This window comes from Cognatiyoonia sp. IB215182, from assembly GCF_033963905.1.
In the GTDB taxonomy this organism is placed as follows: domain Bacteria; phylum Pseudomonadota; class Alphaproteobacteria; order Rhodobacterales; family Rhodobacteraceae; genus Yoonia.
On the sequence record NZ_JAXBMB010000006.1, the window covers coordinates 112,538 to 224,106 of the forward strand.

Below are 111,569 nucleotides of genomic sequence, written 5' to 3' on the forward strand. Positions count from 1 at the left end.
CGGAAACATGATCGCGGACGTGGATCCCGAGACAGGCGAAATCCGCACCCTTGTGCGCAACGATGATGGTGAATTGACCCGGCTTACCGAACATCCCGTTGAAGGCCGGACTGTCATAGGCGAAAAGCTACCCGATTGGGACGAAATGATGCGCATCAACAAAGAGGTTGCGCTGATCCATGCGCCCAATCGCTTTGCCTCAACCGATATGGCATTGACGCGCGATGGCCCTGTCGTGGTTGAGGTCAATAACGGTTGCGCGTTTGAACTGATCCAGATTGCGACGGGGCGCGGATTGCTCACCGACGACATGCTGTCGTTCTTTCGCAAGAACGGGGTCAAGATCTGAGGGACACGCGCGGCGCGTCTGTTGTCAAAACGCAGCGTCATTTTCAGATATCGTCCGCGATTTGGTCAGATTGCCGCATTCCCGGCGGCAACGGACGCCATATGTCACTTGCAACGCAATTGATTTGGAAAGCGCGCTGACCCTATGCAAAGAGACACCTATGCCGACCGTTCGTTATTGACCCGCATTCTTTTTCGCGTTCCCATTCTGGGCCGTATGTTGCGCGAGGTCTATTATGGCGACAGCGACAACATCTATTACTTCTTATTTAGCGTCCTGGCCCTGTGGTTTCTGGCAATTCTCGCCTGGGGCTACCCGGCACTGATCGTCCCGATGATCCTGGTCGTACCGGCGATGTTTGTCGTCCTGGTGATGCTGACGGTCGGCCAGTAGGGTCTCAGCCTCTTCCGCGCTTTTCAAAGCGCGGCAGCATGGCCGAGAAGTCGCGGCCTGCGCCTTCTTCCTGTTCAACGAATTGTGCATAAAGGTCGCGCGCTGCTTGCCCCATGGGTGTGTCAGCATCTGCGGTCTCTGCCGCCATTTGGGCGAGATTCAGGTCTTTCAACATCAGGTCGGCGGCGAAGCCGGGTTGATAATCGTTGTCGGCGGGGCTTTGCGGCCCGATGCCCGGTGCAGGGCAATAGGCGTTCATGGTCCATGAATAGCCGGACGATGTGCTGACGACGTCGAACATGGCCTGCCGGTCAAGGCCCAGCTTGTCGGCGAGGACGAACGCCTCACATGTCGCAATCATGGTCACACCAAGGATCATGTTGTTGCAGATCTTAGCGGCCTGTCCGTTGCCCGCTGGACCGCAATGCACGGCCTTCTGGCCCATGATGTCGAAGAGCGGTTTGACCCGCGCAAAGGCCTCGTCCGCGCCACCGGCCATGAATGTCAGTGTGCCAGCTTGGGCTCCGCCGATCCCCCCCGAGACTGGGGCATCGATGGCCATCAGGTTGTGGGCCTCTGCTTGGGCCGCAACGGCGCGGGCGCTGTCCACATCGACGGTGGAGCAGTCCAAATGGATCGCGCTTGGTTTCATCGCCGGATGGATTTCATCCGCAACGGTGCGGAGTATCTCTCCGTTCGGCAGCATCGTGATGACGACATCTGCCTCCTTGGCAACGTCGGCCGCGCTGCTGGCCAATGTTATACGGTCTGGCTTAGCGACGGTGTCGAAACCAATCACCTCGTGTTCCTTGGCTAGGTTCTCGGCCATGGGCGCGCCCATGTTGCCCAGCCCAATAAAGCCGATTTTCATGTGTTGTCCTCCCATTGCAGCGCGTTCTCACCCAAGGGTGCCGTCATGGCCGCGACTTGATCATCGGTGACGGGCTGCCATTTCGGCTTTTTGTCCCGGTCGATGATGGCGGCGCGTATGCCCTCGATAAAGTCACCTTGCGCTACGCAACGGTAGGTATAGCGGAACTCATGGTCGAGCGCGGTTTTGATGTCGGGATTTTCGCGAACGGCGGTAAGGATGCGACGACAAACGGCCATGGCGAGAGGAGCGTTGCGGGCTGTGAGCTTATCGGCTCGTTGAGCCGCTTCGCTGTCTGAACCATCTGTGAAATATGCGTCGATATCGGCCTGCCAGCCCTTCAGGCGACTTTGCGGGGCAGGGTGGTTTGGAATGCTTGTCCCGCCAGTCCCAGCAATGCTCTCTTTCAAGGCCTCCCAGGTCTCTTGCGGCACATAATGGTCGGCGAAACCTGCATAGATCGCGTCACCGGCATCCATGCGGTCACCGGTTAGTCCCAGATATTCACCGCAATGCCCCGGCGCTTTTGCCAGTATGAGCGAGCCGCCCACATCGGGCACAAGCCCGATTGAGCATTCGGGCATCGCAATTTGGCTGCTCTCGCAAACGATCCGGTCGGAGCCGTGACAGCCGACGCCAACACCGCCACCCATTGTGAAACCATGAAGGAAGGTCACGACGGGTTTTGGGTACGCATGGATCTTTGCGTTCAGCCGATATTCGTCGCGCCAGAAGTTGCGGCCATAGTCGAGGTCTCCGCGCTGGCCTGCCGCATACATCTCGGCAATATCGCCGCCAGAGCAGAAGGCGCGCTCTCCCGCGCCGTCGATCATGATCAGCGCGATATCGGGGTCGTTCAGCCACCCGTCGAGCGCCTTTTCAATCTCAAGACACATCTCCCATGTCAGCGCGTTCAATGCCTTTGGGCGGTTGAGGGTGATGTGGCCCGCATGGCCGTTTTGGCGGATGAGGATGTCCGTCATGAGCGTGATTCTAGCTTCTGTTCAAGATAGTCTAGCTTTTGCTCTGCTAGGCGTGGGCGACCATACATCAGCCCGGCGCATATGATGCACCAACGGAAAAACCAAGGAGCGATAAGGGCCAGTCCCACAAATCCCATAATCATGTTCAGCACTGGCAGGGCAGGATGCGTGAATTCGCTCAACAGGATTGAGATAAGCAATAGCGGAAGCGCAATTGCGAAGAACCACGGCAGCATATAGAACCCCAAAAAGAAGATCGAGAAGCGTGGAAACTGAAGGGCTTGTTTCAAGACCCTGCATTCCTGTAGCTTGAATGCTGTAACCAACTTGCGCCACCATCGGTGCATCAGTTTCTCTTCTACACTCCGCTAAGCATTTGGCGCGCGGTGATGAGCCGCATGATTTCGTTGGTTCCTTCAAGGATCTGGTGGACCCGCAGGTCGCGGACGATCTTTTCGATCCCATAATCAGCAAGGTAGCCGTAGCCACCATGGAGTTGCAGGCATTGGTCCGCAACCCGGCTGCCGACCTCGGTGACCTGCTTCTTGGCCATCGCGCAGAACTTCGTGGCATCGGGTGCGCCAGTGTCGAGTTTCCAGGCGGCCTGGCGCAGGAAGGTGCGGGCGGCTTGCAGATCAATCTCCATGTCGGCAAGCCGGAATTGCAGGCCCTGAAACTGGTCGATGGATTTGCCGAAGGCTTTGCGTTCTTTCATATAGGCCAGTGTTTGATCCAGTGCCGCTTGCGCAGCACCCAGCGAACAGGCCGCGATGTTTAGTCGTCCGCCATCGAGCCCCGCCATCGCGTATTTGAATCCCTGACCCTCTTCACCCAACAGGTTGTCAGCGGGGGCCTTGCAAGCATCCATCTGGACCTGCCGCGTGGGCTGAGAACGCCAGCCCATCTTGTCCTCCAAACCCCCGTAGCTCAGGCCGTCGGCGCCTTCTTCGACAAGAATTGCGCTGATGCCCTTTGGCCCGTCATCACCCGTCCGCGCCATCACGATATAGGCGTCCGAATAGCCACCGCCGGAGATGAACGCCTTCGTGCCGGTCAACTCGTAGCCTTCATTGGTGCGCACGGCTTTCGTCTTGAGTGCTGCGGCATCAGAGCCCGAGCCGGGTTCGGTCAGACAGTAGCTGAGGATCGTCTCCATCGTCAGTGCCTTGGGTAGAAGGCGGGGCCGCAATGCGTCTGATCCGTGCTTGTCAATCATGTAAGCGCACATGTTGTGGATCGACAGGAACGCGGCGACTGAGGCGCAAGATTGCGAAAGGGCCTCGAAAACCAGCGTGGCATCAAGCCGTGAGAGGCCCGAGCCGCCCATATCCTCACTGACATACAGCCCGCCAAAACCCAACTCTGCTAGCTTGGGCCAGAGGTCTTTGGGGATTGTGCCTTCGGCCTCCCAATCCCGCGCATGCGGGGCGATATGCTCGGCCCCAAAAGCTTGCGCCATGTCGAATATCGCGACCTGTTCTTCGGTCAGGGCAAAGTCCATGATGCCTCCCACAGCATGAATTGAACGCTCGTTTAATTCATGCGCCGGTTTGCGGCTTTTGGCAAGTGCGGCCTATTCCATCACGGGGATCGAAAACTCGCCGCCTTCCTTGATGCCCGACGGCCAACGCGATGTGATCGTTTTGGTCCGGGTATAGAACTTGAACGCATCAGGCCCGTGCTGATTGAGGTCGCCGAACATGGATTTCTTCCAGCCGCCGAACGTGTGGTAGGCGAGCGGCACGGGGATGGGCACGTTCACGCCAACCATGCCGATATTGATCCGGTTCGCGAAGTCGCGGGCGGTGTCGCCGTCGCGAGTGAAGATCGCGGTGCCGTTGCCGTATTCGTGGTGCATCGCGAGACCAAGCGCCTCTTCATAGCTTTGTGCCCGCACGGTGGAAAGGACCGGGCCGAAGATCTCGGTTGTGTAGATGTCCATGTCAGGCTTGACGTGGTCAAAGAGGTGGGCGCCGACGAAGAATCCGTCTTCATAGCCCTGCAGCTTGAAATCGCGCCCGTCGACGACGAGTTTCGCGCCCTGATCGATGCCCGTCTGGACGAGGCGTTCGATATTGGCCTTTGCGGCAGCGGTCACCACCGGGCCATAGTCGACGTCATTGCCAGACGTATAGGGCCCAACCTTCAGCGCCTCGACCCGTGGCACCAGTTTCTCGATCAGGCGGTCGGCGGTTTCATCGCCCACGGGCACGGCGACGGAAATCGCCATGCAGCGTTCGCCAGCCGCACCATAACCAGCACCCACAAGCGCATCGGCGGCCTGATCCATGTCCGCGTCGGGCATGATGATCATGTGGTTTTTTGCGCCGCCGAAACACTGCACGCGCTTGCCGTTCGCGCAGCCGCGTCCATAAATGTATTCGGCGATGGGGGTGGAGCCGACAAAGCCGATGGACTGGATCACATCGTGGTCGAGGATGGCATCGACGGCTTCTTTGTCGCCGTTCACGACCTGCAGGATGCCCTTGGGCAGGCCTGCTTCCTCCATCAGTTCGGCCAACATCAGCGGCACGGAGGGATCACGCTCGGACGGTTTGAGGATGAACGCATTGCCGCAGACGATGGCAGGCGCGAACATCCACATCGGGATCATGGCGGGAAAGTTGAACGGCGTGATCCCGGCGGTCACACCGAGCGGCTGTTTCATTGAATACATGTCGATGCCGGGGCCGGCTGAGTCCGTATACTCGCCTTTCAGCATCTGCGGCGCGGCGATGCAGTATTCCACGACCTCCAGCCCGCGGATCACATCGCCCTTGGCATCGGGGAGTGTTTTGCCATGTTCGCGGCTCAGCGCCTCGGCCAGTTTATCCATGTCGCGGTGTAAAAGCTGGACAAAAGCCATCATCACGCGGGCACGGCGCTGCGGGTTCACGGCGGCCCATGCCGGTTGCGCCTCTTGCGCGATGGACACGGCCTTGGCCAGTTCGTCGCTGTTCGCCAGCGGGACCTTGGCCTGCACTTCGCCGGTCGCCGGGTTCATCACGTCGGCAAAACGCCCTGACGTCCCTTTGACATGTGCGCCGCCGATATAGTGGGTGAGTTCTTGCATTTGGTCCTCCGCGATCTTTGCGCCGACTATAGGGGGGAGTGTCGCAGGGTAAAGAGCCATGCTTGACAGAGAGAGGTTTGATTTGAGACGCTGAAATACCGCAGCGACACAAAGGAGCGCACGATGATCGTATCACAGATGCTGAAGACCAAGGACAATCCCGGGGTTGTATCCGTCAAGCCTTCGGACCCGGTCACCGATGCGGTCAAGCTCTTGTCAGCGAAGCGTATCGGCACGGTGGTGGTCTCGGGTGATGGTGAAGCGCTTGATGGCATCCTGTCAGAACGTGATATCGTCCGCGAATTGGGCAAGCGTGGGCCAAGTTGCCTGAGCGAGCCGGTGAGCAGCATGATGACCTCTGCCCTGACAACCTGTACGCCATCCGACACCGCACTTGAGGTGCTGGAGGTGATGACAAATGGGCGCTTTCGTCACTTGCCTGTGATGGAAGACGGCAAGATGATCGGCCTGATTTCAATCGGGGATGCGGTCAAGGGCAGGCTTGCCCAATTGGCGATGGAGAAGGATGCCCTCGAAGGCATGATCATGGGGCATTAGGCCGCTTGCATTCCGCCCCGCAATATTGTTGCGTGCGCGCAGAGATGAGTTGAGACGAGGGCGGCCATGCGCGTAGGACTGTATCCCGGAACCTTTGACCCGGTCACGCTTGGGCATACGGATATCATCCGCAGGGCCTGTTCCTTGGTAGATCGGCTGGTGATCGGTGTTGCGATCAACCGCGACAAGGGGCCGATGTTTTCGCTGGAAGAGCGTGTGGCGATGGTCGAGGCCGAGGCGGCACCTTTGGGCGCGGCAACCGGATGCGAAATCGTCGCACACCCTTTCGAAAACCTGCTGATCGATTGCGCCCGTGATGTACGGGCGTCGGTCATTATCCGCGGCTTGCGCGCTGTGGCTGACTTTGAGTACGAATTTCAGATGGTTGGCATGAACCGGGTCCTGGATGACAGGATTGAGACCGTGTTTCTGATGGCGGACGCGAAACATCAGGCGATTGCCTCCAAGCTGGTCAAAGAAATTGCGCGCCTCGGTGGTGACGTTTCGAAGTTCGTCGCACCCGCTGTAAATGACGCTTTACGCGCGCGGTTTGACGGTTGAACTGGCTTTGGATGCTTGTCGGGACTTATCTGCTTTATGCCACGATCATGGTGCTGGCCCATCCCCGACTGATCTATCCGTTCGGGCCTGACCCGTTCGACGCCCCGGAGTTTCGGCAGGAGATCGTTTCGGAACGCGATGTCGCCCTTGCCATCTATGAAGGGGAGAGTGCCGAAGCCGTGCTGTTCTTCATGGGCAATGGTGGGGCGCTTGCCTATTTCACCTACACGCTGAACGCACATGTCGCGGCAGATAGGCACCTTTACGCGGTGGAGTATCCGGGCGGTGGCGGGATACCTGGCACGCCTTCAGAGGCGCGTCTGAAGGCCGATGCGCTGGCCGCTTATGATTGGATCGCGGCGCGGCATGAGGGGCCGATTGTCGTGCATGGATATTCGATGGGAACCGGCCTTGCGCAATATGTAGCGGCTGAGCGCGACGTTGCTGCCATTATTCTGGATGCGCCATTTGTGAAGATGTGCGCGCTGATGACCCAAGCGTCATGGCTTCCAGCCTGTTGGCTGCCCTTTGTGCAGAAATGGAACTCTGCCGCCTTGGCGCCCGCGATTTCGGCGCCGGTTCTGATCCAGCATGGACAGGACGATCAGATGATCCCGCCTTCGGTGGGTCGAAGCCTTGCAGACCTGATGGAAGAAGCCGACATTTCCGTGACATTTCATGCCGTGCCAAACGCGAACCACAACAATCTCGCCGGCGTGCCGGGCTATCGCGACCGCATTGACGCTTTCCTGTCCAAAGCTCTGAAATAACAAAGCCGCCCCCGAAGGCGCGGCTGTTTTTTCATGTTCGGCAGTTACTTAGCCGTAGATCGCCTTGTTGGCTACTTTGGCAGCGTCTTCGCGGAACATGCCCAGATCGATGGCGGTCTCGACCGGCATATTGCTCAGTTCGCGCTTCAAGCGGCTATAGGCGACACGCTTTTCAAATGCGGCGAATACGGTGTTCAGTACAGTCATGTGCGTGCTCCTTTCTAAAGTCATCGCTTTTGTTGTCTCGACCATCATGTAGTCATGCTGCGGCGCAGAACAATTGACCTTTAGCGCTAACCGATATGCACGCCATGCATGGCAATTTTTCAGTTCTGCACGAAAAAAAGCCGATCCTTGCGGACCGGCTTTTGCTTGCAGAGGTAGGGTGGTCTAGATCAGTTTGCCCATCGCAACAGCGGTATCTGCCATGCGGTTGGAGAAGCCCCATTCGTTGTCATACCACGACAGGATGCGCACCATGTTCCCGTCCAGAACCTTGGTCTGGTCCAGATGGAAGATGGAGGAATGTGGGTCGTGATTGAAATCGGAACTGACCATCGGCAGGTCGGTATAGGCGAGTACCTCGGCCATGTCGCCATCTGCAGCAGCAACAACGGCGGCGTTGATTTCTTCGACCGATGTTGCGCGGGATGCTTCGAATGTCAGGTCAACAACCGAAACGTTCGGGGTGGGCACGCGGATAGCCACACCATCAAGTTTCCCATTGAGCTCCGGCAGCACGAGGCCCACGGCCTTTGCGGCCCCCGTCGATGTCGGGATCATTGACAAGGCTGCCGCACGGGCGCGGTAGAGGTCCTTGTGCATCGTGTCCAGCGTTGGCTGGTCGCCGGTGTAGCTGTGGATGGTGGTCATGAACCCTTTGGAAATGCCCACAGCGTCGTTCAGTACCTTGGCAACCGGGGCAAGGCAGTTGGTTGTGCAGGAGGCGTTCGACACGATAAGGTCATCGCCGGTCAAAACACTGTCGTTTACGCCATAAACGATTGTTTTGTCTGCATTCTTGCCGGGGGCAGAGATCAGGACACGGCTTGAACCATTGTCCAGATGGGCCTGGCAAGCCTCTTTACTGTTGAAGACACCGGTACATTCCAGAACCACGTCAACGTCCGCCCAAGGCAGTTCGGCTGGATTGCGTAGCGCTGTGACTTCCATGGGGCCACGGCCCACATCAATGGTCGTTTCAGTTGTGATCACTGTACCGGGAAAGCGGCCATGAACAGAATCAAACCGCATCAAGTGTGCGTTGGTTTCAACCGGGCCGAGGTCGTTGATTGCGACAACCTCGATATCCGTGCGCCCGCTTTCGATAATCGCGCGTAGTACATTGCGGCCAATGCGGCCAAATCCGTTGATTGCGACTTTGACGGCCATTCCATGTCCTCCTGCGGCACTATGTTGGCGCTAACATTGCGATTTACACCAAAAGGTCAACGCCAAATGGCGATGTACTCGATCAGATCGAGGAGTTTTCGCAGAAGGAACGTGCTCATATCCCACTCAAATTGGGTGTAATCCACTGCAAAAAACGCAAGGATGATCAGCCCCAAAAAAATGGCGATAGTGTTGGTCATGATGCTCGTCTAGCGAGCCGGGCCCCGAATGGCAAAGGCAATGACCACGAAGGGTAAACGGCGCTAGTGCAGACGGCCCATCGTCGCGGCGACGTCGGCCATGCGCGCAGAGAAGCCCCATTCATTGTCATACCAGGCGAGCACACGGACCGTTTTGCCGCCCACAACCTTGGTCTGGTCAGGGGCGAAGATGCAGCTTTGCGTCGTGTGGTTGAAATCGATGCTCACCTTAGCCTCATCATCATAGGCCATGACCATGCCCATATAGCCTGCCGCTGCTTCGGCAACGACTGCGTTGACGTCGGCAGCGGTGACGGTTTTGCCCGCTTCGAATGTCAGATCCACAGCGCTGACATTGGGGGTGGGGACGCGGATGGCGGTGCCGTCGAGCTTACCGGAGAGCTCTGGTAGCACCTCGCCTAGTGCCTTGGCGGCCCCGGTCGATGTGGGGATCATCGCCATCGCGGCAGAGCGGGCGCGGTAGAGGTCCTTATGGCGCCGGTCGAGCGTCGGCTGGTCGCCGGTATAGGAATGGATCGTTGTCATGATCCCGCGTTCGATGCCAATCGCATCGTTCAGAACCTTGGCCAAAGGGGCGAGGCAATTGGTGGTGCAGGACCCGTTTGAGACAAGACGCTCCGTCGCGGCCAGATCGCGGTGATTGACGCCGTAGACCACGGTGCGGTCCACGTTTTTGGCAGGCGCCGAGATCAGAACCTTTTTCGTGCCCCGGTCCAGATGCACTGCCGATTTTTCGCCGTCATTGAACTTGCCGGTGCATTCGAGGACCACATCGACACCGTCCCAGTCAAGCTCTGCCGGTTCATAGGTTGACATCACGTTGATCGGCCCGCGCCCCAGATCGAGCGTGTTGCCGTCCACCGTCACAGGGTGGCCGAAACGGCCATGGACGCTGTCATATTTCAGAAGATGGGCGTTTGTCTCAATCGGACCGGTCGCGTTGATTTTGACAACCTGCACGTCGTTGCGCGCGGCCTCGGTGATATGCGCCAGCGTGCAGCGCCCGATGCGCCCAAATCCGTTGATCCCGATTGTGACTGTCATTGCGCGCCTCTATCGCCGGTTGCCATATGTCAGCTATAGGGCGGTGTGCCTTTGCATGCCAAGGCGAAAAGTGCATGGTTTCCAGTATGTTAGCGTTAAACCTGCCTGTTGGCGCTAACGGTTTTCGCTAACAGTTTTGGCGCGGGGTTAGGGTGCCAAAATTCTTCGAAGAATTTTGACAAAAGTCTTAGAAGACTTTTGCTGTGGCGCAGATGTGCCGCCATGCGTCTGGCTGTGACCCATGGCGGGTTTGTTCAGTTTTTCGTCGGCACCTTATTTGAGCAGGGACTTCACCTTGTCGGCCGTGGCCTCGGCGGTAATCCCGAACTCTTTAAAGAGCTTTGCCGCAGGTGCCGAGGCGCCAAATCCATGCATGCCGATAAAGCCCGATTTCTCACGCTTGCCGCGCTCGCCAAAAAGCCAGCGGTCCCAGCCAAAGCGGATACCAGCCTCGATTGCGACGCGCACAGGGCCGCCGGGGAGCACGCGTTTGCGATAGGCTTCGTCCTGTGCTTCGAAGAGTTCCCAGCAGGGCATGGAGACAACGCGGGTGCCGATGCCCTCGGCCTGCAGGAGGTCGCGGGCGGCGAGGGCGACGCTGACTTCGGAGCCGGTCGCGAGCAGGATCGCTTGCCGTTTGCCCTCCGCATCCGCCAGCACATAGCCGCCTTGGGCGGTCAGGTTCTTGGTCTTGTGTTCGGTGCGAACCGTGGGCAGGCCCTGGCGTGTCAGACTCAGCACTGTTGGCGTCTTTGCTGAGGTCAGGGCCAGTTCCCAGGCCTCGGCCGTTTCAACCGTGTCGGCAGGGCGGATGACGTTCATGTTGGGCGTGGCACGGAGCATCGCGAGATGTTCGATAGGCTGGTGTGTCGGCCCGTCTTCGCCAAGGCCGATGCTGTCATGGGTCATCACGTAGGTGACTGGTACGCCCATCAGGGCAGAGAGCCGCATCGCGCCGCGCGCATAATCGGTAAAGCACATGAAGGTGCCGCCATAAGGTTTCGCACCGCCATGCAGCGCCATCCCGTTCATGGCCGCCGCCATCCCATGTTCGCGCACACCATAATAGATGTAACGGCCCTTGCGGGTATCGGGGTGGAAGACGCCCAGATCGCTGGTCTTGGTGTTGTTGGAGCCGGTGAGGTCGGCTGAACCGCCGATAGTCTCCTTCATAACCGGATTGATGACTTCAAGCACCATTTCCGAAGATTTGCGTGTGGCCACCTTTGGTTGGCCCTCGCTCACCTGCTTTTTCAAAGCGCGGATGGTGCTGGCGAGCTTCTTCGGTGCATCGCCCGCATATGTCCGGTTGAACTCCGCCTGTTTGTTGGCGGAGAGGGTGGCAAAGCGTGCCTCCCATTCCTTGCGGGTTGCTTCGCCGCGGGCGCCGATGGCCTCCCATTGCTTTTTGACGTCTGGGTCGACTTCGAAATCGCCCATGGGGGCGCCGTAGGCCTCTTTCGCGGCTTTCAGTTGATCCTTATCGGTCAAAGCGCCGTGACCCTTGGAGGTGTCCTGTGCCGCGTGACCCAAAGCGATATGGGTTTTGCAGGCGATCATCGACGGGCGCGGGTCTTTCTTGGCCGCCCAGATGGCCGCGTCGATGGCTTCGGGGTCGTGGCCGTCAATGGCCTGAACGTGCCAGCCTGCCGCCTCAAAACGCATGTTCTGGTTGGTGATGTCGGCCATGTCGACCGTGCCGTCGATGGTGATGTTGTTGTTGTCGAAGAAAACAATCAGGTGGCTGAGTTTCTGCATGCCGGCAAGGCCAATCGCCTCGTGGCTGACACCTTCCATCAGGCAGCCGTCCCCGGCCATCACATAGGTGTAATGGTCGATGATCTTTTTGCCCCAGGTCGCGCGCTGGATTTCCTCAGCAATCGCGAAACCCACCGAATTGGCGATGCCCTGGCCGAGGGGGCCTGTTGTGGTTTCAATCCCGCGCGCATGGCCGTATTCGGGGTGCCCGGCAGTGCGTGCGCCCCATTGGCGGAAATCCTTGATCTGGCTTAGCGGCATGTCTTCATAGCCGGTCAGATGCATCAGGGAATAGAGCAGCATGGAGCCGTGGCCAGCGGACAGAATGAACCGGTCGCGATCCGGCCAGTCGGGCGTTTTGGGGTCGAAGTTCAGATGTTTCTCAAAAAGAACCGTAGCGACATCGGCCATCCCCATTGGCATGCCGGAATGGCCGGAATTCGCGGCGGCAACAGCGTCCAGCGTGAGCGTGCGAATGGCGGTCGCCTTTTTCCAATGGTCAGGATGGGCGGAGCGGAGAGCGGCAATATCCAAGAGATCTGGTCCTGTTACTAAGTGATCCACGATTGGTTGCCCCGCGTCATATCAGGGTCCATCCCAAGTTCAAGCGCGGCGGCTAAGTCGTTCATTTGGCTGCGATTGCCTGATTTGCGGGGGGCGGGTGGATCGCTTAGGCTAAGGGGCAACAGGCACGATTCGGCCAATGCCGGATCAGACAGGTGGCGGCGCGCGGGCGTCGTGTTTTTAAGAGAGCCAGAAGAAGCCGGGCTTTTGAAAGGACGGGCGGATGAGTGATATCAGTGAGTTGGAAGGCCGGATTACGGCCGCGCTGGACCGGATCAGGCGCGGCATGGAGGCGCAAGGGTCTGGTGGGGACGCTGATCTGCAGACGGCTCTGGATGAAGAACGCGCGGCGAATGCCGCACTCGAAGAACGGGTGCAGCTGTTGAAGGAGCGTCAGGACGGGCAAGTGGCCGCGCTGACCGAGCAGGTCGCGACGCAAAAGGCGCAGATGCAGGCGCTTGATACGGAATTGCAAAGGTTGCGGGCGGCGACTGCGCAGATGCGTGAGATGAATACGCAGTTGCGGCAAGCGGTGACCGAGGGGTTGGCCCCGGAACTGGTTGATGCGGCGGTGGCGGCTGAGATTGAGGCGCTTGAGGCGCAGCGGGCCGCTGATGCAGCGGAGATCACCGCGATCCTGGCGGAGTTGAAACCATTGGTGGAGGAGGGTGCCCATGCCGCAGGTTGAGATTGCGATCGGTGGCCGCAAGTTCGAAGTGGCCTGCCAGGACGGGGAAGAGCATTTCCTGCATTCGGCGGCCGCGATGCTGGATACCGAAGCGGCACATCTGTCCGAACAGATTGGGCGCCTGCCGGAATCGCGGATGTTGCTGATGGCGGGGCTCATGCTGGCCGATAAGACCGCCGGATTGCAGGATAAGGTACGCGAGGCTGAGGCGGAGGCCGCGAAATTGCGGGCGGAACTTGAGACGGTGCAGGGCCAACCTGCGCCTTCGCCGGAGCGGGTCGAAGTCCCTGTTGTCCCCGCAGATGTGACCGACACGCTGGCCGAGATCGCGGCCCGCGCCGAAGCGCTGGCCGATCAGGTTGAGGCTCATCACGGCCAGACTTAGGCTTTATGCGAATTGCCTTAACGTTTGTTTTTGCGGCCAACGCGCATATTCGCGTCGTCATTCAACATGATAAGATCTCTGAGCGGAAGAAGTACCGGGTAGAGCAGTTTTATCAGCAGAAAGATGACCGGCAAAATAAGAAGACCGGTCAACCTTGCCGCGAGAAAAACTACGGCTTCGGTCATGCCAATTAAGCGTTAGCTTCGCGGATCTTGTCTGCGGCATCCTTGTCAAAACTGACGCCGTTTTCTGCGAACAGCGTGTCCAACTCGCCCGACAGCGTCATTTCTGTGATGATGTCGCAGCCGCCGACAAATTCGCCCTTCACATAAAGCTGCGGAATTGTGGGCCAGTCGGAGTAATCCTTGATGCCCTGGCGGATGTCATCGTCGGCGAGCACGTTGATGTCGTGATACTCGACCCCCATGAAGTTCAGCACGCCCGCCACGCGGGACGAGAACCCGCATTGTGGCATGGATTTCGTGCCTTTCATGAAAAGGACGACGTCGTTTTCGGTGACGGTTTCTTTGATTTGGTCTTGGGCTGTCATTTCTTTCGATCCGTTTTTGTGGGCGCAAAGAATTTCGCGTAATCTTGAGGGTTTTGAGGCACACGCCACGCGCGTGACCTGGTATTCTCCCTTGAAGCATAATTGGCATGCATGACGTGATAGCCGTCGCCGGGGTCGCTGCCACGGTTTTGTTTCGGGTGGTACCGCCGGCGTTTCTCGCCAAGAATTATGGCGGCAACGCCAATCACCAATGCGAAGCCACTCAGGATCAATGTCCACATCTCGAGGCTCATTCCGGTGCCTTCGTCGTCAACGCCAGCGCATGCAACTCACCGCTATCGATCTTGGGTTTCACCACGGCCATCACCGCGCGCTGTTGCTGGACGCGGTTCATGCCGCGAAAGCTTTCATCGACCACCATGCCTTGAAAATGCGCGCCATCGTCGCCTTCGATCTGTATTTTTGCATTGGGAAAGCTCTCGCGCAGGAGTGTCTCGATTTCGTGGGCGGTGATGGGCATGCGAGTCCTCGTTTGTTACGCTTAAGCTATGTCTGCCGGGGCCGGTGGACAAGTAGGGAGCCTCCGGCGGGAGTATTTTTGACGAGATGATAGGTGTGCCTTTAGGCGAGTGCCGCGGCGAAGCTTTTGCGGAAGATGTCGGTGAGTTCCGCCAATGGCGCGCTTTGGCTACCGAAGGTGACCATCTCGCCGCAGACTTTGCCGACCATGGTGAGTGTCACGCCCTCCATATTGGCGGCGACCATTAGCGCTTCGGCCTGATCGAAATTGCACGCGATGAGGTAGCGTGCCTGGTCTTCACCAAAGAGGGTGGGGGTGTCTTCGACGTCCAGCGAAAGGCCGACGCCCGCCTCTTCGGCAAGTTCAAAGGCGGCGAGGGCGAGGCCGCCATCGCTGAGATCGGTGCAGGCGCGGATGAAGGCGAAATATTTGCGGATGAAATCGCCGTTCTTGCGCTCAGTCTCAAGATCAACGGGTGGCGCGTCACCTTCAGCGCGCCCATAGACCTCGGCCAGCAGGGCAGATTGACCCAGATGGCCCGTCGTTTCGCCGAGCAGGAGCAGGACATGCCCTTCGCGGATCTGGCCGGTGATCATGTGATCGGGGTTCGCGATCAGGCCGACTGCGCCAATGGTTGGCGTGGGCAGGATCGCGGCACCATCGGTTTCGTTATAAAGCGAGACATTGCCGGAGACGATGGGCATGTCGAGCGCCTTGACGGCCTCGCCAATGCCTTGGATGGCGCCTACGAATTGCCCCATGATTTCGGGCTTTTCGGGGTTGCCGAAATTCATGTTGTCGGTTGTGGCGAGCGGTGTGGCCCCGACTGCGGTGAGGTTCCGGTAAGCCTCGGCCACGGCCTGTTTGCCACCCATCACAGGGTTCGCTTTGACATAGCGTGGGGTCACGTCGCTGGTGAAGGCGAGGGCCTTGTCGGTGCCGTGGACCCGGACGATGCCGCTGCCTGCGCCGGGCGCACGGGCCGTGTCGGCCATGACCTGGCTGTCATATTGTTCGTAAACCCATTGCTTGCCTGCGTAGTTGGGGCTGCTGATAAGCGCCTTCAGCCCGTCAATCGGATGCACGCCGGGGATGTCGCCGAGCGGCTCTTGCGCCGGTGTTGGTTCCCATGGCCGGTCGTATTCGGGGGCGGAGCCGGAGAGGGTGGCGAGGGGCAGGTCGGCTTTGGTCTCGCCCTTGTGTTCGACGATGAAGCGGTCTTCGGCGATGGTTTCGCCCACAATGGCAAAGTCGAGGTCCCATTTTTCGAAGACGGCGCGGGCCTCGGCCTCTAATTCAGGCTTGAGGACCATGAGCATGCGTTCCTGGCTTTCCGACAGCATCATCTCATAGGCGGTCATGTTGTCTTCGCGCTGGGGCACTGCGTCCAGGGTCAGTTTGACACCAAGCCCGCCCTTGTCGCCCATCTCAACGGCTGAGCAGGTGAGGCCAGCGGCGCCCATGTCCTGTATGGAGATTACGGCGCCGGTGGCCATCAATTCTAAGGTGGCTTCCATCAAGCGTTTTTCGGTGAAAGGGTCGCCGACCTGTACGGTGGGGCGCTTTTCCTCAATCGTGTCGTCAAATTCGGCGCTGGCCATGGTGGCACCACCCACACCGTCGCGGCCTGTCTTGGCGCCAAGGTAAACGACCGGCATGCCGATGCCTGAGGCGACGGAATAGAAGATCTTATCCGCATCGGCGAGACCTGCGGCGAAGGCGTTCACAAGGCAGTTGCCGTTGTAGGCGGGGTCGAAGCGGACTTCGCCACCGACCGTGGGCACGCCGAAACAATTGCCGTAGCCGCCGATGCCGGCGACCACGCCATTGACCAGCTGTTTGGTCTTGGGGTGAGCGGGTTCGCCGAAGCTGAGCGAATTCATCGCTGCGATAGGGCGTGCGCCCATAGTGAAGACATCGCGCAGGATGCCGCCCACGCCGGTCGCCGCACCTTGGTACGGTTCGATATAGCTGGGGTGGTTGTGGCTTTCCATCTTGAAAACAACGGCCTGCCCGTCACCGATATCGACCACACCCGCATTTTCGCCGGGCCCGCAGATGACCTGCGGCCCCTCGGTATGGAGCGTCCGCAGCCATTTCTTCGAGGATTTATAGGAACAATGTTCGTTCCACATGGCCGAAAAGATGCCGAGTTCTGTAAAACTGGGTTCGCGCCCGATGATCTGCAGGATCTGCTTATATTCACTGGGGCTGAGCCCATGTGCGGCGATCAGATCATCGGTGATAGCTGGCTCTTGCATGTCGTCCCCTTCGGCAGTTGCGGCCTTTTAGCGGGGCGGGCGAGAGGGGGGAAGCGGCATTTACGCAGAAAAAAGCCGGGCGCGAGGCCCGGCGAAGTCCAACAGGGAGGTGAAGGTGATGAGCGCTCACGCATCACTACCTTCGATTGTGCAGATAGGGTGCGTTTTTTGACCATTCAAGAAAAAATCGAACTCAACAAACGCAAACCCGCTATGTGTTGCGCGCATGGCTCAGTCAAATCAGGGCTTTCGGGCTAAAAATCCGCGACATCGAATGTCAGCCCAAAAACGATAATGGCGTCGGCTTGGGCCTTACCCGAGGCTGGGCGCGCCAGACCGCGACCGGGCATAATCTGCACAAAAGCCGGACCGCATTCGGCATGGACGCCACCGATAGGTATCCAGCCATTGTGGCTGTGAGGCGATATGTCAGACCGGTCGCCATAGTGCGCGGTTCCAAGAAACCCGGCAACGCCGCAGCTGTCATTCCTCCAGACATCGCGGGAGAGTGTGAAGAACGGGGCCACGTCTTCAAAGCTGTTTTTGACGGCGCCAGCGGTGAAATCGACCCAAGTCGTGTCCCATGTCAGCGCGAGACCGGGGTTGATTTCATTGAGGTTGGAGTTCGGGTTTGATCCGACATGTTCGGAGCCGAGGGGGACGCGGACATGATCCGGGCTCCAGTTGCTTGCGGTGGCGGGAGTTGCCGATGCAAGTGTTAACATCAGTGCTGCAAGTTTAAGAAAATTCATCGTTAACGTCCTCTGAACACAACATTTTCGCCCCGGGAAATGCACGTTTCCCAAGCGGTACTGATTGCCGATTTCGGTATTTGACCGATCGCTGCGGCTTGGATGTTATGTAGCAGAGCCCGCCCGGGCGTGGCTACGAATTGTTAAGACTTTGGTAAACATGTTGGGGGGGAGCGCCTTAACCAGCCTCGCGCATTCTCTTGCGATGGGCGAAGATCTCATCCTGCACGAAATCACGGAATGCGCTGATCCGTTTTGATTGCCGCAACTCTTCTGGATAGGCGAGGAAGACGGGCACCTCGCCGCTTTCGAGATTTGGCAGGACGCGGACGAGATCGGGGAAATCCTCGGTGACATAATCAGGCAGCACACCGACGCCGATATTGTTCAGGATGCCCTGCAGGACGCCAAAATAATTGTTCACCGTAAAGAGGTTGGGGATGTCATACGTGAGCAGGTGCTGCACGAGCGTCGCCCCTGCAGCGACCTGGATCGAGTTGAGCCTTTGGCAGATCAGCCGGTGATTGCTGATCTCTTCGATATCGGTGATCTGGCCGTTCTTCTCCAGATATTCCTGTGATGCATAAAGGCGCATGCGCACCGACATCAGCCGTTTGCGGATCAGGTCGGCCTGGCTGGGCTCTTTCATGCGGATGGCTACGTCGGCCTCGCGCATGGGCAGGTCAAGCACGCGTTCTTCGAGCATCAGGTCGATCTTGAGGTCCGGGTATTGTTCGTAAAGCTTGGGCAGGCGCGGGGCGAGCCAGAGCGTGCCGAAGCCGGTTGTTGTGGTGACGCGGAGTTCGCCGAACACTTCCTCTTCGCTGTCGCGAATGCGAGCGCTTGCGGCTTCCAGCCGTTTGTTCATCGACTTGGTGGCGTCGAACAGAAGCTCACCCTGTTCGGTCAGGATCAGCCCGCGGGCATGGCGGTGAAAGAGGGTGGTGTTGAGTGATTCTTCCAAAGCACGGATTTGCCGGGACACGGCGGATTGCGATAAGTGCAGTGTATCGCCTGCATGGGTCAGCGATCCGGCATCGGCGACGGCGTGAAATATTCTTAGTTTGTCCCAGTCCATTCTGCCCCGCCATCAACGTTGTTATCGCTCACATTATCAGATCATTACGCGAAGTCGCGCAATTCATGCAAACGCAATGCGCGACAAATTTCCGCTTTGTAGGTCAGTATTTTTGACCTATAGTTTGAACCAGTGATTTGACGCCTGGGGAGGTGCGAGATGAGCCATCAAGACGTATCGTTGAATGACCGCTACGATCTGGAAAAATCACCCGTTTTATTGAATGGCACACAAGCCTTGGTTCGTCTGATGCTGATGCAGCGCGCCCGCGATGAAGCTGCTGGATTGGATACCGCAGGTTATGTCACCGGGTATCGTGGATCGCCTTTGGGTGCTGTCGATATGCAGATGAGCCGGGCGAAAGAGGTGCTGGAACCGGCACAGGTGCTTTTTCAGCCAGGATTGAACGAGGATTTGGCGGCAACGGCGCTCTGGGGCTCGCAGCAGGCGGAGTTGCGGGGCGAGGGCAAGCATGATGGTGTCTTTGGCCTGTGGTACGGGAAGGGTCCGGGTGTCGATCGGACCGGCGACGTGATGCGCCACGCCAATATGGCGGGCACCTCGCCGCATGGTGGCGTGATCATGGCCATGGGGGATGATCATACGGGTGAAAGCTCAACGACCCTGCACCAGTCGGACTGGGCGATGATCGATGCCTATATGCCGATTGTCTCGCCCGCGGGGGTGCAGGAAATCCTCGATTACGGGCTCTATGCCTGGGAATTGTCGCGTTATGCGGGGGTGTGGGTTGGTCTGAAGACGATGAAGGACACGATTGAGGTGACCTCGGTGGTCGATGGTGACCCACATCGGATGTCATTCGTGAAGCCGGATATGAAGCTGCCTGACGGCGGTTTGAACATCCGGCTGGTCGATACACCGCAGCTGCAGGAAGCGCGGATGATCGATTACAAGCGCTTCGCGGCAGAAGCGTTCAGCCGTGCCAACAAGATGGATCAGCGCAAATGGGGAAAGCCGGGGGCCAAGATCGGGTTTGTCGCTGCAGGCAAGAATTGGCTCGATCTGCAGCATGCCTTGTCGCTCTTGAACATCCATGAGGCCGAGGCGGAGCGGCTGGGGATCACCACCTATAAGGTTGGGCAGGTCTGGCCTCTGGATATGGCCTCCTTCCATGAATGGGCCGAGGGGCTGGACCTGATTGTGGTGGTCGAAGAAAAGCGCAAGCTGATCGAGGTGCAGGTGAAAGAGGCGATCTTTGATGATCGCCGCGGGCGTCGCGTTTACGGCTGGCACAAGGGCGATGCGCATTCCGAAGGGCGCCGGGAAGAGATTTTTCAGACGAAAGCTGCGCTGGATCCGATTGTGATTGCTGAGAAAATCGGCGGAATACTTGTTGAAGAGGGGTGCGGCTCTGACGGGGTGAAGGCGGGGCTGGCGGAGCTGTCTGAGGCGCGCCGCGCCGATAACGCGCCAGAGATCGCGGCGCGTTTGCCGTATTTCTGTTCGGGTTGCCCGCATAATTCCTCGACCAAGGTACCGGAAGGGTCGCGCGCCTATGCCGGGATTGGCTGTCATTATATGGTCCAGTGGATGGACCGGGAGACGGTTGGCTTCACCCAGATGGGCGGTGAGGGCGCGAATTGGGTCGGTGAAGCGCCGTTTTCGACGCGTGACCACGTGTTCCAGAACCTCGGCGATGGCACTTATAACCATTCCGGCGTGCAGGCCATTCGGTTCGCCCTTATGGCGGGGACGAACATCACCTACAAAATCCTCTACAACGACGCTGTCGCGATGACTGGCGGGCAGGGGAATGACGGCGATCTGCGGGCTGATCAGATCTGTCGTGAATTGCAGGCGATGGGCGTGCGGAACATCGCGCTGGTTTATGACGAGAAAGAGGATATCGATCTGGGCCAGTTCCCGAAGGGTCTGGACGTTCACGAGCGTGCAGACATGCCCGCTGTGCAAGAGAAATTCAGTAAATACAAAGGCGTGTCTGCCATTGTATATGTGCAGACCTGCGCCGCCGAGAAGCGCCGGCGGCGCAAGCGCGGGCAGTTTCCAGACCCGGACAAGCGGGTATTCATCAATACGGATGTCTGCGAAGGCTGCGGCGATTGCGGGGTGCAGTCGAATTGTGTATCGATTGTGCCCGTTGAGACCGAGTTGGGCCGCAAGCGTGCGATCGATCAGTCCTCTTGCAATAAGGATTTTTCCTGTGTGAAGGGCTTCTGCCCGTCATTTGTGACGGTTGAAGGCGCGAAAATTCGGAAGGAGGCGACGGCGGATGTCGACCTGCCGGATATGCCGGAGCCGGAGCTTCCTGCCATTGATGGCACGCATAACGTGGTCATCACCGGCGTTGGCGGCACTGGGGTCGTGACGATTGGTGCGGTCCTTGCCATGGCCACCCATATCGATGGCAAGGGTGCGGGCATGATGGAGATGGCGGGCCTCGCGCAAAAGGGCGGCGCGGTGCATATCCATTGCCGGATTGCGGAGACGCCGGGCGATATCAGCGCCATCCGCGTGGCGACGGGCGAATGTGATGCGCTGATCGGTGGCGATCTGGTGGTCAGCGCCGGGGCGAAGACCATCGGGCTGATGAAAACGGGCACAACCCGTGGTGTGGTCAATAGCCACGAGATTATCACGGGCGACTTTACGCGCGATACGGGCTTCAAGCTGCCATCGGATGAATTGCAGATCGCGCTGCAGGCGCGGTTGGGTCAGGGGCTGGCGATGTTTGATGCCTCGGATCTCGCCAAGGCGCTGCTTGGTGACAGTATCTATTCCAACATGATGATCTTTGGCGCGGTCTGGCAAATGGGTGCGATTCCAGTCAGTTACGAGGCGATCCTGGGGGCGATTGAACTGAACGGTGCGGCGGTGAACCGCAACATCAAGGCGTTTGAGTATGGTCGCTGGGCCTATCTGCATCCAGGCGATGCAAATGCGATTTTGACGCCGAATGTGGTGCAATTACCCAAGACGCTGAACGATCAGATCGCGTTCCGCGCGCAGCATCTGGAGGCTTATCAGGGCAAGCGCCTGGTCAAGCGCTATCACAAACTGCTTGATCAGGTGCAGGATGAGCCGCTGAAAGAGGCCATCGCGAAGGGGTACCACAAACTCTTGGCCTATAAAGATGAATATGAGGTGGCGCGCCTTTTGACCGAGACCAAGGCGAAGGCCGAGGCGGAATTTGATGGCGACCTGAAGCTGACCTATCATCTTGCTCCGCCGATGCTGACCAAGATTGGTGCGGATGGCCGCCCGGTCAAAAAGGAATATGGGAGCCGCATGGCGGCGATGTTCCCGAAACTCGCGAAGCTGAAGTTCCTGCGTGGCACGCCGTTTGACCCCTTTGGCCGCACGGCGGAGCGTCGGATGGAACGCGCGCTGATCCGCGAATATGAAAAGGATATGGCCGAGGTTTTGCAGATCATGCGGCCCGATACGCGTGACGCAGCCATTGCTCTGGCCGCTTTGCCTTTGGACATCCGCGGATTTGGTCCGGTCAAGGACGCAAATGCACGCAAGGCGGCCAAACGGCGCGAAGAATTGCTGTCGGTTCTACGTGCCGCACCGATGCAACAGGCGGCGGAGTAACACCAGTTTGTCATTTGATTGTATTCAATCTGTGATAAATTTGTGAAACGCGAACAAATCAGGCCTGTGCGAATGCCCTCGAAAGACCGCGAAGTTGCCCGCGATATTACATACGCGTCCTCTGCCAAGGGGCGCAGTGGGCGGGCCATGATCCGTGTGCTGGAGAATGCGACGGGGCGGTTGCGGCTGATCCGCAAGGCCAAGGGCTATGATCTGGAGGTCGCGGCGGGCCAGGATTTCTGGCAGGTGATGGTCGAGCGTTATGGGCTGAAGCTGGACGTTGTCAGCGGCACGCTTGAGAGCATTCCGCGTGAGGGGCCGCTGATCGTTGTCTCGAACCATCCTTATGGCATCCTTGATGGCCTGATGATGGGGCGCATTCTGTCAGAGCGGCGGGACGGCGATTTCCGTGTGCTTGCGCATCGAATTTTCCGCCGCGCGCCGGACCTTGAGAAGGTGATCCTGCCGATTTCATTCGACGAGACAAAAGAGGCTGCGCGTCAGAATCTTGAGACGCGGGCCGAGGCGGTGCGGTATCTTAAAGAAGGTGGCGCGATCGGGATTTTTCCGGGCGGCACAGTTTCCACCTCCGCCAAGCCGTTTTCGCAGCCGATGGACCCGAGCTGGCGCACATTTACGGCCAAAATGATCGCGAAATCTGATGCGACTGTCGTGCCGATCTTCTTTGAAGGGCGCAACAGCCGGTTGTTCCAACTCGCGAGCCACATCCACCACATCCTGCGCACGGGCATGTTCATTCGTGAGTTCAAGACGAAGATCAACAAGCCGGTGCGGATTGTTGTGGGTGAACCGATCCCATCAGAACAATTGAACGCTTATAAAAAAGACCCGAAAGGGTGCATGGATTTCCTGCGCAAAGCCACGTATGAGTTGAGCCCAAGCCCGTTGGACCCCACGTCCCTGGGCCATGAATTTGAGGCGAAATACAAGGTGCGCAATGGCCGTCGGGATCTTCGATAGCGGGCTAGGGGGGCTGACGGTGCTGGATGCCGTCCAGAAGCGCTTGCCGGATGTGCCGCTGGTCTATTTCGGCGATAGCGCCCATGCGCCTTATGGCGTGCGTGATGCCGATGATATCTATGAACTGACGACTGCCGCCTGTCAGCGGCTCTTTGATGCGGGCTGTGATCTGGTGATTTTGGCTTGCAACACGGCATCGGCGGCGGCTTTGCGGCGAATGCAGGAAGGATGGGTGCCGACCGACAAGCGGGTGCTAGGGGTGTTTGTGCCGCTGATTGAAGCGCTGACAGAGCGGCAATGGGGGGATAATTCTCCGCCCCGAGAAGTGGCGGTGAAGCATGTGGCGTTGTTTGCGACACCTGCGACTGTCAGCAGCCGTGCGTTTCAGCGAGAACTGGCGTTTCGCGCGATTGGCGTGGATGTGGAGGCGCAGGCCTGTGGTGGCGTGGTGGATGCCATTGAAGATGGCGATATGATCCTGGCCGAGGCTTTGGTGAAATCTCATGTGGATGCACTGAAACGCAAGATGCCCGATCCGGATGCGGCGGTGCTGGGTTGTACGCATTATCCGCTGATGCACGATGAATTTCAGGCCGCCCTTGGGCCGGATGTGAAAGTGTTTTCCCAAGCCAATTTGGTAGCGGAGAGCCTGGCGGATTATCTTGAGCGGCGACCTGAGATGGTGGGTCCGAGGACGGACGGCGCCTTTCTGACGACGGGTGATCCGGCACGCGTCTCATCCCGTGCGACGCAGTTTTTGCGACGACAAATCACGTTTGAAGCCGCTTAAATCCTGCAAAATGCATCCCAAAGGGATATCGATATGACTACCCATAACGTCGCCATTCTTGGCGCTTCTGGCTATACCGGGGCGGAGCTCGTCCGGTTGATTGCCACCCATCCGAGCCTGAAAATTGTCGGGCTGTCTGGAAATTCAAAGGCCGGAATGGCCATGGCAGAGGTGTTTCCGCATCTGCGCCATCTCGACCTGCCGCGCCTGACGACGATTGATGAGATGTCTTTTGACGATGTCGAGATCGTGTTTTGCGGGCTGCCGCATGCGACCTCGCAACAGGTGATCTCGGGCCTGCCGGATCACGTCCGGATCATCGACATGTCCGCCGATTTCCGGCTGCGTGATCCGGCGGATTACGAGAAATGGTATGGCAAGCCGCATGCCGCAGTCGAGCTACAGAAAACGGCTGTCTATGGCCTGACCGAGTTTTACCGCGATCAGATCAAGGATGCGTGGCTGGTGGCAGGGACTGGTTGCAATGCGGCAACGGGGCAATATGCGCTGCGTCCGCTGATTGCGGCGGGCGTGATTGATCTGGATCAGATCATCATCGACCTGAAGGCGGCAGTATCCGGGGCAGGGCGGGCCTTGAAGGAGAACCTGTTGCACGCTGAATTGTCAGAAGGGGCGCATGGCTATGCGGTTGGCGGCCTGCACCGGCATCTGGGCGAGTTCGATCAGGAGTTCGCCTTGGTGGCCGGGCGGCCCGTACATGTGCAGTTCACGCCGCATCTGATCCCGGCCAACCGCGGCATTTTGGCGACCACGTATGTGCAAGGCGACGCGCAGGCCATACATGACACGTTGGTCGCGGCTTACGCGGCCGAGCCGTTTATTGAGGTACTTCCGATGGGACAGCATCCGTCGATCAAACATATCCGGGCGAGCAATTTCTGCCATATCGGCGTGGTCGCAGACCGCGTGCCGGGACGGGCGATTGTGATTGCCGCATTGGACAACCTGACCAAGGGATCGTCAGGGCAGGCGTTGCAGAATGCGAACCTGATGCTGGGCCTGCCAGAGACAGAAGGCCTGATGCTGGCCCCGGTGTTTCCATGAGTGGCGGTCTGAAAAGTCTCAAGAAGCGGCGGCGTATTCAGGTGATCTGGATGGCCTCGATCAGCATGGCGCTGGTGCTGGTGCTGTTGTGGTTTCTGCCGGATGACAGTTTTCAGTTCTTCCGCTCACCCAGCGAGGTGACCGAGGCTCCGCCACCGCCGACGGAGCGTTTCCGGATCGGGGGGCTGGTCGAACAGGGGTCTCTTGTGCGCGGCCAAGGCGAGGCGATTACGTTTCTGGTGACCGATGGTGGTGCCTCGGTGCCGGTGGTTTATACCGGCATCCTGCCTGACCTATTTGAGGAAGGTCAGGGCATGGTGGCGCAGGGAAACTACATCAATGGTCGCTTTGAAGCGGTTGAAATCCTTGCCAAACATGATGAGACTTACATGCCTGCCGAGGTGGTGGATGCCCTGAAAGAACAGGGCGTCTACAAACCAACGGACGGTGGCACAGTCACGAATTAACCAATCGCGCGCAGCCTTCTCTCCAAACGGAGAAGAGGGCAGCCCATGCAAAGCGTTACCGAAATCGCGACCGAGATTGTCGCCCGTGAGGGTGGCTATGTGAACGACCCCGATGATCCCGGCGGGGCGACGAAATACGGGGTCACCATCCATACGATGCGCCGTCTGGGGCTGGATCTGGATCAGGATGGGCGGATCGATACGGATGATGTGAAGATGCTGACGCGCGCGCATGCCGTGTCGATCTTTGTCGAGCATTACTTTCGCAAACCCCGGATCGATCAATTGCCCGAAGTGCTGCATGCGACGGTCTTTGACATGTATGTCAATGCGGGTGCGAATGCGGTGAAGATCCTGCAGCGGCTGCTGGGGGATATGCGGATCAGCGTGGCGGTTGATGGTGTGATTGGCCCGCAGACCATTCGCGCGACGAAAGAGGCGCTGGCGGCGGCCCCGAAGCACTTTGTGGATGCCTACGGGATCGCGCGGCGGAACTATTACTACGATCTTGCCGACCGGCGCGTGAACAGCCGCAAATATGCGCGCAGGCGTGATGGCGGCAAGGGCGGGTGGATCAAGCGTGCCGAGGAGTTCATTGCGCCGCGATACCATCTGACGGATAGCCAGCATCGCGAAAGGACCGCGAAATGGGCCTGATCAGCGGATTGATGGCGTTCCTCTTTGGTGATGGCCGCAATGTCGTGACCGAGACGGCAGAGGTCTTTCGTGAGAACGCTGAGAAGGGGGCGGCGCGCGCGGCGTCTGCGAGGAGCGAAAGCCTCGCGCAATTCGCGGCGGAGTTTGTGCATCCGCGCCGGGGTCTCTTTGACCGGTTCATCGACGGTTTGAACCGCCTGCCGCGACCGATGTTGGCGCTGGGAACGATCTGGCTGTTTGCCACGGCGATGACCGCGCCAGAGACTTTTGTTGCAGGGATGGAAGGGATCGCGCTGGTGCCAGAGCCGCTCTGGTGGTTGATGGGGGCGATTGTCAGCTTTTACTTCGGCGCGCGGCATCAGGCAAAAGCGCAGGATTTTCAACGCTCTGTCGCGTGGACTTTGGCGATGGCCGATCAGGTTAAGGCACCGGAATCAATGGTGGAGGATGCGGTAGAGCCGCCCGCAGCTAACCCGGCCTTGGCCGATTGGAGGCGGGAGAATGGATAAGCCATGGTGCGACAAGATGGAACGCCGTATCGCGGCACTTGAGATGCGCGATGCAGTCGACGAGGTGCATCGCGACAACGTCTCTGACCGGCTGAGCGCGATTGAGGACACGCTGAAATGGCTTGTGCGTCTGATTATCGGGGGCCTCTTGATGGCCGCGCTGACCTATGCGGTGCAAGGAGGTTTCGTGCGATGACGAAGGTGCTGATCGGGGCCTTCGCCCCTATCACCGCGATGTTTGTGAATGCCGTGGGCGGCCGTTTTGAGGGGTATCTGTTTCCTGTTGTGACAATGGCGGAAATCATGCGTCAAAAGGCGGTGGGTGAGACCAGCTCACGCATTTAGGGGCACTCTGCCAGACTACGCGATTGTTCGTTCGATCACCTTGTGTGGTTTCTTGGTGATGCGACGGACAATGCCCGCGCCGATCTTGTCTTTGAAGAAGGGACGAAGGTGCGGGAAGGCGGCGCATTTTCCTTTGGCCCCTGGCTGGTCCAACTGACGCCTGAGCAGTTGACGGGGCGGTCTTTTGCGGTGGTTTATCATCGCTGTCATCGGTTGTGGTTGACGGAAACGCGTTTTTACTAGCAATGCGCGCCAAAATGTAGCGCCGAAGTGACCGGGGCAAGTCTATTGCCCGGTTTTGCTTTGCGCTATGTCTGCATCATGCTTGTCGAACTTGGACATTTCGCGCTGATTCTGGCCTTCGGCGTGGCCATTGTGCAGATGATTGTACCGATGGTAGGGGCGCACCGCGGGAACGCGGCCTGGATGGCCTTGGCCGAGCCTGCGGCGACGGTGCAGTTCCTGCTGACGGGCTTTGCCTTCGCGGTGCTGACCTGGGCCTTTGTGACCTCCGACTTTTCGCTGCAGCTCGTCTACCTCAATTCCCACACGGACAAGCCGATGATCTACAAGATAACCGGGGTTTGGGGGAACCATGAAGGCTCGATGCTGCTGTGGATGCTTATCCTGACGCTTTTTGGCGCGCTGGCGGCTTGGTTTGGAGGTGGATTGCCCACGCGGCTCCGGGCGCGGGTTTTGGCGGTGCAGGCGTCAATCGCTGTGGCGTTCTTTGCCTTTGTGATCTTCACCTCGAACCCGTTTCTGCGGCTGGAAGTACCGCCGTTGAATGGTCGCGACCTGAACCCGTTGTTGCAGGATCCCGGCTTGGCGTTCCATCCGCCGTTCCTTTATCTGGGCTATGTGGGGCTGAGTGTCTCATTCTCTTTCGCCGTTGCTGCGCTGATTGAAGGCCGTGTTGACGCCGCATGGGGGCGCTGGGTCCGGCCATGGACTTTGGCCGCGTGGATGTTCCTGACCGTGGGCATCGCGCTGGGGTCTTGGTGGGCCTATTATGAGCTTGGCTGGGGCGGTTTCTGGTTCTGGGACCCGGTTGAGAACGCGTCGTTCATGCCGTGGTTGATCGCCGCTGCCTTGCTGCATTCGGCCATCGTGGTGGAAAAGCGGGAGGCGCTGAAAAGCTGGACCATTCTGCTTGCGATATTGGCCTTTGGTTTTTCGCTGTTGGGGGCCTTCATCGTCCGCTCCGGCGTGCTGACCTCGGTGCATGCTTTTGCAAATGACCCGGAACGGGGCATGCTGATCCTGATTATCCTCGCGATTTTCCTCGGTGGGGCGCTGACCCTCTTTGCCTTCCGCGCCGGCGCGATGGAGGCGCAGGGCGTTTTCTCGACCATCAGCCGCGAAAGTGCGCTGGTGCTCAACAACATCCTGCTGGCTGTGAGCTGCTTTGTCGTCTTCATCGGGACGATCTGGCCCTTGGTGGCCGAGATATTGTTTGATCGGACCTTGTCGGTCGGGCCGCCATTTTTCGATGCGGCCTTTACGCCCTTCATGGTGGGGCTAGCGATTGTGCTTCCGCTTGGGTCGATTTTGGCCTGGAAACGCGGGTCGTTGGGGCGCGCTTCGAAGTCGTTGATCGGGTGGATGGTGCTTGCCATCGCGCTTGCCGCGCTGGCCTATGCGGTACAAAGTGGCAACTCTGCTTTGGGTCCCATTGGTGTTGCTTTGGGTGTCTGGGTGGTGGGCGGCGCGATTGCTGATCTGTGGATGCGCAGCGGGCGCGAAGGGTTCGCGGCGCGCCTGCGTCGGATCGGTCGGCTGCCGCGCGCCGATTGGGGCAAGGCCACAGCGCATATCGGGATGGGTGTCACGATCTTCGGCATCGCCGCGATGCTGGCGTGGGAGCGGGAGGATATCCGAATCGCCAATATCGGTGACCGCTGGGATGTGGGGCAATTCACCTTCCAACTGGACGATGTGCGCCAATTCCAGGGGCCGAATTACCTGACGACGATGGCTGATATTGCCGTGTTTCGGGGTGAAAGGCCATTTGCGACCCTGAATCCCGAAAAGCGGTTCTATCCTGTGGCGAACATGCCGACCACCGAGGCTGCGATCAGCAATGGTGTACTGCGTGACGTCTATGTGGTGATCGGCGATCCGCAACAGGGTGGGGGCTGGGCGGTGCGCGTCTACCTCAAACCCTTTGCGAATTGGATTTGGGGCGGGGCGATCCTGATGGCATTGGGCGGGTGTTTGTCGCTGTCTGACAGACGGCTTCGTATTGGGGCCGCTGCGCCGAAAAAGACGCGGGCCAAAGCGGTACCAGCTGAATGAAGCGGTTTGCCCTGATCCTTGCCTTACTGGCGAGCCCTTTATGGGCGGTAGAGCCGGACGAGATCCTTGATGATCCGGTACTTGAAGAACGCGCACGTGATCTGTCGCAAGGACTGCGCTGCCCGGTTTGCCAGAACGAAAGCATCGACGAATCGAACGCCACGCTGGCCCGCGAATTGCGGATCCTTTTGCGTGAACGGCTGGTGGCCGGTGACACGGACGAACAGGCCGTCGATTTCATCGTCGCACGCTATGGAGAATTTGTGCTGTTGCGGCCAGACACAAGCGGGGCCAACATCATTCTGTGGGTCGCGGCTCCAATGATGTTCGTGATCGCGCTTGGCATCGGCTGGACCGCGATCCGCCGGAAGAAGGCTGCGCCGACAGCGTTGTCCGACGAAGAAAAGGCGGAACTCGCCAAAATATTGGAGCGTGACGCAGTGTAGGGCTTTTCTGAACGGGTTCGTTCAGTAAGCTGCGGCCAATGCATCAATAAGGACTTTTCCGCATGGACTATCAGGCCCTGACCCTCGTGATACGTAACGATGTCGCGGTGATCACGTTGAATCGCCCCGATGTGATGAACGCGCTGAATACACAGATGAGGGCCGAGATCACGCATGCCGTCAAGGCCGCAGAGGCGGAGGCGCGAGTGATCATTCTGACGGGCGCCGGCAAATCCTTCTGCTCAGGTCAGGATTTGGGTGACAGCGGCTCTGCTGCATCGCTCGATCTCGAACGGACCTTGCGCGATGAATATGTGCCAATGCTGAAGGCGATTTTTGACTGCCGGGTGCCGACGATTTCGGCGGTGAACGGTCCAGCGGCGGGGGCAGGGGCCAATCTGGCCCTTGCAGCGGATGTGGTAATTGCGTCGGAAGATGCCTATTTCGTGCAGGCCTTTACGCGGATCGGCCTGATCCCTGACGCCGGCGGGACCTACTGGTTGCCGCGTCAGATGGGGGCGGCCAAGGCGATGGGGGCGGCTTTGTTCGCGGACAAGATCACGGCGCAGCAAGCGTCTGACTGGGGCATGATCTATGAAACAGCCCCGTCGGCTGCGTTCCTTGAACATGTGCAAGGCCGCGCGGCGCAACTGGCACAAGGGCCGACGGTGGCCTACCGGCAACTTAAAAAGGCGATCCGGGGGTCGTTCGAGAACTCGCTGGACGAGCAATTGGCATTGGAGGCCAAGCTACAAGGCCGCTGTGGCCAGACCCGCGACTTTCAAGAGGGAGTCGTGGCGTTTCTGGAGAAGCGCAAGGCGGTTTACGAAGGGCGCTAATCGCGCGGTCTTTCTAGAGCAAAGTAGACGCTGTCGGACCAGACGCCTTCAATGCAAAAAGGTGTTCTGCGCCCGATGTGTTTCGCGAAAGCCAAGCGAAATCAACAGACCGATGGACGCGGCATTGCGCGGGTCAACGTCGGCTGTGAGCGCGGGTGCGCTTGTCGCCTCAAATAGGTGGGGGATGATCGCGTTCATCGCTTCGGTCACAATCCCCTGGCGCCAGTAATCGGGGTGCAGGAGAAAACCGACCTCATAAGCTTGATGCATACCCGCAGCGCCAATGACCTTGCCATCCTTTTCAATGACGAAGTAAAGCAGTTGCTGTTTGGCAGAACTGATCAGCCGGTCGAGGTTGTCCTGGGTGCGTGCCGGGCTGTCATGCGGGGCCGTCGACCAATATTGCATCGCGCGCCGGTCGCTATAGATGCGATAAAGATCATCCAGGTCAGTCTGCCGGGCAGCCCGCAAGGTGAGGCGCTTGGTCTTCAACGCCATGTTGCGGCTCTGCGCCGGGGCAAAAGTCTGGCACAGACTTTTGTCAAAACTCTTTTGAAAGAGTTTTGCATCACCAAGCCCCTAGGAATGTGGCCACATGATAGTGGCCACGCGCTCCTTTACCGTTTTTCAATGTCGACGTAGTCGCGCTGCAACTCACCCAAGTAAAGCTGGCGGGGGCGCCCGATTTTCATCTTGGGGTCGGCGAGTTGTTCGGACCATTGCGAAATCCAACCCACGGTGCGGGCGAGCGCGAATATTGGCGTGAACATCGATGTGGGGAAACCCATCGCCTCAAGAATGATACCCGAATAGAAATCGACATTCGGGAACAGCTTCTTGTCTGCGAAGTAAGGATCATTCAGGGCCTGTTTTTCAAGTTCCTTGGCCACCTGCAGGATCGGGTTGTTCTCGACGCCCAAGAGGTCCAGCACCTCATCAGCGCTTTCCTTCATGACCTTGGCGCGCGGGTCGAAGTTTTTGTAGACCCTGTGGCCAAAGCCCATCAGGCGGTAGCTGTCATTCTTGTCCTTGGCGCGGGCGATGAATTCAGGAATGCGATCGACAGTTCCGATTTCCTTGAGCATTTCCAGGCAAGCCTGATTCGCGCCACCATGGGCCGGGCCCCAAAGGCAGGCGATGCCTGCCGCGATACAGGCGAAGGGGTTCGCACCGGACGAAGAGGCCAGACGGACCGTCGACGTCGACGCGTTCTGTTCGTGATCGGCGTGGAGCGTAAAGATCCGGTCCATCGCACGGGCGAGGATCGGGTCCACATGGTATTCCTCGGCCGGCACGGCAAAACACATCCGTAGGAAGTTCGCGGCATAGTCCAGATCGTTGCGCGGATACACGAAAGGCTGACCAATCGTGTATTTGTAAGCCCAGGCAGCAATCGTCGGCATCTTGGCGATTAGCCGGATCGTCGCCACCTCGCGCTGATGCGCGTCAGTGATGTCGGTACTGTCGTGATAAAAGGCGGACATCGCGCCCACCACGCCGACCATGATCGCCATCGGATGCGCGTCGCGGCGGAAACCGCGGAAGAAATTCGCCATCTGCTCGTGCAGCATTGTGTGATTGGTGACGAGGCTTTCAAACTTCTCGAGTTGCGCAGCAGAGGGCAAATCGCCGTATAGCAAAAGATAGCAAACTTCGAGGTAGTGCGATTTGCTGGCCAACTGATCAATCGGGTAGCCGCGGTGCAATAGCACACCTTTTTCGCCGTCGATAAAGGTGATCGTGCTGTCGCAAGCGGCAGTCGAGGTGAAGCCGGGATCGTAGGTGAACACATCCGCCTGGCCGTAAAGCTTGCGGATATCGATCACGTCAGGGCCGTCGGAAGGGGAGTGCACGGGCAGTTCATATGTCTCACCCTTGATGGTGAGTGTTGCGGTATCAGTATTCTCGGCCATAAAACTTCCCCTTCTGTCATCGCGCATGCGTTTAGCATCGCCGGCGCGTTTTACCTCGTCGGTGGCCAGTTACCTACCATTCGTAACGAATTGGTTTCAGGCGCTGGCGTCCTGCAAGCGGGCCAATGTTTCCTCTTGCCCCAGGACCAACATCATGTCGAACACGCTTGGTGTAACCGCTCGCCCAGCGAGTGCCGCCCGAAGCGGCCCAGCAAGTTTGCCAAGTTTCATATCATGAGCTTCGGCAACGGAGGCGACAACCTGTTCAAGTGCGTCTCGCGTCCAGCTAGCATTTTGCAGCTGCGGCGTCAATTCGCTCAGTATACCACGGGATACATTATCGAGGTTCTTTGCGGATTTCTCATCTGCTGAAATCGGGCGATCTGTCAGGATAAAGTGCGCCTTTTCAAGAAGTTCAGGGAATGTCTTCGCGCGCTCTTTCAGGCTATACATCCCACGCAACAATCCGTCAGTTTGTGTTTCAGTGAGGGCGGGTTTGCCGGTGGCGGCAAGAAAAGCCCGGAGTTCTTGCAGCAGTGCAGCATCGTCGGAGGCCGCGATATGTTGACCGCAGAGGCTTTCGAGTTTCTTCGTGTCAAACCGCGCGGGCGATTTGCCAATCCCATCCAAATCGAACCAATCTCTCGCCTGTGCATCAGTGAAGAATTCGTCGTCCCCGTGGCTCCAGCCAAGGCGGGTGAGGTAGTTGCGCATGCCAGCGGCGGGATAGCCCATGGCCTGATACTCAGCGGCGCCTGTCGCCCCGTGCCGCTTGGAGAGCTTTTTGCCGTCTGGCCCAAAGATCAGAGGAATGTGCGCGAGCGTTGGCTTGTCCCACCCCATCGCGTCGTAGATCATGTTCTGACGGAAGGCATTGGCCAGGTGATCGTCGCCGCGGATTACATGGGTCACACCCATATCGTGGTCATCCACGACAACGGCGAGCATGTAGACAGGCGTGCCGTCAGAGCGGAGCAGGACCATGTCGTCCAATTGATCGTTGGACCATGTCACATCGCCTTGCACTTCATCATGCAGCGTCGTTTGCCCCTTGCGCGGGGCCTTAATGCGGATCACGTAAGGTGCGGCGGGGTGGTCGGCTTCCGGCACATCGCGCCAGGGCGAGCGGAAGAGCGTTGAGGTCTTCTCAGCCCGCGCATTTTCGCGGAAGGTTTCGATTTCTTCCTGTGTGCTGAAGCACTTATAGGCCGCACCTTTTGCCAGCAGTTCCTGCGCAATCTCGGCATGCCGTGCGGCATTGGCGGCCTGACTTGATGGCGCACCATCCCAGTCGAGGCCAAGCCACGTCAGCCCGTCAAGGATGGCTTGGGTGTTCTCGGGGGTCGAGCGCGCCTTGTCCGTATCTTCAATCCGCAACAGGAATTTACCACCTTTGCCGCGTGCATAGAGCCAGTTGAAGAGGGCGGTTCTGGCGCCGCCGATATGCAGCGCACCGGTCGGCGAAGGGGCGAAACGGGTGACGACGGACATGGGGTATTAACCTTTCGCTAACCAGGTTTTCGGTAAGGTTGCGGCTTGGGCCTTGGGCATAGAAGAACGCGAGGTGAAGGACAAGTGCGTGCCGCGATCGAGGCCGCCCTTTTGGCGCAGCGGGGCGCGTTGATCGGCTGGGTGCCTGTGTGCCTTGCCATCGGGATCGGGGCCTATTTTGCCTTGCCGGTTGAGCCTGATCTGATGTGGCTTGCAGTGGCCGCTCTGACAGGCCTTGCGGCCTTTCTCGCTTCCCGTTGGGTCAATGTGGCCTATGCGCCGCTTTTCATCGCGCTGATGCTGGTTTGCACGGGGCTTGGTCTTGCAAAATGGCGCAGCGACAGTGTTGCCGCCCCCGTGCTGACTTTCCGCTATTACGGGCCGATCGAGGGCCGGGTGGTCAATATCGACCGCTCTGCCAGTGATGCGACGCGGCTCACACTGGATCAGGTTGTGCTGGCGCGGATGTCGCCGGAGCGCATTCCGGAGCGAGTGCGGGTTTCGGTCCATGGGGACCAAGTGATCACGGATTTTCGCCCCGGTGAGCGGCTGATCCTGACGGGGCATCTGTCACCCCCTGCTGGCCCTGCCGAGCCGGGTGGCTTTGATTTTCAGCGCCATGCCTGGTTTTTGCAATTGGGTGCTGTCGGCTATACCCGCACGCCTGTCTTGCGGCTTGCACCGGCTGAGCCGGGGCGGCTGCAGATGCGCATATTCGCGCTGCGTATGCACCTGTCAACGGCAGTCCAGAAGGCAATGCCGGGTGAAACCGGCGCCTTCGCTGCCGCGATCATGACCGGCGATAGGTCCGCGATGGGGCAGGCGGTGCTGGCAGATTTGCGGGCGGCGAACCTTGCGCATCTTCTGGCCATTTCGGGGCTGCATATGGGCCTTTTGACCGGGTTTATCTTTGCAATCGTGCGGTATGGGTTGGCGCTGATTCCCAAGGTGGCGCTGTGCTATCCGACCAAGAAGATCGCGGCCATTTGCGCCTTGTTTGTCGGCGCATTCTATCTAGCGTTGTCGGGGGGCAATGTGGCGACCGAGCGCGCCTTTGTCATGGTGGCGGTCATGCTGGTGGCGGTCTTGCTGGACCGACGCGCGCTGACGCTGCGGGCCGTGGCGATTGCGGCGATCATCATCCTGGTCTGGCAGCCGGAGGCGCTGACCGGGCCGGGGTTCCAGATGTCGTTCGCAGCGACAACGGCGCTGGTCTTCGTCTTTGGCGCGTTGCGTGATGTGGATCTGAGCCGTTTGCCCAACTGGACCCGCCCGGTCTTATCTGTGGTCCTGTCTTCATTTGTGGCGGGCCTTGCGACCGCGCCTTTTGCCGCCGCCCATTTCAACCAGATCGCCCATTATGGGTTGATCGCAAATGTCCTGAGCGTGCCGCTGATGGGCATTCTGGTGATGCCCGCCGCTGTGCTGGCGCTGTGCCTCGCGCCGTTTGGGCTGTGGCAGGTCGGGCTTTGGGCCATGGATCTTGGTCTGCGCTGGATACTTTTTGTCGCGGAAACCGTTGCGGGGCTTGATGGGGCGCTCAGCCATGTGCACGCACCTGATCCGGTCGTGCTGCCGCTTCTGGCGCTGGGGCTATTGGGATTTGTGCTGTGGCGGGGCAAAGGCCGATCTGCTGGCTTGGTGCTGGCGGCGGTCGCGGCGCTCTTTTGGGTACAGATCATCCGACCGCAGCTTTTGGTCGCGGATAATGGTGCCTTGATTGGCGTGATGACGGTAGAGGGGCGGGCGCTTTCGAAACCAACGGGCAGCGGCTTTGTTGCAGGGATCTGGCTTGAGAATGATGGCAACCCCGTCGCACAAGAGGTTGCCGCCGCGCGGGGCGCTGTCACGCGAGATGGGCGTGTTGTGACGACCGATCTGGCCGGTTGGCGGATCATCCAGGTTTCTGGCAAGACTGCGCTCGCCGCTTTGCCCGATTGCGGTGGCGCGGATGTACTGATCAGCAATCAGGTGGATGAGGTCGTCAGGCCCTGCGCCGTCTTCGACCTGACGCGCTTGCGGCAGACGGGCTCATTGGCGATCGATGTCTTGCCCGATGGCGATCTTGCGATCACCTCGGCCCGTGTTTTGAACGGTGCAAGACCATGGAATGGTGGTGCACGCGACGCGCAACAGACGATTGTTCTTAGCGCACAGGAGCGCCGTCAAACGCTCCTGTCGCAAAACGCGCCAGATCAATAGGTGCGGATCAAACCGACCAACCGGCCTTGAACCTTGACCTGATCGTCTCGGAAAACGCGTGTCTCATAGGCGGGGTTGGCGGCCTCAAGCGCGATGGCATTACCATTGCGCCGGAAGCGTTTCAGCGTCGCCTCCTGCCCCTCGACGAGTGCGACAACGATGTCGCCATTATCGGCCACTGACGTCTCTTTGATCACCACGACATCGCCATCATTGATGCCGGCGTCGATCATCGAATCGCCTTTGACTTCAAGGGCATAATGCTCACCCCCACCTACCATCGATTGTGGGACAGAGACCTTGTGTGAGACCTGGCTGATCGCCTCAATCGGCACACCAGCAGCGATGCGGCCCATCACAGGAAGCTCAATCGCCCCGTTATCAATCGGCAGCGCCTTGGGCGGCGTACGATCCGGCTTGTCACCGTCAATCACACGCGGCGTAAAGCCCGATTTGGCTTGCATTGAATCCGGCAGCTTCACGATTTCAAGCGCGCGCGCCCGATGCGCCAGCCTGCGGATAAAGCCGCGTTCCTCAAGCGCCGTGATCAACCGGTGGATCCCGGATTTCGAGCGCAGATCAAGCGCCTCTTTCATCTCATCAAAGCTGGGCGGCACGCCGTCACGTTGCACGCGCTTGTGAATAAACTCCAAGAGATCCAGTTGTTTTTTCGTCAACATTGGGCTGCTCCCCCACCGTGGTTTTTCTTATGTTCTATTGATGTTCCTGTTTTGTGTCAATTGCCTTGATGTTGGGCATTTGAGGCTAAAGATGAATGATCTCAACCATCTCGCCTTTCGCGCGTGCACCATCGGCGATGGGGCGGACGACAAGGCAGTTGGCGTCGGCAAGCACGGTGAGCAGGGAACTGTCCTGTCGGTCGAACACAGTCACACCGTCAGAGTCCAGCCGGGCGCGCATGTAGTGTTCACGTGGCCCATTTGGCCCGATGGGAGCGGCAAGTGGGGCTTTTTCGCGTAGGGCAGGTGCTTCGCCAAGACCCAGCATTTTCCGTATGATAGGTAGAACGAAGATTTGCCCGCAAACCATCGCGGAGACCGGGTTGCCGGGCAGGCCGATCATGGTTGCATCGCCCATCCGGCCCGCCATCAGGGGTTTGCCCGGACGCATGGCGATCTTGTAAAAGGCGCGTTCCATCCCCTGTTCCTGAGCGATGTCGCCGACAAGGTCATGATCACCGACCGAGGCGCCGCCAATGGTGATGATCAGGTCCGCATCCTCGGCCAATTCAAAGGCAAGCCGCAGGGCCGGGGCATTGTCGCGGGCAATGGGCAGGAGGCGGGCGATGGCGCCATGTTCTTCGACCAATGCGGCGAGGCCATAGCTGTTGGAGGCGATGATCTGGTCCGGGCCGGGGTCCTCACCGGGTTGGACGAGTTCATCGCCCGTTGCAATGATCTCGACAATCGGTTTGCGCGTCACCGGCACTTTGGCGATGTTCATCGCCGCAAGAAGGGCGATGTCAGAAGGCGACAGAAGACGCGGGGCGCGGATTGTGTCTCCGGCGCGAAAGTCGGCGCCGGCGGGCCGTACATGCGGCTTCATTTCCAGGTCGTCTGTCAATGTGATGACGTCATTTTCGCGCGTCACATCCTCCTGAATGATCACGCGGTCAGTGCCATTTGGCAGCGGTGCGCCGGTAAAGATGCGCACGGCCTGCCCGCCACTGACTTCGCCGTCAAAGCGATGCCCCGCCGCCGCTTCGCCGATCACTTTCAGGCGTGAACCAGGCATCGCATCTACGTCTTGCACCGCATAGCCATCCATCGCTGAGGCGGCAAAGGGCGGCTGATCTCGCTTCGCCGAAACGTCCTGAGCCAGAACCCGGCCAGCCGCCTCGCGCAGTGGTACATGTTCGGTCTCGCCCGGTTTCACCAACGCGAAAAGATGGGCCAGAGCCTCTTCGGTGGTTATCATGGGTTTTCGAACCGGCCGGACTTGCCGCCATCCTTGAAAGTCAGGCGGATGCCGCCAATCTCCATATCCTTCTGCACCGCCTTGACCATATCGTAGATTGTGAGGGCTGCGGTACTGACGGCGGTCAGCGCCTCCATCTCCACCCCGGTTTGCCCGCCGGTTTTGACGGTCGCCCGAATGCGGATGCCGGGCAGGGTTGCGTCGGGTGAAAGGTCAAGTGCCACCTTGGTAATTGGAAGCGGGTGGCAGAGCGGGATCAGATCGGCTGTCTTCTTGGCGCCCGTGATCCCCGCGACCCGCGCGATGCCCAGCACGTCACCTTTATCGGCGCGGCCTTCTTCAATCATCGCAAGGGTCTCGGGGGTCATCTTCACATACCCTTCGGCCACGGCAATGCGCGCGGTGACGGGCTTGTCGGACACATCAACCATATGTGCCTTACCATCGCGATCAAAATGCGAAAGCGCCATGGCTCACATCCCCCCTTGCGGCGGATTGGCGAGCAGGGCGCGGGTTGCAGCGGCCACATCCTCCTGCCGCATCAGGCTTTCACCAATCAGGAAAGTCCGCGCGCCGTAGCGAGCCATATCTGCGAGATCATCTGCCGTGTTCAGCCCGCTTTCGCAGACAATCGTGCGGTCGGCGGGGACAAGCTTTGACAGGGTCCGTGTCGTATCAAGCGTGGTCTCAAAGGTCTTGAGATTGCGGTTATTGATCCCCATCAGAGGTGACTTCAGAAGGCTCGCACGTTCGAGCTCCGCCGCATCATGCACTTCCAAGAGCACATCCATGCCCCATTCAAACGCCGCATCTTCCAGCTCTTGTGCCTGAGCATCGCTGACGCTCGCCATGATGATCAGAATGCAATCAGCGTGCAGCGCGCGCGCCTCGGCCACCTGATAGGTGTCATACATGAAATCCTTGCGCAGGGCGGGGAGGTCGCAGGCGCAGCGGGCGGCGGTGAGGTAACTGTCATCGCCCTGAAATGAGGGGCCATCCGTCAGAACCGAAAGGCAGGTCGCACCCCCCGCGGCATAGGCCTCAGCAAGGGCAGGCGGGTCGAAATCGGCGCGGATCAAACCTTTGGACGGGCTGGCCTTTTTGATTTCGGCAATCAGGCCATAGCCTTCGCGTGCCGCATCGGCGAGGCGTTCGGCAAACCCGCGTACCGGGGGGGCATCATGTGCACGCGCCTCGATGTCGCTCAAAGGCAGATTGGCTTTGCGGGTTGCGACCTCTTCCAGCTTGTAGGTTTTGATCTTTTCCAGAATGTCGCTCATGGGTCCGCCCAATGGATTGGCTCTTGGCCCCGATCAATAAGCCACTGGTTCACCTTTGAAAATGGCCGCGAGCCGAAAAACCCACGGTGGACCGACAGGGGTGAGGGATGGGCGGATGTGTGGATGAGATGATGTGCGGCAAGTGGTTTGGCGAATGTCCCAGCGGGGCCACCCCAGAGGAGGAAGGCGCGCGGTGCGGCGTTCAGATGGTCGAGGACCTGATTGACCAGCTTTGTCCAGCCGATCTTCGCATGGGCCTTGGGTCGCCCGGGCGGGACGGTGAGGGCAGTGTTCAGCAGGAGCACCCCCTGATTGGCCCAATCGGTCAGGTCGGTCTCGCTACGCTCCGCGCCAATATCATCCGCGATCTCTTTGAAAATATTGCCCAAACTGTCCAACCGACCGCGGAAATCCGTAGGGATTGAGAAGGCCAGCCCATCAGCTTTGCCCGGCGTGTGATACGGGTCTTGTCCGATGATCACGACCTTTGTCTGGTCCGGCGGGCAAAGCTCCAGCGCCCGAAAGGTCAGTTTTGGTGGCGGCAGGATGTCGGTGCCAACACGCTCTGCGATTGCGGGCAGATCGTCAGAAAAGAACGGTAAGTCACCCCAGGCACCGAGGCGGGAGAGGTCGAACATCACGCTGCTGAGGTAATGCGCGCCAGCGTCTCGACTGCCTGCTTCGCGTGGCCCGTATCGATGCTCTGCTTGGCGAGCGCAACGCCATCGGGCAGTGCCTCAACCTTGCCGGCCACCAAAAGGGCTGCGGCTGCGTTGAGTAATACCGCGTCGCGATAGGCGCTCTCTTGCCCGTCCAGAAGGGTGCGCAAGGCATTTGCATTCTCTTCGGGCGTGCCACCGACAATGGCGCTGAAGTCATGTGTCGGGAGGCCCGCATCCGCTGGCGTGATCTCGAACTCCCGCACGGAACCGTCCTCAATCGCTGCAACCCAGGACGTGCCGGTGATCGTCAGCTCATCCGTGCCGTCCGAACCATGGACGAGCCAAGCCTTGTCCGACCCCAGCGCAAGCAGCGTTTCGGCCATGGGCCGGATCAGATCGCGGCTGAAAGCACCGGTCAGTTGGCGTTTCACACCGGCCGGATTTGTTAGTGGACCCAATATGTTAAATATCGTTCTTGTGCCAAGTTCGGCACGCGTCGGCATCACATGTTTGATCGCCGGGTGATGCATCGGCGCCATCATGAAACCAATGCCCGCCTCGGCCAGCCCGCGTTCAACCACGTCCGGGCCAACCATGACATTGATCCCCATCTCACCTTGCACATCGGCGGTGCCTGACTTGGATGACAGGTTGCGGTTGCCGTGTTTTGCCACAGGCACGCCCGCGCCTGCCACGACAAAGGCCGTTGCCGTTGAGATATTCAGCGTGTGTTTGCCATCGCCGCCGGTGCCGACAATATCCATCGCGCCTTCGGGCGCTTTCACCGGCAGACACTTGGCACGCATGACGGCGGCGGCGGCCGCATATTCATCGACCGTTTCACCGCGTGTCCGCAAAGCCATCAGGAACCCACCGATTTGCGATGGGGTCGCGTCACCTTCAAAAAGGATCTCGAAAGCCTGCTCAGCCTCCGCACGGCTCAAGGGGCCTTCGGCTGCGGCGTGGATCAGCGGTTTGAGCGCCTCGCTCATGCGGGCACCCTTGTCAGGTCGAGGAAGTTCTGCAACAGCTTGTGACCATGTTCTGAAGCAATGCTCTCGGGATGAAACTGTACACCGTGAATGGGCAGGTCTTTATGCTGCAGGCCCATGATTGTGCCGTCCTCTAGTTCGGCTGTGATCTCAAGACTGTTGGGCAGGGTGGCACGATCAACAACCAGAGAATGGTAGCGTGTGGCGTCAAAGGGGCTTGGCAGATCGGCAAAGACGCCCTTTCCGGTGTGTTTCATCGCGCCCATCTTGCCGTGGACAATCTCGTGACAGCGGACGACCTTGCCGCCAAACGCCTCGCCGATCGCCTGATGGCCCAGACAAACGCCCATCAGCGGTGTCCTCGTCTCGGCGGCGGCGGCGACCAGCGCCAGACAGATGCCCGCCTGCGACGGATCACAAGGGCCCGGTGACAGCAAAATCGCATCCGGGCGCATCGCCATCGCTTCTTGCGTATTCAGCGCATCATTGCGCCGCACGACTACCTCTGCGCCCAATTCGCCCAGGTAATGGACCAGGTTATAGGTGAAACTGTCGTAGTTATCGATGAGCAGCAGCATGGTAAAATCCCGCGTAAAGCGAATTAGGGGCTACCGCCAAACCCATCGCTGACGGTATAAGTTGTGCTATACATGGGCCGGGACGCGATATGGCGTCAAGGTGGAACGGCGTGATCAAGCGCGTATGACAAGGTGAGTGGCAGTATGAGCGGGTATGTATCGGGCAGCTTATGGGGGCTGATACTGGGCGGTGTGGGCCTTGGCTTTGCATCACAGGTCGCCAATTTACCGGCAGGAAATGCGCCGCCGGAAACCCCGCAAGTGGCCGCGCCCCAGACCGTGGCGGAAACCTCAATCGCCGTGGTTGAAGCACCGGAACCGGCCCCCGAAGAGCCTGTCGTGGCTGTCGAGACACCGCAGGTGGAGCAGCCAGAGGTTGATGTCGCCGCGCCATTGACGGAGACGACACCGCCAGCGCCGCCCGCCGCACCTGCCGTGACAACCGAATTGGTCGTCCCCACGCCGAGTGAAGACCCGGACATCACGCGCGAGCCGGAGCCGCCGCAACTGCCGCGCGATGTCGTCACCGCGCCGGTTGCGCCTGCGCCCGAGGCAAATGTTGTGATCGCCACACAACCACCCGCGCCGGAAGTCGAGACCGAGACTGCAGAAGAGGAACCATCGGTCGTGGCCGTCGAGCCGGAAGAGCCCGTTGTTCCAACTGAAACAGTTGCGGAAGCCGTGCCTGCCGAGCCTGAAGATCAGCCAGTGCCGTCGAGTGATGTCGCGACCGCGCCCATCCAGCCAGAGGAGCCCCCAGCGCCATCAACCGACGTGGCAGATGCGCCTACCGCAACCGAATCCATCGTCCCAGTCCCAGAAACCACAGTCCCAGAGACCGTCGTCGCAGAACCCGTCGTGCCGGAGGAGGACAGCGCCCCTGCTGTGCCGCAACCTGCCGAAGTGCCGCCCGTCGCGATCGTGGCTATTCCACCGGTGGAGGAAGCGCCACAACCTGCACCTGAAATCATCGCAGTGCAGGACACAACCGAAACACCGCTGCCGCAGGTCAATACCGGTGTCCGTGTCAACCGCCCGGGCGCGGAGCCGTCCGAGACCGCAGGGCAGGAGGCGGAAGTTGTGGTTGACGATAGCGGCCTTGACGATCTGCCCGCGCTTGAACGTTATGCAACTGTGTTTGAGGCCACACCGGATGTACCGCTGATGTCGATCCTTCTGATTGATGAAGGACAAGGTGACGGTGCCGCGCAAATCGCCGCATTACCGTTTCCGGCCACCGTCGTTGTTGATGCGCTGGCAGATGACGCGACGGCGCGGATGCAGGCCTATCGCGATGCTGGCGTGGAAGTTGTGATGCAAACATCGCTTCCCGCAGGGGCGGTTCCCACGGATGTTGAGGTGGCATTTGAAGCGGCCTTTGACATTCTGCCCGAAACGGTTGCGCTGTTCTCCGGCGCGAATGGTCTTTTGCAGAGTAACCGGGCTGTCACCACGCAGGTGATCGAGGTGCTGCAATCAGAAGGGCGCGGTCTAATCGTTGTTGAACGCGGTCTCAGCAATGCAATCCGTGGCGCCGAACAGGTCGGATTGCCAGCCGCGCCGGTCTTGCGTGCGCTTGATGCCGAAGGCGCGCCTGCTATCGGACGGGCCCTTGATCAGGCCGCGTTCCGCGCGCGGCAGGCGGGGAACGGGATTATCCTGGCTGAATTGACCGACGATACGATTGCAGCACTTGCCTCATGGGGCGCCGAGAATGACGGCGCGCAGATCGCGCTCGCTCCCGTCTCAGCCATTCTGCAAGGCAGTGTTGCCGCAGAGTAAGGTCAGTTTCCGCTGCCGTTGAACATGCGTGCATCCGCTGCCGCTTTGCGGATCGCGTTAGATTTGTGCACGGTTTCCTGAAACTCGGCCTCTGCATCGCTGTCATAGACGACACCGCCGCCCGCCTGAATGTAGAGTTTTTCGTCCTTCAGCACGGCTGTGCGTAGCGCGATGCACATATCCATGTCGCCGCCCGCACTGAAATAGCCGCAGCCACCACCATAGACGCCGCGCTTTTCAGGCTCCAACTCGTCAATGATCTCCATGGCGCGGACCTTCGGCGCGCCAGAGACAGTGCCCGCAGGCATGCCCGCAAAAAACGCGCTCAACGCGTCCTGATCTTCGGCCAGTTCGCCAACTACGTTGGAAACGATATGCATCACGTGACTGTAGCGTTCGACAATGAACTTTTCGGTTGGGCGCACGGTGCCGATCTTGCTGACCTTCGCGGTATCATTCCGACCGAGATCAAGGAGCATCAGATGCTCAGCCAGTTCCTTTTCATCGGCCATCAGGCTTGCCTCATGCGCTTTGTCTTCCTCAGGGGTCGCACCACGAGGACGTGTGCCCGCGATTGGGCGGATCGTGACCTCGCTACCAAAGACGCGGACCAGGATTTCGGGGCTGGCGCCGATAACTTGAAAGCTGCCGAAGTTGAAAAAGAACATGAAGGGCGAGGGGTTGGTGCGCCGCAAGGAGCGATAAAGCGCGAAGGGCGGTTCGCGGAAATCCTGGGTCCAACGCTGAGCCGGCACGACCTGAAAGATATCGCCTGCACGAATATACTCTTTGGCCTTCTCAACCGCATCCAGATAGCCCTGATGGGTGAAGTTCGACACGGGCGGCGCCACTGGGGCAGGGTCCGCCAGACTGCGTGTCTCACTGGGCATGGGACGTTCGAGGGCGCGTTGGGCGTCCATGACGCGCTCAGCCGCCTGCGCATAAGCGGCACGGGCGGAAAGGTCAGATTTGACGTAAGCGGGGGCGACCAGAATGACGTCACCTTTTACCCCGTCCAGGACGGCAACCACCGAAGGCCGCATCATCACCGCGTCAGGCAGATCAAGCGGATCAGGGTTCATGTCAGGAAGATGTTCGATCAGCCGGATCATATCATAACCCAGATAGCCAAAAAGTCCCGCCGAGGCGGCAGGCAGATCGGCGGGCAGGTTGATCCGCGATTCGGCGAGAAGTGCCCGGAGTGCGGTCAAAGGATCATCCGACAAATCCTCAAACGCGTCGTCGTCAAAGCGCGCATTGCGGTTCACCCGTGAGTTCGTACCATGACATTCCCAGACAAGATCAGGGTTCATCCCGATGATGGAATAGCGTCCGCGCACCTCGCCGCCCGTCACGCTTTCGAGCATGAAGGCATTTTTGCCCGCGCCCGACAGCTTCAGCATCAGTGATACGGGCGTGTCGAGATCGGCGGCAATCCGGGTAAACACGATCTGGTTTTCGCCCGCATCATAGCCTTTGGCGAAATCGGCATAATCAGGCAAAAGTGGCATTTGCGACCTATCGGAACTGGGCGTTCACGGCGTTGAGGGTGGTTTCGTTGATCGTCAGCTCCGTCCGCTCCTGCAATGCGGTGGCATAGGCATCAAAGATATCCTGCGCGATGCCTTGGGCCGCCGTATCCGCCAGGGCCTCTCGCTGCGCTATGGTGCCTTCGTCAGCAGGGTCGGGCGGGCGGACATCGTCAAGCCGGACGATCAGCGCGCGGTCGGCTGCATCGATCACCCGGACCTCACCAATCGCCATTTCAAAGATCTGGTCGTTGAAATCGGGTGGGGTGCCTTCAACAAAGCTGCGCCGTGTGAGGTCGGCATCGGTTTGTGGGATCAGATCAAGGGTCGTGAAGTCGGTCAGTGCCCGAATGTCGGCAGCGATCTCTTCCGCTGTGGCGATCACCGCCTCTTGGCGCGCCTGGGCCTGCCACGCCTCGCGCACAGCGTCGCGCACTTCGTCAAGCGGCTGCAGCGTTGGCGGTGTGATCCCGTCAAGGCGCAGGGCAAAAACGCCACCATCCGCCAGATCGTGCAGCTCGGCAAAGGCACCTTCCTGCACCTGTGCAGCCTCGCGCCGGAAGGCGTCATAGGCGGCGATGCCTTCGAAAATGTCCGCCGTCCAGTTGATGGTGCCAAGCTCCATATCCGTGCGTTCGGCCAAATCCTCCATCGACGCACCGCCAGCGAGCAGATCGATGATCCCGTTTGCACTGTCATTGATGAAACCGCGCGCCGACTCGGCGGCCAGTTCCTCGCGCAGGATTGGCGTTGCCTCTTCCAGGCTCGTTTCTTGCGCTTGCAGAATGGCGTTCATCCGGAAAAGCGCGGGGCCAAGCGGGGAGTTGTAGGGGCCCACAACATCTCCCGGACCAGCGGCAAAGACGGCCTCACCAGCGCCGCGCAGGTCCTCTTCGCTGACATCGCCAAGATCGATGTCGGCAAGGGAGAGCCCGCGTTCGATGACAAGATCTTCAAAGGTTGCCTCGCCCGCATTGATGCGGCCAATCGCCTCTTCCGCACGGGCCTGATCAAGATAGACGAGCCGTTCGACAAGGCGCCGTTCCGGCTGCACAAATTCGTTGATCCGCGCCTGATACAGCGCCTCAATGCTGCTGTCGTCCACTTCCATCTGGTCCTGGATCATCGTTGGCGTGAGCCAGGCATAGGTGATGTCGCGGGTTTCGGGCAGCGTGAACGCCTCGGGGTTCGCGTCATAATAAGCTTGCTGGTCAGCTTCGGTGGCACCGGGAACGGGTGACGTCAGCGCATCTGCATTAACAACGGCCCAGGTGATGTCGCGCCGCTCGCCAATATATTGCACCAGCGCATCGGCATAGGCGTCCACGGCTGGGATGCCGCTGACAACGGCGCCCTGCAGCAAGGTGCGCGCGATCTCTTCACGAAGCCCGGTTTCAAACTCGGAGGGTGTCTGGCCTGATTGTTGCAGCGCAAGCCGGTAGGTTTCGCGATTAAAGCCGCCTGCACCCTGGAATGAGGGGATCCTTTGCAGGCGATCAAAGACGCGTTCGTCTCCGGCTGAGATGCCCAATTGTGTCGCCTCATTGTCGAGCGCGCGGGTCAGGATGATCTGTGCGAGTGCTGCCTGATCAATGCCGAAAGCCTGCGCCTGTTGCAGCGAGATGGGCTGCCCGAATTGTGCAGACAGCGCGCGCACCTGCTCGTTCAGGGCACGCTGATAGGCGGCAACGGTGATCTCCTTTTCGCCAACGGTGCCAACCGGGCGCAAATTGCCGGAAAGACCCCCGGTTCCGAACCCGGCCAAGCCGACGAGAATGACCCCGACAATGATCCATGCGCCGTACCGAGTCTTGCCTTTTTCAGCCATTTTCTGCCAATCCGCCCGTTGAGATTGCGCATGAATACGGCCACCTGCGGCGCTACGCAAGGGTCAGTAGGGCAGGTCTGACAACCTGGTGAAAAGGGTCTTGATCCCGGCGCGATCAATGTTGGCAAAAGCGATGCGGACCTGGCGGTCGCCGCCCGGTAAGTCAGATGGCATGAACATGGTGCCGGGCAGTAAAAGCACACTCGCATCGCGCACGAGCCGCTTGGCGAGTTCTGCCGATGACATCGCAAACGGGTGGGTCATGTAGGCGAAGTAGGCACCATTGCCCAGAAGCTGCCAACCCTTGGTCGAAAGCATGGGGAAGTAATCCTCAATCGCGGCACGCCGGTCCAGAATCTCGGCCCGTTCACCGGCCAACCAGTCCGAAAGGTTCCGCATGCCCCAAAGCGCCGCATGTTGGGCAAGCTGGTTCGGGCAAATGGTGACAGTGTCGAGGAACTTTTCGATCTCTGCCAGACGCGCGGCACTGGCTACCAGCGCCCCCACGCGATGTCCGGTCAGCCGGTAAGCTTTCGAGAACGAATAAAGATGGATCAGCGTGTCGGCCCAGTCGGGATCGCTGAAAAGATCATGCGGTGCGCCGTCGCGGCTATCGAAATCGCGATAGGTTTCGTCGACGATGAGCGCGATCCCGTGCCGCTTGGCGAGTTCAAAGAAGGCGCGCAAGGTGGCGGCGGGGTATTCGACGCCGCAGGGATTGTTGGGGCTGACCAGCGCAATGGCTTTGGTGTGTGGCGTAATGAGGGCCTCTGCCTGTGCAGCATCCGGGATCATACCGGGGCCCACTTGCAGGGGAATTGTTGCGACCCCCGACATATCCAGCCACATGCGGTGGTTGAAATAGTACGGGACAGGGATGATGACGGCGTCGCCCTCGGTGCAAAGCGCCGCGATAGCGGCGGCGAAGGCCTGATTGCACCCCGAAGTGATCGCCACCTGATCAGGGGCGATCGCACCCCGGTATGAGTTGCTCCACTGACGGGCCACCTCTTCACGTAAGGCGGGCAGACCCAGAACGGGGCCGTAAAGATGGCTGTCTGGCTGATTGAGAATGATATCCGCCATCGCCTCGCGCAAAGGGGGCGGTGGCGGATCTACCGGTGCAGCCTGGCTGACATTCAGGAGTGGGCGGTCTTTGGGATGTTCAACGCCAGCGAGCCAGCGCCGTGCCTCCATCACGGGTGGAGCGAAAGTGCTGGATGTGCGTGTCGTCGCGTCAGTCCCGGCCACGATAGGGCTCAACATATTGCAGGGCCATGTCCCATGGGAAAAAGATCCACGTGTCCTGGCTGACGCCGGTGATGAACGTGTCGACCTGCGGTTCGCCCTGCGGTTTGGCATAGACGGTGGCGAAATGCGCGTTCGGGTACTGGGCGCGCACCAGCTCTAGCGTCTTGCCGCTGTCCACAAGATCGTCGACGATCAGAATGCCTGTACCATCGCCCATCATCTCTGCATCTGGCGACTTCAAAACCTCAGCATCGCGGCGCTGATCGGCCTGACCGCCGCCGGAATGGTAGGATTTCACGCTGATCGTATCGACCGTACGGACGTCCAACTCACGCGCCACGATCATCGCCGGGGCCATGCCGCCGCGCGTGATCGCCACGATAGCACGCCACGCCCCATTGTCTGGGCCTTTGCCATCGAGACGCCATGCCAGCGCGCGGCTGTCGCGATGGATCTGATCCCAACTGACATGGAACCCTTTTTCATGAGGCAGGCGATTGTCGGTCATGGCTTCTGGTCCTAATTATACGCAATGCGCGCGCCCAAAAGCGCGACAATGCCGCCGAAGGCGCGGTCGATAAACGTCTTGCCGCGTTGATAGGCGCGGCGGGGTGAGGGGCGCGAAAACGCCATGCTGAGTGCTGCATACCACGCAAACTCAATGACAAAGATCACCGTGAGGATTGTCAGGGCTATCGCAAAGGTTGGGTCGGCAGGCATGATGCCCACAAAGACAGCCGCGAAATAGGCCAGTGCCTTGGGGTTCGCGAGATTTGTCAAAAGTCCCAGCCGAATAAGCTGCGCGACCCCGATAGTAGGTGCGGCACCAGGATCAGGCATGGGGGTTCTAGCATGCCGCCACATCTTCCAGCCGATCCAGATCAGGAACAGACCACCTGCAATGCGCAAGCTCGTTTGCAGGTAGGGCGCCACCTCAAAGACAATCGACAGGCCCGCGAGGGCGGCAGACGCCCAGATCAGGATAGCGCTGGCGAGCCCGAAGCTGAGCGCAAGGCCCGCTTTCACCCCCTGTGACGCGGCCGTCTTGATTGTCACCACGGCTGCGGGGCCCGGGCTGATCGCAATCAGGGCCTGCAACCCCGCCAGCGTCAATATGGCGGCCCAGGTCATTGCGCTATTCCTTTGTGATGTCGGGTGCGTCGACCGCTTTCATACCGACGACGTGATATCCTGCGTCAACGTGATGCACCTCTCCGGTGACAGCGCTGCCGAGGTCGGAAAGCAGATAAAGCGCAGACTTGCCCACCTCTTCCTGGCTGACCGTCCTGCGCAAGGGAGAGTTGTATTCGTTCCAACGCATGATCAGGCGAAAATCGCCGATCCCGGACGCGGCGAGGGTCTTGATCGTGCCCGCACTGATTGCGTTCACGCGAATGCCTTTCTTGCCCAAATCCTCTGCCAGATAGCGCACCGATGCTTCCAACGCGGCTTTCGCCACGCCCATCACATTATAATGCGGCATGACCTTTTCGGCGCCGTAATAAGTGAGTGTCAGGCAGGAGCCGCCATCGGTCATCAGCTTTTCAGCGCGCTGAACCACTGCAGTGAACGAATAGACCGAGATGTCCATGGACATTAGGAAGTTGTCGCGGCTGGTATCAACATAGCGTCCGCGCAACTCGTTCTTGTCGGAAAAACCGATGGCGTGGACGATGAAATCAAGCTTGCCCCATTTCTCTTCCAACGCGCTGAACAGTGCGTCGATTGAGGCCTCATCGCCCACGTCACATGGCAGGACGATGTCGGACCCCACAGATTCGGCCAGTGGGCCAACCCGCTTTTTCAATGCTTCGCCCTGATAGGAAAATGCCAGTTCCGCACCTGCATCAGCGCAGGCTTTGGCGATACCCCAAGCGATGGATTTATCGTTTGCCAGCCCCATGATGAGGCCGCGTTTGCCCTGCATCAATTGCCCCGTCATCGGCGTCCTTCCCCCAGTGGTCATCTATGGTTTTGAACGGTTTAGGCGATTGTCCTGCCCTCAGCAAGAGATTGAGCATCGGGGCAAAAGCGGTTGCCTGTCGCCGTGAATGACCCTAAGGCAGTTATGGGGGCATTGCTGGGGACCTGTCATGTCGGATCGTGGCGGTATATTTGCGGGTGACGACCCGTTTGTGCTTGCACGCGAATGGCTTGCCGCGGCGGCAAAAAAAGAAGTGAACGACCCAAACGCGATTGCGCTTGCGACCGTTGATGCGGATGGCATGCCGAATGTCCGCGTGGTGCTGTTGAAAGATATCGAACCGGATGCCTTTGTTTTCTACACTAACTACGAAAGCGCGAAAGGGCAGGAATTGCTGCAAAACGGTAAGGCCGCGTTTGTGATGCATACAAAGTCATTGGGGCGTCAAATCCGGGTGCGCGGTCTGGTGAGCAAGGAAGATGGGCCGATTGCCGATGCCTATTTTTCGTCCCGGTCGCTCAAGAGCCGTTTGGGTGCTTGGGCGTCCAAACAATCTCGGCCTTTGTCCTCTCGTGAGGCATTGATGGCCGACGTTGCAATGGTTACGTTAGATAAAGGGGCTGATCCGGAGCGCCCTCCGTTCTGGGGTGGTTTCCGCATCGTGCCAACCGAGATCGAGTTTTGGTCAGATGGTGCCTTTCGGTTGCATGACCGCTTTCGGTGGTCACGCGAGACGATAGACGGTACGTGGGATGTGGTGCGGCTTTCGCCATAATTTCACGCTTCGTGAAATTCAGGTGGTTGAAGTCACTGTTTTTTTCTGTTCGAGATCGTAATGTGGTAAATAAGAAGAAGGAGCGCGCCAGGACGTGGTGCCGCCCAGAGGAATGACAATGGATACGCAGGACACCAGCGAAACACGCCGGGTGCAAGGACAAGTAAAGTGGTTCGATCCCTCGAAAGGGTTTGGTTTTGTGATCGCCGACCTTGGCGGACCAGATATCTTGTTGCATGCGAATGTGCTGCGGAATTTCGGCCAGGGCTCGGTTGTTGATGGATCGACCATCGAGATCATTGTGCAGGACACCCAGCGCGGCCTGCAGGCGACCGAAGTCCTGTCAATCGTTCCACCGCAAAGTGACAGCGCGGTTCCATTGCGCGATATGGTGGAGTTTACACCTGCCGATATCGCCAAGAAACCCATCCATCCAGCACGGGTGAAGTGGTTCGACAAGGCCAAGGGCTTTGGCTTTGCGAATATCTTTGGCAATGATGAAGACGTTTTTGTGCATGTCGAAGTGCTGCGTCGTTCTGGCCTGTCTGATCTGCAGTCGGGCGAGGCGATTGGTATCCGCCTGGTCGATGGTGAACGCGGACGCATGGCGATTGAAGTCGTCGGCTGGGAGATCGCAGCCAAGTGAAGCCTGCCGTCATCGCGATTGGTCTGATCTCTATCGGGCAGCCCGCATTGGCAGCCTGTGCTGAGGACACGGTCACGATTTTCGGCGATTGGGGGCAGGCGAGCTTTACCGTTGAAATCGCCGACAGCGCGCAAGAACGCGCAAGGGGTCTGATGTTCGTTGAGGACCTTCCGACATTGTCCGGCATGCTCTTTATCTACGAGCAACCGCAGGCCGTCAGTTTCTGGATGAAGAACACATTGATTCCACTTGATATGGTCTTTATCGCACCTGACGGCGAAATACTCTCCATCCATGAAAACGCGATCCCCGGTGACCTGACACCTATTCCAGGGGGGGACGGCGTGCAGATGGTGCTTGAGGTGAATGGCGGTATGACGGGCCGTTTGGGCGTCTCGGTTGGGGATGTCATGCAGCATCCCAGCTTTGGACCCGACGCAATCCGGCCTTGTGGTGAAAAGACTGACAGTTAGGGCTTTTCAAATCAGTTTCGTGCCGCTAAAGACGGCCTCGGTCCGGGGCGTAGCGCAGTCTGGTAGCGCACCTGTTTTGGGTACAGGGGGTCGTGAGTTCGAATCTCGCCGCCCCGACCACTCTCCTTAGATAGGCATTTTGATCGACGACCATATCCCTATAGTTGTGTGTCGTCTGGCCTGTTAACCTTTGAAATCGCACGATTAATCATTGGTTAATCATTATGAAGGCGGTTCCTGTCCTGCGGATATCCTCAGACACTCTGTCAAGAATCTTTGCTAAGTGTGCGCACAAAAACAATTTCTAGTGATCCCCTTTGCCGCGCTCTTTGTGGACAAGTTCGTGGATGAATCGGTTCGGCTCGTCGGGGGCAGTTTGCTGAACGTTCGTCAACAAATTTAATCTATATTTTGTGTTAAAAACCCGTTGACCCACTAGGGTGAGTTGCGTCAGGTTGTGCGGGCCGACGGAAACAACACAACATGTAGTGTCGGCGCGGGGACGATTTCGCAGACCGGCGCAAGCCAAATCGCAATGTCTGAGCTGTCACCTGATCGTTGATCGGGACGGATGAGGGCGTTGTAGCGGGTCGGCAACATGAGTGTTTGTACCAGAGCGATGGTGCATGTGTCGAAAGAGCAAGGCGCGCACCGGCGTCAAAAAAGAAGGGGCAGAAAAAGATGAAAATCGAACGCAATTTCACAAAAGCCGGCAAGGATGCGTATGCGTCTGTTGCATTCAAAACGACAACCTCCGAGATCCGGAATCCGGACGGAACCGTGGTTTTCAAGCTGGATGAATGTGAGATTCCGGGCGGTTGGAGTCAGGTTGCCTCTGACGTCATCGCGCAGAAGTATTTCCGCAAGGCAGGTGTTCCGTCAAAGCTGAAGAAAGTGAAGGAAAAGGGCGTCCCGTCATTCTTGTGGCGGTCAGAGCCTGCTGCGGACGCGACCTTTGGCGGTGAAACCTCGGCCAAGCAGGTGTTTGACCGGTTGGCGGGCGCCTGGACTTACTGGGGCTGGAAAGGCGGCTATTTTTCGACCGAGGAAGACGCGCGGGCCTATTTCGACGAAATGCGCTACATGCTGGCCACGCAGCGCGCCGCGCCGAACTCTCCGCAATGGTTCAATACGGGCCTGCACTGGGCTTATGGGATCGATGGTCCTGCGCAGGGTCACTATTATGTGGACTACCAGACCGGCGAACTAACCAAATCGGCGTCCTCTTACGAGCATCCGCAGCCGCATGCCTGCTTCATTCAGTCCGTTGACGACGATCTTGTGAATGATGGTGGGATTATGGATCTGTGGGTGCGTGAGGCGCGGCTTTTCAAATATGGCTCTGGCACGGGCACTAATTTCTCCAGCCTGCGTGGCGAGGGTGAGCCGCTGTCGGGCGGTGGGAAATCCTCGGGCCTTATGGGCTTCTTGAAAATCGGCGATCGGGCTGCGGGCGCGATCAAATCAGGCGGGACAACCCGTCGGGCAGCAAAGATGGTGATTGTCGATGCCGATCACCCTGATATCGAAGAGTTCATTAACTGGAAGGTTATTGAAGAGCAGAAAGTGGCGAGCATCGTCGCAGGCTCAAAGATGCACGAACGCTACCTGAATGCGATCTTCCAGGCGATTAAGTCGTGGGATGGAGACGGAGATGCGGCCTACGATCCCAAGGCGAACGCGTCGCTGGCATCCGCTGTGCGTGATGCGAAAAAGTCAGCGATCCCAGAGACTTATATCAAGCGTGTGTTGGACTACGCCAAGCAGGGCTATGACAGCATCGAATTCCCGACCTATGACACGGATTGGGATTCCGAAGCTTATTCCAGCGTGTCCGGCCAGAACTCCAACAACTCCATCCGGGTCACTGATGCCTTCCTGAAGGCGGTCGCGGAAGACGCGAACTGGAAGTTGATCAACCGCAAGAACGGTGAGGTCGCCAAGATCATTAAAGCCCGCGATCTGTGGGAGCAGGTTGGCCATGCCGCATGGGCCTGTGCTGACCCTGGCATCCAGTACCACGACACCGTCAATGCCTGGCATACCTGCCCGGAAAATGGTGAGATTCGCGGCTCAAACCCTTGTTCTGAATACATGTTCCTGGATGACACAGCGTGTAACCTCGCGTCGATGAACCTGCTGACTTTCTACAAGGACGGTCAGTTTCAGGTAGAGGATTACATCCATGCGACCCGCCTTTGGACCGTGACGCTCGAGATCAGCGTGATGATGGCGCAGTTCCCATCGAAGGAAATCGCGCAACGCTCCTACGATTTCCGCACGCTGGGTCTGGGTTACGCCAATATCGGTGGCCTTCTGATGAATATGGGGCTGGGCTATGACAGCGACGAAGGCCGCGCGCTTTGTGCCGCGCTGACGGCGATCCTTTCGGGTGTTTCTTACGCAACTTCGGCCGAGATGGCGGGTGAGTTGGGTGCGTTCCCCGGCTACGCCAAGAACGAAAAACACATGCTCCGCGTGATCAAGAACCATCGCCAGGCGGCCATGGGCAAGACAACGGGCTATGACAAGCTCGACGTCAAGCCGGTGGCTCTGGATCACGCCAACTGCCCGGATGCGCGTTTGGTTGAACTGGCCGTCTCGTCCTGGGATGAGGCGCTGACGTTGGGCAAAAAGCATGGCTATCGCAACGCGCAGGTCTCGGTCATTGCACCCACCGGCACAATTGGCCTGGTCATGGATTGTGACACCACCGGTATTGAGCCTGATTTTGCGCTCGTGAAGTTCAAGAAGCTCGCTGGCGGCGGCTATTTCAAAATTATCAACCAATCGGTGCCTGCCGCGCTGGATCAGTTGGGCTATGGCTCGGCCGAGATTGAAGAGATCATCGCTTATGCAGTGGGCCATGGCTCCATGGGGCAGGCGCCGGCTATCAACCACACCTCGCTAATCGGCCATGGCTTTGGTCAGGCGGAACTCGACAAGATCGAGGCGGCGCTGGCCTCTGCCTTCGATATCCGGTTCGTGTTTAACCAATGGACGCTGGGCGAGGAATTCTGCACCAAAACGCTCGGCATCCCTGCCGAGAAGCTGAACGACCCGACCTTCGATCTGCTGCGGCATCTGGGCTACTCGAAACAGGATATCGAAGCGGCCAACGACCATGTTTGCGGGACGATGACGCTTGAAGGCGCGCCTTTCCTGAAGGAAGAGCACTACAATGTCTTCGATTGCGCGAACCCTTGCGGCAAAAAAGGCAAGCGTTATCTGAGTGTTGAGAGCCATATTCACATGATGGCTGCGGCCCAATCATTCATCTCTGGCGCGATCTCAAAGACGATCAACATGCCGAATGATGCAACGATTGAGGATTGCCAGAAGGCCTACGAACTTAGCTGGTCGCTGGGCATCAAGGCGAATGCGCTTTATCGCGATGGTTCGAAACTGTCACAGCCTTTGGCAGCAGCCTTGGTCGAAGACGATGATGAGGCGATGGAAACACTGGAAACCGGCACACCACAGGAGAAAGCTGCGGTGCTGGCCGAAAAGGTCGTCGAGAAAATCATCGTTCAGGAAGTGCGCAACCGCGAGCGGGAAAAGATGCCGCAGCGGCGCAAGGGCTATACGCAAAAAGCCATTGTGGGTGGGCATAAGGTCTATCTGCGGACCGGCGAGTATGAAGACGGCTCCCTCGGTGAGATTTTCATCGACATGCATAAGGAAGGCGCCGGTTTCCGGGCGATGATGAACAACTTCGCCATCGCCGTCTCGGTCGGCCTGCAATACGGCGTGCCGCTGGAGGAATTCGTGGATGCCTTCACCTTCACCAAGTTCGAACCGGCGGGCATGGTGCAGGGCAATGACAGCATCAAGAATGCGACGTCGATCCTTGATTATATCTTCCGCGAATTGGCCGTATCCTACCTCGACCGGACCGATCTGGCCCATGTGAAACCGGAAGGCGCCACGTTCGACGATGTTGGCCGCGGTGAGCAGGAAGGCGTGTCGAATATCCAGGCACCGTCGGAGAATGCGGCGACCCGGTCGCTTGAAGTGCTCAAACAAATCTCGTCGACGGGTTATCTGCGCAAGCGGATGCCGCAAGATCTGGTTGTGCTGCAGGGTGGTCAGGCGGGTGCTACGGCTTTGGCCACAGGAACGGACCCTTCGGCGGCGCTGCAGACACTGGTTCCCGAGGTCAGCGAAAGCATTGTGGCAACGGGCACGGCGACAACGATGTCCGCGCGCGACAAGGCAAAGATGCAGGGCTATGAAGGCGATCCTTGCGGCGAGTGCGGCAACTACACGCTGGTGCGCAACGGGACCTGCATGAAGTGCAATACGTGTGGGGCCACGTCGGGATGTAGCTGAGGAATTGAGGGTTGGGATCGGTGTCCTACCACCGATCCCAGATTGTCTCACGCTTGAACAGTGCGGGCGTGGGACTAAGCAGTCGGCTCTTTCGAGTCGATCTGAAATGAAAGAGACATAGAAAGGATTGCTAATCAACGACGCGCTGCCAACCCACAGGAAATACATGGTTTATCCACGCACTGCCTGTGGAAAAGACGGAGGGCTAAATGCCTAGGAAGTCTAATTCGGAGGTGACAAGTGCTCGGGCTGCGTCTGCTGCAGCCAAAGTGCTGAGAAATCCGAAATCTACTAAAGCTGCCAAAACGGCAGCAGCGTCGGCGCTGACACAGCGTCCTAACAAACGGAAGTAATGTTCCATGGAGGCGGTACTGCCGCCTCCAAAACTAGAGTTCCGGGGGCGGGTGCGCTCGCCCCGGCGCAGGTCGGGCCGCAGGCAACAAACCGAGCGGTACATAATGAGTGAGCCTGATCAGCGAAACTATGGGGGACCTTCGGGTCTCCCTTTTTTCTTGCGGAGCTGGTGGATGGGCGGACTCCGCCATCGGCTTTGCCAATCGCTCTGTCCGCGGACGGTGAATGATGCGCATTCACCTGTGATCAGCGACACCATGGGCAGCCATCATGCTCCGATCTTTTCTTTCATGCGGATCGCTTGGGATGTCGCTGCCGGTGATCCACCAATTTATTGCTCGCTCTCCCTTTCCAAAGCCGACACAGCCTGCGCATGATCCGAACAACGCAAAGGCCCGTCATGACTGATTTTCTTCTTCTCGCATTCATCTTTCTGATCGCTGGCGTGATCGCCGTGCCAATAGCCTCGCGGATGGGATTTGGCTCGGTCCTTGGGTATCTGCTTGCAGGTATTGTCATTAGTCCCGTGCTGGCCGTTCTCGATGTCGACGTCATCTCCATCCAGCACTTCGCAGAATTCGGTGTCGTGATGATGCTGTTTCTTGTGGGCTTGGAGCTGGAGCCAAAACGGCTCTGGGCGATGCGCGGTCAGTTGATTGGATTGGGCGGCGGTCAGGTGGGTTTGACCGCGTTGCTGGTGATGGGTGCGGCCATAATGCTGGGGGAAAGCTGGACCGTCGGTCTGGCGATTGGCCTGATCATGTCAGTCAGTTCGACCGCCATTGTATTGCAAACATTGAATGAAAAAGGATTGATGAAAAGCGGCGGCGGCCAATCCAGCTTTTCGGTCCTGCTGGCGCAGGACATCGCGGTCATCCCAATGCTGGCCTTCATGCCGCTTCTAGTGATGCCGGAACTGGTTGATCTGTCCCACAGTGCGGCGGACGGCCATGGTGAAGATGACCACGCGCAGGCGATGAGCCTTGTTGACGGGCTGAACGGGTGGCAGACCGCGCTAGTGAATGTCGTGGCCATCGCGGCGGTGATCGGGGCAGGCAGCTATCTAACGCGGCCAGTCTTTCGCTTTATCGCCGCCGCGAATTTGCGTGAACTCTTCACGGCTACCGCCTTGATGATGGTGATCGGCATCGCGCTTTTGATGTCGCTTGTTGGCCTGTCACCGGCTTTGGGCACCTTTCTCGCCGGCGTCGTCCTGGCGAATAGCGAATATCGCCATGAGCTTGAATCGGACATTGATCCGTTCAAGGGCCTTCTTTTGGGCCTCTTCTTCATGACCGTTGGCGCCGCGATTGATTTTGAGCTGCTTGGCGACAATCTGCTACTGATCGTCGGGCTGACACTTGGATTGATGGCGATCAAGATCCTTGTCCTGATCGGCCTCAGTTTCGTGTTTGGTATTCGTGGCTCAGACCGCTGGCTTCTTGGGCTCAGCCTTGCGCAAGCAGGGGAGTTTGGCTTTGTCCTTCTGTCGTTTTCGGTCACCAATCTGATCCTGCCGCAGGATCTGGCGGATAAGCTGCTATTGGTGGTCGCGCTGTCCATGATGCTGACGCCACCTTTGTTCATCTTCTACGACCGCGTGATCGCGCCGCGCTACACGATTGCGGCGGATGAACCGGCGGATGAGATCGAAGAGCAGGGCGAGATCATCATTGCAGGTGCAGGCCGGGTCGGCGGCATCGTGCGGCGCATCCTCTCCGCGGCGGGCTACAGCCTGACTGTCATCGACTACAATGCCAAGCATCTTGAGAATATGCGCCGATTTGGCGCGCGGATTTACTATGGCGACGCGACGCGTCCTGATTTGCTGCATGCGGCAGGTTTGCAAGACGCGAAAATCCTCGTCATCGCGATTGATGACCGCGAAAAGATCACGGGGCTGGTGCGCTACGTGAAGGGCATTTTCCCCGATCTTCCCATCATCGCCCGTGCGGTGGACCGACACCACGTCTACGAGCTTTGGGCAGCGGGTTGCCGTGACATTATCCGTGATACCTATGACAGCTCTCTGCGCATGGGCCGTTCTGCGCTTGAGCAGATGGGGATCGCTCATGATAGGGCTGACCTGATGGTGGCGGCGTTCAACCGGATGGACCGGGCTTCAATGCTTTCCTTGGCGGATGCTTATGACCCGGAGGTCCCGGTAATGGAGAACGAAAACTACATTGCCCGGGTGCGTGAAATCATTGGCCCGCGCGAGGCAGAGTTGCACGACCAGATGATGGAAATTCTGGAAACCGGCAAGATGCCGGAGATGGATGAAGCCTCATCAGGATGAGGCGCGCGGGATGTCAAAGCCGGGTGCAGCCAGGGTGAAACCTTCAAACTGAAAGCCGGGCGAGACGGTGCAACTAACCAGCGTCCAATCGCCAGTGGTACGCGCGGCCTGCCAAAATCCTTCGGGAACAATGATTTGCGGTGCTTGGCCCGCATCAAGGTCCGCGCCAAGCGTATGATCTCGCGCCGGGCCTTGATCGGTCTCAGAGAGAGAAAGCACGATAGGCGCACCCGCATGGTAGAGCCAGATTTCCGTCGCATCGACCTTGTGCCAGTGGCTCTGTTCGCCGTCTTTCAGCAGGAAATAGATGCAGGTTCCGGTCGGACGCCCAGCATTTTCGGCGATCCAGGTTTGGCGGTAATACCCGCCTTCAGGATGCGGCAGCAGGTCGAGTTTTGCGATGATGTCGTCTGCTGTCATGTGTTTTTTGCTCTTTTGGTCAGCCGCGCATGCGCCGCCGAGATTTGACAATCGCATGATCCTTCAAAGCGGGTGTTCATAAAACACGATATGTTGGGTCAGATCGGGTGGTAGTTCATGGTAAGGGGCAGCGCGTGTGAATCCCATCCCCTCGTAGAGCGCCATCGCCTCTGGCAGGCGCCGCATTGTGTCGAGGACAAAGCGTCTGTATCCGGCCGCCTTCGCCCAATCCATGGCATCGCGGCAAAGCCGGCGCGCCACGCCTTTGCCGCGACCCTCTGGCGTGACGTAGACGCGCTTGATCTCGCAAGTGGCGGCGTCAATCCGGTGCGTCATGCCGCAGGCGACGATCTGGCTGCCCTCGGTTGCGACAAAGATCTCGCCATCGGGTGGAACGTGTTTGCCCGGCAGGTCGTCCATCAATTGCTGATAGACGGGCACGGCATAGTAATGATCGACCAGGCCAGGCAGGTCCGTGGTGCGGTCGATCAGAACGTCGCGATAGGCCCAGCAAAGTGCGCGCACAGCCGCCAAATCATCGTCGGAGCGGGCATGTCTGATGTGGAATACGGGCGCAGGCATTTTTGCAGAGTGGCGATTGGTCATGTCGTGCGCAAGTCGGTTTTGCCTTGCGACTTTTGATCCGATATATGCACAGCTTTGTATTGATCGCTTATCAAGAAAGAAACGGAATGTGGGCTCCGGCTTCTTTTGAATGCACGCCGGACGCCCTTGGGTCGGCAAAAATCTCAACCGCACGCTTGTAGGGCGTGAAACCACTACGGCGATAAAAGGTCAGCGCCTGCAGTGAATCGAGCGTACAGGTATGGACATGGAACCTGCTGATGGGGCGTGAGAAGGCGCGGGATTGCGCTAGCGACATCATCGGTTTGCCAAGACCCTTGCCGGTGGCCGCCTGCGTCAGGCCGAAGAAGGCCAATTCGCATGCGTCGGGTTCCCGGAAATCCAGTTCGAGCAGTCCAATCGTGCCGCCATCATTCTGAATAATCCAAGTCTCGACATCGGGATGGTTAAGAATGGATGCCAGCTCCGTTTCCGGTAGGGTCAATCGTGACGTCCAGAGCCAAGGCGCGCCGACGGCCCGGAAGATATCGAGATAAGCTGCAACAGAAAGCTTTTGGTGGTCGACCGCCGCGTCCGTTGGAAACGGATGCGGCGTTTGGGCCTGTGGTTCGGTCATCTCCAAATAGGTGACCACAGTTGCCAGATGATCATTGGCGACGTCGTGCAGGCCTGTAGAAAGCGTGCTCACTTGAGGATCGACCGTCCGGCGTAGATGGCGGTTTCGCCAAGCAATTCCTCAATCCGGATCAGCTGGTTGTATTTCGCCAACCGGTCAGAGCGGGAGAGGGAGCCGGTTTTGATCTGGCCGCAATTCGTGGCGACGGCGAGGTCGGCGATGGTGGCGTCCTCGGTTTCGCCGGAACGGTGCGACATGACATTGGTGTAGCGCGCGCGGTGGGCCATATCGACGGCCTGCAAGGTCTCGGTCAACGATCCGATCTGGTTGACCTTCACAAGCATGGAATTGGCGCAACCTTTGGCGATGCCATCGGCGAGGCGGGCAGGGTTGGTGACGAAAAGGTCGTCGCCGACCAGTTGGACCTTGTCGCCGATCAGGTCGGTCAGGGTTTTCCAGCCGTCCCAATCATCCTCGGACATGCCGTCTTCGATGCTGATGATCGGGTAGTCGGCGACGAGTTTGGCGAGGTATTCGGCGTTTTCTTGGGAGCTCAGCGAAATGCCTTCGCCGACCATCTCGTATTTGCCGTCTTTGTAATACTCTGTCGCAGCGCAATCGAGAGCGAGGTAGATGTCTTTGCCCGGCTTATAGCCCGCTTTTTCAATCGACGTCATGATGAAGTCGAGCGCGACGCGGGTGCTTTCGAGGTTGGGGGCAAAGCCGCCTTCGTCACCAATGCCGGTATTGTGTCCCGCAGCGCTCAGTTCTTTTTTCAGCGTATGGAACACTTCGGAGCCCATGCGCACGGCCTCGCGGATGTTCGCGGCCGACACAGGCATGATCATGAATTCCTGAATATCGATAGGATTATCAGCATGTTCGCCGCCATTGATGATGTTCATCATCGGGACGGGCAGGGTGCGGGCCGATGTGCCGCCGACATAGCGGAAGAGCGGTTGGGCGGTGAAATCGGCGGCGGCTTTGGCGACGGCGAGCGAGACCCCGAGGATGGCGTTGGCACCCAGGCGGCCCTTGTTCGGGGTGCCGTCGAGTTCGATCATCGCCTCGTCAATAGCGACCTGCTCGGTGGCATCAAAACCCACGAGCGCCTCGGCGATCTCGCCGTTGACGGCGGCGACGGCCTCCAAAACGCCTTTGCCGAGATAGCGGGATTTGTCGCCGTCACGCTTTTCGACGGCCTCATGCGCACCGGTGGACGCCCCCGATGGCACGGCAGCGCGGCCCATCGTGCCGTCTTCGAGGATCACGTCGACTTCCACCGTGGGGTTGCCCCGGCTGTCGAGAATTTCGCGGGCATGGATGTCGATAATGGTGCTCATGTCGGGCTCCTTTGGGAGGGGATGTTAGCGGTATCAGTGGCTCTATAACGCGGGATTTTCCGCAAGGGAAGCACGGTGGATTCTCGCCTCGCGCCAGAGGGTGTAGATGCCGGAGACGATGATGATCGTGGCGCCAAGCATGGTCGCCTTGTCGGGGCGCTCGGCAAAAAAGAAGAAACCGATGATGAGGGCGAACAGCATGCGGCTGTAGCGGAAGGACGAGATGATGCCAGCATTGCCGATGCGCGTGGCAGCGACGATAAACATATAGGCGAGGGTGCCGATGCCCACACCGCAGCCCAGCAGCAGCCATTCGCGGCCCTGCGGCCAGACCAATGCTTGGCCCTGGATCAGGGGCAAGAGAAATGCGGGCAGGGTCACAATCGCAAAGGCATGCATGCCGAACTGCACGCCAGAAAGGCCGACATTCAGACCACGCGTGATCACATCACGGGCGGTTAGGCCAAGCATGCCGCCCACGGCCAACAGGGTCGAGGGCACAAAGCCGTCCATACCGGGGCGGATGATCAAAAGGACGCCGCAAAAGCCGATTGTGATCGCGATCCAGCGCCGCCAGCCCATGGGTTGCCCAAGAAAAAGCGATGCTGCCATCGCGACGAGAAGCGGTGTAGCCTGAATGACCGCCGACGCGGTTGTCAGCGGAATCAAGGCAAGGGCAGAGACGAAAAAGCAAGAGCCGATGACTTCGCAACCACTGCGGGCAATCACACCGGGATGCAGGTAGTCGGCATGCCAAAGTGGCAGATGAGCAATCAGTGACCAAGTGACCAAAACAAGCAACCCGCCAAAGCACATCAGCGCGAGCACCTGACCTGCGGGGATTGTGCCTGAAAGCTGCTTGATCAGCGCGTCTTCGACCGCAAAGCATAACATGGCAAAGACCATGAATGCGGCCCCGCGCAGGTTATCCATCAGCTATCGCTTTTCTTGAGTGGCACGCCGTAGAGTTCCAACCGATGCCCCATTAGTTTGTACCCCAGTTTGGCGGCAATCTTTTCCTGCAAGGCTTCGATTTCTTCGTCGACGAATTCGATCACTTCACCGGAATGAACATCAATCAGATGGTCATGGTGATCGCGATCTGCCGCCTCATACCGGGCGCGGCCATCGCCGAATTCGTGCTTGTCGAGGATACCGGCCTCTTCGAACAGTTTCACCGTGCGGTACACAGTGGCTAGCGAAATCCTGGGATCGGCCGCCGCCGCACGCTGGTACAGTTCTTCCACGTCAGGATGATCCTCCGCCGCTTCGAGAACTGCAGCAATCGTGCGCCGCTGTTCTGTCAGTCGCAGGCCGTTTGCTTCGCAACGGGCAAGGATCGTGTTGGTCATAAATGGCCCCTCGTGAATGCGTCTTTCATAGCTGTCCGCGCATAGGGATGCCAGAGGGCTAGAGCACAAGTTCGCCCTGCATCACGCGCACGGCCTGACCGCTGATGGTGATGCGCGTGGGCGTGCTGTCGTCAGACCGGGCGTGGATCAATGATGGGCGCCCCATCGCCACGCCTTGGCGGATCGTCAGATCAAGCGGATGGCCCTGCGTTTCGGTCAGAAGCGCGGTCAATGTCGCGGCGGCGCTGCCTGTGGCGGGGTCTTCGGGGATGTTGTCGAGCGGCGCGAACATGCGCGCGTTCACCTGATCACCCTGACGTGTGTAGGCGAGGAGTGAAAAATCCATGCCTGCCGGATGCCGGGCGGCACCCTCTTTGATGATATCAATGGATGGCGCGCAGGCATCGAGGTGCTGGCCCTTTTGCAACTCAACAAAAACAAAAGGCAAGCCAATGCTGGCCTGCACTGGCGCATGGGTCGCCGTTTTGACCGATTCTGTGGGAAGGCCCAACGCGGCAGCAACAAGGGCAATATCGGGATGGGCCAGACGCTCAAGCGGCGCGGAGGTTGCGAACGCCACCTGTCCATCGTTGAACGTGCAGGGAATGGGGCCAACGCCAAGCTCCAGCACCATGTCGCCCATATGCCCCTCATCACGCAATGCGCGCGCCGTGCCGATTGTGGGGTGACCGGCAAAGGCAATCTCCATGGTCGGGGTAAATATCCGCACCTTTGCGGTGTGGGCCGGGTCTTTGGCGGGGTAGACGAAGGTCGTTTCGGAATAGTTGAACTCGCGGGCGATCTTTTGCAGCGATGCCTCTGGCAAGTTGGTCGCATCCGGGATCACTGCCAATGGGTTGCCGCCAAAGGGGTGATCGGTGAAGACGTCGTAGACGAAGTAGCGGGTCATCTGTGCCTGCTTTGATAGGGGCCTTTGGGCCAGGTCAACGATCGCGAAGATCAGGGCGATCCTGGCTGGGGTCAAGATCATCAGCCAGGCACTCCGGTTTAGTGACTTTCGCGGGCGATCACCCGTCGGTAGGCGCCTGCAAAGCTGCTATCGTCCGGGCAAGCGGAGCCATGTTCCGCCCAATGGGGTTATCTTGGCGCCCGTGCCGATCTTGAAGCGCGCGAGGCCGGGCGCTGTTTCGGTGTCGACATGCCCCAGATCAAGCCGGATATGTCCACGTGCGGCAAGCCAATCGGCGGCAGCGGTGAGAAGGCCATGGTGCGCATTCTGCGCGCGACCCTCAGCCCCGGTCCATCCCAGATGATAGGTTGCAACCGGTCCATGCCGCAAAAACAGCATCGCAGCGATGGGCGTTCTTTTGCGGGTTGCTGTGAAGACGATTGTGTCATGCGGGCGGCAATCGGCATAGGCTTTCAGAATGGCATGGGGGAGCGTGCGGAAGCCCTTGCGGCGCTGCTGAGCGAGGTCAGCCTCCAGCAGCCAGCCATGCCGATGTAGCGCGAAAGGCCGGATATCAGTGCGAAAGCTCGCGTCTTGTGCTCTCCGCCAGGCATTGCGCCATTTCGCTTTCATATGGGTAAGGCGGGTTTCGGTCGTTTCGGTCAGATCAAGTTCGGCCACAAAGGCGGGTGTTGTGATCATGCGAAAGCCCGCTTGTTTGTAGGTGGCGGGCTCTTGGGTGTCAGCGTTGATCAGGCGCAGACCCGATTGCTGAAGGTCCGCCCAGCGCGCCTCGCAGGGTACATCCTCGGCCCAGACGGGACCGCGAGATGCAAAGGTGACGCCGAAGCGGCGCAGATTGATGACCGGCGCGGCGTTTGACAACGCGGTGACCCGCACAGGCTGGCCCAGGCGACGCAATGCGGCGGCGAAATTGGGGTGTTGCTGCAAGGGCAGGGCAGGTTCTGGCGCCATGGGCGCATTAAGCGGATGGAAACCTAAGGCGTGGTTAAAGAGCGGCATGAAACTGACCAGACGCAAACCGCGCCGCATCTCGGGCATTGCGGCCCCGCCACCGCGACCGACGGCCTTGGGAGCCGCTGTCGTTGCCACCATCATCACCTTTCCAATTGGTGTCACATTGATCGTGATGGATCTTTTGCTGTTGTAGGTCTGGGGTGTTGTGTGTGCCGGGCCTGCGCTAGGCTTTGCCCATGCAAACACTGATCGCACTCTTGAGGGCCGTGAACGTCGGAGGCACAGGTAAGCTGCCGATGGCGGAGTTGCGCACCATGGCAGAGGCGGCGGGGCTTGCTGATGTGCGCACCTATATCCAGTCCGGCAACCTTGTTTGCCGGTCGTCCGAGGCGCCAGAAACAGTCAAATCGAGTTTGGAGGCTCACTTGGCCGCCCATGCAGGCAAGCCGGTCGACGTCTTTGTGCGTACCGCAGAGGAACTCAGCCAGATTATTGACGCGAATCCCTTTGCAGATGCAGATCCAAAGCGATTGGGGATGCTGTTTCTGGATGTGCCTGCAGAGCCTGCCATGGTCGCGGATTTGAAAGGACAAAAGGATGAACGCGTCGTCTGCGGCGTGCGCGAAATCTACATCCACTACCCAAGCGGCATGGGTACCTCAAAGCTGCAATTGCCCCATGCGCCGGTTGCCACGATGCGCAATCTCAATACGGTCAGGCGCCTCGCTGAGATGGCAGCGGGCGACGCCTGAAGTCTAGCAGTCGGGATAATCGGGTGCGTGCCTAACCCAATTGCACCAAAGCATGACGCTTCTTGCCAGCACTCAGCTTGACGGGTTCGGCCAAGGCCGCGGCATCCATGAAAAGACCGGCATCCTTCAACGGCGCGTCGTTCAACCGGGCGCCGTTCTCTGCGATGAGGCGTTTCGCCTCTTTGCCGCTGCCGGCCAGACCGGAACGCACGAGAAGCTGCACGACCGAAATCCCGTCGCCCAATTCCTCGGCGCTAAGCGTGAGGGTCGGCAGGTCACCACCAACGCCGCCTTTCTCGAAGACTTCTCGCGCTGTGGATTCTGCCGCCTCAGCGGCTTCCGCACCATGCAGCAAGCCAGTCACAGCATTGGCGAGGATGATCTTGGCTTCGTTGATCTCGGACCCTTCCAGTGCGCCGAGGCGGTCACATTCCTCAACCGGCAATTCGGTGAAGAGTTTCAGGAACTTCCCGGTGTCGGCGTCCGTTGTGTTCCGCCAGAACTGCCAGAACTCGTAAGGCGACAGCATGTCGCCATTCAGCCAGACCGCACCGCCTTGCGACTTGCCCATCTTGCGCCCGTCGCTTGTGGTCAGCAAGGGTGTCGTCAGCCCGTAAATCTCCTTCTCAGCCACGCGGCGCGTAAGGTCGATCCCGTTGACGATATTGCCCCACTGATCCGACCCGCCCATCTGCAAGAGGCAGCCATAGCGGCGGTTCAGCTCAAGAAAGTCGTAGGCCTGCAGGATCATGTAGTTGAATTCGAGAAACGATAGCGACTGCTCCCGGTCGATCCGCGATTTTACGCTTTCAAACGAAAGCATCCGGTTGACCGAAAAATGCCGCCCGATATCGCGCAGGAAGGACAGGTAATTCAGATCATCGAGCCATTCGGCATTGTTGAGCATGATCGCATCGGTGGGCCCATCACCATAGCGCAGGTAACGGGCAAAGACCGTTTGCATTCCGTCGATATTTGCCTGGATCGCCGCATCGTCCAGCAGGGGCCGTTCCTCGGATCGGAATGAGGGGTCGCCGACCTTGGTCGTCCCACCGCCCATCAGCGTGATCGGCTTATGCCCGGTCTTTTGCAGCCAGCGCAGGACCATGATGTTCATCAGATGGCCCACATGCAGCGATTTCGCTGTGGCGTCATAACCAATATAGGCAGGCACCACCCCCGCACTCAGTGCCTCATCAAGGCCCTGATAATCCGTGCAATCGGCGAGAAAGCCGCGCTCCATCATCACCGCGATGAAATCGGATTTGGGGTGGTAGGTCATCTGCTTGTTCCCGTGTTTGGCGTGGGGCAGTCTATAGAGAGGTCGTTTGGCAAGGGAAAGCATATGTTGAGGGACGCTGTCGTTACGGCATTGGGCACGATGTCGGGCACATCGCTTGACGGCGTTGACGCTGCAGTCCTGGTGACGGATGGCGTTAAGATTTTGGATTTTGGCCCAAGCGATTATCGGGCTTACGCTGATGATGAGCGCGACGTGTTGCGCCAGCATTTGGGCTTGTGGGCCGACGATGATGTGAGCGTCGCTGCCGCCGTGGTTGAAAAGGCTCATCTGTCGCTAATGCGCGAATTTGCGGGTGTGGAATTGGCAGGCTTCCACGGCCAGACGCTGGCCCACGATCCGGGCGGGCGCGGTACGCATCAATGTGGCGACGGTGCGCGACTGGCAAATGCGCTTGGCGTGCCCGTCGTGTGGGACTTTCGCAGCGCGGATATGCGCGCAGGCGGGCAGGGCGCGCCGCTCGCGCCGTTTTATCACTTTGCCCTGACCAAATGGATCAATGCCACAGCGCCGTTGGCTTTTTTGAACCTGGGTGGTGTCGGCAATCTGACCTGGATCGATCCCCGGTTTGCCGACCCCGCCGATCCCGGTGCGCTTCTGGCCTTTGACACGGGACCCGCCAATGCGCCCATGAACGACATCATGTCGGCGCGCCGAAACCAGCCTTTTGATCAGGGTGGAGCGCTGGCAGCCGCGGGTACTGCCAGTGATGCGATCGTCCAGGACTTCCTCGCTCATCCCTACTTTGCCAAAGCGCCGCCAAAATCACTGGACCGGGACGATTTTGCGCCGCTCACCAAAGCGGTCGCCGCGCTTTCGGATGCCGATGCGATGGCGACGCTCATGCAGGCCGTCGTTGCAAGCGTAGCGGTCGGATTGGCTCGCTGTCCTTCGCTGCCACAGCAGCTTTTGGTGACCGGGGGTGGACGGAAGAACCAGACGCTGATGCAGGCGCTCAAGACCACTCTGGAATGTGGTGTCGAACCTGTTGAAAAGGCCGGTCTGGATGGCGATATGATCGAGGCGCAGGCATTTGCCTATCTTGCCGTCCGCAGCGCCAAAGGTCTGCCCATTTCGGCGCCAGGGACGACCGGAACAGCTGCCCCCACGACCGGCGGGCGGCTGTCACAGCCAGCATAGCGCGCCAAGGTTTCGCCACAATTTACCGCGTATTTCCGCCGATTGCGACACAATACCGCCGAAACACTGTAATTGTGTCAAAAATAAGCGGTATTTGGCCCAACTTCTTTGAAGGCTTCCGCTCAAAGCCGCCGGTTGCGATCACAGCCGCGTGAGGGGCATTGTGGTTGTGTTTTTCGATGTCACTTGTACAGCACGACAACCCGAATAACGGAGATAAAAATGAAACCGACATTCAAAGCCGTTCGTGCGAGCATGCTGGCCGCTCCCCTGGCCATTGTTGCAGGTATGGCATCTGCTGGCGGGCTTTCAGAGCCTGTAGCAACCCCCGCTCCGGTGCCCGTCGCACCTGTGCCGGTCGCACCAGTAGGAACAGATTGGACTGGTTTTTACGCTGGTGCTCAGTTGGGTTTTGGTGAGTTGGAAGCAGAGCTTGGCGGCACTGACGCGCTAGACGGTGATGAATCCGGTCTGCTTTTTGGTGCACATGCCGGTTATTTGTATGATTTTGGTAATATCGTCCTGGGCGGTGAACTCGACATTGATGGTTCGAATATCGAGCCCGAGCTTGCCATTGCAGATGACACATTCGAACTCGACACCGTGACACGTGCCAAGCTGTTGCTGGGTTATGATGCAGGGCGGTTCCTTCCCTATCTGACCGGCGGTGTCGCACAAGCAAGAACCAGTTCTAGTACAGATGCAGTTGACGGTGATGACGACGGCACATTTGCCGGTCTGGGTGTGAAATATCTGCTTAGCGACACTTTCATGATTGGTGGCGAGGTGCTGCAGCACCAGTTCGACGACTATGTCACCGATGATCTGGACGTCGAAGCGCTTACAGGCACATTGCGCGCCTCGTTCCGCTTCTAATCGGCGAGACAAGCAGTCCGGACGGTCTGTCCCTTCCCCAAACCCCGCCGTCCGGGGTGTTTAGAAAGGGCCCGCAGCGCAAACTGCGGGCCCTTATTGTTACTTTAGAAGTGGGTCGACGACGTTGCTGCCGATACCGGCGCTGAGCGGGCTGAACTGACCGTCTTCAAACATCGCTTTTGCCGCGTCATGCATGACGCGATGGGTGATCCGCGCCAGAGATGAGCCGAGGGAGACGCGGGCAACGCCGATATCCGCAAAGTCAGCCAGCGTATGGGCGCAAAACCTACCAGCAACCAAGGCGTTGACCGGGGCCCCCACGGCGGCACAAATCCGCGCCTGATCGTCAAGGCTAGGCGGTAACGGGGCGTAAAGGCAATCTGCCCCGGCAGCCTCAAACGCCTGCAAACGCTTGATCGCTTCGTCGGTGTCGTATTGCCCCGTCAGGATGCCGTCCGCCCGCGCGGTCAGCACAAAATCATGCGTCAACTCCTTTGCCGCAACTGCGGCAGCGCGGATCCGTTCAACCGCCAGGTCAAAGTCGTAGGCGGCGTTGCCCGGCAGAACCGTGTCTTCGATGCAAATGCCGGCAAGCCCGACTTCGGCTGAGAGTCGCACGGTTTCAGCGCAGGTCGCCGGATCATCACCAAAGCCGTTCTCAAAATCGCCCTGCACCGGCAAATGGGTGACCGAAACGATATCTTCTGCATGGGCCAGCGCCTCATCCCGCGTGATCTGCCCGCCGTCGGGGCGCCCCATCGTGAACGCATGCGCCGCTGACGATGTGGCGAGCGCCTTTGCTCCCATATTCTGCATCATCTTGGCTGATCCTTTGTCCCATACATTGACCAGAACAAGGGGCGCGCCCTTCACATGTAATGCGCGGAACGTTTCTGCAGGATGTGTCATCTCTGGGCCTTTCTTGCGTGAAGATGTTCGATTTCAAGAAGCTTCTGTTTACGCCACAACCCGCCGCCATAGCCGGTCAACGCGCCGTTGGAGCCGATCACCCGGTGACAGGGGATCATGATCGCAATCTGGTTGGCACCATTTGCGCGCGCGACGGCGCGCACGGCTTGCGGCGAACCGATGGCTTTGGCGAGCGCGGCATAGCCGCGCGTCTCGCCCGGTTTGATCGTTTGAAGGGCACGCCAGACGTTCTTGGTGAAGGGCGTGCCGTGCAGCGCGAGCGCGGTTTTGAAAATGCCGGACGTTCCGGTGAAATAGGCATCAAGCTCGGCTCTGACCTGCGTGGTGATCGCGGTTTCGCCGATGCCGATCTGCCCCTTGGCCATCTTCCTCAGCCGCCGCAATTCAGCGGGCAGCGCCTTGCGGTCGGCAAATTCCAGAAGATGCAACGCGTTGTGATCGCAGACCGCAATCATTGCACCCAGCGGTGTTGCGATATGCGCGGCCTGTAAGAGGGCATCGCGTTGGAACTCTGCAGGTGCTTGCCCGAGCAGCTTGGCAAAAGCCGCACGAAAGCCCGAGGGGCTGTCGAACCCCGCCTCCAGCTGCGCGTCGATCACCTTGCTGTTGCCCAAGGCGGTGAAGCCATGGGCCAGCCGCCTTTGCCGGGCCATGTCGAGAAAAGTGACGCCAAAATGCCGCTTGAAACTGCGCCGCACGGTCGAGGGATCAAGGCCCATCGCCGCGATATCACGCTCCTGCCATCTGCGTGTGGGCGCGGCCTCCAATGCCGCCAGGAGTTTTGTGATGCCGGGGTCAGCCTCGGCCGCGGGGCCAAGCGGGTGGCAGCGGCGACAGGGGCGAAAGCCTGCCTCCAAGCATTCTGCGGTTGATCCGAAGAAGGTGCAGTTTTCGCGGTTTGGTTTGCGGGCAGGGCAGGTGAGCCTGCAGAAGATACCCGTCGTGCGGACCGCCACAAAGGCTTGCCCTTCATAGGCCGGGTTACGCGCGATCAGCGCATCGTAAAGCACATCGTCAGAGGGCAGATCAAAAAGCATGGCCCTGCATAAACCGATTCTCAGGGGCGCTGCCGCCGGATTTCGGGCAGCTATTTCGGCACATGGTTCTGCGCGAAGGCCACCAGTTGCTGGAGTGCGGCCACATAATCGGCATCGTCCACGGTCATCGCGACCCGGATATGCCCGGCGGCAGCGCTGCCAAAGCTCTCACCCGGCATAACCGCAATATGGTGTGCGTCGAGCAGACCATTGGCGAAGTCCTCGCCGCTGAGCCCTGTCGCCCGGATATCGAGCATTGCGTACATCGCGCCTTGGATCGGCAAAGGGCGGACGACGTTTTGGCCCTTAAGTACGTCAAGCGTTAAGGCGCGCCGGCGGAGAAATGGGGCCGCGACAGCCTCTTCAACCTGTTGACCCTGCCCAAGGGCAAACTCGGCTGCATCCTGAATGTAACCGGCCACGCCATAGGTCGTATGCGTGGCAAGGTTGATCAGATGTGTGATGGCCGCCTCTGGCCCGCAAATCCAGCCCACACGGCTGCCGGTCATGGCGTGGCTTTTCGACATGGAGCCCACGACCAGCGTGCGTTCAGCCATGCCCGGCAAGGTGCGTGGGCTGATATGAGCGCCGTCCCAAACCTGCGTGTCATAAACCTCGTCCGAGATCAGCCAAAGGTCATGCTCTTTGCAGGCGCGTGCGATGGCGTTGAGTGTCTCGGCGCTGTAGACCGCACCAGTGGGGTTGTTGGGCGTGTTGATCAACAGGGATTTTGCGCCTGCCGCTTGTGCCGCAATCGCCTCATAGGTTGGTTGAAAGGCCGTATCAGGTGATGTGACAATGGCTCGCGCTTCTGCGCCGACAGCGCGGATTGTGCCCGGATAGGTGGCATAATAGGGATCGATGAAGAGCGCGGTATCCCCTTGATTACACACCGCATTATGGGCCGCAAACAGGCCCGCCTGACCGCCCGGGGTGATCAGGATATTGGCCGCTTTTGTCGCCACGCCCGTCCGCTCGGTAATCCGTGCGGCCACCGCCTCGCGCAGTGAGAGGATGCCCGGCACCTCGGCATAGCCGGTATGGCCGGCAACGGCTGCCGCATGCATCGCGCCAAGGATGTCGGGATGGGTGCGGATATCATGCTCACCAATCGTGAGTTCAGTGACCTTGATGCCCTCGCGGATCATCCGGCGCGCGCGATAAAACACACCCCACCCATCAGAGCCGCCACCAGTGATATTCGTGATACGTGTCGAGAGTTCCATGCGCCGCAGGGGAACGGCGATGACACCGGAAAGTCAAGCAGGCAAACGCGTCAGATTGCGTGGCCCCTTTCCATCCTTGCCTTTGATGTCAGCGGGGTTATAAAGCGCGCAGGATTTCAGGCTCAGACAGCCGCAGCCGATGCAGCCGTCAAGCTTGTCGCGCAATTCTTCGAGAGCGGCGATTCGGGCGTCGATATCTTTGCGGAATTGGGTGCTGATCCGGGTCCAGTCGGCCTTGGTCGGCGCTTTGTGATCTGGCAGCGCATGCAGGTGTTCGGCGATTTCCGAGAGTGGAAATCCAAGCGCTTGCGCAGCCATCACAAAAGACAGTCGCCGAATGTCAGAACGGCCATAACGGCGGTGCCCGCCCTTGTTGCGCAGAGGTTTGACGATGCCGTGCGTTTCGTAAAACCGGATTGCCGACACCGCCAAACCGGTGCGGTCAGCAAGGTCTCCGATAGCCAAACCCTGGGGCATGAAAAAGTCCTTGATCTCAAGTTAACTTGAGAAATTACACCAGATTTGTACTCAAATAGAAAGAGGAGAAAGCGATGCGACAGAAGCCAACAGAACGCTACTGTGCAGATGCCCAAGCGCTGACAGCGTTGAAACGCGACGGTATGGGATGGGGCCATGATCTGGAATGCGGATGCTTTGAGGCACCGGCCACACCGCGCCGGCCATCAGTGATCGTGCGGGTGAACGAATGGTTACGGAAAGGGTTTTAAGACCATGGCACAACTGGAACATATCAACATCACGGTCTCGGATCCCAAAAAGACAGCCGCGATGCTGTCCGCGCTTTTCGGTTGGAAAACAAGGTGGGAGGGAACGGTGATGGACGGTGCGGGCTACACCGTGCATGTGGGCAACGATGACAGCTACCTTGCGGTCTATTCCGGCGCAAAGCCGGACCAGATCATGCCCAAAGCCGATGCCAGCTATATGACGCGGGGCGCGATAAACCATGTTGGCGTTGTCGTTGATGATCTTGATGTCGTGGAAGAGAAGGTGATCGCCATGGGGTTTGAGCCCACATCCCATGCCGACTACGAACCGGGCCGTCGGTTCTATTTTCTTGATCATGACGGTGTGGAATTTGAAATCGTCAGTTATGCTTGACCCTCACGCGGCGTGAGGCGGCATCAGGGGCGTATGAAAACCCGAATCAAGGAATACGGGGTCGGTGAACTGGCCCGATTGTCCGGCGTCACGGTGCGCACGCTGCACCATTACGACGCGACCGGCCTGTTGCGCCCCGCCCATGTCGCGGCCAACGGCTACCGCATTTATGGCCGCGATGAATTGCTGCGTTTGCAGGAAATCCTGTTCTACCGCGCCTTTGGCATGTCTCTGGCCGAGATTGCGGATGTGCTGGACAGCGAGTCGGAGGCGTTGGTGCGTCTGCGCGCCCATCGCGCAAAGCTGGCAGCGCAGGCAGCCAAGACGGCGGACCTGCTGGCCACCCTTGATCGGACGATTGCAACGCTGATGAGGGAGGCTGACATGCAAGATCAAGACCTTTACGCGCCGTTTGATGCGGCAACCCAGACCGGTCACGAGGATTGGTTGATCGACACCTATGGCCCTGACATGGCCGTGAAAATCGCCGTGTCGAAGGAGGCTGTGGCTGCGATGCCCAACGGTATCGCAGGACTGATGGACCGGTTGCGCGAGAGTGAAGCGGAGTTGGTTGGGGCTTTCAAAAAAGGTGTGGTTGCGGGTGACAGGAAGCTCGTGCCGATGCTGGACAAGCATCGTGCCTTGATGGCGGATTTCTGGGGTGACGCCTGCGACCCTAACGCCTATGCTGGGCTCGCAGATATGTATCTGGCACATTCTGATTTTGTCGCGCGGTATGAACGACTTGCGCCACGCTTTTCACAATGGTTGCCTGCGGCAATGAAAGCTTATGCAGCCGAAATCTCGGCCTGAGCCTTTTTCGTCAGCCCCTTGAAAACGATGTCGTAAGACGACTGGATGCGGTGGCGCATCTCGTCCTCTGCGGCGTCGAAACTGACAAGCACCCAGCTTTTGTGAAAATAGGGTGCTTTGGTGGCCGCACCGGCATCAATCAGCATCTGCGCTGTGTCCACGCTGTCGGTCTTGGCGGCAAAACCATCGATCCGCTCGCCAAAACAGACGAACATCTTGCCGCCTACCTTCCAACTGTCGAGTTCGGTCGTGGGGTCTGATGCGACGGCACCGGTAAGCGCGGCGCAGATATGGTCAACAAGGCTTCGGGTCATGCGGGCAGTTTAGGCCGAATGCGCCGGTCTGCAAGGGCGTCCAACAATTAACCAAACACCACGAAAGCAGCGGATTTTTCGACATGCCGCCGCTACACTTCACTTGTGGATGTGAGAGTGGGATCAACACGGCATGGCGTTTATTGACGTGATCAAGAGTGGGCGGTGCACCGACCGCTCAATTGGACGCAGGCAAGAGGATCGTGCGCTGCGAGGTGCCGCATGGGACAATGCACGCGAGCGGCGGCGGCCCGTGTCGCGGACAGATGCGGCCGCCCAATCGGTGATTATGGCCGGTCTTGCCGCGCCCGGCATGCCTGACCCTTTGCCAAATGCGGCAGCAGCCAAGCTTTATGAAGCGGCAAAGCCTCGCAAGTCAGAGGCTGAGCTGGAGCGGGAGGCGTTCCTGCGCGAGGCGGAGCTGGCCCATCAGGCCGCGCAACGGGCCTGGGTGTTTGAGCGGCGCACTGGCCATAAACCCCGCTCTGCGGATGTCGAAGACGCGGAGTTTGTCGATATCTGACCGCGTGTCTGATCAAAGCCTGCGCTGAATTTGCTGGACCGCTTCGATGCGGCCTGCTATGCCCGCTGCATGAAGAGCATCTGCATCATTCCCTGCTGCATTATCTGCTGACATCACTGTCGCGGGCTCTTCTTTCACGTTTTACATCTGACCTGAACTTGCTAAGCCCGCGGCGCACTACGTTTGCGAGGCGTTATGACAACCATTCGGCTACACAATACCAAAACCCGCAGGCGCGAGGATTTCGTGCCAATCGATCCTGCCAATGTGCGGATGTATCTCTGCGGGCCGACGGTTTATGACCGTGCGCATCTGGGTAATGCGCGGCCTTCGCTGGTCTTTGATGTGCTCTTTCGCCTGATGCGTGAGGTTTATGGGGCGGATCACGTTACTTACGTACGGAATTTTACGGATGTGGACGACAAGATCAACGCGCGTGCGGCGGAAAGCGGGCGCGCGATTGGTGACATCACCGCCGAGACCATCGGTTGGTATTATGAGGATATGGACGCGCTGGGTGTACTGCGCCCAACGCATGAGCCGCGCGCGACCGGCTACATCGCGCAGATGATCACGATGATCACGGACCTTATTGCGAAGGACAACGCTTATGAAGCGGAGGGCCACGTGCTCTTTGCGGTCGACAGCTATGCGGACTACGGTGCTCTGTCGGGCCGGTCCACGGATGACATGATCGCCGGTGCGCGCGTTGAGGTCGCTCCCTACAAGCGCAATCCAATGGATTTTGTGCTGTGGAAGCCGTCGGGTGATGGTCAGCCCGGCTGGGACAGCCCTTGGGGTTATGGCCGCCCTGGCTGGCACATTGAATGCTCGGCCATGGCGCATGATCTTTTGGGCGAGAGCTTTGACATTCATGGCGGCGGCAACGATCTGCAATTTCCGCATCATGAAAACGAGATCGCGCAATCCTGCTGCGCCCATCCCCAGGGCGAGTTCGCGCGGTACTGGATCCATAACGAGATGCTGCAGGTTGAGGGCAAGAAGATGTCCAAGAGCTTGGGCAATTTCTTCACGATCCGTGATCTGTTGGATGAGGGCGTGCCGGGCGAGGTGATCCGCCTTGTGATGCTGGGGACGAATTACGGCAAGACCATGGACTGGACCGAAAGCCGCCGGGCAGAGGCCGAGGGGACCTTGCGCAAATGGTATGGCATTCTGCATGGGCATGGCTTTGGGCCAAAGCTGATTGATGCACTAAAGGCGGATGGCAAATGGCAGTCGGATGCAGAGTTCATCGGCGTGCTGGCCAATGATCTGAACACGCCGGGTGCGATTGCGCGGCTGCATGTTCTGTCGAAGGGCAAGACGCCCGCCGCGCTGGCAGGCTTTGCCCATGGGTTGGAGATGCTGGGGCTTGTGTCGGATTGGGCTGACATCCCGCTTTTTGAGGGTGGTGAGGCTGGCCCTGACATAGCACCTGCCATTGCTGCGCGTGTCGATGCGCTGCTTGCAGATCGGGCCAAGGCGCGGGCCGCCAAGGATTGGGGGCGAGCAGATGAAGTGCGCGATATTCTGACTACCGCTGGCGTGCAGGTCACGGATGTGGGTGGTCAGGCAACCTGGGCGCCCGGTCCGGATTTTGATGCCGCCAAGCTGGGAGACCTCTGATGGGCATGAATTTTCTAGAAAATTCATCAGGTGCCCAATTTTCTAGAAAATTGGGTCGGCGGCCGTCATGAGCAAGGAACGCCTCTACCTTTTTGACACCACCCTCCGCGACGGTGCCCAGACGCAGGGCGTGCAGTTTTCCGCGGATGAGAAGCACCAGATTGCCGCTGTGCTGGATGATCTGGGACTGGACTACATCGAAGGTGGCTGGCCCGGTGCCAATCCGACCGATACGACCTTTTTTGCCGCGCCTCCGAAAACAAGGGCGACCTTTACCGCTTTTGGCATGACCAAACGCGCGGGGCGCTCGGCCGAGAATGACGATGTGTTGGCCGCGGTAATGAATGCGGGCACATCGGCTGTCTGTCTAGTTGGCAAGGCGCATGATTTTCATGTGACTGATGCGTTAGGCATCACCTTGGAAGAGAACGTCGAAAACCTCTCGGCAAGTTTTGCCCATATCAAGGCGCAGGGCCGCGAGGGACTCTTTGACGCCGAGCATTTCTTTGATGGCTACAAGGCCAACCCGGATTATGCGCTGCAATGCATCCATGCTACCTATGATACAGGGGCCCGGTGGATCGTGCTTTGCGACACAAATGGTGGCACGCTGCCCCATGAGATTGCCGAGATTGTCACCGCCGTGATCGCGAGCGGCATTCCCGGCGAGAATGTCGCGATCCATACGCATAATGATACTGAGAACGCCGTTGCAGGCAGCCTCGCGGCTGTCTTGGCGGGCGCACGTCAAATCCAGGGCACGCTTAACGGTCTGGGCGAGCGCTGCGGCAATGCGAACCTGACTACACTGATCCCTACGCTGCTATTGAAAGAACCCTTTGCCAGCCGGTTCGAGACGGGCGTGTCGCGCGACGCTTTGAAGGGCCTGCGCAAGGCCTCACGAATGCTCGACGACATCCTTAACCGCGTGCCCGCGAAACAGGCGCCTTATGTCGGCGCGTCGGCCTTTGCGCATAAATCCGGCCTGCACGCCTCTGCCATCGCCAAGAACCCGGCGACCTATGAACATGTCGACCCAGCAACGGTGGGCAACAGCCGCATCGTGCCGATGTCGAACCAGGCCGGGCAGTCGAACCTGCGTGCGCGGCTCGCCGAGGCTGGTATGTCCGTGGAGCAGGGCCATCCTGCGCTGCCGCGCATTGTCGCGCGGATCAAGGAGCGGGAGGCGCAAGGCTATTCCTACGACACCGCGCAGGCGAGCTTTGAACTGCTTGCACGCGAGGAATTGGGGATCCTGCCGGAGTTCTTTGAAGTCAAACGTTACCGGGTCACGGTCGAGCGGCGCAAAAACAAGCGCAACCAGATGGTTTCACTGTCCGAGGCGGTTGTCGTGACCAAAGTGAATGGGAAAAAGGTGCTGAATGTCAGCGAAAGTCTGGGCGAGGATGGATCGGATCAAGGGCCTGTGAACGCACTCAGCCGTGCATTGGCCAAGGATCTGGGCCCTTACCAGGCCATTATCGACGATATGCGCCTCGTCGATTTCAAGGTCCGCATCACCAATGGCGGCACCGAGGCCGTCACGCGTGTCATTATCGATAGCGAAGACGGGCAGGGGCGCCGCTGGTCGACGGTAGGCGTCAGCGCGAATATAGTGGATGCCTCGTTTGGTGCGCTGGTCGATGCCATCAATTGGAAACTGATCCGGGACAGGGCCGAGGCGTGAGCCTGCACGCCTGCGCACAGCTTGTCGAAAAGGCCGATCCAGAGCGGTTTAGTGCAACGATGGCCGCCCCGGTATCAGCCCGGGAAATCCTGTTTCCGCTCTATGCTTTCAATGTCGAAGTCAGCCGCGCCCCCTGGGTAACTGAAGAACCCATGATTGCCGAAATGCGCCTGCAATGGTGGCGTGATGCGTTGGAGGAAATTGCGAATGCGGGAGCCGTCCGCAAGCATGAAGTCGTCGACGCTCTAGCCAGTGTCCTCGACGCCGAAGCTGCACGTTGCCTCGATTTGTTGGTGCAGGCGCGCCGCTGGGATATCTACAAGGACGCATTTGAAGGGCCCGAACATCTGGATGAATACCTTGATGCCACTTCTGGTCATCTCATGTGGACGGCGGCGCGCCTGCTTGGGCCCGCCGAGGAAAAACCGGTGCGCAAGTTTGCCTATGCGGTCGGCGTGGCAAATCTGTTTCGCGCCGCGCCGGAACTGGAGGCGCGTAGCCGAAAACCGCTGGTCGATGGGACGACAAATGGTGTCTACGCGCTGGCAAAGAAGGGGATCGCGGGCTTGAGTTATGCGCGCGGGGCGCGGCGTGCCGTGTCGCATAAGGCGTCAGCGGCGCTGTTGTCGGGCTACAGGGCCGGGCCGGTTTTGCGGCAGGTTTATCGCGACCCCGCAGGGGTCGCCCGCGGTTTGCCAGAGACCAATCCACTGAGGGATCGCCTGCGGCTCGCTCGCGTGGCGCTCCAGGGCTGGTGGGTTTAGCTCCCCGTTTGGTCCGCGGCGTGTTCAGTGATCGCGCGTTTCAGCGCTTTGGCCGAACGGGACGACAATCGGTTCAATGCCTCCGTCGGATCAACGCCGTGTCGATCCAGAAACACCGCCAATGCATATGCTCGGGATTCTTGCGTCATGTAGCCTGACCATCCGATCTGCGCTGGCCCATCAAGAGCAAACAGACCCAAACCATGTGTGATGCAGTGCAGATCTGTCGATAGCTCATGAACCGGCTCACCGCCTGGCATTGTGTCGATATGATGCGCGACGCGGGCATGCATCAGTTCATGAGTCATCGTGTTGATAAAGGCGATCGGCGTGGCCATGAGATCAGAATCGTAAGTGATCAGCGGCGCGGTATCGTCATGCAAATAGGTCCCGCCGATACTAGCAAGGTCGTGATAGTTATGCCGGTGTTCTGCGGCGAGATTGGCGATGGGCTGAACCTCGATCTGTTCTAGTGGCAGAAGCCTGGCGATGTCATTGGCGATTTGCTGGGCGACCTCTGGGGTTTGCCCAGATTTGGCGGTGAAGAACTGAGCCGTGGGTGTGACAAGCTGCCGTGTGCTGCGCCACTCGACACCGAAAGTTGAATCTGCCCAATCGAAACTGTCGATAATCCAATCTTTCAGATCATCACTGATACTGGCCGTCTTTTGCCAGAACATGCGCTAAACCGCCATTTTTGGCTGCCGGACCAACCAGATCAGCGATCCACCGGCCAGCACTAGGAAAGGCACCATCGCGAGGTTGACGGCGTTCCAGCCCTCCACAGCGGTCCCGCCCGAGCAATTCATCAACCCGCCAGAGGCGAGCGATGCGACGGTCACCATGCCGAAGACCACCATGTCGTTCATGCCTTGCACGACGCCCCGTTCCTCGGGCCTGTGTGCCCCGGCCAGCATTGTCGTCGCTCCGATAAACCCGAAATTCCAACCGAGGCCAAGGAGGATAAGTGCGATGTAGAAGTTCGCTAACGTCACGCCGGACAGTGCCACAACCCCGGCAAAGGCCAGAATGGCCAGACCGGTTGCCACGATCTTTTCTACACCAAAACGGGCAATCAAATGGCCGGTGAAGAAGGACGGGGCAAACATCGCCAGCACGTGTGCCGAGACGATGTCATTGGCGTTGTTCGTGGTGAACCCGCAACCCACTACAGCAAGCGGTGTTGAGGTCATCACAAGGTTCATCAGCGCATAAGAGACCATGCCGCAAATCATTGCGACGATGATCCGTGGTTCGCGCAGCAGGTCACGTCGCGACCGACCCGCGACCTCGACCTTTTCGGGCTGTGCCTTGCTGCCTTTTGGCAGGTCCAGAAAGAAAAAGAGCAGCATGCCCACAAGGTTCAAGACGGCAATCGCCACATAAGTGCCGAGGAAGGGCACGATGAAGGCGTCCTGCACCAGCTTGTTGAGTTGTGGGCCGACGATGGCCGACAACAGGCCCCCGGCCATGACGTAAGAGATCGCTTTGGGCCGGAATGCCTCAGATGCCGTATCGGTAGCAGCGAAACGGTAAAATCCCTGCGCGGACATATAGATGCCGGTCAGATATGATCCCGCCAGCAGCATGAAGAATGAACTTGTGTAAAGCCCGTAGGCTGCCACAAGTGCCCCGGCCGCCCCGGCAAAGGCACCCAGGAAAAACCCGAACCGCCGCCCGTTGCGCTGCATCAGCGGGCTGATCCACGGTGCCGTTGTCATCGACCCGAAGACGATGAATGAAATCGGGAGTGTCGCCAGACAGGGATTGGTGGCCAGTTGGCTCCCCGCGAGGCCACCAATGACAAAGATCATGGGCAATTGCGCGCCAAGGATCGCTTGCGCAAGAACGAGGACGGCCACATTGCGCTTGGCGCGGGTGTCATTGATGTCGGTAGCGGTCATGGCGTATCGGTACGCCGACCCTTCACCGGGTGCAATGGGTGATCAGCACGTGTCGATGATATGGGCGAATGAGCCGCAGACATTCCCTTTGATTAAGCCCATCGGTAGCAGTTGCGTACCTTCGGCATCCTCCGCTGTGAATAGCGGCGCACCTTCGGCCCGCAACGTCGTCGCATAGTGAAACTCATGCCCTTTCCATGCGCCCGCAAACGGCCCCACTGTCGCGTTCAAAGTCCGGTAACCCAAATGGAGTTTGCGGGCGGCAAAAGACGTCTCCAGCGGCAGAAGTCCGGCCATTTGGTGCAGGGTGCCGTCGGCATCTGTCAGCGTTTCACCCAACACCATGTAGCCACCGCATTCGCCGTAAATCTGCGCATCCGTACTGCGAAGGGCATCGAGGAAGGTCGCATTTGCGGACAGTTGACCGGCATGCAGCTCTGGATAGCCTCCGGGCAGATAGATCAGATCGGCGGGGGCGGGTGCCTCATTGGCCAGTGGTGAAAAGAAGCTGATCTCGGCCCCTGCGGCGCGCCAATCCGAGAGGATATGGGGATAGATAAAGGCAAAGGCTGCATCCTGTGCGACAGCGATCCTTTGTGCGGGCGGGGTGATGCGAGATATTGCTTCTGCATGCTGAACCGTCTGATCCAACACCATAAGCGTTTGAAGATCGATATGGGTGCTGACCAGATCTGCAACGCGATCAAGATAAGCCTCAAGGTCCGGTCTTTCCTGCGCTTGCACCAAACCCAGATGCCGCGATGGATGTGCAAGCTCTGAGATGCGGGGCAGCGCCCCAAAAACAGGAATATCCTCCAGGGCGTTTCGCAACATCCGCTCATGCCGTGGGGAGCCGACATTGTTTAAAATGACCCCCGCAATTCTCACTTTTGGGTCGTGATGAACAAACCCATTGACCAAAGGGGCAACCGATCCCGCCATCTTGCCCGCATCGACAACGAGCACCACTGGCAGACCAAGAATGCGGGCGAGGTCGGCCGTTGCACCTTTGCCGTCAGGCGGGGCTCCGTCAAACAACCCCATCGCCCCTTCGACAATCAAGGGCGCAGAGTCGGCAGCCAGCGCCTTGATCCGCGATGGCGACATCGCCCAGGCGTCAAGATTGACGCAAGGCGCGCCGCAGGCCCTTTCGTGAAAGCGCGGATCGATGTAGTCAGGCCCAGATTTGGCGGCGCGAACGGCCCCGTCGCGGCTAAGCGCGCGCAGAAGGCCAAGGGTGATGGTGGTCTTGCCACTGCCCGACGCCGGTGCCGCGATGATGAAGCTCATGGTGTTACAATGAGGTCAGATGCCTCGTCCACACGTCTCTCGGAAGCGGCGGCGATCACTAGGCTGATTCAGCAGGGCGCCCGCGGCCCAATGGATCAAGGTTGCGCGGCAATTCCCCCGACGCCATGCTTTGCCAGTCGAGGACCTGCCGCATCAGGACGGCTTGACCGACGCAGATGACGGCTGGCGGTTCCAAACCAGCTTGTGCGATGTCATCGACAATTGTTCCAAGGGTGGTTTCAAGGACGTCTTGCGCATCCGTTGTCGCAGTCGTTACCACCGCTACGGGTTCCGTCGCCGGTCGTCCGGCCGCGAGCAGTTTGCCCGCGATCTGAGCGATATGCTTCATGCCCATGTAGATCACGATGACCTGACTGCCCTTCGAGATACTGTTCCAATCCAATGATCCGGGCGTGTTCCCCGACTGGTCATGGCCTGTCACGAAGGTGACAGATTGGTTCACATCGCGATGCGTGACCGGAACACCCGCATAGGCCAGACCGCCAATGCCAGCAGTAATGCCGGGGATGATCCGGATAGGCACGTCATGCTGCACAAGCGTCTGCGCCTCTTCCCCGCCACGCCCGAACACGAAGGGGTCACCGCCTTTCAGCCGCAAAACCCGTTTGCCTGCGCGGGCAAGTTCCACGAGATGAAGCGAGATGTCGCGCTGTTTGGCCGAAGGTTTCCCGCCGCGTTTGCCCGCGTAGATGTGCTGGGCCTGTGGCGCCCAGTCGAGGATCTGCTCCTGCACCAGCGCGTCATAGATCACCACATCTGCCTGACGCAAAGCGTTCAGTGCATGCAGCGTCAGCAGGCCCGGATCACCGGGCCCGGCACCGCAGAGCCAGACCCATCCCGGTTCCAAAACCGGCCAGTCATGCGCAGGAAGATTGGCGTGTGTCATCCTGTCTTTATGCCGCTCTCCATCACACTTGGAAAGATGCCAAACGACGGACAATTGCCGATTGGCGGCATCTGCGGCACTGCCTATAGTCGCGCTGATGAGAGGCAAACCAACAGGCGAACTCCGTCGCGGCTGGACCACAGGTGCTTGCGCGACCGCCGCGACCAAGGCGGCGCTGATGCGTCTGTGGGGCGGTGCATTTCCTGACGACGTGACAATTACGCTGCCAAAAGGGGAGACCCCTATCTTTCCGCTGGCGCTGACCGATGCCGGGCCGGGCTGGGCGCAGGTTGGTATCACAAAAGATGCGGGCGATGACCCAGATGTGACGCATGGCGCGCTGATCGTCGTGCGCGTTGCGGAATCTTCTGGTGGCATTGTCTTCGAAGCGGGTGAGGGCGTTGGCACCGTGACCAAACCCGGCCTGCCGCTTGCGGTCGGCGATGCCGCGATTAACCCCGTGCCGCGGCAGATGATCAGTGATGTCGTGCATGAACTGGCGCAACAGCATGATTGCGCACCTGATATCATCGTTGAGATTTCGGTCCCCGGCGGGCAGGAGCTGGCGCTCAAAACCTGGAACCCGCGACTGGGGATTGTGGGGGGGCTCTCAATCCTCGGTACAACCGGTGTGGTGCGGCCCTTTAGCTGTGCGGCCTGGATCGCCTCGATCCATCGCGGCGTTGACGTGGCGCGCGCCGATGGTCTGACCCATGTGGCTGGATGCACAGGTGCGACATCCGAAAAGACGGTGCAAGCGCTCTACGACCTGCCGGATCACGCGATGCTGGATATGGGCGACTTTGCGGGCGGGATGCTGAAGTACCTTGTCAAAAACCCCATTCAGCGGGTGACGGTGGGCGGTGGCATCGGCAAGATGACCAAACTGGCGCAAGGCGCGATGGACCTGCATTCCGCCCGGTCTCAGGTCGATTTCGCAGGGCTTGCCGCGATGATGGACGACCCACGGCTGGCTGACGCGAATACGGCACTTGAGGCGTTGAATATGGCTGGGCCCGCTTTGGCTCAGAGGGTCGCCGAAAAAGCTTTGGCGCAGCTACAGCGATTTGCCGAGCAGATCACTTTTGATGTCGTGGTGATTGATCGATCTGGCGCGATCATCGGACAGGCCGGGCCATGACGATCTTGCTGTTGGCAGGTACGGGGGATGCGCGCCGCTTGGCCGAGAGGCTCGCGGGACGGGACGTAATCGCATCCATTGCAGGGGCCACCCGCGAACCCGCGCCCTTGCCTGTACAGACGAGGACGGGCGGATTTGGCGGGGCAGATGCGTTTCGCGCCTATCTGGCCAAGGCCGGGATCAGTGCGGTTGTTGACGCCACGCATCCTTACGCGCACCGGATCACACGGCGCACCGCCGCGATCTGCAAATCCTTGGATATGCCATACATGCAGCTTCTCCGGCCCGGATGGACGCCGGAGCCGGGCGATAACTGGACTGAAATCGCAGCGGAAGAGGATGCGGCTGCACATATCCCGCTTGGCGCGACCGTGTTCCTTGGCACCGGGCGCCAATCGCTGGAACGCTTTGCGAACCTTGCGGGCCGGTTTGTGATCTGCCGCCAGATTGATCCGCCTGAAGGGCCGTTCCCACTTCAGGATGGAATGTTCCTTATCGGGCGACCGCCTTTTTCGGTCGAGGACGAAATCGCGCTTTTCAAGGCGCGCAATGTTGACTGGCTTGTCGTCAAGAATGCAGGCGGCGCGGCCAGCAGAACCAAGCTGACCGCAGCAAACCACCTGCAAATCCCCGTCTTAATGCTGACCCGTCCGCCACAAGGCGACTGGCCTTGCGTTGCCACAATTGATGAGGCGATGGCATGGGTAGACGCGTTATGAAAGAACGTGTGATCAGGACCGATGCGTGCGTGCAAGAAGGGGCCACATGGTTGTGCTCCAGACATCCGGCCTTTGCACGGGCGATGCAGGATTTGCCCGCATTGCCATTGCGCCTGAAACCCGATGGGTTCCCCCAACTCCTGAGCGCGATTGTCGGCCAGCAGGTTAGCGTTGCGTCTGCTAATGCGATCTGGGCGCGCCTCTCAGACGCGGGCATGACCGATGCGGAACGGGTGCGGGTCACCTCGCAGGAGGCGCTACGTGAGTTGGGGCTGAGCCGGCAAAAGGCGCGTTATGCTGTCGCGTTGGCGGAGGCCCAGATCGACTATGTTGGTCTTCACGTAATGCCGGCAGATGATGTGATCAAGACCCTGACCGCAGTATCCGGAATCGGCACATGGACCGCCGAGATTTACGCGATGTTTTCGCTTGGCCGCGCAGACGTCTTTGCACCGGGCGATCTGGCGCTGCAAGAGGCTGCCAAGCAGATTTTTGCCTTGTCCGAAAGACCCAAGGAGAAAGATCTGCGCAGCATGTCCGAAGACTGGCGCCCCTGGCGGTCGGTTGCGGCCCGGATCATGTGGGCCTACTACAGCCATCAGAAACAACGGGAAGGTATCCGATGACGCGTGCGCTCGAGGCTCAACGACGAAACCCCCTGTCAGGGGAAACACGGTCATGCGTTGTCTTTTTGCATGGCTATGGCGCCAATGCGGCCGACCTGATGGGGCTGGCTGATCCTTTGGCGGAGCATATGCCCGACACGCTTTTCATTGCGCCCGATGCGCCCGAGGCCTGTGCGGGAGCACCCATGGGGTATCAATGGTTCCCGATCCCATGGATTGACGGATCCAGCGAAGAGGAAAGCCGCGCAGGGCTGGAACGTGCGGCGGCTGATCTGGACGCGTTTCTGGATGGCTTGATGGTGGATGAGGACCTGTTGCCCGAACAGGTCATGGTTCTGGGTTTCTCCCAAGGCACGATGATGGCGCTGCATGTTGTGCCCCGGCGCGAGGACCCGATTGCGGGCATCGTTGCGTTTTCAGGACGGCTTCTTGACCCTGAATTGCTGGCCGATGAGGTGGTCAGCCGTCCTCCGGTTCTGTTGATTCACGGCGATCAGGACGATGTCGTGCCCCCACAATCGCTGCCGCAAGCGGCCGAAGCCTTGCAAGGCGCCGATTGGAGCGAGGTCTACGCGCATATCATGAAAGGGACCGGTCACGGCATTGCCCCGGACGGCCTTCAGGTTGCATTGGCTTTCATGCGAGACCGCCTGGGGTTGTCGTAAACATCGCCGCTTCTGACACTTCAGGCTTGCAACTAGAGCCCCACTTTGCGATGACGTAGCAGTGGCCCACATTATTCACGGCTGCATTAACTTTTATTTCAAATGTCGAAGAGACATTAACCATTTCGTTAGGATTTTCCGATGATAACGCATTCAGTCGTATGCCGTTTTTTGAGTGAGTTTGTTTGATGGTCCCGTTGCAAAGCGTCCCCCCACTTGCCCCGAAAGTGTCGAAAGAACGGGTCTTGCACCTGGTTTTGATTCTTGGCTTAGCCACAACGCTCAGCCTGATCGCCCAGTTGCTTAGTCCTGATCCTGTCATTGTGAAACTGGTTGTCGTGATTGTCGTGGCCGTCTTGCTGGCGACGATTCCGGTGTCCATCATGCTCAGGCTGCGCGAAAACAAGCGCCGCATGCACCAGATGGCGCAGGTTGATGGGATCACCGGCGTTACAAATCAGCAGACATTTCTGCAGCGCTTTACTCGGGCCCTGCCGCAAAGCGGCGTGCTTCTTATGCTGGACCTCGACCAGTTCAAGAAGGTCAATGATATGGGCGATGCGCATGCAACACAGCTTTGCCTGATGGCTTTGGCGCAACGCTGCCGCGAAGTCACACGCGCAACCGATATTGTTGGTCGCCTCGACGGGGCCGTTTTTGGCATCTACCTGCCGGGTGCCCCGATTGAACGTGGCCGCCAGATCGCCGACGAATTGACCAAGGGGATTCAGGTTGTCACTCCGCGTGGTGTTCTGCATGCGACAGTGTCGGTCGGGATCGTTGTTGCCGATGGCTGGACGCCCCTGGAAAGACTGATGAAAAGCGTCGAACAAGCGCTTGATTTGGCCAAATTGCGCGGTCCGGCCCAGGTGATGTTGCGCCAAGTCGTCGCGGCATAGGAAACTGCGCAGAATTCACTCTTTTTTGACGCATATTGTGGGGGTTGTCACAAATCTGACGCGATATATAGTCAGACCTGCAGGCAGAAGCGGGGACGCCGCGATCGGTTAAGTTTCCGCACTGAGCAGTGTAGGAAAGACGCTATGGCGCAAGCAGATTTTAGGACTGATTTTGTCAGGGAGCCTGGCGCGCTCAAGCACTATCCGGCGCTTGTGCTCAACGCTGATTATCGTCCGCTGTCTTACTACCCACTGTCGCTTTGGCCCTGGCAGGAAGCGGTCAAAGCCGCGTGGCTCGACCGCGTCGATATCGTGAGCGAATACGATGAAGTTGTGCGCAGTCCGTCGACCGAAATTCGCATCCCCTCAGTGGTTGTGCTGAAGGACTATGTGCGGCCCCAGAAGAAGGTCGCCTTCACCCGGTTCAACCTGTTTTTGCGCGATGAGTTCTCGTGCCAGTATTGCGGCGCCAAAGGTGATCTGACCTTTGATCATGTGGTGCCACGGGCCAGTGGGGGCGTGACAAGCTGGGAAAATGTCGTTGCGGCGTGTTCGCCCTGTAACCTGCGGAAAGGCTCGCGCTCGCTCAAGCAGTCGGGGATGAGCCTGTCAAAACCGCCCCGCCAACCGGTGCCAGAGCAATTGCACAATGTGGGCCGTAAGTTTCCGCCCAATCACCTGCATGAAAGCTGGGTCGATTTCCTCTACTGGGATGCAGAGTTGGAGGCCTAACCGCCACAACCGCTAGACTTGGGCAACTCACCGCGGTAGGAAAGCGGCGTTAGCGCTAACGCAGCTCTTCAGAACGGATAAGCCCATGGTCTCTCGCGTCATTCCCGTCGAAACATTTGACCTTGTGATCTTTGGCGGCACGGGCGACTTGGCCCGCCGCAAAATCCTCCCCGGACTATTTCGGCGTTTCCGCGCGGGGCAAATGCCCGATCAGGCGCGGATCATAGGTGCCGCAAGGTCCGACCTCGACACAGAAGGGTACAGGTGGCTGATCGCTGATGCGATTGCGGAGTTTGGCGGCGAGGAAAAAAGCGATAACAGTGCGTTAGCCGCCTTTCTTGATCGACTGGATTATGTGGCGATTGATGCAAAAGGTGAGGGGGGCTGGAAGGCCTTGGCGAAACTTGTGCGGCAGGATGTCGTCCAAGCCTTCTATTTTTCGGTCGCGCCGTCGCTCTTCGGTGACCTGGCAGAGCGGCTACATCTACACAAGATCGCGCATCCGCAATCCCGCATAGTGGTGGAAAAACCATTTGGGCGTGATCTGGAAAGTGCGCGTGCCCTCAATACGACGTTGGCGGCGCATTTCGATGAAAGCCAGATTTACCGCATTGACCATTATCTGGGCAAAGAGACGGTTCAAAACCTGATGGCCGTTCGGTTCGGCAACGTGCTTTTTGAACCGCTTTGGAACAATCACTACGTCGATCACATCCAGATCACGGTGGCCGAAACGGTTGGTGTCGGTGGGCGCGGTGCCTATTACGACAAATCAGGCGCGATGCGTGATATGGTGCAGAACCATCTGATGCAGCTTTTGTGCCTGATTGCGATGGAGCCGCCCAGTCAGTTTGAAGCAGATGCGGTGCGGGACGAAAAACTCAAGGTGATCCGTGCCTTGCAACCGATTGACCATCATCACATCGTGCGGGGGCAATATGATGCCGGGCCTCAGGGGCCCAGCTATCGGGACGATGTTGAGAATGGACGGAGTTTCACCGAAAGCTTTGTGGCTATGCGCTGTCACATCGCCAACTGGCGATGGGCCGGGGTTCCGTTTTATCTGCGCACCGGCAAGCGCATGCGGTCGCGGTCGTCCGAAATTGCTGTGGTTTTCAAGGATCTTGGCCACACGATCTTTGAGGGTGATGAGGGACGCCATCGCAATGTCCTTTCGATCCGGTTACAACCAAATGAAGGCATGGACTTGCAGGTCACTATCAAAGAGCCGGGGCCGGGCGGTATGCGGCTGGTTGATGTGCCACTTGATATGACCTTTGCCGAAGCGCTGGGGGACGGTGCTGAAGACGTCACTGATGCTTATGAGCGGCTGATTATGGACGTGATCCGGGGCAATCAGACCCTGTTCATGCGTGGGGACGAGGTTGAGGCGGCATGGGCCTGGACCGACCCGATTATTGAAGGATGGGAGGCACGCAATGATGTCCCCAAACTCTATGATGCAGGCACTGCCGGTCCCGAAGATGCAATGATGCTTCTGCATCGTGATGAGCGGAAATGGCGTGAGATCAAAGGCAGCTGACAGGCTGACTTTGCGCACAATCAAGACGTGCACATTTCGTGTCGAGCGCCTACACATGACATGCCGAATGCGCAGCGCGGCCCCCGAAAGGACTCAACGATGAATGTGATCGAATATCCCGATGCCGAGATGATGATGATGGATCTCGCCGATACGCTCGCGGGTGAACTCAAGAACTGTCTTCTGGTGCATGAACATGCGTCGTTCGCCGTGCCAGGCGGCACCACACCGGGCCCGATCTTTGACAGCCTGTGCGCGGTTGATCTGGACTGGGCGCGGGTCCATGTGATGCTGACCGATGAACGCTGGGTGCCCGAGACGTCTGAGCGGTCAAACACACGGCTCTTGCGCCAAAGGCTGCTGATTGAGCGGGCGGCTGCCGCCACTTATGTCCCGCTTTATGCCGAAGCTGATACGCCCGAGGAGAAGCTGCCGGAACTCGCAGAAGCGCTGACGCCAGAGCTTCCCATCTCTGTCATGCTGCTGGGGATGGGGGCGGATATGCATACGGCCTCGATCTTTCCCGGTGCCGATCAGCTTGATCTGGCACTCAACGGCGATGAAAGGCTGGTGGCCATGCGTGCGCCGGGAGCGCCGGAGCCGCGGATTACGCTTTCCGCGAAGGTCATCAACGCTGCGATGTCGCGTCATCTGGTTATCGTCGGTGCAGAGAAGCGCGCGGCGCTTGAGAAAGCGCGCAGCCTGCCGCCTGAAGAGGCACCCGTTGCCGCGATCCTGAGCGGAACCAAGGTTCATTGGGCGGAGCGCTAGGGCATGTGGGACGATCTGATCGCGCATCATGCGCAGGTGGCTGACCGCCGGTTCGAGACGCTGGTGGATACAGAGCGCGCCGAGGCATTTTCCGCGCAAGCGGGTGACATGGTGCTCGACTACGCCAAGACGAATATCGATTTCGAAGGGCGCCGTCTGCTTTTTGCGTTGCTGGATGAGGCGGGTTTGGCCGCAAAACGCGACGCGATGTTCTCCGGTTCCCCGATCAATGAAACCGAAGGGCGCGCCGTTCTTCACACGGCCTTGCGCAATCTCGATGGAGGCCCTGTCCATGTAGACGGCGTCGATGTGATGCCAGAGGTGCGTGCAACGCTGGACCGGATGGCGGATTTCGCAAGGCAGGTCCGCGATGGCGATTTCAAAGGGCAGGGCGGCAAGATCACGGATGTGGTCAATATCGGGATCGGCGGCTCTGATCTGGGGCCGGCAATGGCCGTCAAGGCGCTGGCGCCTTACCATGACGGCCCGCGCTGCCATTTCGTCAGCAATGTGGACCCTGCCGACATCGCGGGCGTGTTACGCAGCTGCGACCCTGCGACAACGCTAGTCATCGTGGCATCAAAGACGTTCACGACAATTGAGACGATGACGAATGCGCGCACCGCGCGGGCCTGGATGCAAGAGCGTGTGAGCGATAGCGGCGCACAATTCGCGGCCCTTTCGACGGCGGCGGACAAGACGGCGGATTTCGGGATCGACCCCTCTCGTGTCTTTGGTTTTGCCGATTGGGTTGGCGGGCGCTATTCGATGTGGGGGCCGATTGGGCTGTCACTGATGATCGCGATTGGTCCTGATGCGTTCCGGGCCTTTCTGCGAGGCGGTCAGGCGATGGACCAGCACTTTCAGGCCGCGGAGTGGCCTGAAAACCTGCCTGCTTTGCTCGCCGTTGTGGGGATTTGGCACAATCAAATCTGCGGCTATGCCACGCGCGCGGTTTTGCCATATGATAATCTTCTCAGCCGCTTACCGGCCTATCTTCAACAGCTTGAGATGGAGAGCAACGGCAAGGGCGTCAGCATGGACGGGGCCGATCTGACGGTGCCAAGTGGGCCGGTCGTCTGGGGCGAGCCGGGCACAAACGGCCAGCACGCCTTTTACCAATTGATCCATCAAGGCACCCGCGTGATCCCGTGTGAATTCCTGGTTGCCGCACGAGGCCATGAGGATGGCCTGCATCATCAGCACCAATTGCTTGTCGCCAATTGTCTGGCACAATCAGAGGCGCTGATGCGCGGGCGGGATCTCGATACGGCCCGCAAAAAGGTGGCGACGAAATTCGATGGCGATGAACTGGAACGTCAGGCCCGCCACCGCGTCTTCCCCGGCAACCGCCCGTCGGTCACGATCGCTTATCCGCAACTCACCCCCTTTGTTCTGGGGCAGATCATCGCGCTCTACGAGCATCGCGTGTTTGTCGAAGGCGTGGTTTTGGGCATCAATTCCTACGACCAATGGGGTGTGGAATTGGGCAAAGAGCTGGCGACGGCCCTGCAACCGGTTGTGGAAGGGACGCAACAGGTGGATGGAAAAGACGGCTCTACCGCAGCGCTTGTCCGATTTTTGCAGCGCAACGGCGTTTGATCGTTATGACGGGTTGAACACAACACCGGTAAGGTAAAGATCATGATTGCAACAGTGGCGACTTATGCGATGGCCGTGGTGATCATCACGGCGATGGTGATTGAGGCGCGCACCGGGAAGATCCCCAACTGGTTAACGATCATCCCCGTGGTATTATTTGCAATTCTGGTCTTTGTGGCGCCGCCCGAGTACCTGTGGTGGCAATTGGCCTTTGCAGCGGCCATCTTTGCCTTTGGCCTGTTCCTGTTCAGTTCGCGTGGCTTTGGCGCTGGTGCGGTCAAGCTGATGGGGGGCGTTGCGCTCTTCATGCCGCTCACGAACGGCTTTATCATCGCGATTGCCTTTATAGTAATCATGCTGGTTTGCACGTTTGTGGTGGTGCAAAGTCGCAGGATTTTCGGGTCGGAAGACAGCGCCTGGCATGTCATGGCCAATCCGGTTGTTCCGATGAGCCTGCCCATCGGCCTGACCGCACTTTTTGCGTTTCTTGTATCTTAGCGCGTTATGCAAAAATCCGGCTGCGTCTAACGTTGCCTGACATCAGCGACTAGACGCGTTTGTCGCGTCAGTTTTTTTCGCATCGCGTATCAGATGCAATCGAGCGGTCCGATGCCCGTGGCGCGCAAGAAATCATGCGTCGCGGCAGCTTGCACGAAAGAGAGGTTGTTGATGCCCTATTACCTGAAGCTTGAGCCGCTCAGCCCGCTGAAGTCCGATGTGATAACGCTTGAGCGACTGAACACCATGATGACGCTGAAAATCGGCGGGTCGGGTAACCTTAGGCAGGGTGAGTTCTGGCGTTCTTCAGTCAACGACCAGGAATACAAAGGCTTCCAAGTTCCGGCTCGTTTGCAAATAGGCGATTTGGATCATGCTACCGGCAGAAAGACTTCATACCACCTTATCCGCATCGGCGACGAGATTGATCTGCGCGGTTACGATGACGCGGCCACATCGGTGGACATGACGAAAGAAAAGCCGACATTGGAACAGCTGAAGGCCCGATTTCCGCCCATCACCGACCCGGAAGAGATCGCACATGCAGAACGGCTTTTTCTGTCGATCTACAAACGGTCGATCGCCCACAGCCCCAGTTTGGTGTCGAAAGAAGAGAAGCTGAAGGCCATCAAGCCATCCGGGGTTTCACCTGAAGAAGTGGAGCGCTTCGCAATACTGATTGGCGGCGATGATCCGGAGACCTTGGTTTTCGCCGCAAAGCTCGCGGCTGCGGCCTATCACCCATGGGGTTTCCTACAAAAGACAGAAAGGATCGAAGGAATGTCGCTCAACGAGTGCAGGTCCTTTTCCTGGCATAGCGTTTTGATGCACGAACATCTGGCAGACACCAACCGTATTGCAATTGTCGATTGGAAGTTCGGGGCAGACGAGATCGGCGGCGTGATTGCGCGTGTATCGGGTCACCCATTTGCCTTTCCCGGCGACACGCCAAGTGAGGAGATGGGGTATGATCTGCTGGTCAGGGCGCAGACACTGCTGATGCGTGAGGGACGTGCTTTGGTGATGCTCGGGGACGAGGGCGACAGCATTGCGTTTACAATCGTACCAAAGCGTTCTCTGCGCGAGGTGCTGCGACTGGGAACAGAGCTGGGATTGCGGCCAATCGGTCCTGAAAAGAAAGGGCTCTTTCAGCGTATTTTCAGCTAAGGCGTCCCACTGGTTTGTGCTTTATGGAATGGCTGCCTGGAGCGGGTAACGGGAATCGAACCCGTAACTGAAGCTTGGGAAGCTTTCGTGATACCTTTTCACCATACCCGCAGCAGGCACTCAGATACGCTTGAGTCTGCTTTTGGTCAATCGCTTCCTTGCGCATCAATCACCCGCGGATCGATTCAAAGTTCCGTCGCGCGGCACGCATGTTGAATAGAGCCGAACCAAAACGCTGATAGGTGATGACATCCATCCAGTCGCTGGCCTGATAAGCATCTGGATCGAAGGGTAAATCGACAACAATGCAGAAGATGAGATCGAAGTCTTCAAAACCAGGCAGGGTGCTCCAATGCGCGGCTTCCGTACGGCAGGTGCGATCCCCACCTCGCGGCAGCGCTTCGTTCACCTGGGGTTGAATGATGCCGATCATTGCGGCTGGCCGATCAGGCAATGCAGAGTCCAACTTGCAAAGCATTGATTGCTTGAGCGCGATGCCATCTTCTGTCGTATTGTTGTTGGCGCGAGGATTAATGCAGCTTTCCGTGACAACGCCTGAGGTCTTCGGAAACTCGGCATTATAGCGGCCGTAAAGCGCAGTGTAAGGTCCTTGCCCGAATGATGGCGTCGCGGTGAACTTGTCTCGTCGAAATGCAAAATTGTAAGGAGTAAAGCTTGCGGGCTCATCGATGTCGTCAAATGTCATGACTGCGCCAAAAACCGTCAACTGGCCAAATCGCAAATCTGCATCAAACCGACGATATGCGAGTACGATATCTTGGCCTGACCGGGCATCCGCCATCGCACCCATGCCTGCAGCGACCCTTTCCAGCACTGTCATGTCTCTGCCTTGCTCAGAATCCCGCGCCAGAAACGATGCGTAATAGGCCAGAACCCCGAACATCATGGCAACGACGGCGAGTTGGAAGAGCAGACGCATATCAGGATAGCAACATCTCGTATGCCTAGCCGCTACGCCTTCGACGACGTCCTTGCCGCTCTCCCCCGCTGGTGTTGTGGGTGATTTCGGGGATTTCGACGATGCTACGCAGAATTGGAAAGGGATCAACGGCATTTGGCATCGCGGAGGCGTTCACGAAATGCTCCTGAAAGCGTGGTTCAATTGCGGTTTCGATCTTGTGGATCTTGTGGACCACGTCCTCAATTTCCTGGCGCGCCTCGGTGTTGAGCAGTGCGATCCGCGCTCCTGTGCCGGCGGCGTTCCCAGCGCTGGTGACCTTTTCCAGTGGGGCGTCGGGGATCATGCCGAGCACCATGGCGTGTTTGGGGCTGATATGCGCTCCAAACGCACCGGCGAGCACGACGCGGTCGACATTGTCGACGCCAAATTTGTCCATCAAGAGCCGCGCGCCCGAATAAAGCGCAGCCTTGGCCATTTGGACTTGGCGGATATCGGTATTGGTCACCGTGATCTTCGGGCCGCCATCACCCGTGCCATCATGAAGCAGGTAGGAATTGGTGCGCCCATCTTCAAAGCAATTCGGCGATCCGGTTTGTTCCGCCGAGCCGATCAGCCCCGGCCCATCGACAATCCCCGTCATGCGCATCTCGGCAATCACTTCGATGATGCCCGACCCGCAGATACCGGTGACGCCGGTGCCCGCGATGGCGGCGGCAAAGCCCTCTTCATCCGACCACAGATCGCAACCGATGACCTGAAAGCGTGGGGTCTTGGTGACGGGGTCAATGGCGACATGCTCAATTGCGCCCGGAGCGGCGCGCTGGCCGCTGCTGATCTGTGCGCCCTCAAAGGCGGGACCGGTGGGCGAAGAACACGCGAGCACCTTGTCGCGATTTCCCAGAATGATCTCAGCATTCGTGCCCACATCGACGATCAGCACAAGATCGTCCGACTTGTCAGGCGCCTCCGAGAGAGCCACGGCTGCCGCGTCCGCACCCACATGGCCTGCAATGCAGGGCAGGATGTAGGCGCGCGCTGCCGGATGCAGGTTCAGGTCAAGCTCTTGCGTGCGCAGAGAAATCGCTTCGGATGTGGCCAGCGCGAAAGGCGCCTGGCCCAGCTCATAGGCGTCGATGCCCAAAAACAGGTGATGCATGACCGGGTTGCAGACAAAGACCGCGTCAACGATCAGATTGCGATCAATCTCGGCCTCTGATGCGATCTGGACGAAAAGCGCGTTCATGCCTTCGCGGACGGCCCGCGTCATCTCATCTGAGCCTGTTGGGTTCATCATGCCATAGCTGACCCGGCTCATCAGATCCTCACCAAAGCGGATCTGTGGGTTCATGATGCCGGAGGAGGCGACCACATCGCCCGAACGCAGATCGCACAGATGAGCGGCAATGGTGGTTGAGCCGAGGTCGATCGCAAGGCCGTAGATCGTGCCGTCATAGAAACCGGGCCAGATGTCGATGATGCGGGGTGAGAAGACGGCGTCGCCCAGATGCACCGCAACGGTGACCTTCCACTCGCCCTTGCGCAGGGCCGGTTGCAGCTTTTTCAGAACAGTCAGGTCTGCCTCAAGATCCGGCAGGTCCCAATCACGCCGCAACGCGGTGACAAGCCGTTCCAGATCGCCTGAAGGGTCATGCATGTCGGGTTCGGCCACTTCGACATAGTAAAGCCGCGTGGACGGGTTCATCGTGATATCCCGCGCCTCTGCCCGCTTGCGCACGACCTGCTTGTGGACCTGACTTTCGGGAGGTACATCGATCACAATGTCGGACTGGATCGTCGCCTGACAACCCAGACGCCGCCCCGCTTTCAGGCCGCGTTTCTGGTCATAGCGTTCTTCAACGCTGTTCCATTCAGACAGGGCGTCGTCAGCGACGGTGACCCCATGTTTGGAAAACTCTCCGTAAGAAGGCGTGATCTGACATTTTGAGCAGATGCCGCGCCCGCCGCACACGCTATCAAGATCGACGCCCAATTGTCGCGCGGCCGTCAAAACCGGCGTCCCAACAGGAAAATGCCCCCGCTTGCCGGAGGGCGTGAAGATAACCAAAGGATCGTTGCTCATGCGCGCGCCTGTCGTGTTTTCCTGCAAGATAAGTGTGGTGCAGACGAAGGGAAGGCTCGATACCGTCATAATGATTATGTGCAGCGACGGGCGTGGCGCGTGTCGAAGCGCTGTGGCTGATACTGTGAATGCGGGCCGCGAAGGAGGAAAGGCATGATGGAGCGAACAGGCGGTTGCCTTTGCGGGCGCATCCGGTTTGTCGCGACAGGCGAACCGTTACGGGTCGGCATCTGTCATTGCATGGATTGCCGCAAGCATCACGGCGCGGTTTTTCATGCCTCTGCGATCTATGCCCCTGATGCCGTTCAGATTTCCGGTGACGCGCGCGAATATGAAGGCCGCGCCTTCTGCGCACATTGTGGTTCATCAGTGTTTTCGCGCAGTCCTGGCAAGATCGAGTTGCATCTGGGGGCCTTCGATCAGCCAAACGCATTTGCGCCGACTTACGAGCTTTGGATCACACGCCGGGAAGACTGGCTGCCCCCGTTTCCGGGCTTGGCTGGCTTTGTGGGCGATCGGGAGGAAGACTAGCGCAGCCCACTCAATGGGTGTTTCGCCGGAGTGATCCACAAAATGTGCCACTAGGGGGTTTTGCTGGCGGCGGTTCCGTGCAATAGGGACGTGCCAACGATACTCGCATGGGGGACCCAAAGATGCAGATTCGTGAGGCGCTTACCTTTGATGATGTTTTGCTGGTCCCCGGCGCGTCGAATGTGCTGCCGTCGACGGCGGATACGCGCACGAAAGTCACCAAAACAATCTCAATGAATATCCCGCTGCTCTCAAGCGCAATGGATACGGTGACCGAGGGCCGGATGGCGATTGCAATGGCGCAGGCTGGCGGCATTGGCGTGGTGCACAAGAACCTGAGTGTCGAAGAACAGGCCAAGGAAATCCGCCGCGTGAAGCGCTTTGTGTCCGGTACGGTCTACAATCCGGTGACTTTGCGCCCGGACCAGACGCTGGCTGATGCGAAGGCGCTGATGGAGCGTTATCGGATTACCGGTTTTCCCGTCGTCGGCGCCGACGGCAAGGTTGTTGGGATCGTGACGAACCGCGACATGCGCTTTGCCCAGGACGATGACACCCCGGTCAGCGTCATGATGACGTCCGAGGATCTCGCAATGCTGACGGAGCCTGCTGATCTCGACGAGGCACGCTCGCTGATGCAGGCGCGCCGCATCGAAAAGCTTCTGATCACGGACGGGCAGGGCAAACTGACCGGGCTTTTGACGCTCAAAGACAGTGAACAGGCCGTGCTGAACCCGATGGCATGTAAGGACGCGTTGGGGCGTTTGCGCGTAGCGGCAGCCTCTGGTGTTGGCGATGCCGGGTTTGAACGGGCCGAGGCGCTGGTGGATGCGGGCGTCGATATGATCGTAATCGACACAGCGCACGGCCATTCCGAAGGCGTCGCGAAGGCAGTTGAGCGGGCCAAGATGCTTTCAAACGAAGTGCAAATCGTTGCCGGCAACATCGCTACGGGCACAGCCGCCAAAGCGCTGATTGATGCGGGTGCTGATGCGGTGAAGGTTGGTATCGGTCCCGGTTCCATTTGCACAACGCGCATGGTCGCGGGCGTGGGTGTGCCGCAACTGACCGCCATCATGGATTGCGCCGAAGGGGCGGGGGACGTGCCGGTCATCGCCGATGGCGGCATCAAGTTTTCGGGCGATTTTGCCAAGGCGATTGCAGCGGGCGCCTCTTGCGCCATGGTGGGCTCGATGATCGCGGGGACGGATGAAAGCCCGGGCGAAGTGATCCTGTATCAAGGACGGTCGTTCAAATCCTATCGCGGGATGGGCAGTCTTGGCGCCATGGCCAGCGGATCAGCGGACAGGTATTTCCAGAAAGAAGCGGCGAGCGACAAGCTGGTACCTGAGGGGATCGAGGGCCAGGTGCCCTACAAGGGCTCGGCACATGCGGTGGTGCATCAGCTTGTGGGCGGCTTGCGCGCCGCGATGGGCTATACCGGCAACGCGACGATTGAAGAAATGCGCAAGAATTGCACTTTCGTGAAAATCACCGGCGCGGGGCTGAAGGAAAGCCATGTGCATGACGTGCAGATCACGCGCGAGAGCCCGAATTACCGCGTCGGCTAACCCATGACCCCCGGCGCCCGTGTTGCTGCGGCGATCACGATTATCGACAATATCAAAACGGGCATCCCGGCCGAACAAGCCTTGATCAAATGGGCGCGGGCAAGCCGCTTTGCAGGGTCGAAGGATCGGGCGGCCATTCGCGATTATGTCTTTGACGTTCTGCGCGCCCGCCGCTCGCTTGGTGACGGCGACGGGCGCGCGGTGATTATGCGGCTTTTGCGCCGGGACGCGGCAGATTTGGCCGCATATTTTCACGGTGAAGGTCATGCGCCTCCGCCACCCACTGATGCGGAAAGGGCGGACTTGGCGTTGCCACTTGCGCTTTCGGAACCGGCGGCGCACGACATGCCTGATTGGCTTTGGCCCCTCTGGCTTGAAAGCTTGGGTGCAGATGCGCGCCCAGCGGCCCTAGCGCTGCAACATCGCGCACCCACATTTCTGCGGGTTAATCGCCGTAACGGAACATCGGAGGCTGCGATCACAGAGCTTGCTGCCGCCGACATCGTGGCGGAACCACATGAAACAGTGCGGGGATGCCTGCGCGTGACCGAAAATGCGCCCCGCATCAAGACATCAGCGGCCTTTCAGAAAGGTCTTGTGGAATTGCAGGATGCCGCGTCGCAGTTCGCAGTGCAAGAGGTGCCGTTTGGGGGGAGAGGGCGCATTCTGGATTATTGCGCAGGAGGTGGTGGCAAGGCCTTGGCATTTGCCGATCTGCATCCTGAGGCAGATGTGTTTGCACATGATGTGTCACCTGCGCGTATGGCAGATCTGCCAGCGCGCGCTTCCCGCGCGAAGGTGAATATCACACGCCTGTCCACGCACGACTTAACAGGGCAGGCCCCGTTTGACTTGGTGTTTTGCGATGCGCCTTGTAGCGGCAGTGGTACCTGGCGGCGCACGCCGGACGCGAAATGGCGCTTGACCAAAGACCGGCTTGCCGCGCTGCAAGAAACCCAGGCCAAGGTGTTGGCGAAGGCCGCCCCCCTTGTCGCGTTTGGCGGTTTCCTGGTCTATGCGACCTGTTCCGTGCTTCGTGAGGAAAATGAGGCAACGATTGCTGGGTTTTTACGGGCGAACCCCGCTTGGGAAATCTGCGATCAACATCGGCTTCTGCCCGGTGGCGCTGGTGATGGTTTCTTTCTCTGCGTTTTGGTGCAAAAATAGAACAACCCAAGATTGATGCGGTCCCTGTGGATAGATCATGCTTAAGCATTGGTTAATCCTTCACCGGTAGATGCTTGGGGGATTGTTTAACGAGGATTGAACGTGCCGAAAGACCAGACGCTCAGTGTGACTGACGAACCGGCGGAGGGTCGTTTTTTATCGCCACATGCCATGGTTCTGGCGGTTGCGGCCTTGTTTGTCATTCTGTCATTCTTCATGAACGTTGCGGTGTTTCGGCTGGCGCTTTTGTTCGGCGGCATCACCCTCGTCTTTCTGACAATCGCGCTTTGGTTGCGCGGCTGGATTGGCCGGGTCTGGGGGCAGCGGCTTGATACAACCATCCGCCAGCTCATGAAACACGACGCGGATAATGTTTTCCTGACGGATGCGGGTGGGCGGATTTCTTATGCCAATCAGGTTGCGACAGCACGCTTTGGGGAATGTGTTGGCGCGTCGCTGGGTCATGTTTTTGCCGAGATGCTGGCCAATCCCGATCCGGTGCTCCGCCGCCTCTCTGCTCGTGTACGAGAAGGCGGTGCGAGCAAGGAAGATATCGTCACAAGACAGGGGCATTTTCGGTTGAGCGCATCGGCAATCGGCGAAGAGCGCTTGCTTTGGCGACTTGATGATCTGCGTGAATTGAACGGCGTCGCAATTCAGGCACCCGACCTGACGCCCTTACCCGCCATACACGCCGAACCAAGCGGCACTATAACGCGCCTGAATCCTGCTGCGCGCGCCCTGCTAGGGCGGCGACCAAAGACGTTAAGCGAGATTTTTGACGATGGTTCTGTCCGATCAGGACAGACATACGCCGTTGAGACTGCGGAAGGTCGCAAACAGGTTCTGATTGCCGAGCTGGACGGACAGGATGGCGCGCGTGATATCTATATGCTGCCAAGCGCGCAAAACAACGACGCGCCACGACAGATAGAGGCTGGTTGGGACGCGATCGAGGATTTGCCCGTGCCACTTCTGAAAATCGCGTCGGACGGGTTGGTGCTCGCGTCAAATCGGGAGGCGCGCCAGTTGCTGCACCTGGAGTCGACGCAAGACAGGCGCATGGGCGACATGCTCGACGGTTTGGGGCGCCCGATCAATGATTGGCTGCGCGAGGCCTCTGAAGGGCGCGGCGGCCAGGCTTCACAATTCCTGCGCGGGCGGGGTGACAATCAGGATACATTTGTTCAGGTCACGCTGAACCTGGCAGGTGGGACCAGAGACCCTCACCTGATCGCCGTTCTGAACGATGTGACCGAACTCAAGACGCTTGAGGCGCAGTTTGTTCAAAGCCAGAAGATGCAGGCGATTGGCCAATTGGCTGGCGGCGTCGCGCATGACTTTAACAATCTGCTCACAGCGATTTCGGGCCATTGTGATCTTTTGCTTCTCAGGCATGACGACGGCGACCAGAACTACGGAGATTTGATCCAGATCCATCAGAACGCCAACCGGGCAGCAAGCCTTGTTGGACAGCTTCTCGCGTTTTCACGTAAGCAAAATCTGCAGCCAGAGGTGATTGATCTGCGCGACACGCTGTCTGACCTGACCCATCTCTTGAATCGTCTTGTGGGGGAAAAAGTGACCTTGTCGCTTTATCACGACCCGGCGCTCGCACAGATCAAGGCCGATAAGCGGCAGCTTGAACAGGTGTTCATGAACCTTGTTGTGAATGCACGCGATGCGATGGATGGGGCGGGCGATATTAAGGTCGTGACCGAAAACCTGACGCTGAAGACGCAGATGATCAAGGACCGCGCCGAGGTGCCGCCGGGCGAATATGTCGTCGTCAAGGTCATCGACGAAGGGCACGGCATAAGTCCTGAAAAGCTGCAAAAGATCTTTGAGCCGTTTTGGACGACCAAACGACCTGGCGAGGGAACGGGCCTGGGTTTGTCGACGGCTTACGGCATCGTCAAGCAAACGGGTGGCTTCATCTTTGCTGAAAGTGAGCTGGGCAAGGGTACGCAGTTTTCGCTGCTTTTCCCGAGCCATCGCGCACCCGTGGCGGAAATGGCTCCTGTCGTCGCCCCCGATGCGAAGATCATGAACATCAATGGCGACGGTGTTGTCCTCTTGGTCGAGGATGAAGCGCCTGTGCGTGCCTTTGCCTCGCGTGCCTTGCGGTTGCGGGGATACACAGTGCTTGAAGCCGATTGCGCGGAGGCAGCACTGGAATTGCTGAACGACGAAGCGCTGAAGGTCGATATCTTTGTGACCGATGTGATCATGCCGGGCATGGATGGTCCGACCTGGGTTCGTCAGGCGTTGAAAGACCGCCCTGATACCCGGGTCGTATTTGTTTCGGGCTATGCTGAGGACGCGTTTGGCGACGACCAAACCCAGATCCCCAATTCGGTGTTCCTGCCCAAGCCATTTTCACTGAATGCACTGACCCAGACAGTCCACGGGCAATTGCACTAGCAGTTTGTTCATAGACTTGTTGCCAGAGCGATCCCATCGCGCGGACGATAGGCCTAAAAGCGCGTCACGCCAAATCCAGGCAAAACGCAATGGCTACATGTCAGCTTTGCAAGGCCATCAGATGTGCGGCGCAACCGATGAGTGCGGCGTAGTCGTCCTCCACAACATGCACGGCGAAGTTGCCCATGAAACCTGCGAAACGCCCCTTGTCGCGAAAGGCTTCGGCAAAGCCGAACTGACTCAGATGCGGTGCGAAGGCCCGTGCAACGCCACCCACAAGATAGACCCCGCCAAATGGCAGTTGGATCAATGAGAGGTTCCCACAAACCGTGCCCAATATCCGGGTAAACAAGCGGGCGGCGGCGACCGCGCGTGGATCACTGCCATCGGCACAGGCGGCCATGATGTCTTTTGCCGCCGCTTCACGGGGAGAGCCTTCTTCTTGCCCCAAGAACGCATAAGCACGTTCCAATCCGCGGCCCGATAATACGTCTTCAACTGCAGGGAAGCCGTGCGCGGTTGATACAAATTGGCAAAGGCGTAGCTCCATCTCGTTACGGATAGGCAGATTGGCGTGTCCACTTTCGGAAGGCGGGACAACGCGGCCCTGTTCGAGATCAAAGACCGGTGCGGCGTTGAAGCCGGTGCCAATACCCACCATAAGCCGTGCGGCTTTCGGCTGCCCTGTAGGACCGGGTAGGATCGTGCGGATATTCGCCGGATCAATGTAACCCATTGCGTGTCCCTGCGCCTGCAGGTCATTCAAAATCGCCGTGGTCTCGGCCCTTGTGGCGCGGGCGAGCGTGTCTTTGTCGATGGTCCAGTCGAGATTGGTCAGTGTGGCGCGACCATCGCGCACAGGCCCCGCAACGGCGACACAGGCTGCTTTGGGGTCAACCCCGCCTTCGTCAGCGATGTATTGGCGCAGTACGGATTCGAGGCCTGGATAATCGGCGTTGCGATAGCGCCGAATTGTGCCATCAACGATTTGTCGCTCGTCTGCCAGTGCAACGCGCGTATTGGTGCCACCGATATCGGCAACAAGCGAATAAAGGTTGTCGGGATGGGACATGGTCTTCCTAACGCGCGATGGCGGATTTGAGCGCGTGATAAGATGCTTTCGGGGTGCGCTTCAAGGTCTCGAAATCCACATGGATCAGACCAAAGCGTTTTTCATAACCAAAGGCCCATTCGTAATTGTCCAGAAGTGACCAATAGAAGAAGCCTCGGACATTGACGCCATCGGTGATCGCATGACGCGTTGCCGCCAGATGATCATCAATGAAGCGGATGCGTGTCTGGTCGTCGACCACGCCGTCTTTGACATGATCGTTCCATGCCATGCCATTCTCGGTCACGTAGATAGGGAGTTCGCCGACATAGTCGTGTGCAAGCCGGGACAGAAAACTGCGAAGGCCATCGGGATAAATCTCCCACCCCATCTGAGTTTTATCGCCAGGTCCATCTTCGGAGACGGCGTGTGGCCAGACGGCGCCCTGGTCGGCACTGACCATGTGACGGGTGTAGTAGTTCACGCCCAGAGAATCGATGGGCTGGCTGATGAGTTCCATGTCGTCTTGCCAGTTCTCCGGCATATGCGGCGCGAAACCTTCCAGAGCCTCGGTCGGGTAACTGCCTTTGGTGATTGCCTCAATGAACCAGCGGTTAAAGATGGCATCTGTGGTCGCAGCCGCCTGGGTTGCGTCGGGGTCCGCATCATTTGGCTCTGTGTGATCGAAATTCAGGACGATACCACAATTGGACATGCCTTTGTCGCGCAGTCGGGCGAGTGCAGTGCCGTGTGCCAAAAGAATATGGTGCATCGCCCGAGATGCTGCACGAATATCGCGCAGTCCAGGCGCGTGATGGCCCAGAAAATGCGAAAGATACGCAACACACCAGGGTTCGTTGATTGTCGCTATGGAAGCGACACGGTCTCCGATCCGGTCGGTGATCACATCGGTGAAATCACCGAAATAGGCGCAAGTGTCGCGATTGGCCCAACCGCCCTTGTCGGCCAATGCGGAAGGAAGCTCCCAATGATAGAGCGTCTGAAAGGGCTGCAAGCCGCGTTCGAGCATCGCGTCCACCAGCCCGTCGTAGAAGTCGAGACCCTCGGGGTTCACATTGCGTCCGTCCGGCATGACCCGCGCCCATGACGTGGAAAACCGGTAGGCGTCCATGCCAGCGTCCCGCGTCAGATCTAGATCTTCGGCAAAGCGGTGGTAGTGATCACAGGCAAGCGCACCGTTTTCCGCGCGCACGACATTGCCGGGACCTGCGGCGAATGTGTCCCAATGCGTTGAGCCCGCGCCGCCAAATTGATGACCCTCTATCTGATAAGCGGCGGTCGCCGCCCCGAACAGAAATCCGGTCGGGAAATCATTGCGTTGGAAGTTCATGTTGATCCTTAGCTGAGGGCAGGGCCCGTAGATTGACCGACCATCAATTCGGCTTCGAGAAGCTGGTGCTGCGTGGCCTTGTGCGGCTTGGCAATCTGATCCAGCAGCATCGCGGCCAGGCGACGACCCGCTTCGCGGACCGAAGACCGGGTTGCGGTGAATATTGGAACATCGTCGCCGTTCTGCAGATAGGACAATGCGTCGTCGTGGGTGACGACAGACACGTTGCGGCCCATACGCAATCCACGCTCTTCAATGGCACGCCGCACACCAAGCGCACTGATCAATGACGAACATAGGATCGCAGTGGGCGGGTTCTCACCATCAAGCATCGCACCGGCGGAGCGGTAGCCGAATACTTCTGTCATTTCGCCAGAACGCATCAGCGCAGGATCGACGGGCAGTTCACGTTCGACAAGCGCATGCTCATACCCGTCGCGGCGCCTATGCGCGAAATCCATCATTTCCAGACCGTTGATCAGGGCAATACGGCGATGACCCAGATCGTAGAGAAAACTCGTGGCACGGGCAAAGGCGCTGCGATTGTTCACGTCAAGCCAAGTGTAAGGCAGCTCAATGCCTGACGCCCGCCCATGCACCGCAAAGGGTAGCCCCAGATCGTGCAAAAGCGCGATCCGCGCGTCATCCATCCGCGGCCCATGCACGATCACCCCGTCAACCGCGCGGCGCGATTTCAGACCGCGATAGACCTGTTCTTCGTCCTCGTCAGCGACGATGGACAGGATCATTTCATAGCCATGCCGCGAATAGGTCTCGCCGGCGCCGGCGATAAAATCGCCGAAAACGGGGTTCACCATCTCGTGCTTGTTCGAGACCGGGATCACATGACCGATCGCCAGTGCTTGACCGGTCGCCAATCCTTTGGCGCGATTGCTTGGGCGGTAGTTGAACGCTCTCGCGGCTTCCTCCACGCGGGCACGTGTCGCCGGGCTCACCTCGGGGTAGCCGTTCAGCGCACGGCTGACGGTCGTTTGGCTAAGCCCCAGATTTTGCGAGAGTTCTTTGAGGTTCATTTGTCGTAAAGTCGTTCAAAGCGCTTTCATTTTTCACCGCTTGGTAGGGGCCAAATCCGCTGCAATTTGGCCTCGTAATCGTTTCAGTAAACGCCAGATTTGAAAAATCCAAGCCTTTTTTCCCGAGCACTGGCGTGTTGACAGGCGCGACAAGTTGCTCAACTGTGTTGCCATCCAAAGCGCTTTGAGCATGATTCCTAAGCGCCGGATGGGGAAACCGCACGCGAAGCGTGCACACATCAAGTCACGCATCGTAAGAAGGTGCGATTGGGAGGACGATCAATGAAAACGAAACTGTATGCCAGCGTGGCAGCGGTTGCTCTGACTGCGAGCGCCGTTCAGGCGGATGGCCATTTGGTCTATGCACCGGGTGAGGGCGACTTTAGCTGGGACAGCTACAATGAATGGGCCGCAAACGCACCCGACCTCAGCGGTGAGTCCGTTACCGTCTTCGGCCCATGGTTGTCGCCCGAGGATGATTTCTTTCGCTCAGCCATCGCTTACTTTGCCGACGCAACCGGTGCGAATATCACCTACACAGGCTCTGACGGGTTTGAGCAGCAGATCGTGATTGATGCCGAAGCCGGTTCCGCACCCAACGTGGCGGTGTTCCCCCAGCCGGGTCTGGCTTCAACGATGGCAGCGCAAGGTTTGTTGACGCCCTTGGGTGACGACATGGCATCCTGGGTCGCCGATAACTACGCCGCCGGTCAGTCCTGGGTTGATCTGGGCACTTATGCTGATGCGAGCGGCAATGATCAGTTCTATGGTTTCTTCTACAACGTGAACGTCAAATCGCTGGTCTGGTACAGCCCGGAGAACTTTGAAGACGCCGATTACGAAGTGCCGGAGAGCATGGAAGACCTGATCGCGCTGTCCGAACAGATCATCGCAGATGGTGAAACACCTTGGTGCATCGGTCTGGGGTCCGGCCCGGCCACAGGTTGGCCTGCGACTGACTGGGTCGAAGACATCATGCTGCGCACACAGACGCCCGAAACCTATGATCAGTGGGTGACCAACGAGATCCCGTTCAACGATCCAAAGGTGATTGAGGCGGTTGAGACATTCGGCATGTTTGCCAAGAATGACGACATGGTTGCAGGTGGTTCTGCCGCCGTGGGCTCCACCGATTTCCGCGACAGCCCCACCGGTCTCTTCTCGTCGCCCCCACAATGCTACATGCACCGTCAGGCCTCTTTCGCCACGGCGTTCTTCCCTGACGATGTTGTGCCCGGCGAAGATGCAGACTTCTTCTACTTCCCATCCTTCGCTGAAAAAGACCTGGGCAACCCAGTTCTGGGTGGTGGCACGCTGATGGCCGTGACAAACGCGTCTGATGCAACGATGGAATTCATGCGGTTCCTGCAATTGCCATTGGCCCACGAGGTGATGATGGCGCAAACGGGCTTCCTGACACCACATTCCGGCGTGAACCTTGACGCTTACAAGGATGAAATCCTGCGCGGGCAGGGGGAAATCCTGCTGAACGCAACGACTTTCCGCTTTGACGCGTCCGACCTGATGCCGGGTGCCGTTGGTGCGGGCACGTTCTGGACGGGTATGGTTGACTATGTCGGCGGCGCGGATGCCGAGACTGTGACGACTGCGATCCAGAATAGCTGGGACGCGCTGAAGTAAGCGGGGCCGCACAAGCGAAAACGCTTGATTTGACAATGGCACGGACGGACAATCGTCCGTGCCAATAAGCGGTCTTAACCGCAATTCATCGCCACGGGGAGGAGACCATGCATCCTGCATTGCTTGGATTGGTCACAATTATCATTGGTGTGGGCGGCTGTGTCGGTTACTTTTACGGCGCCAACCTGTTTCTGGACAAAGTGCTGTTTCCGGCCAAAGGGCCGAATGCGGGGCGGAACATCAACCGCGCCAATATGATCCGACCGTGGATCTTCCTGTTTCCCGCGATTTTCGCGCTTGGCCTTTATCTGGCCTATCCGGTTTTCGCGACATTGCGCCTGAGCTTTTTGGAGCGCCTGCCCGGCAATGAATATGCTTTTGTCGGGCTCGAGAACTATACCGCCATGTTTGCCGAGCCCAAATTTGTTGAGGCGATGTGGAACAATGTTTTGTGGTTGATTGTGGTGCCTGCTGCCGCGACGGGTTTCGGGCTACTGGCTGCGCAGCTGACCGACCGGCTGAGCTGGGGGAACATCGCCAAATCCATCGTTTTTATGCCGATGGCGATCTCGTTTGTCGGTGCGGCGGTGATCTTCAAACTGGTCTATGAAGCCCGGCCCGAGGATGTGGCGCAGATCGGCATTTTGAACCACCTTTACCTGACCTTCGGCGGGGCGGAACCGCAGCAATGGCTTCAGATCCCGTTCTGGAACAATTTCTTCCTGATGATCGTGCTGATTTGGATCCAGACCGGCTTTGCCATGGTGATCCTGTCCGCCGCCTTGCGGGGCATCCCGGAAGAGACGGTTGAGGCTGCGATCATTGACGGCGCCAACCCCTTCCAGATCTTCTTCAAGATCAAGATCCCGCAGATCATGTCGACCATCGTTGTGGTTTGGACCACGATCACGATTGCCACACTCAAGGTCTTCGACATCGTCTTCGCGATGACCAACGGCCAATGGGAGACGCAGGTGCTGGCCAACTACATGTACGACAAATTGTTCCGCGCGAATGACTGGGGCATGGGGTCGGCTGCGGCCATGATCATTATGCTGATGGTGACGCCGATCCTGGTGTGGAACGTCTACAACGCCCGGAAGGAGATGCGCTGATGGATGCGATGGCTGGACAAAAGCCCATTGTGGTATGGGCGCTGAATATCTCGGTCGTGTTGCTGGTCCTGTTGTGGCTGTTCCCGACGCTGGGCCTCTTTGTGTCGTCCTTCCGGACGGGTGATCAGATCACCGCGTCGGGCTGGTGGTCGGCGATGTTCCCAGCGGAACAAACGCTGCAAATCCGGGCCGCTGACCCCGACGACAACCGGGTTGATCTGGGCAACGGTGTCTTTGCGGTCGAAGGCAACATCTTTGGCGAGGAAGCATTCGCTGGTGAAATCAGCGGCTGGTCCACGTCGAGCCGCCGTTTGGGCGAAAACGCACCGGGTGACACGTTCGACATGGGAGACGGTGAAAGCTTCACGCTGAACGCCGATGGCACCTATGTCTGGCAGGGCAATGATGATCAGATCAGCGGGCGGGCGCAGCGGGTCTTTATCGACGCGACCACGCCGCCTGATTTCACGCTCGACAACTACAATTTCGTGCTGTTTGACGAGGATAACTCCGAAGGGATGGCCAAGGCGTTCTTCAACACGCTGACCGTGGTGATCCCGGCGACAATCATCCCGATCCTGATCGCGGCCTTTGCGGCTTATGCGCTGGCATGGATGGATTTCCCCGGGCGGGCATTGCTGATTGCAGCGGTAGTTGGATTGCTCGTTGTGCCGCTGCAACTCGCGCTCATCCCGCTTCTGTCGCTGCATAATGCCATTGGCATCGGGAAAGGGTATCTGGGCGTCTGGCTGGCGCATACGGGCTTTGGCCTGCCGCTCGCCATCTATCTCTTACGCAACTACATGGTGGGCTTGCCGCGCGACATTATCGAGAACGCCAAGGTGGACGGGGCGACGGATTTCCAGATCTTCACCAAGATCATTCTGCCGCTTTCGTTCCCGGCTTTGGCCTCCTTCGCGATCTTCCAGTTCCTCTGGACTTGGAACGACCTCTTGGTGGCGCTCGTGTTCCTGATCGACGCGTCGGGTCAGACGACAGTCATGACCAAGCAGATCGTGGAACTTTTGGGCACGCGCGGCGGCGATTGGGAGATCTTGGCGACATCCGCTTTCGTGTCGATCGCGGTGCCGCTCTTGGTCTTCTTTGCAATGCAAAAGTATCTGGTGCGTGGCCTCTTGGCCGGTTCGGTGAAGTAAGTGACAACCGCCCCGGGCTTGGCCCGGGGCCTCAACCAAGCGCCCCCCAAGAAAAGTTCGGGACGGGGTTACAGGAACAATGGTCATGAACTCCAATCTTGCCACGACTGCAGAGACGGCCATCGACAAGGATTGGTGGCGCGGGGCGGTGATCTATCAGATCTATCCGCGCAGCTTCCAGGACAGCAATGGTGACGGGGTGGGCGATCTGCTCGGCATCGTGCAGCGGCTGCCTTACATCGCCTCGCTTGGGGTCGATGCGATCTGGATATCGCCCTTTTTCATGTCGCCGATGAAGGATTTCGGCTACGACGTCAGCGATTACTGCGATGTCGATCCAATGTTCGGCTCGCTTGCTGATTTCGATGCGGTGGTCGAAACGGCCCACCGGCTGGGCATTCGGGTGATGATCGATCTGGTGCTGAGCCATACCAGCGACCAGCATCTGTGGTTCGCCGAAAGCCGCGCGAACCGCACCAACGACAAAGCCAATTGGTATGTCTGGGCGGACCCAAAGCCCGATGGCACGCCGCCCAACAACTGGCTGTCAATCTTTGGCGGCTCAGCTTGGCAATGGGACGCGCGGCGCGAGCAATACTATCTGCACAATTTCCTTGTCTCGCAGCCGGACCTGAATTTCCACGAGCCTGCCGTGCAGGATGCGCTTTTGGATGTAGCGCGCTTCTGGCTGAACCGGGGTTGCGACGGGTTCCGCCTTGATACGATCAATTTCTACATGCATGACGCCGCGTTGCGCGATAATCCGGCCTTGCCGCCAGAGCGCCGGAACGCGACCATCGCGCCGTCGGTGAACCCCTACAATCACCAGGAGCACCTCTACGACAAGAACCACCCCGAAAATACGAAGTTCCTTGCTCGGCTGCGGGCTGTGATGGAACCTTACGGTGCCGCCGCTGTGGGTGAGGTAGGGGATGCCCAATTGGGGCTGGAGATCATGGGCGAATACACGGCCGGCGATGATCTGGTACAGATGTGCTATGCATTCGAGTTTCTGGCCAAGGATCAACCCACCGCCGCCCGGATCGTGCACGTGATGAACCGGGTTGATGAGGTCGCCGCCGAAGGCTGGGCCTGTTGGGCGTTTTCCAACCATGACGTGATCCGCCATGCAAGCCGCTGGGATCTGCCGCCCGCTGCCCAACGCATGTTTGCCACATTGATCATGTGCCTGCGCGGCTCGGTCTGCATTTATCAGGGCGAGGAACTCGGCCTGCCAGAGGCCGATGTCGCCTTTGAAGACTTGCAGGACCCATACGGCATCGAATTCTGGCCTGAATTCAAGGGCCGTGACGGCTGTCGCACCCCAATGGTGTGGGAGCCGAGCAACCAGAATGGCGGGTTTTCAGCGGCCAAACCCTGGCTGCCTGTCGCCTCCGAACACCTGCATTTGTCGGTCGCGGCGCAAGAGGATGAGCCGGGCGCGCTTTTGCACCATTATCGCAAGGCCATCGCCTTTCGCCACACACATCCGGCGGTCAGCATCGGTGCCCATGATGGCGTGAAGGCCAAAGGCGATGTCGTCTACTTCACGCGGACCGAAGGCAATCAGACGATTTTCTGCGCCTTCAATGTCAGTGAAACACCATCGGATTTCGATCTGCCCGCAGGGAGTTGGACGCCCATTGGCGCCGAACTGGGCAGCGCACATACATCTGCAGACGGGAGACTGCATCTTGGGCCGTGGCAGGTTTGCCTCGCGCTCAGGTCATGAATATCAGGGGAGTGAGACATGGCTGATCTGAAACTAACGGACGTCGCCAAGACCTATG

Annotated in this window: 113 protein-coding genes and 2 tRNA genes (2 of these 115 running past the window's edge); 58 read left to right on the plus strand and 57 right to left on the minus strand. The window is 58.8% G+C overall.

Annotated features, from left to right (window positions below):
* Both SLH47_RS13395 and SLH47_RS13400 read left to right on the plus strand, forming a co-directional pair.
* A protein-coding gene (locus tag SLH47_RS13395; protein WP_320240056.1) for a sugar-transfer associated ATP-grasp domain-containing protein crosses the window boundary here: on the plus strand, positions 1-349 show its final stretch. It extends 761 nt beyond the left edge of the window; only the last 349 of its 1,110 coding nucleotides appear in the window; its start codon lies off the left edge, out of view; the stop codon is at positions 347-349.
* A gap of 144 nt (positions 350-493) precedes the next feature.
* On the plus strand, positions 494-742 hold the full coding sequence (locus SLH47_RS13400; RefSeq protein ID WP_320240057.1) for a hypothetical protein: 249 nt from the start codon (positions 494-496) through the stop codon (positions 740-742).
* 4 nt (positions 743-746) lie between these two features.
* Here SLH47_RS13400 and mmsB read toward each other — a convergent pair whose 3' ends face one another.
* The 5 genes from mmsB to SLH47_RS13425 form a co-directional block, all read right to left on the minus strand.
* On the minus strand, positions 747-1,613 hold the full coding sequence (mmsB, locus tag SLH47_RS13405) for a 3-hydroxyisobutyrate dehydrogenase (protein WP_320240058.1): 867 nt from the start codon (positions 1,611-1,613) through the stop codon (positions 747-749).
* Positions 1,610-2,596 carry an enoyl-CoA hydratase/isomerase family protein gene (locus SLH47_RS13410; RefSeq protein ID WP_320240059.1) on the minus strand — a complete coding sequence of 329 codons (987 nt, stop codon included), beginning with the start codon at positions 2,594-2,596 and terminating at the stop codon, positions 1,610-1,612. The genes mmsB and SLH47_RS13410 overlap by 4 nt, the downstream gene beginning before the upstream one ends.
* Positions 2,593-2,886 carry a hypothetical protein gene (locus SLH47_RS13415; RefSeq protein WP_320240060.1) on the minus strand — a complete coding sequence of 98 codons (294 nt, stop codon included), beginning with the start codon at positions 2,884-2,886 and terminating at the stop codon, positions 2,593-2,595. Before SLH47_RS13415 ends, SLH47_RS13410 begins: the two co-directional genes overlap by 4 nt.
* A 68-nt stretch (positions 2,887-2,954) precedes the next feature.
* Complete coding sequence (locus SLH47_RS13420; protein ID WP_320240061.1) at positions 2,955-4,097, minus strand: acyl-CoA dehydrogenase family protein; 1,143 nt, start codon at positions 4,095-4,097, stop codon at positions 2,955-2,957.
* Positions 4,098-4,169: 72 nt separating this feature from the next.
* Positions 4,170-5,669: a CoA-acylating methylmalonate-semialdehyde dehydrogenase gene (locus SLH47_RS13425; RefSeq protein WP_320240062.1), complete on the minus strand. Its 1,500-nt coding sequence runs from the start codon at positions 5,667-5,669 to the stop codon at positions 4,170-4,172.
* A gap of 123 nt (positions 5,670-5,792) precedes the next feature.
* Here SLH47_RS13425 and SLH47_RS13430 point away from each other — a divergent pair, with 123 nt between their 5' ends.
* The 3 genes from SLH47_RS13430 to SLH47_RS13440 all read left to right on the plus strand — a co-directional run bounded on the left by SLH47_RS13430 (position 5,793) and on the right by SLH47_RS13440 (position 7,558).
* Positions 5,793-6,227: a CBS domain-containing protein gene (locus tag SLH47_RS13430; RefSeq protein WP_320240063.1), complete on the plus strand. Its 435-nt coding sequence runs from the start codon at positions 5,793-5,795 to the stop codon at positions 6,225-6,227.
* A gap of 66 nt (positions 6,228-6,293) precedes the next feature.
* Positions 6,294-6,788, plus strand: a complete 495-nt coding sequence (gene coaD, locus SLH47_RS13435; RefSeq protein ID WP_320240064.1) for a pantetheine-phosphate adenylyltransferase — start codon at positions 6,294-6,296, stop codon at positions 6,786-6,788.
* Between the two features lie 11 nt (positions 6,789-6,799).
* Positions 6,800-7,558, plus strand: a complete 759-nt coding sequence (locus SLH47_RS13440; protein WP_320240065.1) for an alpha/beta hydrolase — start codon at positions 6,800-6,802, stop codon at positions 7,556-7,558.
* 48 nt (positions 7,559-7,606) lie between these two features.
* Here the strand turns inward: SLH47_RS13440 and SLH47_RS13445 are convergent, their stop codons facing one another.
* The 5 genes from SLH47_RS13445 to tkt form a co-directional block, all read right to left on the minus strand.
* Positions 7,607-7,765 carry a hypothetical protein gene (locus SLH47_RS13445; protein WP_320240066.1) on the minus strand — a complete coding sequence of 53 codons (159 nt, stop codon included), beginning with the start codon at positions 7,763-7,765 and terminating at the stop codon, positions 7,607-7,609.
* A 183-nt stretch (positions 7,766-7,948) separates the two neighbouring features.
* Positions 7,949-8,950: a type I glyceraldehyde-3-phosphate dehydrogenase gene (gene gap, locus SLH47_RS13450; protein ID WP_320240067.1), complete on the minus strand. Its 1,002-nt coding sequence runs from the start codon at positions 8,948-8,950 to the stop codon at positions 7,949-7,951.
* A gap of 56 nt (positions 8,951-9,006) precedes the next feature.
* Entirely contained in the window at positions 9,007-9,150 is a 144-nt protein-coding gene (locus tag SLH47_RS13455; RefSeq protein ID WP_320240068.1) for a hypothetical protein, read from the minus strand.
* Positions 9,151-9,213: 63 nt separating this feature from the next.
* The gene (gene gap, locus SLH47_RS13460; RefSeq protein WP_320240069.1) at positions 9,214-10,215 is read right to left on the minus strand and encodes a type I glyceraldehyde-3-phosphate dehydrogenase; all 1,002 of its coding nucleotides are present in this window, start codon (positions 10,213-10,215) and stop codon (positions 9,214-9,216) included.
* 273 nt (positions 10,216-10,488) lie between these two features.
* Entirely contained in the window at positions 10,489-12,507 is a 2,019-nt protein-coding gene (gene tkt, locus SLH47_RS13465; RefSeq protein WP_320240070.1) for a transketolase, read from the minus strand.
* A gap of 253 nt (positions 12,508-12,760) precedes the next feature.
* Here tkt and SLH47_RS13470 point away from each other — a divergent pair, with 253 nt between their 5' ends.
* Complete coding sequence (locus SLH47_RS13470; protein WP_320240071.1) at positions 12,761-13,225, plus strand: hypothetical protein; 465 nt, start codon at positions 12,761-12,763, stop codon at positions 13,223-13,225.
* Positions 13,212-13,610 (plus strand): cell division protein ZapA, encoded by a 399-nt coding sequence (locus SLH47_RS13475; protein ID WP_320240072.1) that lies wholly within the window; start codon positions 13,212-13,214, stop codon positions 13,608-13,610. The genes SLH47_RS13470 and SLH47_RS13475 overlap by 14 nt, the downstream gene beginning before the upstream one ends.
* A 17-nt stretch (positions 13,611-13,627) precedes the next feature.
* On the opposite strand, the gene SLH47_RS13480 is transcribed toward SLH47_RS13475, so the two are convergent.
* The 7 genes from SLH47_RS13480 to SLH47_RS13510 all read right to left on the minus strand — a co-directional run bounded on the left by SLH47_RS13480 (position 13,628) and on the right by SLH47_RS13510 (position 18,732).
* Positions 13,628-13,795, minus strand: a complete 168-nt coding sequence (locus SLH47_RS13480; protein WP_320240073.1) for a hypothetical protein — start codon at positions 13,793-13,795, stop codon at positions 13,628-13,630.
* A gap of 5 nt (positions 13,796-13,800) precedes the next feature.
* Positions 13,801-14,160 carry a Grx4 family monothiol glutaredoxin gene (gene grxD, locus SLH47_RS13485; protein ID WP_320240074.1) on the minus strand — a complete coding sequence of 120 codons (360 nt, stop codon included), beginning with the start codon at positions 14,158-14,160 and terminating at the stop codon, positions 13,801-13,803.
* A complete protein-coding gene (locus tag SLH47_RS13490) occupies positions 14,157-14,414 on the minus strand; it encodes a hypothetical protein (protein WP_320240075.1) in 258 nt (85 codons plus the stop codon). Before SLH47_RS13490 ends, grxD begins: the two co-directional genes overlap by 4 nt.
* Complete coding sequence (locus tag SLH47_RS13495; RefSeq protein WP_320240076.1) at positions 14,411-14,641, minus strand: BolA/IbaG family iron-sulfur metabolism protein; 231 nt, start codon at positions 14,639-14,641, stop codon at positions 14,411-14,413. The genes SLH47_RS13490 and SLH47_RS13495 overlap by 4 nt, the downstream gene beginning before the upstream one ends.
* A 101-nt stretch (positions 14,642-14,742) precedes the next feature.
* A complete protein-coding gene (gene purL, locus SLH47_RS13500; RefSeq protein WP_320240077.1) occupies positions 14,743-16,902 on the minus strand; it encodes a phosphoribosylformylglycinamidine synthase subunit PurL in 2,160 nt (719 codons plus the stop codon).
* Between the two features lie 254 nt (positions 16,903-17,156).
* The gene (locus tag SLH47_RS13505; protein WP_320240078.1) at positions 17,157-17,654 is read right to left on the minus strand and encodes a hypothetical protein; all 498 of its coding nucleotides are present in this window, start codon (positions 17,652-17,654) and stop codon (positions 17,157-17,159) included.
* Between the two features lie 178 nt (positions 17,655-17,832).
* Positions 17,833-18,732: a LysR family transcriptional regulator gene (locus SLH47_RS13510; protein WP_320240079.1), complete on the minus strand. Its 900-nt coding sequence runs from the start codon at positions 18,730-18,732 to the stop codon at positions 17,833-17,835.
* Positions 18,733-18,891: 159 nt separating this feature from the next.
* Here SLH47_RS13510 and SLH47_RS13515 point away from each other — a divergent pair, with 159 nt between their 5' ends.
* The 13 genes from SLH47_RS13515 to SLH47_RS13575 all read left to right on the plus strand — a co-directional run bounded on the left by SLH47_RS13515 (position 18,892) and on the right by SLH47_RS13575 (position 30,705).
* Positions 18,892-22,308 (plus strand): indolepyruvate ferredoxin oxidoreductase family protein, encoded by a 3,417-nt coding sequence (locus SLH47_RS13515; RefSeq protein ID WP_320240080.1) that lies wholly within the window; start codon positions 18,892-18,894, stop codon positions 22,306-22,308.
* A 72-nt stretch (positions 22,309-22,380) separates the two neighbouring features.
* Entirely contained in the window at positions 22,381-23,289 is a 909-nt protein-coding gene (locus tag SLH47_RS13520) for a lysophospholipid acyltransferase family protein (RefSeq protein WP_320240081.1), read from the plus strand.
* A complete protein-coding gene (locus SLH47_RS13525; RefSeq protein ID WP_320240082.1) occupies positions 23,267-24,079 on the plus strand; it encodes a glutamate racemase in 813 nt (270 codons plus the stop codon). Before SLH47_RS13520 ends, SLH47_RS13525 begins: the two co-directional genes overlap by 23 nt.
* A gap of 33 nt (positions 24,080-24,112) precedes the next feature.
* Positions 24,113-25,144 carry an N-acetyl-gamma-glutamyl-phosphate reductase gene (argC, locus tag SLH47_RS13530; RefSeq protein WP_320240083.1) on the plus strand — a complete coding sequence of 344 codons (1,032 nt, stop codon included), beginning with the start codon at positions 24,113-24,115 and terminating at the stop codon, positions 25,142-25,144.
* Complete coding sequence (gene ccmE, locus SLH47_RS13535; RefSeq protein WP_320240084.1) at positions 25,141-25,611, plus strand: cytochrome c maturation protein CcmE; 471 nt, start codon at positions 25,141-25,143, stop codon at positions 25,609-25,611. The genes argC and ccmE overlap by 4 nt, the downstream gene beginning before the upstream one ends.
* Before the next feature lie 45 nt (positions 25,612-25,656).
* On the plus strand, positions 25,657-26,268 hold the full coding sequence (locus tag SLH47_RS13540; RefSeq protein ID WP_320240085.1) for a holin-associated N-acetylmuramidase: 612 nt from the start codon (positions 25,657-25,659) through the stop codon (positions 26,266-26,268).
* Complete coding sequence (locus SLH47_RS13545) at positions 26,259-26,777, plus strand: holin family protein (RefSeq protein ID WP_320240086.1); 519 nt, start codon at positions 26,259-26,261, stop codon at positions 26,775-26,777. The genes SLH47_RS13540 and SLH47_RS13545 overlap by 10 nt, the downstream gene beginning before the upstream one ends.
* A complete protein-coding gene (locus SLH47_RS13550) occupies positions 26,770-26,973 on the plus strand; it encodes a hemolysin XhlA family protein (protein ID WP_320240087.1) in 204 nt (67 codons plus the stop codon). The genes SLH47_RS13545 and SLH47_RS13550 overlap by 8 nt, the downstream gene beginning before the upstream one ends.
* Complete coding sequence (locus SLH47_RS13555; protein WP_320240088.1) at positions 26,970-27,122, plus strand: hypothetical protein; 153 nt, start codon at positions 26,970-26,972, stop codon at positions 27,120-27,122. The genes SLH47_RS13550 and SLH47_RS13555 overlap by 4 nt, the downstream gene beginning before the upstream one ends.
* 42 nt (positions 27,123-27,164) lie before the next feature.
* Positions 27,165-27,365 carry a hypothetical protein gene (locus SLH47_RS13560; RefSeq protein ID WP_320240089.1) on the plus strand — a complete coding sequence of 67 codons (201 nt, stop codon included), beginning with the start codon at positions 27,165-27,167 and terminating at the stop codon, positions 27,363-27,365.
* A 78-nt stretch (positions 27,366-27,443) separates the two neighbouring features.
* Positions 27,444-29,420, plus strand: a complete 1,977-nt coding sequence (locus SLH47_RS13565; RefSeq protein WP_320240090.1) for a heme lyase CcmF/NrfE family subunit — start codon at positions 27,444-27,446, stop codon at positions 29,418-29,420.
* Entirely contained in the window at positions 29,417-29,866 is a 450-nt protein-coding gene (locus SLH47_RS13570; protein WP_320240091.1) for a cytochrome c-type biogenesis protein, read from the plus strand. Before SLH47_RS13565 ends, SLH47_RS13570 begins: the two co-directional genes overlap by 4 nt.
* Positions 29,867-29,928: 62 nt before the next feature.
* On the plus strand, positions 29,929-30,705 hold the full coding sequence (locus tag SLH47_RS13575) for an enoyl-CoA hydratase-related protein (protein ID WP_320240092.1): 777 nt from the start codon (positions 29,929-29,931) through the stop codon (positions 30,703-30,705).
* Between the two features lie 48 nt (positions 30,706-30,753).
* On the opposite strand, the gene SLH47_RS13580 is transcribed toward SLH47_RS13575, so the two are convergent.
* The 3 genes from SLH47_RS13580 to gltX all read right to left on the minus strand — a co-directional run bounded on the left by SLH47_RS13580 (position 30,754) and on the right by gltX (position 34,109).
* On the minus strand, positions 30,754-31,203 hold the full coding sequence (locus tag SLH47_RS13580; protein ID WP_320240093.1) for a GNAT family N-acetyltransferase: 450 nt from the start codon (positions 31,201-31,203) through the stop codon (positions 30,754-30,756).
* Between the two features lie 119 nt (positions 31,204-31,322).
* Positions 31,323-32,618 (minus strand): citrate synthase, encoded by a 1,296-nt coding sequence (gene gltA / locus SLH47_RS13585; RefSeq protein WP_320240094.1) that lies wholly within the window; start codon positions 32,616-32,618, stop codon positions 31,323-31,325.
* Between the two features lie 96 nt (positions 32,619-32,714).
* Entirely contained in the window at positions 32,715-34,109 is a 1,395-nt protein-coding gene (gene gltX, locus SLH47_RS13590; RefSeq protein WP_320240095.1) for a glutamate--tRNA ligase, read from the minus strand.
* Between the two features lie 84 nt (positions 34,110-34,193).
* Between gltX and SLH47_RS13595 the strand changes: the two genes are divergently transcribed.
* A complete protein-coding gene (locus SLH47_RS13595) occupies positions 34,194-36,311 on the plus strand; it encodes a ComEC/Rec2 family competence protein (protein WP_320240096.1) in 2,118 nt (705 codons plus the stop codon).
* Here the strand turns inward: SLH47_RS13595 and lexA are convergent.
* The 7 genes from lexA to SLH47_RS13630 all read right to left on the minus strand — a co-directional run bounded on the left by lexA (position 36,305) and on the right by SLH47_RS13630 (position 41,761).
* Positions 36,305-36,991, minus strand: a complete 687-nt coding sequence (gene lexA / locus SLH47_RS13600; protein ID WP_320240097.1) for a transcriptional repressor LexA — start codon at positions 36,989-36,991, stop codon at positions 36,305-36,307. The genes SLH47_RS13595 and lexA overlap by 7 nt on opposite strands.
* 85 nt (positions 36,992-37,076) lie before the next feature.
* Positions 37,077-38,249 (minus strand): gephyrin-like molybdotransferase Glp, encoded by a 1,173-nt coding sequence (gene glp, locus SLH47_RS13605; RefSeq protein ID WP_320240098.1) that lies wholly within the window; start codon positions 38,247-38,249, stop codon positions 37,077-37,079.
* On the minus strand, positions 38,246-38,719 hold the full coding sequence (gene moaC, locus SLH47_RS13610) for a cyclic pyranopterin monophosphate synthase MoaC (RefSeq protein WP_320240099.1): 474 nt from the start codon (positions 38,717-38,719) through the stop codon (positions 38,246-38,248). The genes glp and moaC overlap by 4 nt, the downstream gene beginning before the upstream one ends.
* A 3-nt stretch (positions 38,720-38,722) precedes the next feature.
* Positions 38,723-39,529 (minus strand): indole-3-glycerol phosphate synthase TrpC, encoded by an 807-nt coding sequence (gene trpC / locus SLH47_RS13615; RefSeq protein ID WP_320240100.1) that lies wholly within the window; start codon positions 39,527-39,529, stop codon positions 38,723-38,725.
* Positions 39,526-40,167 carry a uracil-DNA glycosylase gene (locus SLH47_RS13620; protein WP_320240101.1) on the minus strand — a complete coding sequence of 214 codons (642 nt, stop codon included), beginning with the start codon at positions 40,165-40,167 and terminating at the stop codon, positions 39,526-39,528. Before SLH47_RS13620 ends, trpC begins: the two co-directional genes overlap by 4 nt.
* Positions 40,167-41,183, minus strand: a complete 1,017-nt coding sequence (trpD, locus tag SLH47_RS13625; protein WP_320240102.1) for an anthranilate phosphoribosyltransferase — start codon at positions 41,181-41,183, stop codon at positions 40,167-40,169. The genes SLH47_RS13620 and trpD overlap by 1 nt, the downstream gene beginning before the upstream one ends.
* On the minus strand, positions 41,180-41,761 hold the full coding sequence (locus SLH47_RS13630) for an aminodeoxychorismate/anthranilate synthase component II (protein ID WP_320240103.1): 582 nt from the start codon (positions 41,759-41,761) through the stop codon (positions 41,180-41,182). The genes trpD and SLH47_RS13630 overlap by 4 nt, the downstream gene beginning before the upstream one ends.
* A 144-nt stretch (positions 41,762-41,905) precedes the next feature.
* On the opposite strand from SLH47_RS13630, the gene SLH47_RS13635 reads away from it, so the two are divergent.
* Positions 41,906-43,543, plus strand: coding sequence for a divergent polysaccharide deacetylase family protein (locus SLH47_RS13635; RefSeq protein WP_320240104.1), 1,638 nt, complete (start codon positions 41,906-41,908; stop codon positions 43,541-43,543).
* Positions 43,544-43,545: 2 nt separating this feature from the next.
* Here the strand turns inward: SLH47_RS13635 and trpE are convergent, their stop codons facing one another.
* Genes trpE through fabI form a run of 6 tightly spaced genes read right to left on the minus strand, consistent with a single transcriptional unit; the run spans position 43,546 to position 50,093 of the window.
* On the minus strand, positions 43,546-45,054 hold the full coding sequence (gene trpE, locus SLH47_RS13640) for an anthranilate synthase component I (RefSeq protein ID WP_320240105.1): 1,509 nt from the start codon (positions 45,052-45,054) through the stop codon (positions 43,546-43,548).
* Between the two features lie 7 nt (positions 45,055-45,061).
* Positions 45,062-46,960 carry a peptidyl-prolyl cis-trans isomerase gene (locus tag SLH47_RS13645; RefSeq protein WP_320240106.1) on the minus strand — a complete coding sequence of 633 codons (1,899 nt, stop codon included), beginning with the start codon at positions 46,958-46,960 and terminating at the stop codon, positions 45,062-45,064.
* A 3-nt stretch (positions 46,961-46,963) separates the two neighbouring features.
* Positions 46,964-48,166 carry an aminotransferase gene (locus SLH47_RS13650; RefSeq protein ID WP_320240107.1) on the minus strand — a complete coding sequence of 401 codons (1,203 nt, stop codon included), beginning with the start codon at positions 48,164-48,166 and terminating at the stop codon, positions 46,964-46,966.
* The gene (gene gpt / locus SLH47_RS13655) at positions 48,138-48,659 is read right to left on the minus strand and encodes a xanthine phosphoribosyltransferase (protein ID WP_320240108.1); all 522 of its coding nucleotides are present in this window, start codon (positions 48,657-48,659) and stop codon (positions 48,138-48,140) included. Before gpt ends, SLH47_RS13650 begins: the two co-directional genes overlap by 29 nt.
* An 11-nt stretch (positions 48,660-48,670) precedes the next feature.
* Positions 48,671-49,282: a LysE family transporter gene (locus SLH47_RS13660; RefSeq protein ID WP_320240109.1), complete on the minus strand. Its 612-nt coding sequence runs from the start codon at positions 49,280-49,282 to the stop codon at positions 48,671-48,673.
* Positions 49,283-49,286: 4 nt separating this feature from the next.
* A complete protein-coding gene (gene fabI, locus SLH47_RS13665) occupies positions 49,287-50,093 on the minus strand; it encodes an enoyl-ACP reductase FabI (protein WP_320240110.1) in 807 nt (268 codons plus the stop codon).
* Between the two features lie 151 nt (positions 50,094-50,244).
* Between fabI and pdxH the strand changes: the two genes are divergently transcribed.
* From pdxH to SLH47_RS13695, 6 genes are all read left to right on the plus strand, one after another.
* Entirely contained in the window at positions 50,245-50,850 is a 606-nt protein-coding gene (gene pdxH / locus SLH47_RS13670; RefSeq protein ID WP_320240111.1) for a pyridoxamine 5'-phosphate oxidase, read from the plus strand.
* Positions 50,851-50,968: 118 nt separating this feature from the next.
* The gene (locus SLH47_RS13675; RefSeq protein ID WP_320240112.1) at positions 50,969-51,496 is read left to right on the plus strand and encodes a cold shock domain-containing protein; all 528 of its coding nucleotides are present in this window, start codon (positions 50,969-50,971) and stop codon (positions 51,494-51,496) included.
* A complete protein-coding gene (locus SLH47_RS13680; protein WP_320240113.1) occupies positions 51,493-51,969 on the plus strand; it encodes a DUF192 domain-containing protein in 477 nt (158 codons plus the stop codon). Before SLH47_RS13675 ends, SLH47_RS13680 begins: the two co-directional genes overlap by 4 nt.
* Positions 51,970-52,012: 43 nt before the next feature.
* Positions 52,013-52,089: transfer RNA gene (locus tag SLH47_RS13685), tRNA-Pro, on the plus strand.
* Positions 52,090-52,650: 561 nt separating this feature from the next.
* Positions 52,651-56,301, plus strand: a complete 3,651-nt coding sequence (locus SLH47_RS13690) for a vitamin B12-dependent ribonucleotide reductase (RefSeq protein ID WP_320240114.1) — start codon at positions 52,651-52,653, stop codon at positions 56,299-56,301.
* A gap of 754 nt (positions 56,302-57,055) precedes the next feature.
* Complete coding sequence (locus tag SLH47_RS13695; protein ID WP_320240115.1) at positions 57,056-58,954, plus strand: cation:proton antiporter; 1,899 nt, start codon at positions 57,056-57,058, stop codon at positions 58,952-58,954.
* On the opposite strand, the gene SLH47_RS13700 is transcribed toward SLH47_RS13695, so the two are convergent.
* The 8 genes from SLH47_RS13700 to SLH47_RS13735 all read right to left on the minus strand — a co-directional run bounded on the left by SLH47_RS13700 (position 58,946) and on the right by SLH47_RS13735 (position 65,293).
* Entirely contained in the window at positions 58,946-59,374 is a 429-nt protein-coding gene (locus tag SLH47_RS13700) for a cupin domain-containing protein (protein WP_320240116.1), read from the minus strand. The two genes, SLH47_RS13695 and SLH47_RS13700, sit on opposite strands and share 9 nt — an antisense overlap.
* Positions 59,375-59,437: 63 nt before the next feature.
* Positions 59,438-59,956, minus strand: coding sequence for a GNAT family N-acetyltransferase (locus SLH47_RS13705; protein ID WP_320240117.1), 519 nt, complete (start codon positions 59,954-59,956; stop codon positions 59,438-59,440).
* 94 nt (positions 59,957-60,050) lie between these two features.
* Entirely contained in the window at positions 60,051-60,647 is a 597-nt protein-coding gene (locus SLH47_RS13710) for a GNAT family N-acetyltransferase (protein WP_320240118.1), read from the minus strand.
* Positions 60,644-61,918 carry a phosphopyruvate hydratase gene (gene eno, locus SLH47_RS13715; protein ID WP_320240119.1) on the minus strand — a complete coding sequence of 425 codons (1,275 nt, stop codon included), beginning with the start codon at positions 61,916-61,918 and terminating at the stop codon, positions 60,644-60,646. Before eno ends, SLH47_RS13710 begins: the two co-directional genes overlap by 4 nt.
* 42 nt (positions 61,919-61,960) lie before the next feature.
* Positions 61,961-62,851, minus strand: coding sequence for a DMT family transporter (locus tag SLH47_RS13720; RefSeq protein WP_320240120.1), 891 nt, complete (start codon positions 62,849-62,851; stop codon positions 61,961-61,963).
* Entirely contained in the window at positions 62,851-63,270 is a 420-nt protein-coding gene (locus SLH47_RS13725) for a Fur family transcriptional regulator (RefSeq protein WP_320240121.1), read from the minus strand. Before SLH47_RS13725 ends, SLH47_RS13720 begins: the two co-directional genes overlap by 1 nt.
* Before the next feature lie 58 nt (positions 63,271-63,328).
* A complete protein-coding gene (locus tag SLH47_RS13730) occupies positions 63,329-64,180 on the minus strand; it encodes a PhzF family phenazine biosynthesis protein (protein WP_320240122.1) in 852 nt (283 codons plus the stop codon).
* Positions 64,181-64,327: 147 nt separating this feature from the next.
* A complete protein-coding gene (locus SLH47_RS13735) occupies positions 64,328-65,293 on the minus strand; it encodes a GNAT family N-acetyltransferase (RefSeq protein ID WP_320240123.1) in 966 nt (321 codons plus the stop codon).
* Between the two features lie 101 nt (positions 65,294-65,394).
* Here SLH47_RS13735 and SLH47_RS13740 point away from each other — a divergent pair, with 101 nt between their 5' ends.
* Positions 65,395-65,910: a DUF1697 domain-containing protein gene (locus tag SLH47_RS13740; protein ID WP_320240124.1), complete on the plus strand. Its 516-nt coding sequence runs from the start codon at positions 65,395-65,397 to the stop codon at positions 65,908-65,910.
* A 31-nt stretch (positions 65,911-65,941) separates the two neighbouring features.
* Here SLH47_RS13740 and tyrS read toward each other — a convergent pair whose 3' ends face one another.
* Positions 65,942-67,192, minus strand: a complete 1,251-nt coding sequence (gene tyrS, locus SLH47_RS13745; protein WP_320240125.1) for a tyrosine--tRNA ligase — start codon at positions 67,190-67,192, stop codon at positions 65,942-65,944.
* Between the two features lie 63 nt (positions 67,193-67,255).
* Between tyrS and SLH47_RS13750 the strand changes: the two genes are divergently transcribed.
* Both SLH47_RS13750 and SLH47_RS13755 read left to right on the plus strand, forming a co-directional pair.
* Entirely contained in the window at positions 67,256-68,350 is a 1,095-nt protein-coding gene (locus SLH47_RS13750; protein ID WP_320240126.1) for an anhydro-N-acetylmuramic acid kinase, read from the plus strand.
* A 222-nt stretch (positions 68,351-68,572) separates the two neighbouring features.
* Positions 68,573-69,226, plus strand: a complete 654-nt coding sequence (locus SLH47_RS13755) for an outer membrane protein (RefSeq protein WP_320240127.1) — start codon at positions 68,573-68,575, stop codon at positions 69,224-69,226.
* A 99-nt stretch (positions 69,227-69,325) separates the two neighbouring features.
* Here the strand turns inward: SLH47_RS13755 and SLH47_RS13760 are convergent, their stop codons facing one another.
* Genes SLH47_RS13760 through soxR form a run of 4 tightly spaced genes read right to left on the minus strand, consistent with a single transcriptional unit; the run spans position 69,326 to position 72,896 of the window.
* Positions 69,326-70,135: an isocitrate lyase/phosphoenolpyruvate mutase family protein gene (locus SLH47_RS13760; RefSeq protein WP_320240128.1), complete on the minus strand. Its 810-nt coding sequence runs from the start codon at positions 70,133-70,135 to the stop codon at positions 69,326-69,328.
* On the minus strand, positions 70,132-71,193 hold the full coding sequence (locus SLH47_RS13765) for a trifunctional transcriptional activator/DNA repair protein Ada/methylated-DNA--[protein]-cysteine S-methyltransferase (protein WP_320240129.1): 1,062 nt from the start codon (positions 71,191-71,193) through the stop codon (positions 70,132-70,134). The genes SLH47_RS13760 and SLH47_RS13765 overlap by 4 nt, the downstream gene beginning before the upstream one ends.
* Positions 71,194-71,243: 50 nt before the next feature.
* Positions 71,244-72,419: a pyridoxal phosphate-dependent aminotransferase gene (locus tag SLH47_RS13770; RefSeq protein ID WP_320240130.1), complete on the minus strand. Its 1,176-nt coding sequence runs from the start codon at positions 72,417-72,419 to the stop codon at positions 71,244-71,246.
* 33 nt (positions 72,420-72,452) lie between these two features.
* Positions 72,453-72,896 carry a redox-sensitive transcriptional activator SoxR gene (gene soxR, locus SLH47_RS13775; protein ID WP_320240131.1) on the minus strand — a complete coding sequence of 148 codons (444 nt, stop codon included), beginning with the start codon at positions 72,894-72,896 and terminating at the stop codon, positions 72,453-72,455.
* Positions 72,897-72,970: 74 nt separating this feature from the next.
* Here soxR and SLH47_RS13780 point away from each other — a divergent pair, with 74 nt between their 5' ends.
* Genes SLH47_RS13780 through SLH47_RS13790 form a run of 3 tightly spaced genes read left to right on the plus strand, consistent with a single transcriptional unit; the run spans position 72,971 to position 74,354 of the window.
* Positions 72,971-73,147: a hypothetical protein gene (locus tag SLH47_RS13780; RefSeq protein WP_320240132.1), complete on the plus strand. Its 177-nt coding sequence runs from the start codon at positions 72,971-72,973 to the stop codon at positions 73,145-73,147.
* Positions 73,148-73,151: 4 nt separating this feature from the next.
* A complete protein-coding gene (locus tag SLH47_RS13785) occupies positions 73,152-73,541 on the plus strand; it encodes a VOC family protein (RefSeq protein ID WP_320240133.1) in 390 nt (129 codons plus the stop codon).
* A 33-nt stretch (positions 73,542-73,574) separates the two neighbouring features.
* Entirely contained in the window at positions 73,575-74,354 is a 780-nt protein-coding gene (locus SLH47_RS13790; protein ID WP_320240134.1) for a MerR family transcriptional regulator, read from the plus strand.
* Here SLH47_RS13790 and SLH47_RS13795 read toward each other — a convergent pair.
* Positions 74,330-74,668: an MmcQ/YjbR family DNA-binding protein gene (locus SLH47_RS13795; protein ID WP_320240135.1), complete on the minus strand. Its 339-nt coding sequence runs from the start codon at positions 74,666-74,668 to the stop codon at positions 74,330-74,332. The two genes, SLH47_RS13790 and SLH47_RS13795, sit on opposite strands and share 25 nt — an antisense overlap.
* A 133-nt stretch (positions 74,669-74,801) precedes the next feature.
* On the opposite strand from SLH47_RS13795, the gene SLH47_RS13800 reads away from it, so the two are divergent.
* The 4 genes from SLH47_RS13800 to SLH47_RS13815 all read left to right on the plus strand — a co-directional run bounded on the left by SLH47_RS13800 (position 74,802) and on the right by SLH47_RS13815 (position 79,271).
* On the plus strand, positions 74,802-75,191 hold the full coding sequence (locus SLH47_RS13800; RefSeq protein WP_320240136.1) for a hypothetical protein: 390 nt from the start codon (positions 74,802-74,804) through the stop codon (positions 75,189-75,191).
* A gap of 195 nt (positions 75,192-75,386) precedes the next feature.
* Positions 75,387-76,820: a cysteine--tRNA ligase gene (gene cysS, locus SLH47_RS13805; RefSeq protein ID WP_320240137.1), complete on the plus strand. Its 1,434-nt coding sequence runs from the start codon at positions 75,387-75,389 to the stop codon at positions 76,818-76,820.
* Between the two features lie 67 nt (positions 76,821-76,887).
* On the plus strand, positions 76,888-78,507 hold the full coding sequence (cimA, locus tag SLH47_RS13810) for a citramalate synthase (RefSeq protein ID WP_320240138.1): 1,620 nt from the start codon (positions 76,888-76,890) through the stop codon (positions 78,505-78,507).
* The gene (locus SLH47_RS13815; protein WP_320240139.1) at positions 78,504-79,271 is read left to right on the plus strand and encodes a squalene/phytoene synthase family protein; all 768 of its coding nucleotides are present in this window, start codon (positions 78,504-78,506) and stop codon (positions 79,269-79,271) included. Before cimA ends, SLH47_RS13815 begins: the two co-directional genes overlap by 4 nt.
* Here the strand turns inward: SLH47_RS13815 and SLH47_RS13820 are convergent.
* From SLH47_RS13820 to cobA, 4 genes are read right to left on the minus strand one after another with little or no spacing between them, the layout of a single operon-like run.
* Positions 79,268-79,951: a hypothetical protein gene (locus SLH47_RS13820; RefSeq protein ID WP_320240140.1), complete on the minus strand. Its 684-nt coding sequence runs from the start codon at positions 79,949-79,951 to the stop codon at positions 79,268-79,270. The genes SLH47_RS13815 and SLH47_RS13820 overlap by 4 nt on opposite strands.
* 3 nt (positions 79,952-79,954) lie before the next feature.
* Entirely contained in the window at positions 79,955-81,175 is a 1,221-nt protein-coding gene (locus SLH47_RS13825) for an MFS transporter (protein WP_320240141.1), read from the minus strand.
* A 42-nt stretch (positions 81,176-81,217) separates the two neighbouring features.
* Positions 81,218-82,465 carry a cobyrinate a,c-diamide synthase gene (locus tag SLH47_RS13830; protein ID WP_320240142.1) on the minus strand — a complete coding sequence of 416 codons (1,248 nt, stop codon included), beginning with the start codon at positions 82,463-82,465 and terminating at the stop codon, positions 81,218-81,220.
* Between the two features lie 58 nt (positions 82,466-82,523).
* Positions 82,524-83,372, minus strand: coding sequence for a uroporphyrinogen-III C-methyltransferase (gene cobA, locus SLH47_RS13835; RefSeq protein WP_320240143.1), 849 nt, complete (start codon positions 83,370-83,372; stop codon positions 82,524-82,526).
* Between the two features lie 97 nt (positions 83,373-83,469).
* Here cobA and SLH47_RS13840 point away from each other — a divergent pair, with 97 nt between their 5' ends.
* The 11 genes from SLH47_RS13840 (at position 83,470) to SLH47_RS13890 (ending at position 93,735) form a co-directional block, all read left to right on the plus strand.
* On the plus strand, positions 83,470-84,513 hold the full coding sequence (locus tag SLH47_RS13840; RefSeq protein WP_320240144.1) for a cobalt-precorrin-5B (C(1))-methyltransferase: 1,044 nt from the start codon (positions 83,470-83,472) through the stop codon (positions 84,511-84,513).
* Positions 84,510-85,232 carry a cobalt-precorrin-6A reductase gene (locus SLH47_RS13845; RefSeq protein ID WP_320240145.1) on the plus strand — a complete coding sequence of 241 codons (723 nt, stop codon included), beginning with the start codon at positions 84,510-84,512 and terminating at the stop codon, positions 85,230-85,232. Before SLH47_RS13840 ends, SLH47_RS13845 begins: the two co-directional genes overlap by 4 nt.
* Positions 85,214-85,858, plus strand: a complete 645-nt coding sequence (locus SLH47_RS13850; protein WP_320240146.1) for a DNA-3-methyladenine glycosylase 2 family protein — start codon at positions 85,214-85,216, stop codon at positions 85,856-85,858. Before SLH47_RS13845 ends, SLH47_RS13850 begins: the two co-directional genes overlap by 19 nt.
* Positions 85,855-86,523 carry an alpha/beta hydrolase gene (locus SLH47_RS13855; RefSeq protein ID WP_320240147.1) on the plus strand — a complete coding sequence of 223 codons (669 nt, stop codon included), beginning with the start codon at positions 85,855-85,857 and terminating at the stop codon, positions 86,521-86,523. The genes SLH47_RS13850 and SLH47_RS13855 overlap by 4 nt, the downstream gene beginning before the upstream one ends.
* Before the next feature lie 245 nt (positions 86,524-86,768).
* Complete coding sequence (locus SLH47_RS13860) at positions 86,769-87,422, plus strand: GGDEF domain-containing protein (protein WP_320240148.1); 654 nt, start codon at positions 86,769-86,771, stop codon at positions 87,420-87,422.
* 144 nt (positions 87,423-87,566) lie between these two features.
* Entirely contained in the window at positions 87,567-88,154 is a 588-nt protein-coding gene (locus tag SLH47_RS13865) for an HNH endonuclease (RefSeq protein WP_320240149.1), read from the plus strand.
* An 85-nt stretch (positions 88,155-88,239) separates the two neighbouring features.
* Positions 88,240-89,697 (plus strand): glucose-6-phosphate dehydrogenase, encoded by a 1,458-nt coding sequence (gene zwf / locus SLH47_RS13870; RefSeq protein WP_320240150.1) that lies wholly within the window; start codon positions 88,240-88,242, stop codon positions 89,695-89,697.
* A 99-nt stretch (positions 89,698-89,796) separates the two neighbouring features.
* A complete protein-coding gene (gene pgl, locus SLH47_RS13875; RefSeq protein ID WP_320240151.1) occupies positions 89,797-90,468 on the plus strand; it encodes a 6-phosphogluconolactonase in 672 nt (223 codons plus the stop codon).
* A 3-nt stretch (positions 90,469-90,471) separates the two neighbouring features.
* A complete protein-coding gene (gene pgi / locus SLH47_RS13880; RefSeq protein ID WP_320240152.1) occupies positions 90,472-92,070 on the plus strand; it encodes a glucose-6-phosphate isomerase in 1,599 nt (532 codons plus the stop codon).
* Positions 92,071-92,112: 42 nt separating this feature from the next.
* Entirely contained in the window at positions 92,113-92,568 is a 456-nt protein-coding gene (locus SLH47_RS13885; RefSeq protein ID WP_320240153.1) for a prepilin peptidase, read from the plus strand.
* A gap of 171 nt (positions 92,569-92,739) precedes the next feature.
* Entirely contained in the window at positions 92,740-93,735 is a 996-nt protein-coding gene (locus SLH47_RS13890; protein WP_320240154.1) for a hypothetical protein, read from the plus strand.
* 37 nt (positions 93,736-93,772) lie between these two features.
* Here SLH47_RS13890 and SLH47_RS13895 read toward each other — a convergent pair.
* The 3 genes from SLH47_RS13895 to SLH47_RS13905 form a co-directional block, all read right to left on the minus strand.
* Positions 93,773-93,846, minus strand: a tRNA-Gly gene (locus SLH47_RS13895).
* Positions 93,847-93,904: 58 nt separating this feature from the next.
* Positions 93,905-94,675, minus strand: a complete 771-nt coding sequence (locus tag SLH47_RS13900; protein ID WP_320240155.1) for a hypothetical protein — start codon at positions 94,673-94,675, stop codon at positions 93,905-93,907.
* A 25-nt stretch (positions 94,676-94,700) separates the two neighbouring features.
* Positions 94,701-96,737: an ASKHA domain-containing protein gene (locus tag SLH47_RS13905; protein ID WP_320240156.1), complete on the minus strand. Its 2,037-nt coding sequence runs from the start codon at positions 96,735-96,737 to the stop codon at positions 94,701-94,703.
* Positions 96,738-96,890: 153 nt separating this feature from the next.
* On the opposite strand from SLH47_RS13905, the gene SLH47_RS13910 reads away from it, so the two are divergent.
* The 4 genes from SLH47_RS13910 to SLH47_RS13925 all read left to right on the plus strand — a co-directional run bounded on the left by SLH47_RS13910 (position 96,891) and on the right by SLH47_RS13925 (position 102,430).
* Complete coding sequence (locus SLH47_RS13910; RefSeq protein ID WP_320240157.1) at positions 96,891-97,268, plus strand: GFA family protein; 378 nt, start codon at positions 96,891-96,893, stop codon at positions 97,266-97,268.
* A gap of 122 nt (positions 97,269-97,390) precedes the next feature.
* Positions 97,391-98,839 (plus strand): IMP dehydrogenase, encoded by a 1,449-nt coding sequence (gene guaB / locus SLH47_RS13915; RefSeq protein WP_320240158.1) that lies wholly within the window; start codon positions 97,391-97,393, stop codon positions 98,837-98,839.
* A gap of 3 nt (positions 98,840-98,842) precedes the next feature.
* Positions 98,843-100,006, plus strand: coding sequence for an RsmB/NOP family class I SAM-dependent RNA methyltransferase (locus tag SLH47_RS13920; protein WP_320240159.1), 1,164 nt, complete (start codon positions 98,843-98,845; stop codon positions 100,004-100,006).
* A 171-nt stretch (positions 100,007-100,177) separates the two neighbouring features.
* Positions 100,178-102,430, plus strand: a complete 2,253-nt coding sequence (locus SLH47_RS13925; protein ID WP_413785648.1) for an ATP-binding protein — start codon at positions 100,178-100,180, stop codon at positions 102,428-102,430.
* A 100-nt stretch (positions 102,431-102,530) separates the two neighbouring features.
* Here the strand turns inward: SLH47_RS13925 and SLH47_RS13930 are convergent, their stop codons facing one another.
* From SLH47_RS13930 to SLH47_RS13940, 3 genes are read right to left on the minus strand one after another with little or no spacing between them, the layout of a single operon-like run.
* A complete protein-coding gene (locus tag SLH47_RS13930) occupies positions 102,531-103,502 on the minus strand; it encodes a glucokinase (RefSeq protein WP_320240161.1) in 972 nt (323 codons plus the stop codon).
* Between the two features lie 7 nt (positions 103,503-103,509).
* Complete coding sequence (locus SLH47_RS13935; RefSeq protein WP_320240162.1) at positions 103,510-104,832, minus strand: GH1 family beta-glucosidase; 1,323 nt, start codon at positions 104,830-104,832, stop codon at positions 103,510-103,512.
* An 8-nt stretch (positions 104,833-104,840) separates the two neighbouring features.
* The gene (locus SLH47_RS13940) at positions 104,841-105,866 is read right to left on the minus strand and encodes a substrate-binding domain-containing protein (RefSeq protein WP_320240163.1); all 1,026 of its coding nucleotides are present in this window, start codon (positions 105,864-105,866) and stop codon (positions 104,841-104,843) included.
* Between the two features lie 282 nt (positions 105,867-106,148).
* Here SLH47_RS13940 and SLH47_RS13945 point away from each other — a divergent pair, with 282 nt between their 5' ends.
* The 5 genes from SLH47_RS13945 to SLH47_RS13965 all read left to right on the plus strand — a co-directional run.
* Positions 106,149-107,507 carry an ABC transporter substrate-binding protein gene (locus SLH47_RS13945; RefSeq protein ID WP_320240164.1) on the plus strand — a complete coding sequence of 453 codons (1,359 nt, stop codon included), beginning with the start codon at positions 106,149-106,151 and terminating at the stop codon, positions 107,505-107,507.
* A 107-nt stretch (positions 107,508-107,614) separates the two neighbouring features.
* The gene (locus SLH47_RS13950) at positions 107,615-108,622 is read left to right on the plus strand and encodes a sugar ABC transporter permease (protein ID WP_320240165.1); all 1,008 of its coding nucleotides are present in this window, start codon (positions 107,615-107,617) and stop codon (positions 108,620-108,622) included.
* On the plus strand, positions 108,622-109,779 hold the full coding sequence (locus SLH47_RS13955; protein ID WP_320240166.1) for a carbohydrate ABC transporter permease: 1,158 nt from the start codon (positions 108,622-108,624) through the stop codon (positions 109,777-109,779). Before SLH47_RS13950 ends, SLH47_RS13955 begins: the two co-directional genes overlap by 1 nt.
* A gap of 85 nt (positions 109,780-109,864) precedes the next feature.
* Positions 109,865-111,511, plus strand: coding sequence for an alpha-glucosidase (locus SLH47_RS13960; protein WP_320240167.1), 1,647 nt, complete (start codon positions 109,865-109,867; stop codon positions 111,509-111,511).
* Between the two features lie 18 nt (positions 111,512-111,529).
* Positions 111,530-111,569: the beginning of a sn-glycerol-3-phosphate ABC transporter ATP-binding protein UgpC gene (locus SLH47_RS13965; RefSeq protein WP_320240168.1), read on the plus strand. It continues 1,061 nt past the right edge of the window; 40 of the gene's 1,101 nt are visible here — the first part of the coding sequence; it begins with the start codon at positions 111,530-111,532; its stop codon lies beyond the right edge, outside the window.

What these genes read in the sequence shown, in the direction of transcription:
- SLH47_RS13400 (WP_320240057.1), top strand. Translation starts at nt 494, where the DNA reads ATGCAAAGAGACACCTATGCCGACCGTTCGTTATTGACCCGCATTCTT.
- mmsB (WP_320240058.1), bottom strand. Translation starts at nt 1,613, where the DNA reads ATGAAAATCGGCTTTATTGGGCTGGGCAACATGGGCGCGCCCATGGCC.
- SLH47_RS13410 (WP_320240059.1), bottom strand. Translation starts at nt 2,596, where the DNA reads ATGACGGACATCCTCATCCGCCAAAACGGCCATGCGGGCCACATCACC.
- SLH47_RS13420 (WP_320240061.1), bottom strand. Translation starts at nt 4,097, where the DNA reads ATGGACTTTGCCCTGACCGAAGAACAGGTCGCGATATTCGACATGGCG.
- SLH47_RS13425 (WP_320240062.1), bottom strand. Translation starts at nt 5,669, where the DNA reads ATGCAAGAACTCACCCACTATATCGGCGGCGCACATGTCAAAGGGACG.
- SLH47_RS13430 (WP_320240063.1), top strand. Translation starts at nt 5,793, where the DNA reads ATGATCGTATCACAGATGCTGAAGACCAAGGACAATCCCGGGGTTGTA.
- coaD (WP_320240064.1), top strand. Translation starts at nt 6,294, where the DNA reads ATGCGCGTAGGACTGTATCCCGGAACCTTTGACCCGGTCACGCTTGGG.
- SLH47_RS13440 (WP_320240065.1), top strand. Translation starts at nt 6,800, where the DNA reads ATGCTTGTCGGGACTTATCTGCTTTATGCCACGATCATGGTGCTGGCC.
- SLH47_RS13445 (WP_320240066.1), bottom strand. Translation starts at nt 7,765, where the DNA reads ATGACTGTACTGAACACCGTATTCGCCGCATTTGAAAAGCGTGTCGCC.
- gap (WP_320240067.1), bottom strand. Translation starts at nt 8,950, where the DNA reads ATGGCCGTCAAAGTCGCAATCAACGGATTTGGCCGCATTGGCCGCAAT.
- SLH47_RS13455 (WP_320240068.1), bottom strand. Translation starts at nt 9,150, where the DNA reads ATGACCAACACTATCGCCATTTTTTTGGGGCTGATCATCCTTGCGTTT.
- gap (WP_320240069.1), bottom strand. Translation starts at nt 10,215, where the DNA reads ATGACAGTCACAATCGGGATCAACGGATTTGGGCGCATCGGGCGCTGC.
- SLH47_RS13470 (WP_320240071.1), top strand. Translation starts at nt 12,761, where the DNA reads ATGAGTGATATCAGTGAGTTGGAAGGCCGGATTACGGCCGCGCTGGAC.
- SLH47_RS13475 (WP_320240072.1), top strand. Translation starts at nt 13,212, where the DNA reads ATGCCGCAGGTTGAGATTGCGATCGGTGGCCGCAAGTTCGAAGTGGCC.
- SLH47_RS13480 (WP_320240073.1), bottom strand. Translation starts at nt 13,795, where the DNA reads ATGACCGAAGCCGTAGTTTTTCTCGCGGCAAGGTTGACCGGTCTTCTT.
- grxD (WP_320240074.1), bottom strand. Translation starts at nt 14,160, where the DNA reads ATGACAGCCCAAGACCAAATCAAAGAAACCGTCACCGAAAACGACGTC.
- SLH47_RS13490 (WP_320240075.1), bottom strand. Translation starts at nt 14,414, where the DNA reads ATGAGCCTCGAGATGTGGACATTGATCCTGAGTGGCTTCGCATTGGTG.
- SLH47_RS13495 (WP_320240076.1), bottom strand. Translation starts at nt 14,641, where the DNA reads ATGCCCATCACCGCCCACGAAATCGAGACACTCCTGCGCGAGAGCTTT.
- purL (WP_320240077.1), bottom strand. Translation starts at nt 16,902, where the DNA reads ATGCAAGAGCCAGCTATCACCGATGATCTGATCGCCGCACATGGGCTC.
- SLH47_RS13505 (WP_320240078.1), bottom strand. Translation starts at nt 17,654, where the DNA reads ATGAATTTTCTTAAACTTGCAGCACTGATGTTAACACTTGCATCGGCA.
- SLH47_RS13510 (WP_320240079.1), bottom strand. Translation starts at nt 18,732, where the DNA reads ATGGACTGGGACAAACTAAGAATATTTCACGCCGTCGCCGATGCCGGA.
- SLH47_RS13515 (WP_320240080.1), top strand. Translation starts at nt 18,892, where the DNA reads ATGAGCCATCAAGACGTATCGTTGAATGACCGCTACGATCTGGAAAAA.
- SLH47_RS13520 (WP_320240081.1), top strand. Translation starts at nt 22,381, where the DNA reads ATGCCCTCGAAAGACCGCGAAGTTGCCCGCGATATTACATACGCGTCC.
- SLH47_RS13525 (WP_320240082.1), top strand. Translation starts at nt 23,267, where the DNA reads ATGGCCGTCGGGATCTTCGATAGCGGGCTAGGGGGGCTGACGGTGCTG.
- argC (WP_320240083.1), top strand. Translation starts at nt 24,113, where the DNA reads ATGACTACCCATAACGTCGCCATTCTTGGCGCTTCTGGCTATACCGGG.
- ccmE (WP_320240084.1), top strand. Translation starts at nt 25,141, where the DNA reads ATGAGTGGCGGTCTGAAAAGTCTCAAGAAGCGGCGGCGTATTCAGGTG.
- SLH47_RS13540 (WP_320240085.1), top strand. Translation starts at nt 25,657, where the DNA reads ATGCAAAGCGTTACCGAAATCGCGACCGAGATTGTCGCCCGTGAGGGT.
- SLH47_RS13545 (WP_320240086.1), top strand. Translation starts at nt 26,259, where the DNA reads ATGGGCCTGATCAGCGGATTGATGGCGTTCCTCTTTGGTGATGGCCGC.
- SLH47_RS13550 (WP_320240087.1), top strand. Translation starts at nt 26,770, where the DNA reads ATGGATAAGCCATGGTGCGACAAGATGGAACGCCGTATCGCGGCACTT.
- SLH47_RS13555 (WP_320240088.1), top strand. Translation starts at nt 26,970, where the DNA reads ATGACGAAGGTGCTGATCGGGGCCTTCGCCCCTATCACCGCGATGTTT.
- SLH47_RS13565 (WP_320240090.1), top strand. Translation starts at nt 27,444, where the DNA reads ATGCTTGTCGAACTTGGACATTTCGCGCTGATTCTGGCCTTCGGCGTG.
- SLH47_RS13570 (WP_320240091.1), top strand. Translation starts at nt 29,417, where the DNA reads ATGAAGCGGTTTGCCCTGATCCTTGCCTTACTGGCGAGCCCTTTATGG.
- SLH47_RS13575 (WP_320240092.1), top strand. Translation starts at nt 29,929, where the DNA reads ATGGACTATCAGGCCCTGACCCTCGTGATACGTAACGATGTCGCGGTG.
- SLH47_RS13580 (WP_320240093.1), bottom strand. Translation starts at nt 31,203, where the DNA reads ATGGCGTTGAAGACCAAGCGCCTCACCTTGCGGGCTGCCCGGCAGACT.
- gltA (WP_320240094.1), bottom strand. Translation starts at nt 32,618, where the DNA reads ATGGCCGAGAATACTGATACCGCAACACTCACCATCAAGGGTGAGACA.
- gltX (WP_320240095.1), bottom strand. Translation starts at nt 34,109, where the DNA reads ATGTCCGTCGTCACCCGTTTCGCCCCTTCGCCGACCGGTGCGCTGCAT.
- lexA (WP_320240097.1), bottom strand. Translation starts at nt 36,991, where the DNA reads ATGTTGACGAAAAAACAACTGGATCTCTTGGAGTTTATTCACAAGCGC.
- glp (WP_320240098.1), bottom strand. Translation starts at nt 38,249, where the DNA reads ATGATAACCACCGAAGAGGCTCTGGCCCATCTTTTCGCGTTGGTGAAA.
- moaC (WP_320240099.1), bottom strand. Translation starts at nt 38,719, where the DNA reads ATGGCGCTTTCGCATTTTGATCGCGATGGTAAGGCACATATGGTTGAT.
- trpC (WP_320240100.1), bottom strand. Translation starts at nt 39,529, where the DNA reads ATGAGCGACATTCTGGAAAAGATCAAAACCTACAAGCTGGAAGAGGTC.
- SLH47_RS13620 (WP_320240101.1), bottom strand. Translation starts at nt 40,167, where the DNA reads ATGTTCGACCTCTCCCGCCTCGGTGCCTGGGGTGACTTACCGTTCTTT.
- trpD (WP_320240102.1), bottom strand. Translation starts at nt 41,183, where the DNA reads ATGAGCGAGGCGCTCAAACCGCTGATCCACGCCGCAGCCGAAGGCCCC.
- SLH47_RS13630 (WP_320240103.1), bottom strand. Translation starts at nt 41,761, where the DNA reads ATGCTGCTGCTCATCGATAACTACGACAGTTTCACCTATAACCTGGTC.
- SLH47_RS13635 (WP_320240104.1), top strand. Translation starts at nt 41,906, where the DNA reads ATGAGCGGGTATGTATCGGGCAGCTTATGGGGGCTGATACTGGGCGGT.
- trpE (WP_320240105.1), bottom strand. Translation starts at nt 45,054, where the DNA reads ATGCCACTTTTGCCTGATTATGCCGATTTCGCCAAAGGCTATGATGCG.
- SLH47_RS13650 (WP_320240107.1), bottom strand. Translation starts at nt 48,166, where the DNA reads ATGTTGAGCCCTATCGTGGCCGGGACTGACGCGACGACACGCACATCC.
- gpt (WP_320240108.1), bottom strand. Translation starts at nt 48,659, where the DNA reads ATGACCGACAATCGCCTGCCTCATGAAAAAGGGTTCCATGTCAGTTGG.
- SLH47_RS13660 (WP_320240109.1), bottom strand. Translation starts at nt 49,282, where the DNA reads ATGACCTGGGCCGCCATATTGACGCTGGCGGGGTTGCAGGCCCTGATT.
- fabI (WP_320240110.1), bottom strand. Translation starts at nt 50,093, where the DNA reads ATGACGGGGCAATTGATGCAGGGCAAACGCGGCCTCATCATGGGGCTG.
- pdxH (WP_320240111.1), top strand. Translation starts at nt 50,245, where the DNA reads ATGTCGGATCGTGGCGGTATATTTGCGGGTGACGACCCGTTTGTGCTT.
- SLH47_RS13675 (WP_320240112.1), top strand. Translation starts at nt 50,969, where the DNA reads ATGGATACGCAGGACACCAGCGAAACACGCCGGGTGCAAGGACAAGTA.
- SLH47_RS13690 (WP_320240114.1), top strand. Translation starts at nt 52,651, where the DNA reads ATGAAAATCGAACGCAATTTCACAAAAGCCGGCAAGGATGCGTATGCG.
- SLH47_RS13695 (WP_320240115.1), top strand. Translation starts at nt 57,056, where the DNA reads ATGACTGATTTTCTTCTTCTCGCATTCATCTTTCTGATCGCTGGCGTG.
- SLH47_RS13700 (WP_320240116.1), bottom strand. Translation starts at nt 59,374, where the DNA reads ATGACAGCAGACGACATCATCGCAAAACTCGACCTGCTGCCGCATCCT.
- SLH47_RS13705 (WP_320240117.1), bottom strand. Translation starts at nt 59,956, where the DNA reads ATGCCTGCGCCCGTATTCCACATCAGACATGCCCGCTCCGACGATGAT.
- eno (WP_320240119.1), bottom strand. Translation starts at nt 61,918, where the DNA reads ATGAGCACCATTATCGACATCCATGCCCGCGAAATTCTCGACAGCCGG.
- SLH47_RS13720 (WP_320240120.1), bottom strand. Translation starts at nt 62,851, where the DNA reads ATGGATAACCTGCGCGGGGCCGCATTCATGGTCTTTGCCATGTTATGC.
- SLH47_RS13725 (WP_320240121.1), bottom strand. Translation starts at nt 63,270, where the DNA reads ATGACCAACACGATCCTTGCCCGTTGCGAAGCAAACGGCCTGCGACTG.
- SLH47_RS13730 (WP_320240122.1), bottom strand. Translation starts at nt 64,180, where the DNA reads ATGACCCGCTACTTCGTCTACGACGTCTTCACCGATCACCCCTTTGGC.
- SLH47_RS13740 (WP_320240124.1), top strand. Translation starts at nt 65,395, where the DNA reads ATGCAAACACTGATCGCACTCTTGAGGGCCGTGAACGTCGGAGGCACA.
- tyrS (WP_320240125.1), bottom strand. Translation starts at nt 67,192, where the DNA reads ATGACCTACCACCCCAAATCCGATTTCATCGCGGTGATGATGGAGCGC.
- SLH47_RS13750 (WP_320240126.1), top strand. Translation starts at nt 67,256, where the DNA reads ATGTTGAGGGACGCTGTCGTTACGGCATTGGGCACGATGTCGGGCACA.
- SLH47_RS13755 (WP_320240127.1), top strand. Translation starts at nt 68,573, where the DNA reads ATGAAACCGACATTCAAAGCCGTTCGTGCGAGCATGCTGGCCGCTCCC.
- SLH47_RS13760 (WP_320240128.1), bottom strand. Translation starts at nt 70,135, where the DNA reads ATGACACATCCTGCAGAAACGTTCCGCGCATTACATGTGAAGGGCGCG.
- SLH47_RS13765 (WP_320240129.1), bottom strand. Translation starts at nt 71,193, where the DNA reads ATGCTTTTTGATCTGCCCTCTGACGATGTGCTTTACGATGCGCTGATC.
- SLH47_RS13770 (WP_320240130.1), bottom strand. Translation starts at nt 72,419, where the DNA reads ATGGAACTCTCGACACGTATCACGAATATCACTGGTGGCGGCTCTGAT.
- soxR (WP_320240131.1), bottom strand. Translation starts at nt 72,896, where the DNA reads ATGCCCCAGGGTTTGGCTATCGGAGACCTTGCTGACCGCACCGGTTTG.
- SLH47_RS13780 (WP_320240132.1), top strand. Translation starts at nt 72,971, where the DNA reads ATGCGACAGAAGCCAACAGAACGCTACTGTGCAGATGCCCAAGCGCTG.
- SLH47_RS13785 (WP_320240133.1), top strand. Translation starts at nt 73,152, where the DNA reads ATGGCACAACTGGAACATATCAACATCACGGTCTCGGATCCCAAAAAG.
- SLH47_RS13790 (WP_320240134.1), top strand. Translation starts at nt 73,575, where the DNA reads ATGAAAACCCGAATCAAGGAATACGGGGTCGGTGAACTGGCCCGATTG.
- SLH47_RS13795 (WP_320240135.1), bottom strand. Translation starts at nt 74,668, where the DNA reads ATGACCCGAAGCCTTGTTGACCATATCTGCGCCGCGCTTACCGGTGCC.
- SLH47_RS13800 (WP_320240136.1), top strand. Translation starts at nt 74,802, where the DNA reads ATGGCGTTTATTGACGTGATCAAGAGTGGGCGGTGCACCGACCGCTCA.
- cysS (WP_320240137.1), top strand. Translation starts at nt 75,387, where the DNA reads ATGACAACCATTCGGCTACACAATACCAAAACCCGCAGGCGCGAGGAT.
- cimA (WP_320240138.1), top strand. Translation starts at nt 76,888, where the DNA reads ATGAGCAAGGAACGCCTCTACCTTTTTGACACCACCCTCCGCGACGGT.
- SLH47_RS13820 (WP_320240140.1), bottom strand. Translation starts at nt 79,951, where the DNA reads ATGTTCTGGCAAAAGACGGCCAGTATCAGTGATGATCTGAAAGATTGG.
- SLH47_RS13825 (WP_320240141.1), bottom strand. Translation starts at nt 81,175, where the DNA reads ATGACCGCTACCGACATCAATGACACCCGCGCCAAGCGCAATGTGGCC.
- SLH47_RS13830 (WP_320240142.1), bottom strand. Translation starts at nt 82,465, where the DNA reads ATGAGCTTCATCATCGCGGCACCGGCGTCGGGCAGTGGCAAGACCACC.
- cobA (WP_320240143.1), bottom strand. Translation starts at nt 83,372, where the DNA reads ATGACACACGCCAATCTTCCTGCGCATGACTGGCCGGTTTTGGAACCG.
- SLH47_RS13840 (WP_320240144.1), top strand. Translation starts at nt 83,470, where the DNA reads ATGAGAGGCAAACCAACAGGCGAACTCCGTCGCGGCTGGACCACAGGT.
- SLH47_RS13845 (WP_320240145.1), top strand. Translation starts at nt 84,510, where the DNA reads ATGACGATCTTGCTGTTGGCAGGTACGGGGGATGCGCGCCGCTTGGCC.
- SLH47_RS13850 (WP_320240146.1), top strand. Translation starts at nt 85,214, where the DNA reads ATGGGTAGACGCGTTATGAAAGAACGTGTGATCAGGACCGATGCGTGC.
- SLH47_RS13855 (WP_320240147.1), top strand. Translation starts at nt 85,855, where the DNA reads ATGACGCGTGCGCTCGAGGCTCAACGACGAAACCCCCTGTCAGGGGAA.
- SLH47_RS13865 (WP_320240149.1), top strand. Translation starts at nt 87,567, where the DNA reads ATGGCGCAAGCAGATTTTAGGACTGATTTTGTCAGGGAGCCTGGCGCG.
- zwf (WP_320240150.1), top strand. Translation starts at nt 88,240, where the DNA reads ATGGTCTCTCGCGTCATTCCCGTCGAAACATTTGACCTTGTGATCTTT.
- pgl (WP_320240151.1), top strand. Translation starts at nt 89,797, where the DNA reads ATGAATGTGATCGAATATCCCGATGCCGAGATGATGATGATGGATCTC.
- pgi (WP_320240152.1), top strand. Translation starts at nt 90,472, where the DNA reads ATGTGGGACGATCTGATCGCGCATCATGCGCAGGTGGCTGACCGCCGG.
- SLH47_RS13885 (WP_320240153.1), top strand. Translation starts at nt 92,113, where the DNA reads ATGATTGCAACAGTGGCGACTTATGCGATGGCCGTGGTGATCATCACG.
- SLH47_RS13890 (WP_320240154.1), top strand. Translation starts at nt 92,740, where the DNA reads ATGCCCTATTACCTGAAGCTTGAGCCGCTCAGCCCGCTGAAGTCCGAT.
- SLH47_RS13900 (WP_320240155.1), bottom strand. Translation starts at nt 94,675, where the DNA reads ATGCGTCTGCTCTTCCAACTCGCCGTCGTTGCCATGATGTTCGGGGTT.
- SLH47_RS13905 (WP_320240156.1), bottom strand. Translation starts at nt 96,737, where the DNA reads ATGAGCAACGATCCTTTGGTTATCTTCACGCCCTCCGGCAAGCGGGGG.
- SLH47_RS13910 (WP_320240157.1), top strand. Translation starts at nt 96,891, where the DNA reads ATGATGGAGCGAACAGGCGGTTGCCTTTGCGGGCGCATCCGGTTTGTC.
- guaB (WP_320240158.1), top strand. Translation starts at nt 97,391, where the DNA reads ATGCAGATTCGTGAGGCGCTTACCTTTGATGATGTTTTGCTGGTCCCC.
- SLH47_RS13920 (WP_320240159.1), top strand. Translation starts at nt 98,843, where the DNA reads ATGACCCCCGGCGCCCGTGTTGCTGCGGCGATCACGATTATCGACAAT.
- SLH47_RS13925 (WP_413785648.1), top strand. Translation starts at nt 100,178, where the DNA reads ATGGTTCTGGCGGTTGCGGCCTTGTTTGTCATTCTGTCATTCTTCATG.
- SLH47_RS13930 (WP_320240161.1), bottom strand. Translation starts at nt 103,502, where the DNA reads ATGTCCCATCCCGACAACCTTTATTCGCTTGTTGCCGATATCGGTGGC.
- SLH47_RS13935 (WP_320240162.1), bottom strand. Translation starts at nt 104,832, where the DNA reads ATGAACTTCCAACGCAATGATTTCCCGACCGGATTTCTGTTCGGGGCG.
- SLH47_RS13940 (WP_320240163.1), bottom strand. Translation starts at nt 105,866, where the DNA reads ATGAACCTCAAAGAACTCTCGCAAAATCTGGGGCTTAGCCAAACGACC.
- SLH47_RS13945 (WP_320240164.1), top strand. Translation starts at nt 106,149, where the DNA reads ATGAAAACGAAACTGTATGCCAGCGTGGCAGCGGTTGCTCTGACTGCG.
- SLH47_RS13950 (WP_320240165.1), top strand. Translation starts at nt 107,615, where the DNA reads ATGCATCCTGCATTGCTTGGATTGGTCACAATTATCATTGGTGTGGGC.
- SLH47_RS13955 (WP_320240166.1), top strand. Translation starts at nt 108,622, where the DNA reads ATGGATGCGATGGCTGGACAAAAGCCCATTGTGGTATGGGCGCTGAAT.
- SLH47_RS13960 (WP_320240167.1), top strand. Translation starts at nt 109,865, where the DNA reads ATGAACTCCAATCTTGCCACGACTGCAGAGACGGCCATCGACAAGGAT.